This is a genomic window from Ureibacillus sp. FSL K6-2830, assembly GCF_038004145.1.
GTDB lineage: Bacteria > Bacillota > Bacilli > Bacillales_A > Planococcaceae > Ureibacillus > Ureibacillus thermosphaericus.
Genome location: NZ_JBBOQR010000001.1, coordinates 1,600,001 through 1,715,343, shown reverse-complemented (window position 1 = coordinate 1,715,343; position 115,343 = coordinate 1,600,001). Strand labels below are relative to the sequence as shown.

Here is a 115,343-nt window from a genome sequence, read left to right as displayed (position 1 = left end):
AAGTTGGTAGCCCCTTTGGTAGTACTATAAAAATGTACGATTTTTCGAACAAAAAAGTTTCATTCCTGATTTTTTTTATGATACTTTGTGAAGTTTGCAATAATTTGCTGTATGATTTTTTGAGAATTAGTGATCTCATCATAGTGAATAATCGAATTCTTTCTTATTTTTACTCGTCCAATTGGAATTTCGTAAATCGGGGTTTTTCGATTGATTGCTTCCACCAGCATATTAATATCATAATCATAAGAATCCCCAGGTACATTCAATAACCATGATAATTCTTTTGTTGGTATGGAACGCAATCCTGTTTGAGTATCTAATATTCGTCGATGGAATAATAATTTAAATAATAGTGAGGCTGCTCGGTGACCAATCGCGTTGAATAAAGGCAAGTCTTTTGAACGAAAGTTACGAACCCCTAATATAATGCCATTAGAAAATACTCTTAAATTTTGTAATATGAGCTTTACATCATCTAATGTATGTTGGCCATGAGCACCTACCGTTAATACGAAATTTGTATTAGGGAAATATTTTAACACGTAACCAAATCCGGTTTTTAATGCTCTCCCTTTCCCTTTATTATCCTCATGCTTTAATACAATACAATGCTCAATCATCGATAGTTCTTGAAAAATATATTGATATTTTGGATCACTGCCATCATTCACAATGATCACTTTGTAAATATTTAATTCTAATAAAGCCTTTGTATAGTTAATAAGTGTTGGTAATGGGTTTAGTGCTGGTATAATAACAATTGGTCGTTCCACAGCTTATTCTCCTTAAAAAGTTTATTAGAACCTATTATACTACTTTTATTTTATATCTAAGAGAATGATAGTAAAATGTGCTGTAACATTTCTTAAAATGATAAATATGGGGGCTGTCCAGAAAGTCGAACACTTTCTGAACAGCCTTACTTCTTACTAGTAATATTCTCTTAAAAACTGTGCTCCTGCGGTGGTCACATCAAACGCGCCTCCTCGTCGCAATTTATCTGCGGCTAAGCACTGGCGACTGCAGCAATTTATCTGCGGCTAAGCACTGGCGACTGCAGCAAAGGGGGCGTCTCAAAATGACTTTTCAGACGCCCCCTTTTTCTATGAATCCTTTTGCATTGTATTGCATCAGTATATGAAAACTAATTTCGTACTGCTTGTTCTATTTCTTCTTTGAACGCTTTAATTGCTTTTTCAATATTGGCCGTATAACCGAGCTCTTGAAGCACTTCACCGATTGCTTGGATTGCCTTTTCTAACATTTCAGGAGTTGTATTCCCCATATGACCGATGCGGAATGCCTTCCCTGCTAAATGAGCTAATGCACCAGCAACGATAACTCCACGAGAAGCTAAACCACTACGAAACGCGACATCATCTACTCCCTCAGGATATAAAATGCAACTCAATGTCGGAGCAGCAACTTCTTCATTTGCTAACGGTCTCATGCCGTAGGAACGCATCGCCGCTCGAACCCCTCGTCCATAGGCAATATGGCGTTTTTCTCTCTTTTTCATCCCCTCATTTAAAACGATTTTTAACGACTCATTATAGGCATAAATCAAGTTAACAGGAGGAGTCGCAAAATATTTTGAAGGGTCTCTCATTATTGGTAACCAATTTTTTATGTCACAATAGTAAGCTTGAACTTGTCCTAAATGCTCCCGAGCCGCTAGAGCGGTTTTATTAAACGCAACAATAGCAAGCCCTGGTGGCATACCAATAGCTTTTTGTGAACCAGTAAGGACAACATCCAGTTTATAGTCTGGATGGCCATAAGTTTTACTCATATTTTCATCGATTGCAGCACTTGCCACAACACCATCAACAATGACTAGGGCACCTGTTTTTTTGATAATTGGCACCAATGTCTCTAAATCTGAAACAACACCTGTAGATGTATCTGCATGTGTAATCGTCACGGCTTTATATTGTTTACGTTTCAACGTTTCTTCCACTATTGATGGATCAATTTGTTTTCCCCATTCTGATTGTAAAACATCTACATGTATATCGTATGCCTGCGCTAATGGAATAAAACGGTCGCCAAAATATCCGTGACTTAAAACAAGTAGATTTTCCCCTTTTCCAACCGTGTTGACTATAGCCATTTCCATTGCTAACGTTCCTGTGCCAGCAATGACAAATACTTCTCCATCCGTTTGAAACAGCTCTTTTGTTTGCTGTAACGCATTTTTATAAACTTCTACAAAGCGTGGGTCTGTATGCCCCCTTGTTTCTAACGCTAAAGCATCGTAAATTTCATCCACTACCGGAGTTGGTCCAGGAATCAATAGTAGATCTCTATTTCTCATTTTCTTTCCCCCTTTAAAAACTTATTAAACAAACGAATTTTTTGAACAATAACTTTTTCTTATCGTTTATCAATATTAAAAAAGACCTTACTCGCTCTGTTCTCGAGACAAGTAAGGCATATCCATCCCCAATTTAACTTAATATTTAATCCCTTAACATAAACCCCTTCAGCAATAAAACGATCAATATAGGAGGCAACCTATATTAATTTAACGATCCCCTTTGTAAGTAAGCGATTTAATAGGTTCAAATAACTCGTTCATTATGTTAAAAATTTAACAAGTAAGCTGCATCAAAACGACCGAAAGTGTACAATTCTTCAACAACTTTGTTCAAAGTTTATAAGGCTCAGACTAAAAACTTTCAACTTCATTCGTCATTTCGCCAATAACCTTTACTGTTTGTACTGTTGCCTGTTCTATAAAAATATCCCCCGTCTTAGACTAAGAAAGAAATTCTATTATACGAATTGTTCAGCTTCTGTTGAACCTGCCATTGCAGTTGTAGAAGAAGTACCTCCAGAAATAACCATTGATACTTCATCGAAGTAACCTGTACCAACTTCACGTTGGTGTCTTGTAGCTGTATAACCCTTTTTCTCTAGATCGAACTCAGCTTGTTGTAGTTTAGAATAAGCTGCCATACCGTTGTCTTTGTAATCAACAGCCAATTCAAACATTGATTTGTTAAGTGAGTGGAATCCTGCTAATGTTACGAATTGGAATTTATAACCCATTTTTGCAATTTCACGTTGGAATTCCGCAATCTCTTTTTCTGTGAGATTTGCTTTCCAGTTGAAAGATGGTGAACAGTTGTATGCTAACATTTTGCCAGGGAATTTTTCATGAATTGCTTCCGCAAATTCTCTAGCTTCTTCTAATGAAGGTTTTGATGTTTCGCACCAAATTAAATCAGCATATGGCGCATAAGCTAAACCGCGAGCAATTGCTTGTTTAATTCCTGCTCTTGTTTTAAAGAAACCTTCTGGAGTACGTTCACCTGTAATAAATTCTTTATCTCGTGGGTCAATATCGCTCGTTACCATATCTGCTGCATCAGCGTCAGTTCTAGCAATTAAGATTGTGTCTACACCCATAACATCCGCAGCTAAACGAGCAGCAATTAAGTTACGAATCGCATTTTGTGTTGGAAGTAATACTTTACCACCTAAGTGACCGCATTTTTTCTCAGAAGCAAGTTGGTCTTCTAAGTGAACTCCAGCAGCACCCGCTTCGATCATGGCTTTTACTAATTCAAACACGTTAAGTGGTCCACCGAATCCTGCTTCAGCATCTGCTACGATTGGTGCAAACCAATCAAAACCATCATCGCGACCTTCAGCATGTTCTATTTGATCAGCACGTTGTAAGGCTTGATTAATACGTTTTACGACAGCTGGAACTGAGTTAGCTGGATATAATGATTGGTCTGGATACATATGTCCTGCTAAGTTAGCATCAGCCGCTACTTGCCATCCTGATAGATAAATAGCTTTTAAACCTGCTTTTACTTGTTGTACTGCCTGATTACCTGTTAATGCACCTAACGCATTAATAAAATCTTCTTCATGTAAAGATTTCCAAAGTCGAGCAGCACCACGTTTTGCCAATGTATGCTCTACGACTACAGACCCCTGTAATTTCACTACTTCTTCAGCAGTATATGGTCGTTCAATTCCTTTCCAACGTGGATTTTCAGCCCAATCTTTTTTTAATGCCTCAACTCTTTCATTTCTTTCCTGTTGCGTCAACATTTCATTCACACCTTCCCCTTTATTTCAATACACTCTGTTAGAAAAGTAATTTACATTCTGTTTCATAACAGGTATATTAATGTTAAACCTAATATATAACAGATAATAAAAAAATGTATTATTTTGTGACGAAATACTAAAAATTCGGGATAAAACAATTATTTCCAAAGATAATTTAGCATGATTCTGAATTTTTAATAAGGGGGAAGTAGTGTAGAGATGTTATGTGTGGATATTTCAAATGAGGGATTAGAACAATTAAAAATTATATTAGAAGATTGGATTCCTAAAAATGCATCCATTGCTGTAGCTTCCGAAGATTCTTATATTTATTATTCACCAAGTATCGAACATTTACATCTTACTATCGAGGACAAAATCCACCCAGAAAGCGTTGCATCTCATGTATTACAAACTCGAATGAAAACTGGAATTGTATTGGATTCAACAATATTTGGAAAACCCTATTTCGTAATAGGCTACCCTATTTACTTAAGTCAAAAAAATGCCGCACTCATTATTATTTTCCCATCTTCCTATACTCCAGAAAAAAAGGAAGCCTATAAATTTTTAACTGGTAAGCAGGAAGATTTGTGGACACCCGTACCTGTAGAGGAAATTTCTCATATCGAAAGCTTGCAAAAACGAACTTGGTTTTATGCAAATGATGAACATTTTAAAACAAATTATACGTTAAAAGAGCTTCAAACAAAGTTACCGGAGTTTTTTGTTCGAGTACATCGTTCATATATATTAAACATTTATTTTATTAAAAATATCACGAAGGATATTACGACAAACTTTATCATTCAATTAAAAAATGGCACCGAATTACCTGTTAGTCAATCGTATATTAATGACTTAAGAAGATTACTTGAATTTTAATGATTTAAATGTTTGTTAATTATGTTCCAAAGTAATCCCGAAATATGTGAGATAAATAAAAAAATGCGCACCCTTCTGGTACACACGACGAATAGCCCTTCAATCCCAAGTTTTTTCGGATTGAGGGCTATTTTGCCATTGCACATGATTCACAAATTGTTTTCGACCATGGCAAATAGCGATCTAATATTTCTGGCTGTTGATGGATTGGTAAACTTGGGAGTTCCGACAATACTTTCACTAAGTATTGATAAAAATCAATTCCATTAGCTTTTGCCGTTTCAGCCAAGCTTAAACAGATGGCATTTGCATCGGCTCCCGATTCACTCACGGAAAACAGCCAGTTTTTTCGTTGATATGCGTCGTTTGAATTCGGGCTTACTTTTTGTGTAGGCTATGTTAAAACTCATTGTTGATATTCGATTTATACGAACGTGGCATTAGTAAGCAACAAGTCTGTGTATTAGTTGCAAGAGATAGAACAAAAGCAACTGTGTCTTCGGTTTTAGGTCGCGCTCGTATTGAAACAACACAATTAGATAAAGCGGCAGGAGATAAATAATCCTCTACTAATACGCTATGCACAGATTTTTGGAGAGCTTACAAACCATTTGCAAAAACAAAAGGTATTATGGAACATTACACATTTACTGCACCAAAGAAAGAACACGCAAAAGGCATTTTTCATATCCAAAATGTGAATAATTTTGATAGTCGTTTAAAGGGATGGGTGCGTAAATTTAATGGAGTAGCAACAAAATATCTCCAAAATTACCTTGCTTGGTTTACGTATCTCGATAGCATCCAATTTAAAACAGATGATGTATTTATTAAGGAGTTTCTTGTTCAAAGTTGTATTCATAGAATGACGGAAACTAACACATCACTTCGCTTAAAGAAATTTGCTGTGTGAGAGAAGCATGAAGGTAATTGGGAATAATTGTCGAATATTCTATATAATATGATTGGATTGTCTTGAAAGATTGTAAATAGGAGGTATTTTATGAAAAAGCTGTTATTAGCAATCGGATTGATGATTGTATTTGTTGGGGCTTTTGTATTCTACAACAAACTCTACTATCCTTCACTTCCGATAGAAAATATGAGCAAAAAAGAGGTCATAGAAAAATTAAATAATTCTGATGAAAAAATCGTTAAATTATTAAACGAAAACGGTCAGCAATGGTATATAATAAGCGAACGAAATATATCCATAGCTGATGAAATTATCAAGGAAATGGTTAGTCAATATGGTTGGGTTTTCAAACAAAAAGATGGAAATGGACTCTTCTTTGAAAAGCAAGGGGAAAATTTGATTATATCGACACAAATGTGGACTGGTGACTATGTGTTAGTTAACATTCCACCCACTCTAAAAGAGTAAAAATAGGCTTGTTCTCTAAAATGAGACAAGCCTATTTTATATAATCATAAATTCAACAATAAAGTTTAACAGAGCCTTTGTGTAAAAAATGGTGCTGGTTGTATCCACCAACACCAAATATTATAGAGCCCTTTTTTGCGAAGCGACGTCCTACTCTCACAAGGGGACCCCTTATCTACCATCGGCGCTAACTCCGAAGAACGTTGACCGGCGAATTTCTGCGTCTGCTTCGGCGGTCCGGTGCTCACGTACATAGTACGCTCCGCTCCGGGCCGCCTCGCTTCCTTGAACTTCTTGGTCCCCGTGCTTCTCGTCTCCTCCAAATAATTGTTTTGCTTACGTTTTAAATGCCACTTCTCTATCGCGCCGATCGGACTTTCAGTCCTTGGTAGTAAGGGGCTTCAATTTTTGCAATAAAAAAAGCACCACTGTTGTGGTGCCTTTTTGCGAAGCGACGTCCTACTCTCACAAGGGGAAGCCCCTTACTACCATCGGCGCTGAAGAGCTTAACTTCCGTGTTCGGTATGGGAACGGGTGTGACCTCTTCGCCATCGTCACTTCACTATATGAGAGGTTGTTCTCTCAAAACTGGATAACGACATTGAAAATGATTGGTTAAGTCCTCGATCGATTAGTATCCGTCAGCTCCACACGTCACCGTGCTTCCACCTCGGACCTATCTACCTCATCGTCTTTGAGGGATCTTACTTGCTTATGCAATGGGAAATCTCATCTTGAGGGGGGCTTCATGCTTAGATGCTTTCAGCACTTATCCCGTCCACACATAGCTACCCAGCGGTGCCTTTGGCAAGACAACTGGTACACCAGCGGTGTGTCCATCCCGGTCCTCTCGTACTAAGGACAGCTCCTCTCAAATTTCCTACGCCCACGACGGATAGGGACCGAACTGTCTCACGACGTTCTGAACCCAGCTCGCGTACCGCTTTAATGGGCGAACAGCCCAACCCTTGGGACCGACTACAGCCCCAGGATGCGATGAGCCGACATCGAGGTGCCAAACCTCCCCGTCGATGTGGACTCTTGGGGGAGATAAGCCTGTTATCCCCGGGGTAGCTTTTATCCGTTGAGCGATGGCCCTTCCATGCGGAACCACCGGATCACTAAGCCCGTCTTTCGACCCTGCTCGACTTGTAGGTCTCGCAGTCAAGCTCCCTTATGCCTTTACACTCTGCGAATGATTTCCAACCATTCTGAGGGAACCTTTGGGCGCCTCCGTTACCTTTTAGGAGGCGACCGCCCCAGTCAAACTGTCCACCTGACACTGTCTCCCAAGCCGATCAGGCTTGCGGGTTAGAATTTCAGTACAACCAGGGTAGTATCCCAAGGGCGCCTCCAGGGAAGCTGGCGCTCCCCCTTCTACGGCTCCTACCTATCCTGTACAAGTTGCACCGAAATTCAATATCAGGTTACAGTAAAGCTCCACGGGGTCTTTCCGTCCTGTCGCGGGTAACCTGCATCTTCACAGGTACTATAATTTCACCGAGTCTCTCGTTGAGACAGTGCCCAGATCGTTACGCCTTTCGTGCGGGTCGGAACTTACCCGACAAGGAATTTCGCTACCTTAGGACCGTTATAGTTACGGCCGCCGTTTACTGGGGCTTCAATTCGGAGCTTCGCTTGCGCTAACTCCTCCTCTTAACCTTCCAGCACCGGGCAGGCGTCAGCCCCTATACTTCACCTTACGGTTTTGCAGAGACCTGTGTTTTTGCTAAACAGTCGCCTGGGCCTATTCACTGCGGCTCATCAGGGCTTGCACCCCAATGAGCACCCCTTCTCCCGAAGTTACGGGGTCATTTTGCCGAGTTCCTTAACGAGAGTTCTCTCGCTCACCTTAGGATTCTCTCCTCGACTACCTGTGTCGGTTTGCGGTACGGGCACCTCCCGCCTCGCTAGAGGCTTTTCTTGGCAGTGTGAAATCAGGAACTTCGCGCATAACGCGCTCCCCATCACAGCTCGGCGTATTAGGAAGCGGATTTGCCTACTTCCACGCCTTGCTGCTTGGACACGCTCGACCAACGGCGTGCATTCCCTATCCTCCTGCGTCCCCCCATCACTCAAACGGCGGGGAGGTGGTACAGGAATATCAACCTGTTGTCCATCGTCTACGCCTTTCGGCCTCGACTTAGGTCCCGACTAACCCTGAGCGGACGAGCCTTCCTCAGGAAACCTTAGTCATTCGGTGGATGGGATTCTCACCCATCTTTCGCTACTCATACCGGCATTCTCACTTCTAAGCGCTCCACCAGTCCTTCCGGTCTGACTTCGACGCACTTAGAACGCTCTCCTACCACTCGTGCAACGCACGAATCCACAGCTTCGGTGAATCGTTTAGCCCCGATACATTTTCGGCGCAGCGTCACTCGACCAGTGAGCTATTACGCACTCTTTAAATGATGGCTGCTTCTAAGCCAACATCCTGGTTGTCTAAGCAACGCCACATCCTTTTCCACTTAACGATTACTTTGGGACCTTAGCTGGTGGTCTGGGCTGTTTCCCTTTTGACCACGGATCTTATCACTCGTAGTCTGACTCCCGTGTATAAATAGCTGGCATTCGGAGTTTGTCTGAATTCGGTAACCCGAGGTGGGCCCCTAGTCCAAACAGTGCTCTACCTCCAGTATTCTTCACACGAGGCTAGCCCTAAAGCTATTTCGGAGAGAACCAGCTATCTCCAAGTTCGATTGGAATTTCTCCGCTACCCACACCTCATCCCCGCACTTTTCAACGTGCGTGGGTTCGGGCCTCCAGTGAGTGTTACCTCACCTTCACCCTGGACATGGGTAGATCACCTGGTTTCGGGTCTACGACCACGTACTCAAAACGCCCTATTCAGACTCGCTTTCGCTGCGGCTCCGCATTTTCTGCTTAACCTTGCACGTAATCGTAACTCGCCGGTTCATTCTACAAAAGGCACGCCATCACCCGTTAACGGGCTCTGACTACTTGTAGGCACACGGTTTCAGGTTCTCTTTCACTCCCCTCCCGGGGTGCTTTTCACCTTTCCCTCACGGTACTGGTTCACTATCGGTCACTAGGGAGTATTTAGCCTTGGGAGATGGTCCTCCCGGATTCCGACGGAATTTCACGTGTTCCGCCGTACTCAGGATCCACTCAGGAGAGGATGGATTTTCGACTACAGGGCTTTTACCTTCTCTGGCCGTCCTTTCCAGAACGGTTCATCTAATCCATCCTTTTGTAACTCCGTATAGAGTGTCCTACAACCCCAAGAGGCAAGCCTCTTGGTTTGGGCTGTTCCCGTTTCGCTCGCCGCTACTCAGGGAATCGATTTTTCTTTCTTCTCCTCCAGGTACTTAGATGTTTCAGTTCCCTGGGTGTGCCTTCTTAACGCTATGGATTCACGTTAAGATACTGTTCCATTACGAACAGTGGGTTCCCCCATTCGGAAATCTCCGGATCAAAGCTTACTTACAGCTCCCCGAAGCATATCGGTGTTAGTCCCGTCCTTCATCGGCTCCTAGTGCCAAGGCATCCACCGTGCGCCCTTAACAACTTAACCTTTACGGTTTTCGATACGCTGCGCAATACTTCGTCAATTTCGCTCGTTCGAATCCTCATGTACGCATATAGTACACTCCGGTTCTCACTCGCTCATTCCCTTGTCTTGCTTGCGTCTCGCAACCCTTACGGCTTTAATCCACGTCGCATTTACGTCGTGTTAGCCTAGTTGTTTGCGCTTTACAGTAAATTGCTTGCTTTCAATGTCGTTTATCCAGTTTTCAAAGAACAACACTATAACTTTGAAGGTCATAAACCTTCAAAACTGAACACAAAACGCTAATGCTTCCGTAAATATCCTTAGAAAGGAGGTGATCCAGCCGCACCTTCCGATACGGCTACCTTGTTACGACTTCACCCCAATCATCTGTCCCACCTTCGGCGGCTGGCTCCCGAAAGGGTTACCTCACCGACTTCGGGTGTTACAGACTCTCGTGGTGTGACGGGCGGTGTGTACAAGGCCCGGGAACGTATTCACCGCGGCATGCTGATCCGCGATTACTAGCGATTCCGGCTTCATGCAGGCGAGTTGCAGCCTGCAATCCGAACTGAGAACGGTTTTTTCGGATTGGCTCCGTCTCGCGACTTCGCGACCGTTTGTACCGTCCATTGTAGCACGTGTGTAGCCCAGGTCATAAGGGGCATGATGATTTGACGTCATCCCCACCTTCCTCCGTATTTGTACGGCAGTCTCCTTAGAGTGCCCAACTGAATGATGGCAACTAAGGACAAGGGTTGCGCTCGTTGCGGGACTTAACCCAACATCTCACGACACGAGCTGACGACAACCATGCACCACCTGTCACCGCTGTCCCCGAAGGGAAGGCTATGTCTCCATAGCGGTCAGCGGGATGTCAAGACCTGGTAAGGTTCTTCGCGTTGCTTCGAATTAAACCACATGCTCCACCGCTTGTGCGGGCCCCCGTCAATTCCTTTGAGTTTCAGTCTTGCGACCGTACTCCCCAGGCGGAGTGCTTAATGCGTTAGCTGCAGCACTAAGGGGTGGAAACCCCCTAACACTTAGCACTCATCGTTTACGGCGTGGACTACCAGGGTATCTAATCCTGTTTGCTCCCCACGCTTTCGCGCCTCAGCGTCAGTTACAGGCCAGGAAGCCGCCTTCGCCACTGGTGTTCCTCCATATCTCTACGCATTTCACCGCTACACATGGAATTCCGCTTCCCTCTCCTGCACTCAAGTCTCCCAGTTTCCAATGACCCTCCCCGGTTAAGCCGGGGGCTTTCACATCAGACTTAAGAAACCGCCTGCGCGCGCTTTACGCCCAATAATTCCGGACAACGCTTGCCACCTACGTATTACCGCGGCTGCTGGCACGTAGTTAGCCGTGGCTTTCTAGTAAGGTACCGTCAAGGTGCAGCCAGTTACTACTGCACTTGTTCTTCCCTTACAACAGAGCTTTACGATCCGAAGACCTTCTTCGCTCACGCGGCGTTGCTCCATCAGGCTTTCGCCCATTGTGGAAGATTCCCTACTGCTGCCTCCCGTAGGAGTCTGGGCCGTGTCTCAGTCCCAGTGTGGCCGATCACCCTCTCAGGTCGGCTACGCATCGTCGCCTTGGTAGGCCGTTACCCCACCAACAAGCTAATGCGCCGCGGGCCCATCCTATAGTGATAGCAGAACCATCTTTCAACATCAAAGCATGCACTTTGATGTGTTATCCGGTATTAGCACGCGTTTCCGCGAGTTATCCCAGTCTATAGGGCAGGTTACCCACGTGTTACTCACCCGTCCGCCGCTAACCTCATGAAAGCTAGGCTTTCAATTGGTTCGCTCGACTTGCATGTATTAGGCACGCCGCCAGCGTTCGTCCTGAGCCAGGATCAAACTCTCCATAAAAGAAAATTTGATTTGCTCAAAAATTGAATGTCCGAATCTAGTTTGTCAACGAGGGTTAACAACTAGATAATTTATTACATTAACGTTTTGTTGTTCAGTTTTCAAGGTTCATGGTGGAGCATAGCGGGATCGAACCGCTGACCTCCTGCGTGCAAGGCAGGCGCTCTCCCAGCTGAGCTAATGCCCCAATATAATGTATGGTCGGGAAGACAGGATTCGAACCTGCGACCCCTTGGTCCCAAACCAAGTGCTCTACCAAGCTGAGCTACTTCCCGATTTTATGGCGCGCCAGGCAGGAGTCGAACCCACAACCTTCTGATCCGTAGTCAGACGCTCTATCCAATTGAGCTACTGGCGCTAACTTCTATTTTACATGGTGCCGAGGACCGGAGTCGAACCGGTACGGTAGTCACCTACCGCAGGATTTTAAGTCCTGTGCGTCTGCCAATTCCGCCACCCCGGCATTATTGGAGCGGAAGACGGGGTTCGAACCCGCGACCCCCACCTTGGCAAGGTGGTGTTCTACCACTGAACTACTTCCGCAATAATTATATTTTAAATGGTGCGGGTGGAGGGAGTCGAACCCCCACGCCGTGAGGCGCTAGATCCTAAGTCTAGTGCGTCTGCCAATTCCGCCACACCCGCAAAATGGTGAGCCATGAAGGACTTGAACCTTCGACCCTCTGATTAAAAGTCAGATGCTCTACCACTGAGCTAATGGCTCATGATGGTGCCGGCGAAAGGAATCGAACCCTCAACCTACTGATTACAAGTCAGTTGCTCTGCCAATTGAGCTACACCGGCATGATATGGTGGAGGATGACGGGATCGAACCGCCGACCCCCTGCTTGTAAGGCAGGTGCTCTCCCAGCTGAGCTAATCCTCCATATATTAGCCTAGCAACGTCCTACTCTCACAAGGGGAAGCCCCTTACTACCATCGGCGCTAAAGAGCTTAACTTCCGTGTTCGGTATGGGAACGGGTGTATCCTCTTTGCCATCGTCACTAGACTATTTGTTTTGAGACAAGAACTATTATATCACTTAATCAAAGAATTGCAAGTGTTTTTTTAAAATAATTTTTGTTCTCTCAAAACTGGATAACGACATTGAAATGATTGGTTAAGTCCTCGATCGATTAGTATCCGTCAGCTCCACACGTCACCGTGCTTCCACCTCGGACCTATCTACCTCATCGTCTTTGAGGGATCTTACTTGCTTATGCAATGGGAAATCTCATCTTGAGGGGGGCTTCATGCTTAGATGCTTTCAGCACTTATCCCGTCCACACATAGCTACCCAGCGGTGCCTTTGGCAAGACAACTGGTACACCAGCGGTGTGTCCATCCCGGTCCTCTCGTACTAAGGACAGCTCCTCTCAAATTTCCTACGCCCACGACGGATAGGGACCGAACTGTCTCACGACGTTCTGAACCCAGCTCGCGTACCGCTTTAATGGGCGAACAGCCCAACCCTTGGGACCGACTACAGCCCCAGGATGCGATGAGCCGACATCGAGGTGCCAAACCTCCCCGTCGATGTGGACTCTTGGGGGAGATAAGCCTGTTATCCCCGGGGTAGCTTTTATCCGTTGAGCGATGGCCCTTCCATGCGGAACCACCGGATCACTAAGCCCGTCTTTCGACCCTGCTCGACTTGTAGGTCTCGCAGTCAAGCTCCCTTATGCCTTTACACTCTGCGAATGATTTCCAACCATTCTGAGGGAACCTTTGGGCGCCTCCGTTACCTTTTAGGAGGCGACCGCCCCAGTCAAACTGTCCACCTGACACTGTCTCCCAAGCCGATCAGGCTTGCGGGTTAGAATTTCAGTACAACCAGGGTAGTATCCCAAGGGCGCCTCCAGGGAAGCTGGCGCTCCCCCTTCTACGGCTCCTACCTATCCTGTACAAGTTGCACCGAAATTCAATATCAGGTTACAGTAAAGCTCCACGGGGTCTTTCCGTCCTGTCGCGGGTAACCTGCATCTTCACAGGTACTATAATTTCACCGAGTCTCTCGTTGAGACAGTGCCCAGATCGTTACGCCTTTCGTGCGGGTCGGAACTTACCCGACAAGGAATTTCGCTACCTTAGGACCGTTATAGTTACGGCCGCCGTTTACTGGGGCTTCAATTCGGAGCTTCGCTTGCGCTAACTCCTCCTCTTAACCTTCCAGCACCGGGCAGGCGTCAGCCCCTATACTTCACCTTACGGTTTTGCAGAGACCTGTGTTTTTGCTAAACAGTCGCCTGGGCCTATTCACTGCGGCTCATCAGGGCTTGCACCCCAATGAGCACCCCTTCTCCCGAAGTTACGGGGTCATTTTGCCGAGTTCCTTAACGAGAGTTCTCTCGCTCACCTTAGGATTCTCTCCTCGACTACCTGTGTCGGTTTGCGGTACGGGCACCTCCCGCCTCGCTAGAGGCTTTTCTTGGCAGTGTGAAATCAGGAACTTCGCGCATAACGCGCTCCCCATCACAGCTCGGCGTATTAGGAAGCGGATTTGCCTACTTCCACGCCTTGCTGCTTGGACACGCTCGACCAACGGCGTGCATTCCCTATCCTCCTGCGTCCCCCCATCACTCAAACGGCGGGGAGGTGGTACAGGAATATCAACCTGTTGTCCATCGTCTACGCCTTTCGGCCTCGACTTAGGTCCCGACTAACCCTGAGCGGACGAGCCTTCCTCAGGAAACCTTAGTCATTCGGTGGATGGGATTCTCACCCATCTTTCGCTACTCATACCGGCATTCTCACTTCTAAGCGCTCCACCAGTCCTTCCGGTCTGACTTCGACGCACTTAGAACGCTCTCCTACCACTCGTGCAACGCACGAATCCACAGCTTCGGTGAATCGTTTAGCCCCGATACATTTTCGGCGCAGCGTCACTCGACCAGTGAGCTATTACGCACTCTTTAAATGATGGCTGCTTCTAAGCCAACATCCTGGTTGTCTAAGCAACGCCACATCCTTTTCCACTTAACGATTACTTTGGGACCTTAGCTGGTGGTCTGGGCTGTTTCCCTTTTGACCACGGATCTTATCACTCGTAGTCTGACTCCCGTGTATAAATAGCTGGCATTCGGAGTTTGTCTGAATTCGGTAACCCGAGGTGGGCCCCTAGTCCAAACAGTGCTCTACCTCCAGTATTCTTCACACGAGGCTAGCCCTAAAGCTATTTCGGAGAGAACCAGCTATCTCCAAGTTCGATTGGAATTTCTCCGCTACCCACACCTCATCCCCGCACTTTTCAACGTGCGTGGGTTCGGGCCTCCAGTGAGTGTTACCTCACCTTCACCCTGGACATGGGTAGATCACCTGGTTTCGGGTCTACGACCACGTACTCAAAACGCCCTATTCAGACTCGCTTTCGCTGCGGCTCCGCATTTTCTGCTTAACCTTGCACGTAATCGTAACTCGCCGGTTCATTCTACAAAAGGCACGCCATCACCCGTTAACGGGCTCTGACTACTTGTAGGCACACGGTTTCAGGTTCTCTTTCACTCCCCTCCCGGGGTGCTTTTCACCTTTCCCTCACGGTACTGGTTCACTATCGGTCACTAGGGAGTATTTAGCCTTGGGAGATGGTCCTCCCGGATTCCGACGGAATTTCACGTGTTCCGCCGTACTCAGGATCCACTCAGGAGAGGATGGATTTTCGACTACAGGGCTTTTACCTTCTCTGGCCGTCCTTTCCAGAACGGTTCGTCTAACCCATCCTTTTGTAACTCCGTATAGAGTGTCCTACAACCCCAAGAGGCAAGCCTCTTGGTTTGGGCTGTTCCCGTTTCGCTCGCCGCTACTCAGGGAATCGATTTTTCTTTCTTCTCCTCCAGGTACTTAGATGTTTCAGTTCCCTGGGTGTGCCTTCTTAACGCTATGGATTCACGTTAAGATACTGTTCCATTACGAACAGTGGGTTCCCCCATTCGGAAATCTCCGGATCAAAGCTTACTTACAGCTCCCCGAAGCATATCGGTGTTAGTCCCGTCCTTCATCGGCTCCTAGTGCCAAGGCATCCACCGTGCGCCCTTAACAACTTAACCTTTACGGTTTTCGATACGCTGCGCAATACTTCGTCAATTTCGCTCGTTCGAATCCTCATGTACGCATATAGTACACTCCGGTTCTCACTCGCTCATTCCCTTGTCTTGCTTGCGTCTCGCAACCCTTACGGCTTTAATCCACGTCGCATTTACGTCGTGTTAGCCTAGTTGTTTGCGCTTTACAGTAAATTGCTTGCTTTCAATGTCGTTTATCCAGTTTTCAAAGAACAACACTATAACTTTGAAGGTCATAAACCTTCAAAACTGAACACAAAACGCTAATGCTTCCGTAAATATCCTTAGAAAGGAGGTGATCCAGCCGCACCTTCCGATACGGCTACCTTGTTACGACTTCACCCCAATCATCTGTCCCACCTTCGGCGGCTGGCTCCCGAAAGGGTTACCTCACCGACTTCGGGTGTTACAGACTCTCGTGGTGTGACGGGCGGTGTGTACAAGGCCCGGGAACGTATTCACCGCGGCATGCTGATCCGCGATTACTAGCGATTCCGGCTTCATGCAGGCGAGTTGCAGCCTGCAATCCGAACTGAGAACGGTTTTTTCGGATTGGCTCCGTCTCGCGACTTCGCGACCGTTTGTACCGTCCATTGTAGCACGTGTGTAGCCCAGGTCATAAGGGGCATGATGATTTGACGTCATCCCCACCTTCCTCCGTATTTGTACGGCAGTCTCCTTAGAGTGCCCAACTGAATGATGGCAACTAAGGACAAGGGTTGCGCTCGTTGCGGGACTTAACCCAACATCTCACGACACGAGCTGACGACAACCATGCACCACCTGTCACCGCTGTCCCCGAAGGGAAGGCTATGTCTCCATAGCGGTCAGCGGGATGTCAAGACCTGGTAAGGTTCTTCGCGTTGCTTCGAATTAAACCACATGCTCCACCGCTTGTGCGGGCCCCCGTCAATTCCTTTGAGTTTCAGTCTTGCGACCGTACTCCCCAGGCGGAGTGCTTAATGCGTTAGCTGCAGCACTAAGGGGTGGAAACCCCCTAACACTTAGCACTCATCGTTTACGGCGTGGACTACCAGGGTATCTAATCCTGTTTGCTCCCCACGCTTTCGCGCCTCAGCGTCAGTTACAGGCCAGGAAGCCGCCTTCGCCACTGGTGTTCCTCCATATCTCTACGCATTTCACCGCTACACATGGAATTCCGCTTCCCTCTCCTGCACTCAAGTCTCCCAGTTTCCAATGACCCTCCCCGGTTAAGCCGGGGGCTTTCACATCAGACTTAAGAAACCGCCTGCGCGCGCTTTACGCCCAATAATTCCGGACAACGCTTGCCACCTACGTATTACCGCGGCTGCTGGCACGTAGTTAGCCGTGGCTTTCTAGTAAGGTACCGTCAAGGTGCAGCCAGTTACTACTGCACTTGTTCTTCCCTTACAACAGAGCTTTACGATCCGAAGACCTTCTTCGCTCACGCGGCGTTGCTCCATCAGGCTTTCGCCCATTGTGGAAGATTCCCTACTGCTGCCTCCCGTAGGAGTCTGGGCCGTGTCTCAGTCCCAGTGTGGCCGATCACCCTCTCAGGTCGGCTACGCATCGTCGCCTTGGTAGGCCGTTACCCCACCAACAAGCTAATGCGCCGCGGGCCCATCCTATAGTGATAGCAGAACCATCTTTCAACATCAAAGCATGCACTTTGATGTGTTATCCGGTATTAGCACGCGTTTCCGCGAGTTATCCCAGTCTATAGGGCAGGTTACCCACGTGTTACTCACCCGTCCGCCGCTAACCTCATGAAAGCTAGGCTTTCAATTGGTTCGCTCGACTTGCATGTATTAGGCACGCCGCCAGCGTTCGTCCTGAGCCAGGATCAAACTCTCCATAAAAGAAAATTTGATTTGCTCAAAAATTGAATGTCCGAATCTAGTTTGTTAACGAGGGTTAACAACTAGATAATTTATTGCATTAACGTTTTGTTGTTCAGTTTTCAAGGTTCATTTTTCTTTTTTTTGAAACAACTCTTTTATTATATCGTTTGTTATTTTTTTCGTCAACAACTTTTTTGGAGTTTTTTCATTTTTTATCACTTTCGTTAAGAGCTCTATTAGAATTACTTTCTCTTAGCGACAGCTTTTATATATTATCACCTTACCTAATCAAATGTCAACATATTTTTCAACATTTTTTTGTCTAGCGTTATAAATTATTTTACATTTAATTTTTTTATTGTTTGAAAACAATATCCCCTTATATCATTCAACTAAAAATGATATAAGTTCTCTAAATAAAATCAAATAATGTAAAACTCCCTCACTATTCTGATGTAAGAAAAGAATTAGAACAATAACCACAGATTTAGGAATACAAAAAATTACGTTGAATGAAAGCGATTAAAGATTTCATCTTTCATGTCTATAAAAAGTTGGCTGTCTAGAGATTTTCTAGACAGCCATAGATTGAACTAATGATTTTCTATAACCAGCTAATTAATCTCTTGGACGCATTGTTGGGAATAATAATACGTCACGAATGGATTGAGAATTGGTTAATAACATAACTAATCGGTCAATACCGATACCTAATCCACCTGTAGGAGGCATTCCATATTCTAAAGCTTCGATGAAATCTTCATCCATATCATGTGCTTCGTCATTTCCTGCTTCTTTTTCAGCTAGTTGCGCTTCAAAACGTTCGCGTTGATCGATTGGATCGTTCAATTCTGTAAACGCATTTGCATGTTCACGACGAACGATAAATAATTCAAAACGGTCTGTGAAGCGTTCATCTTCTGGATTTTTCTTTGCTAATGGCGAAATTTCAACAGGATGTCCGTAAACGAATGTTGGTTGTACTAATGTTTCCTCTACTTTTTGCTCGAAAAACTCGTTAATGATGTGTCCCACTTCATGCATTTCTTGAATTTCCACACCATGTTCTTTCGCTAAACTTCTCGCTTCTTCTAATGTCATAGGTTGCCAGAAGTCTACCCCGGTTACTTCCTTAATTGCATCAACCATATGCACTCGTTTCCATCCTGGTGAAAGGTCTATTTCTTCTTCACCGTATTGGATTTTCGTTGTACCAAGCACCTCTTGTGCTACATGAGAAATTAAATTTTCTGTCAATTCCATAATATCTCGGTAATCTAAATATGCACCGTATAGCTCTAATAATGTAAATTCTGGATTGTGACGTGTTGAAATACCTTCATTTCGGAACACTCGTCCTATTTCATATACTTTTTCGAGTCCGCCAACAATTAAACGTTTTAAATGCAATTCTAATGCAATACGTAAATATAGATCCATATCTAATGCGTTATGATGCGTAATGAATGGTCGAGCAGCTGCCCCTCCAGCAACAGTGTGTAAAATTGGCGTCTCTACTTCCAAATAACCTTGTCCATCTAAATAGTTTCGAATAGAACGAATAATTTTTGAACGAGTAATAAACGTCTCTTTGCTATCAGCATTCGTCATCAAGTCTAAGTAACGTTGACGATAACGTTGTTCAACATCTTGCAATCCATGGAATTTTTCAGGCATTGGGCGCAGTGATTTCGTTAAGAAAGTAAATTCGTTTGCTTTTACGGAAAGCTCTCCTGCATTTGTTCTGAAAACAACCCCGCGGATGCCCACGATATCTCCTAAATCTGCATGTTTAAATAAATCGTATGCTTCATCGCCTACTCGGTCTTGACGAACATAAATTTGAATCTGGCCAGCCAAATCTTGAATGTGAGCAAAACCAGCTTTTCCTTTTCCACGTTTTGTCATAATACGACCTGCGATGACTACTTCATCATTTTTTTCTTCCAGCTCTTCTTTCGTAAATACATCAAATTGTTCGAAAACATCTGAAGACAAGTGTGTGCGCTCGAAACGTTGGCCAAATGGATCGATACCTTTTTCACGAATATCACTTAACTTTTGGCGTCTCACCAAAAGTTGATCATTTAATTCTTCAATATTTGACACGTCTTTCACTCCTCATAATTTTAAAACGTTCTGTTCATAGTCCACAATGTATCTATTGTACACAATTTCTATCTTCTCTTCATCATTTTTGAAAGATTTTTTTAGTTTCCTTATATTTTTGATTAGGGTAATTTTTCTACTTTTGTATATAATGTTCTTATATTCAGATAAAAGATTCAACTTTTTGAGAGAGGTGTTTCCATGTATCGTAAAATAGACGATTTTATAAAAGATTGGCAACACAATAGTGCGGGTACTATAGCAATTATGGAATCCATTACGGAAGATAAAAAGCATGTTGCTATTGTTGAAGGTCATAATTCTCTTGAATTTTTAAGCTGGCACTTAACAAATGCCCCTTTATTCTTTTGCGGATTAATAGGGCAATCACTAAATGTCCAAATCAATCCATCTACACCGCCATCTACAATGAAAGAAATCATTGACGAATATAAAAAAGTAAACGAAAAAGTTGTAAATGCGGTTAAGAAACTAGATGATAGTTCATTAGAAAAAGAAGTGGATATGATTGGACAACCTACTGCGATTGGAGCAGTACTACGCATGCTTATTGATCATCAAACTCATCACAGAGCACAGATGCAAGTATTATTAAGACAAGCTGGCCTACCTGTACCGGGTGTCATGGGACCAACAAAGGAACAATCAAACGCATAATCTTACCAATTCAGGACAAGCCGCCTCAGTTGTTGAGACGGCTTTTTATATTGCTTAATTAAGCGCTTCACAATAATCGTAACCATTTGTTTTCACACAACATGCATCTCTCGTTCTTGTTTCTCACTACTTTGTTCAACCACGTTATTTAAAATTGCACGCAGTTCTTCGGCTGTTTCAACTTGATTAATCGCATTACGGATAATGCCATTGCCACGAATCCCTTTTAAATACCAAGCTGCATGTTTACGCATTTCACGTACGGCAACAAATTCACCTTTTAATTTTATCAAACGATCAAAGTGTAATAAACAAACGTCTATTTTTTCCTGAACAGATGGCTCTGGTTTTAACTCACCTGTTTCGAGGTACTGTACAGTTTGATAGATCATCCATGGATTTCCTAACGCAGCTCGACCAATCATCACCGCGTCTACACCCGTCTCATCCAACATTCGTTTTGCATCTTGTGGAGTTTCTACATCGCCATTACCGATTACAGGAATGTTTACATTTTCCTTCACTTGGCGAATGATTTCCCAATTCGCTTTTCCTTCGTACATTTGAACCCTTGTACGACCATGAACGGCTACAGCACTGCCGCCAGCTCTTTCAATCGCTTGGGCATTTTCAACAGCAAAAATGTGTTCATCATCCCAACCAATCCGCATTTTTACCGTCACCGGTTTCTCCACCGCATCAACAACTGCCGCTACCATTTCATACACTTTATCCGGATTCAGTAACCACTTCGCTCCTGCTTCACATTTAATAATTTTATTTACAGGGCATCCCATATTGATGTCAATAATATTCGCGTTCGTATGTTGATCTACAAACTTGGCCGCTTCAACGAGGGTTTCTTTTTCACCCCCAAAGATTTGCAAGGCGATTGGTTTTTCCCTTTCATCTATATAAAGCATATCTAACGTTTTTTTATTGCGTAAAATAAGTCCTTTATCACTGATCATTTCAGCATAAACAAGACCCGCACCGAATTCTTTAACCGTTAGCCGGAAAGCAACGTTACTTACTCCTGCCATTGGGGCTAGTACTACACGGTTTGCCATCACGATATCTCCTATTTGGAACGGCTTTTTCTCTTCCATGGCCTATACCTCCTTTCCCATAAAAGTGTTTTTATATCCGTCACTACTTCATAGTGTTGAGTGGCGTAATACGTATTGTTACAAAGAAAAATAATCCTTCCACTTTTGAATGCCCTCTTTTTCAAGATTGATATTCTTTAATGCTGCTTCCGCTTGAATCAACTTTTCCGAGTATGGCTTAGATGCAATATCTAATAGCGGAACCAATACGAAAGCTCTTTCAAACATTCGAGGATGTGGAATGATTAAATTCTCTGACTCAATATTGTCGTTATTAAATAATAAAATGTCAAGGTCAATAATTCTTGGCCCCCAGCGGATATTGCGAACCCGACCAAGATCATTTTCAATTAATTGACAGGTCTGTAACAATTCAATAGGTGAGAGTATTGTTTGTGCATAAATCGCAATGTTTAAAAAAGAGGGCTGATCAACATACCCCACTGGAGCCGTTTCGTAAATTGGGGATATTTTTTTTATCCTTATCCCCTCCTTCCTTTGAAGCAAATCAATGGCAGATTTTAAATTGTTTTCCCGATCTCCCAAGTTTGTACCTAAAGATAAATAAACATCATTCACCATAATGACCCCTTACTATTTCAACAGCTACTTCTTTATAATGGCCTGGAATAGGTGGATCTGGTTTTATTAGTTCCACTTTGCATCCAAACACTTGTCCTTCATATTTTTGTAAGATTGATGAAGCAATGGTTTCTGCAGCTGCTTCAATTAATTGGAAGGGCTCTCCTTCCATGATTGATTTGCATAATTCATACACTTCTACATAATTCACTGTATATTGCAGGTCGTCTGTTTCCCCTGCCTTTTTCGTATTGACCGCAAGAGATACTGTAACTCGAAAACGCTGCCCTAACATTGTTTCTTCAGGTAATACACCGTGATATCCATAAAATTGCATATCTCGCAAATGTATATAGTCCATAATAGACCTCCTATCGAAATTAGTGTCTCTCAGGAAGTTCATTCTTCACTTCAAATTTCCCCATTAATGCATCAATCATTTTCACGGTTCTTGCTATTTCTTTTACATCATGCACTCGAACAATATGACAACCTTTCATAACACCATATGCACATGTCGCCGCAGTACCTTCTACTCTTTCATGTAATGGAACATCTAAAATAGTGCCAATCAATCGTTTTCTCGAAGTCCCCAACAAAACGGGGTATCCCAATTCTGCAAGTTCATCTAATCGTTGCATCGTTTCAATACTTTGCTGCAAGTTTTTCACAAACCCTATTCCCGGATCAAGTATGATATGCTCGTCTGGAACACCAGCCGTTTTCACAATATCAATACTTTCTTTTAAATCATTTAAAAAATCTTCGAAGTAATTTTTGTAATTCGTGTTCTCTCGATTATGCATTAGAATGATAGGTGCATTATATTCAAAAGCCACTTTGGCCATTTCCGGATCTGCCTTCGCGCCCCAAATATCATTAATGATATGGGCACCAGCTTCCAATGCCGCACGAGCAACCGCTGATTTGTAAGTATCAATTGATATAATGGCAGGTACTTCTTCTCTCAAAGCTTTAATCACTGGCACGACACGAGCAATCTCTTCTTCATCAGGAATACGAGTATAACCAGGTCGTGTCGATTCTCCACCCACATCAATAATCTTCGCACCTTCCTGAACCATCTGTTTCGCATGTGCAATTGCGGCATCAATTGAATTATACTTTCCCCCGTCAGAAAAAGAATCGGGTGTCACATTTAAAATCCCCATCACAAAAGTTTCTTTTGTATAATCGAGCTCTATATTATTAATTGTTAACGGTTTACTGTATTTCGATAACATCTTCGTACACTCCTTTATCAATAAGAGGACTACTCATTCGCCTTCATTACATTCTAAACAAGTATATCATTTTCAAAGTCAAAGCACTCAATACTTTTAAATCTAAAATTCGGTGTAATCATATAACATGTTTTTCGTCAAACAAAATCGGCATCATCCAAAAGGATAATGCCGTTTCTTATTAGTCTTCGAAATTGTATAAAGCTGTTGATAAATAGCGTTCACCATTAGATGGAACAATCGCTAATACGTTAGAACCTTTGCCTAAACGTTTTGCAGTTTGAATTGCAGCGTGAATAGCAGCACCTGATGAAATACCGCATAAAATACCTTCTTCACGACCTACTTTACGAGCTGTTTCGAATGCTGTTTCGTTATCAACTTGGAATACAGAATCGTAAATTTCTGTATTTAACACTTTTGGTACGAAACCTGCTCCAATACCCTGAATTTTATGGGAACCTGGATTTCCGCCAGATAAAACCGGAGAGTCTTTCGGTTCAACTGCAATAATTTCAATGTTTGGATATTTTTCTTTTAATACAGCACCTGCACCTGTGATTGTACCACCTGTACCTACCCCAGCAACAAATGCGTCTAATTGCACACCTTCAAATGCTTCCACTATTTCCGGACCTGTTGTTAAGCGGTGGATTTCTGCATTTGCAGGGTTTTCAAATTGTTGCGGCATGAAATAACCATTTTCTTCTGCAAGTGCTGTTGCTTTAGCAATTGCGCCTTTCATTCCTTCTGGACCAGGTGTTAATACTAATTCAGCACCATATGCACGAAGTAATTTACGACGTTCAATACTCATAGTTTCAGGCATTACTAAAATAGCGCGATAACCTTTTGCTGCTGCAATCATCGCAAGTCCAATTCCAGTGTTTCCTGAAGTTGGTTCAATAATTGTTCCACCTGGTTTTAGTCGTCCATCTCTTTCTGCCGCTTCAATCATCGCTAAAGCAATACGATCTTTAACAGAGCTTCCTGGGTTAAAATATTCTAATTTTACCCAAACAGTTCCTTCATCTTCAGTTGTAGCATGGTTTAACTTCACGATTGGTGTGCGACCAACTAATTCTGTAATAGAATTATATAATTTACTCATCACGGTTCCCCTTTCATAATACCGACTATTTTTATAGGTTTTTCTTGTTTTAATATTAACCCTACTAATCGTTTGTTGTCAATGAAAATGAGAGTGAAAATTTGTAAAATTTTTAATCATTATTCACCATAGAACCATGTCACATCAAATTCTTTCCAAAACATTTCCGGGGTAATGGATGATGACAGTTGCTCCATCGCTAACCCCCTTTTAATATGATCTTTTACCTCTCCATAAGGGAAAGATCTTCCTTCCATTTTTTCATGTAATTGAACAATTCCATATCGGCCGTCTCTTAATAAAACAGGCTTGCTAATTTCATTTTTATTTAGTTTTTGAAGCGCTTTCAGTATAGCTGGATCTACATTGGATTGATTCGTAATATAGCCAATATCTCCCCCGAGACTTGCCGAAACTTGTTCAACAGAACGTTCCCGAGCTAATACCGAAAAATCAGAACCTTCATTCAGTTCTTTTAAAACACTTTCTGCTTCATCTTTCGTATTCACAACAATTAATTTTGCTCGGTACGTCGTTGGAATATTATATAACGATTCATTTTCTTCATAATAAGATTCAAGCTCTTTTTCATCAATAATAATATCTTTTGTTAATACTTTCTCTAAAATCAACTGGGACTTAATCTGCTCTTTAAGTTCCTTCTCCCCTAATTGTTGCAACGTTGAATCCATTTCACTGGAAGAAACCATAAGGGATAGCTCTAAATCAATTTCATCCTCAGTCACGTCAATGCTATATTCTTTTGCAGCCTTTTCCATTACTTTTTGATTCACCATGCGCTGCAATGTATCTTTTCCATAATAACGTTCCATTTCAGCCATCCATTGTAGGCGAGTAATATTTTCACCATCAACGCTAGCGACGATAGTTTCATCGTCGCCAGCTTCTTCATCTCCACCTAATGCAAATAACCAAAGAACAAACCAAAAAATATTCCCAACAAATAAAATCGCAAGTAATGTGAGTACAGGTTTTGTTTTTAATCGGCGTTTTGATAGTGGCGTATGTTGAGTCGTAGGTTGGTTAATTTTTTGCCTCGATCTCACGGATAAAACCTTCTAGCTCCTCTTGGCTATAATGATATTTTTCTAAACAGAAGTGGCACTCCGCTTCTGCTCCTCCATCTTCATCAATCATTTCTTGAATTTCTTGTACACCTAGTGATTTAATAGCCGCTCCAAAACGCTCTTTTGAACATCCACAGTTAAATTGAACAGGCATAGTTTCTAACACTTTTACATTTCCTTCTCCTAATACTGCATCTAATATTTGTTCAGGGGTATAGCCTTTTTCAATCATTTTCGAAATCGGTTCAACGGATTTTAAGTGGTTTTCAATTGTTTCAATTGTTTCATCATCGCATCCTGGTAATAATTGAATAATAAAACCTCCAGCTGCAAGTACGGAATTATCCGTGTTCACCAGTACACCTAATCCTACTGATGAAGGAACTTGTTCTGATACTGCATAATAATAAGTGAAGTCTTCAGCAATTTCTCCTGAAACGATTGGAGTTTGACCTGTAAACATTTCTCTCAAACCTAAGTCTTTTACAATCGTAATGTTTCCATTCGTTCCAACTGCACGACGTACATCTAGTTTTCCAACTTCATTTAACGGGAAATGAGTTTGTGGATTCGTGACATATCCCCTTACTTCTCCTTTTCCGTTTGCATCTATCAATATAATACCGATTGGACCTCCACCTTCGATTTTGATTGTAATCTTATCATCGGCATTCATCATTGATCCCATCATAGCTCCAGCAGTCAATGCGCGACCTAGGGCAGCAGTAGCGGTAGGCCATGTATTATGTCTTTTTTGTGCTTCCCCAACAGTATTCGTTGAACGCACCGCATATGCACGAACTTTTCCATCAAATCCTAAAGCTTTTACTAAATAATCTTCCATAACAAATTTCCTCTCTTTAATGATTTCTTTTGTAAATGATATATAAACCTTTTAAAGTTAAAAACTTGTCTACTACATCAATGAGTTTTGTCTCATTTGAAAAAAATTCTGCAAGACCTCCTGTTGCAATAACTAAAGGTTCAATCTTACTTTGCTCTTTCATGCGGCTTACAATTCCCTCAACCATGCCTATAAAGCCATAAAAAACTCCCGATTGAATGGAGGTGATTGTATTTTTTCCGATAATGTCAAACGGCTTTGTAATTTCTACTCGTGGCAATTTGGATGCCTTTGTAAATAGTGCATCCAAAGAAATCCTTACGCCAGGAGTTATGGCCCCTCCCATATAATGCCCTTTCTCATTTATGTAACTAAAAGTAATAGCCGTCCCAAAGTCTACTACAATAAGCGGCCTTGTGCCATATTCATGTACGGCAGCAACTGCATTGACAATTCGGTCTGTACCCACTTCCCGCGGATTATCACAAGCTATGTTTAATCCTGTTTTGATGCCAGGCCCTACGACAAGGGGGGTAATGTGAAAATAATTTCGGCACATTTCTTCTAATACATACATAATAGGAGGGACAACGGAAGAAATAATAATGCCACGAATATCGCTAAAGGCGATTCCAGCATAGTTAAAAAAGGCATATAAATGCATTGCATATTCATCGGAAGTTTTATTTTTCTCCGTCTCCATTTTCCAATGATGAATCAATTGCTCATCTTGATAAACTCCTGCAGAAATTTTTGAGTTTCCTACGTCAATGACTAATATCACTAAAACCACTTCCATTTTCGTTTGATGAAATCATACCATATTGCATGTAGTTACCTCAAAAAGATTAACCTGTAACGAAAAAAGTAGCATCAGAAAATTTCTGACACTACTTTTATCAAGTATTCATTATTCCTTTTTGCCTTCATTCAAACTATCCGTAGAATTTTCTTTAGGTAAATCATCTGTTGTCGGAGCTTTTTCTTCACCAGCTGCCTCTTGATGAATTTGAGCAGAGCCAGATTTTTCTACAGTAACTTCTTTAGGCTCTTCACTCTCTTTGTTCTCGTCGTCAGCTTGCTTCGGCTCTACTGTTGTGATTTTGATTGTCTCAGCTTCTTCTTCTTCTGTTTTTTCTGGAAGGCATCCGTAATCACGTAAGTGTTCGATTTGCTCAGCATTTAATGTTTCATGCTCCAATAAAGCTTGAGCGATTAAATCTAGCAAATCACGCTTCTCTGTCAATATGCGTTTCGCTCGTTCATATTGCTCATTCACAATTTTTTGCATTTCTTTATCGATTTCAAAAGCGATGGCTTCAGAGTAATTTTGGTCTGTATTAAAATCTCGACCTAAAAATACATTTCCACCTTGTGATGATCCAAATTGAAGTTGGCCAAGCTTTTCGCTCATACCAAACTCTGTAACCATTCGGCGAGCAATATTCGTTACTTTTTGGAAGTCGTTATGAGCACCAGTGGATACTTCTCCTAATACAATTTCCTCTGCCGCGCGACCACCAAGCAATCCAGTAATGCGATCCAGCAATTCTTCTTTCGTTTGGAAGAAACGTTCTTCTTTCGGAAGCATAATAGCATAACCGCCCGCTTGGCCCCGCGGAACAATGGTTACTTTATGAACTTTTTCAGCTGAATCAAGCGTTAAACCGATGACAACGTGACCTGCTTCGTGATATGCAACGAGTTTTTTCTCTTTCGGTGTATAAGTACGGCTCGTTTTCGCTGGACCGGCAATCACTCGGTCACTTGCTTCGTCGATATCATCCATATAAATTTTTCGTTTCCCCTTACGTGTAGCAACTAAGGCTGCTTCGTTTAATAAGTTTTCTAAATCCGCACCAGAAAAACCTGGCGTGCGTTGTGCAACAGCTTTTAAATCCACTTCTTCTGCCAGCGGTTTATTCCGGGCATGGACTCTTAGAATTGCTTCTCGACCCTTCACATCTGGGTATCCCACAGTAATTTGTCGGTCAAAGCGACCAGGACGTAATAAAGCTTTATCTAAAATATCTGGTCGGTTTGTAGCAGCGATAATGATAATTCCTTCATTTACACCAAAACCGTCCATTTCGACTAGCAATTGGTTCAATGTTTGTTCACGCTCATCGTGACCTCCACCAAGACCCGCACCACGTTGTCGTCCAACCGCATCAATCTCATCAATAAAGATAATACATGGCGCGTTTTTCTTCGCATTTTCAAATAAGTCACGAACGCGGGACGCACCGACACCGACAAACATTTCTACGAAGTCGGAACCGGAAATAGAGAAGAAAGGAACACCAGCTTCTCCAGCAACAGCTCTAGCAAGCAATGTTTTACCAGTACCTGGAGGACCTACTAATAAAATACCTTTCGGAATACGTGCCCCCATTTCTGTAAACTTGCGATGGTCTTTTAAGAATTCCACTACTTCTACCAATTCGGCCTTCTCTTCATCTGCCCCTGCAACGTCATCAAAGCGAACTTTTTTCTTTTCAGAATCATAAAGTTTCGCTTTACTTTTACCGAAGTTCATCACTTTATTGCCTCCGCCTTGAGTTTGACTCAAGAGGAAGAAGAATAAAATGATAATGATAATGAATGGAATGATTCCCGTGAAGAATTGAACCCATGCGCTCGATTCAGGGGCTGGTATAAAACTTATTTTCGAATTTTTAATTGCATTGTCTATCTTCTCCATCAGCGCCGGGTTGTTTTGAGGAAGGTTTACAGTGAAAGTTTGTTCTTCATTTCCTGTTAACTCACCTTCACCAACTAAAACACCCGCATCTGGCTGAATATTTAACGATTTTATTTTCCCTGTCTCTAAAGCATTAATAAACTCATCATACGTTAATTCCTTTGAAGGCGTTGCACCTCCATTAAAGGTACCGAAAATACCTATCACCACAAGAAAAATTAACAAATAAAGTATGGTGTATCGAAATATTCGATTCATCCCCAGCCTCCTCACAACTTAACACAAAAACTATAAGTAAAATCTTAACATACCATTATTTCATCATACAATGAAAAGCACTGATAATGTAGCCTTTTTACATTTTTGTCGTTATTTATACAAAAATACTTACATTAAAAGGAATAAACTTCACTTTTTAATATACCAATATATGGTAGGTTTCGGTATTTTTCTGCATAGTCTAAACCATAACCTACGACAAATCCATCTGGAACTTCAAAACCAACAATATCAGCTTTTAAGTCCACTTTTCGGCCAGACGGTTTATCTAATAATGTAACAATTTTAATGGAATTTGCTTTTCGATATTTAAATAAGTCTACTAAATAACTTAGTGTTAAGCCGCTATCTATGATATCTTCGATGATAATGACATCCCGACCTTCTACACTCGTATTTAAATCTTTTAATATTTTTACCTCTCCTGAAGAAACGGTTGCATTTCCATAGCTTGAAACATCCATAAAGTCTATTTCAATATATGATTCAAAACGTTTTATTAAATCTGCCATAAAAGGTACTGCACCTTTTAATACGCCGATTGCTAATGGAAACTTATCTTTATATTCTTCCGTTAACTGGGCGCCAATTTCTGCGATTCTTTCTTGAATTTGTTCTTCAGTAATTAGTATTTTTTCGATATCCTTTTCGATCATAATGTAATGTTCCTCCTAAACAGCGTTGAAAAATTATTTGTTAAAAAATTATTTAATTGATGGCAAAATCCTCTTTACATGAATTATAGCCATTTTTAAAAAATATTTTATAAAATTTACCTTATTTGTTGTAAGGAACTTTTTCAACTATCATTACCATATTATCATCAATTCTTTTTGTTCTTGAAAATTGATGATTAGCCCGAACACCTAATACCGATAAAATTTCTTCATTTGAATCTACAAGTATTGGCCAATCGTCTCTTTCAATTAAAGGGATTTTTTCATCAATAAAAAGGCGGGATAATCGTTTCGGCGCTTGCATTCCGTTTAACTGAATTCGATCACCTACTTTTCGCTTCCGAACCTTAAGAGGAAAAGCAATTGCGTTGGAATTGAAATAATATGCGGCTATATCATTTTGTTGGCAGCCCGTTTCATCAGAGAGTTTTCCTATGTATAAACGAAAACCATTTAAAACGTTCCATTCCCCAATTTTGATTTGTTGAATATAGTCTTCTTCATTATTGGATGTTTGATATTTAAAGAATGCAATGTCGCCATAACTTCTATTTGCAATAATTTGGTTTGGTAAATGAATTGTTGCGTTCCCTTCTTGGGACTTACATAATTCCAAAATATTACTATAAATAGCGTAACTTTGGTTGTCTGAAGGTTGATAAAGATAGTTTAATAGTATTAAAATGATTCTTCTTTGTAAAGCAAGTGGCTCTTTTTGAAATGGACGAATATGTAGTACAAAACGATCCTCCATTTTTTCTACAACTGAGGAAAAGCGTTTTTTTGCGAGTTCAAGTAAAAATTCGTCATCTTGTTGCAAATTTTCCGCTAATTGAACCGCATGAATTGCCACCTGTTTATTTTCGTTTTTTAACAATGGAATAATATGATGTCGGAATCGATTTCGAGTATAATCATCTTTCATATTGCTCGCGTCTTCTCGGAAGGAACCGCCTTTTTCCTCTAAATAATTTGTTATTTCTTCTTTTGTAACCACTAAAAAAGGACGGATTATAGCGCCAACCGAAAACGCTCGTTTTGCGGAAATGCCTTTGAACCCATTGACGTTTCCGGATCTTGCAAGAGACATCAGCATAGTCTCCAACTGATCATCCGCATGATGAGCTGTCACTAGCTTATTGATGTTGTATTGTTTCATGATGTTCGCAAAAAATGCATACCGCTCTCTGCGACAAATTGCTTGAGAATTCCCACCCTCTTTTTCCAACAAATCTGGAATGGGGATGCTTGTGCTAAAAATCGGAATCCCATGTTCTCTGCAAAACTGTTCCACAAATAGCCGATCTTCATAAGAAGCTTTCCCTCTCAGCATATGGTCCACATGAGCAACATATAAATCAACTTTACATTGTTCTTGTAATTGAATAAAAAAATGAAGCAATGCCATAGAATCAACGCCACCAGAACAAGCGATGAGAAGACGGTCTCCCGCTTCAACTAATTGTTGTTCTGCTATAAAATTTTGCACTTTTTTCTCAAAAGTTACCATCTTCTCACCTCATTTCCTCTAATTAACTAACCGGTCTAAAAACAGCCCATTTTGGCACCACATGTGAAACATTAAAAATAATTACCGTGCAGTCATCTTCCACTTCATACTGGCTTTGATAACTGTCCATCACATCATATAGAAGCGCTTCAATCGGCATTCCAACCCTGATTTTTGACTTTAATAATTTAACAAAATTACGTTCCTGTTCGTCCCAATCATATTTGCTAGAGAACAAACCATCGGAAACCATTACGACATAATCATCCGCTAGCAAATTGACTTTTTCCGTTTCAATGGAGAATACAGGCATGAACCCTACAGGTGCTGATGATCCTTCCACTTTCATTAGCTGCTCTCCGCGCAAAATATAAGTAGACATGCTACCTGCTTTCCAAGACCATAATTCACCCTTTTGTAAATCAACTAATGCAAAATCTATCGTCGCATACATATCAACTTCACGGTTTAGACTAAGGACATAATGCAATGTATGCATAGCAGTCTCTGGATTCATATTATAGCTTAAACATTCCCTCATTAATCTTACCAATCTTCTACTTTCCCTCTTTGCTTCTCGACTTTGACCCATGCCATCCGACAACATTATGGCTACTAATCCCGGATGAATGTGGAAAATGGCATGAGAATCCCCTGACACAACATTAGAGTTTTTCGCTCTACTATATATATCATACTGAATTTTATAGCGAACTGCAGAGCGAAATCTCACTTGAAAATGAGCAAATGGTGTCTTATGATTCGATATTCGATCCACTTGGAACGGTTCAGCAAAGACTTCATATAGAACTGGTAAAATGATTCGTTCACATAATAAATATAAATCATCTCGAGTATCGTTGTTAATAAAGGAACAAACAATCACACGTTCCCCCAACGTATTATTTAAAACATCAATTTGAAAACAATCAATGTTTGCGCGTTTAAATTCATGGCTTAATTCTTCCTCAATCGTCTTAAATGAAAGCGTCTCGTTTTTCATATCTTCCATCAATTTATTCAAATGATTACTCAAGTCCTTCAATTGCAAAGCAATCATCTTTTTCCCATGATAGAATTGCCCATTCATTTTATCGTTATACAGCTGATAATCAAGTTCTTCCAACAATTTTGACGATTTTACGCATTTTGTTCGAATTTGTTCTTCCGCAAGCATTTGTTCTTTTTCATTTAATCCCGATTTCGCTAGGAACCATTTTCGAATATTTTCATCCATTCCAATATTGTTTTCTCCCCAGCATCTATCATATCGAAAACAACTCATACAAGTGGCACAAGGCTCAATCTTTCGAATTTCACTCACATTCTCAGTTGACGTAAAGCGCTCAAAAACTAATTCTTTCATAAACAAAACAAAACGTTGAAACGTCTCTAACTTTTCCGTTGTATGTTCCGTTAGCCATTCCTGCCTTTTAAGCAATACTTCATCTCGTTTTGGACGAAAGATATTTTCCAAAAAGTTTAGCAATTTTTGCGGCAATAATAAAAAGACTACACCCGCTATCAAGACCGATACAAAATAAACGCTATCGAGCGGCAACGTTGAATCATAAAAAAAGAAAAAGATGCTGGGTATTAAACTACCTATTACAGCGCCTACTCTTCCAATCCCTTTACACAACCCGCTCGATACGCCCGTTAAAGCATAAACAGCAATCATTCCCGTGAAAGAAAGCTCTGATATTCCTACTAATGCTCCAATAATAGTTGAAACGCTTGAGGCAACCGTTATTCCCCCAGTAATGGCAGCAATGCAAATCGATAAATGCAGAACAAATGTAAAAAGTGAAAAATACGATATCGTTAATGAATGCATCCCAGTTAAAACGACCGCTAAAATTACTAACCCCGCTCCTACCCGCTCATAACTCCAGGAAGCAGACCAAAAACGATAAGGTTCAACGAAAAACAGCTTCACAAAGATTGTCATGAAAAAAGCTAATATCATTTCATAATAAACATACAACTGTACTATGAAAGGAGGGATGCCCATATGCAAAATGCTTTGCCATAACAATTGTCCAAAAAAGATGGCAAGGGCCACAGCAATAGCCATAGGGGGCTTCCAATATCGGAACCGAATCAATAATTCGTAAAAACCAAGTTGCAGTAACAAAATCAAACCTTGCCCTAAACTCAAACTCAATGCACCAATTAACCCGCCGATGAACACTGCCCATTTCTCATTTTCATATCTATTTCGCACGATCGCCCATAATGGTAATAAAAAAGGAACAGCCGCTTCAAACATTACCGCTCTTGATAGAAAAAATGCTAACAACATGAAGAATAAATGAAGAATTAGGCTTACCTTTTTAATAGTAAAACGACTGAAATGCTCTTGCCATGACGACTTTTCATTCAGCATTTGGATATTTGACATATTCCATCCCCCTCATCTATATCATTTGTTTCGGTCTATTATATAAAAGAAGGGATGTAAAATTTGTCTAGTACTGTTCTAGTTAAAAAAAATTGTTCGACGAATTACTTAATAACATAACAAATTGTTAATTTAAGCTAGTTTTTGTCGTTTTTTTATTAACATTTGATAACTATAAGGAATTTTTTTGGGAATTTTATGCTGATAAAATGAAGATATTTTGGGTTAATCGGAATTCTAAAGGTTCTTGGAAGGTATAAGCTCTTACTCAAATAAGATTGAAAGCTACAATTAAGTATTTTTATAAACTAATTCAATTCCATAAAATTTTCACAATCTAACTTTCTAGAATAATTTTGTCTCGCAACTACAAGTAAAATCATTACCAATTAAATAAAAAAAAGTCGACTATTGACGGAATATAGTCGACCCATTTTAACGAATAACCGATTTTGTTATCTGTATTTTGACATTTTCATTGTAAAAAAGATTATTTAAAAATTACTCAATTAAAACAGACAGCAAACTACCCTCTTCTTGCGCCACGTCCACCTCGTTTTGACTCAGTTGCACGTCTTAATGAAGCAAGACGCTCATCACTATCTCTTAAGAATTTCGCCATTTTCTGTTCAAAACTTTCTTTTGATTGGCGTTCGTTTCGTTCATTTGAACGGTTTTCACGACGTGGTCTTTGAGGACGTTCAGGTCTTTCTGATTGAGCTTTAGCCTTTCTTATCGATAGGCCAATTTTTCCATCCTCTTCAACATTTAACACTTTCACTTCAACGATATCTCCAACTTTTAGATGATCGTTAATGTCTTTCACGTAGTTATCAGCTACTTCACTAATATGGACAAGGCCCGTCTTACCATCTGGCAGCTCAATAAACGCTCCAAAATTTGTAATTCCTGTGACCTTCCCCTGTAATTTGCTGCCTACTTCAATTGACATAAAAAAAATGCTCCTCCTTAAAATTTAAACGGCTAATAAAATATCGCCAGTAATCATAATTATATAAAATGAGCAAAAAATTTGCTAATGCTCTCTTTTATTATAGCCAACAAAAAAAGAGTGTCAACAAGACAACTCTTTTTCAGCTTGTATTTTTTATTCTCTTCATTTCTTCAATAGTAATTTCTTATTTTTAAATAACAATTTTAATACAGCCTGGAAAAATGTCATTTTTTATTCTTTTTATCTTCTTCATTTTCTTTTTCTTCTTTAGGGATGGAGAAAATGATTTCTCCTTCCTCCGATAAGAAGTATTCTTTACGGGCTAATTTTGCAATATATTCATCATCTTCAAGTTTTTTTATTTGCAACTGTAATAATTCTTGTTCTTTTTTTATTTCTTGAAGTTCTGATAATACCTTTTCTTTTTCTGCTTCTTTTTGCGCTAATCTTTCATTTTGGTTAAAGATCATACTGATTAAACTAATTATGACGACGGATGCGATGACAAAGAATAGAGACAGCCTTCTTCTTAATCGAACTTTTTGCTTCGTCAACTTTTCCATTTGACGATTTGCAGAACGGACATAGTCATTATCTATTTTACGAATATTCATATTCCCATGTCTGTTATTATAATGCTTGGCCACATCCGTCACCTCCTAAATAGTCATTGTATTGTCATTATACTTAGTATTTAACGTTTTTTAAAGATTGCTCTTTTTAAGTTTATAAATTTTCTGTGAAAAGGTCTTTTCGCAACCACAAATAGTTTGTAAAAAGGGTTAAATAGTACAATTAAAATTCGAATTACTAGTCTAATTATCCCTTTTATTGTTTTCAGAGTAATTTTTACAATCGCTACTATTGGATTAATAAAAATAATGATAAATACCCTGCCGAGAAACCGGAAAAATGGCTGAAAAAATGATTCATATAGAAAAATACCTAAAATTTGTGATAATGGGTCTACTAAACGCCACTCTCCACCCTTTATTAAATAGATAATATAAAAACTTGCAACACCTAGCAGTGCCCAGACGAAAACCTCAACGATTAATGAAAACTTTCGTAATAATGACTTAGGTGACAAGGCGCTGATGTAAATTCTTGTTGCATCAATAACCGCGCCAATTATAACGCCACTTATCGTCATTATTACGATACTGAAAAACTGTTCGTTAACTGTCATCCAAATAATTTATGGAGGAAGCCTTTAGTTAACCCATTTTCATCATCATCATATTGAAGGGCTTTTACATTTCCTTCTAGTGTTAATAATCCTTTGTCCACATCTAAATGAACAATGCGCAATTCCTCTCCACGAATAAGCAAGTGTCCTTGTGATGTTCTTACGTAAAATTCCTCCTGGTCGAATCTTTCAATTTCCTTTACTGATGTCATGTCCATTCTTTTTCTATTTCTCACTGTCACGAGATGATCTCCAGAAGTAATAGTGTAATTGCTTTCTTGATGTATTTGTGTCATTTATCGTTCCTCCTTTAATGGTTTGTTCTGTTCACTTTATGCGGGAAATAAAAAAAGCATGACAACAAAAATAGATGTCATGCTATAAAAAATATTTTTTCTTCTCTTTTTTTATTCTTCATCATCGATAAATTCTGGTTCGATTTTTTCTAACTTTTCTTCCTTGATTATGGTAAACATTTTACTTGCATCTTCTTTTCGAACATTCTCTTTAATTTCTTCTATGCGAACAGTGACGATTTTTTGTCCAAAGCGAATCATTAGCTCGTCACCTGCACTTACGTTGGAAGAGGCTTTTGCAACTTTTCCGTTAATTGTAATTCGCCCTTGTTCGGCAACTTCTTTTGCCAAGGTGCGGCGTTTAATTAATCGAGATACTTTTAAAAATTTATCTAATCGCATAACTTACTCCTTTTCTAAATGTTTTGCTTCATTCCAAAATTCATCTAGTTGTTCTAACGTAAAATCTTGAAAAGTTTTTCCGCTCTTTCTCACTTGTTCTTCAACAAATCGAAATCTTCTAGCAAATTTTTCATTGGCGTGAACCATTGCTTCTTCAGGGGATATATTATAAAAACGAGCAATATTGACAAGGGTGAACAGAACATCTCCAAATTCGTCCATTATCGATTCATTGTTACCTTTCTCCAGTTCTTCACGGAATTCCTTCCATTCCTCATTGAATTTCGATAAAGCACCGCTTGCATCTGGCCAATCAAAGCCTACTGCAGCGGCTTTCTTCTGGTAATTATAAGAAGTTTGCAATGATGAATTTGGTCGATACTCCCCTTTCAATAAAGATTCTTTTTGTTCACCTTTCTCTTGCTTTTTAATTTCTTCCCAATTTAATACAACTTCATCTGCATCTTTCACTGAAAGATCGCCGAATACGTGCGGATGACGACGAATCATTTTTTCAGAGATGCTTTCCAACACTTCTTCTAAATTAAAATAGCCTTCATCTTCTCCAATTTGAGCATGCAAGAAAACTTGCAATAAAATATCCCCAAGTTCTTCTACCATGCCAAAATCATCTTTTTCATCAACCGCTGCTAGGAATTCATGAGTCTCCTCAATCAAATATTTTTTTAAACTTTCATGAGTTTGTTTTCGATCCCATGGACAGCCATTCGGTCCGCGCAATGTAGCAATAATGTTTCTAAAAGTAGTCCAGTCTTTTAAAGCGTCTAGATGACTTTTTACTGGCGGAACATAGATGGTCGTTAAATTATTCAATTCCATCGCTTGATCCAATTCATAAAGCGGAATCGTTTTAATCAGTTCATTACTAGATCCTGCACCAGTAACAACGGTAATTGGATAATCATCCCGATATTTTTCCATTAGTGTTAATTTCACTTCGGATGCACTAAATTGGTCATACACTTGAGCTATCAGTACATGGGAACGCATGTTAACGTCATGAATGGAGAAGTTTGTCCCATCTAGCAACTGGAACCCTTCAATAGGATCGATTTTTAGGGCAGCAAATATCGGATCTAAAAAACTTTGTCCTCCTTCAATTGCTAATTGAACTTTTCCTTCTCTTTCAGCTTCAATTAACAATTGTACTGTTTGCTCAGCCACTAAAGGATGGCCAGGTACTGCGTATACAATAGGTTCTGACTGCGCAGCTTCTAATAAATGTTCAACAATCTCTTGATAAACCGGTTGAAACGTATCATGTTTTTCATACACGTGATCAAAACTTTCAAATTGGATTCCTTCGTCTTGCAACACACGCAATACAGGGTGTTCCATTGTACGAACAAAAACTTTTTTTGCTTCTTTTAATTTTTTATAAATACCAATTGGTAATTGTTCATAATCCGATGCACCGAGCCCCATGATTGTTATATGCATTTTTCCACCTACTTTCTTCTATTTAACAAAAGCTGATAAACAGCCATTCTCCGGCCAAAAGGGATTAAAAACCACTCTTTTTCGGAAAGCATACGAGATTTTGCTACAAACGTCAAAAATACAAAAGCTCCTGTAGCAATTAAGATTGTTCCGAAACATACTGCTTCTACTCGACTGTTAGCAAATATACCTCTCTTCATTTGGAGGAACCCATCTAATAAGAAAACAGCAAAAGTCATTACAGTGCTTGCGCCGATTAATTTTATGTAATAGTTACGAGGAGCCAATTGAATGAACGTTAATTTTTTTAAATAAAGGATAAGTAAAATTGCAGCGATAAATAGCACTGCGCTGCTCGTAACTGCAGAACCCAATACGTTCATGAAAGGTACAAGAGCCATATTGCCGATTAATTTAAAACAAATAGCACCTGCTAAAATGAAAAATGGCACTTTTAATTTCCCCATGCCTTGTAAGATAGCTGTGAACGTCAAAATAATCGATAACGGTATAATTTGTAGTACATAAACGGTTAATACGTTTTGAAGCGAATTCGTTTCAAATAACATTTCGTTCACATAAGGCATCACAATCATTAATCCTAATGAAGAAGCTACTCCAAAAAGTAGGGCTGTTCGATATGTTAACTGAATAAAAGGTTTTGCTCCTCTTCCTGTATTTTTTTTGGACTGAACAGCTACTAGCGGAACAATTGCAATTGATAAAGAAGAGGCAATCAAGATGCCCAATTGCACAAGTGGTTGGCCACGATCATAAATCCCTTTCGTTTCTTTTGCAAGTTGCGAGTCAATTCCATTTTCAATCATTAACGAATAAACAGTAAACGAATCAATTAATTGAAAACTTAAGAGCAATAAACTGCTCATACTTATACTTAAACTTAATAAAGTCGCTTCTTTCACAATCGGCCATTTCTTTACTGCACTTTTCGTTTTTTGGAAAGGAAAGGAAGGAAATGTTTTCTTGGCATAATATAACAACAATAGAACCCCTGCTACTTCCCCTATGACGGTTCCTAACACTGCCATATTGCCCGCTAAGTAAAGAGACCCAGAAGTAAACATCACAAAAATGGCACCAGCTAAAATAGTCGTAACTCGAATGAGTTGCTCAAATACTTGGGCATTGGCTACTGGGGCCATCTCGCCTTGGGATTGAAAAGTTCCCTTCAGTATTGCAAGTAGCGGCATAAACAATGTAACAAAGGAACCTGTTCTTAGAAGTGGAGATAACTGTTCATCTCCCATCAATATTGCTAATAAATCGGCTCCTAAAAATAGTACCAAAAAAAAGAATAACGATAACGCAACTAAATAGAAAAATACCGTTTTGGAAATAATATTCTTTTTCCATTCAGCATTAGGAGATAGTTCCGCATCTGCTAACATTTTAGAAATCGCTACAGCGAATCCTCCTGAAGTCCATACAACGAAAAATGATATAAAAGGATATACTTGTTGATAAATATAAAAACCCGCATCTCCCACTAAATTTTGAAAGGGCACTCGATAAAAGGCACTCAATATTTTTACGATAATCGCTGATATGGTTAGTAATAAAGCGCCTTTCATATATCCTTTCATTCCAAATGAATTTGACATACCTTATCCTCTTTCCTTATCTACATAATAGAAAGTATACCAAAGAGTCGTTTAAATAAAAAAATCTACTTTCTTCCCACTTGTACATAACTACTGCCAGAATTTTATTTGCAATCGAATCTCCTAACCGGGCCAATCAATGGTGAATTCTTAAGACCATACATTGAAGCAGTAAACATATGCTTTTCAAGGTGCAATTTCTTATGTTGCATGTTGTGTTATTTTCCCAAACAACGAAAAAACGCCTCTTATAGAAAGAGACGTTTTCCTTCTGATTTAGTTTTCCATTTGCTTTGCTAAGAAGTGTGCCGCTGTTTCCGCTGCTTTTTGTTCCACTTCGCTTAGGAAATGAACTTTAGATAGCAAATATACTGCCCCAATTGTATCACCATTTGCAACGATTGGAGCTACACAATAAGATTTCACTTGCTCAAATTGTCCTGGTACTAATTCAATTGTTGTTTCATTCTTTTCCATCACAACAGAGCGCTGTTTCATAAAATCCTCTGCAAAAGTTGAAAGTCGACGATTTGTGTAATCCTTCTTAGATAATCCTGCAACAGCGATCATTTCATCTCGATCGCTTATTAATGCTGGAGTGCCAATTGTTTCATACAAAGATTCTACGTATTCTTTTGCAAACTCGCCTAAGTCATTAATAGGTGAATATTTTTTCAGAATAACTTCACCTTCTCTATCCGTATAAATTTCCAAAGGGTCTCCTTCACGAATGCGCATTGTTCTGCGAATTTCTTTTGGTATTACAACACGACCTAAATCATCGATACGACGTACTATTCCTGTTGCTTTCATCTATGCTGCCTCGCTTTCTGAATCGTATTATTTCACAGATAGTATGTTTACTCTTTAGGCAAAGTATGCAAAAAATACATTGGGAGGATTTTGTTTTTATTTCGTCGAAAATTTGTAAAATTAATATGCCCAAAAAATTTTTAAAATATAACAATAATTGAAAACATTAAACAACAATGAAGGAATAAAAAGACCCAAAATATAATATTTGGGTCATTTCTTACAGTCTTATTTTGCCTCTTGTTCCACTACATTATTCTTCCTTGCCTTATAAACAATTTCAACGACTTGTTCCAATACATCAAGCGGTTCATATTTTCCACATTTTTTTTCATCAATTGTTAGAGTCAATATCGGTCCATCCATACTAAATCCAACTGCTCGATCAAATTTCATTGTTTCTGTTACTACAACAGAACCATCCACATTTTTTGTGCCTTCTTCCGAAAACACAATTGAAATGACTTTTTGTTTTTCTTTAATTGACACAATGCCCGAATGTGTAGCCCACGCTTTAATTCGAGCTATGCGCAATAGCTTTTCTGTTTCAGGAGGCATATCGCCAAATCGGTCGTGTAATTCTTCCAGAATTTCATGGTAATCTTCCGGATTTTCCATCGCTTTAATCCGTTTATACATTTGAATTTTCTGATACCCATCAGGAATATACCGATCAGGTATATACGCGTCAACATGAAGAATCACTTCGACTTCTTCTTTCTCTTCACGTTTCACTCCTTTTTGTTCAGCAATCGCTTCTTCTAATAATTGAGTATATAAGTCAAATCCTACGGTATCGATAAAACCATGCTGCTGTGCGCCTAGTAAATTCCCTGCACCACGAATGGAAAGGTCGCGCATTGCAATTTTAAAACCGGATCCTAATTCCGTAAATTCTTTAATGGCTTGAAGTCGTTGTTCTGCAACTTCGTTTAGTACTTTATCACGTTGATACATGAAATATGCATATGCTACTCGGTTTGATCTTCCTACACGGCCACGCAATTGATAAAGTTGAGAAAGCCCCATCTTATCAGCATCTTGGACAATGAGCGTATTTACGTTTGGCATATCAACGCCCGTTTCAATAATCGTAGTAGTCACAAGCACATCAAATTCGCCATTTAAGAAGCTAAGAATCACTGACTCCAGTTGGGCCTCAGTCATTTTTCCATGCGCATAACCAATTCGAGCTTCCGGCACGAGCATTTGAATTTCTTCTACTTTTTTCGCCATATCCTCTACACGATTATATAAATAGAAAGTCTGACCTCCTCGTGCCATCTCCCTTTCAATGGCTTCTCGCACTAACGCGCCATTATATTCCATCACATACGTTTGAACTGGGAAACGATTTTGCGGAGGTGTTTCAATAACAGAGAGATCTCTTACACCAACCATTGACATATGGAGGGTTCTTGGAATCGGAGTCGCTGTTAATGTCAACACATCCACGTTCGTCTTTAACTGTTTAATTTTTTCCTTATGGGTAACGCCAAATCGTTGTTCCTCATCGACTATCAATAATCCTAAATCTTTAAACGTTACATCTTTAGAAAGAAGTCGATGAGTACCGATGACGATATCCACCGTTCCATCTTTTAGTCCTTTAATTGTTTCCAATTGTTCCTTTCGAGTGCGGAATCGGCTTAATAAGCCCACTTTAATTGCATAATCCTGAAATCTTGTGCTAAAGGTTTCATAATGTTGTTGTGCTAATATGGTCGTTGGCACAAGAAACGCCACTTGCTTACCGTCCATTATTGCTTTAAAAGCTGCCCGAATTGCCACTTCCGTTTTACCATATCCCACATCACCGCAAACGAGCCGGTCCATTGGTCGTTCCCGTTCCATATCCCGCTTTACTTCAAGAATTGTACGAAGCTGATCCTCAGTCTCTTCATAAGGGAAAGCACTTTCAAATTCACGTTGTTCATCTGTATCAGGCGAAAAAGCAAACCCCTTTTCTGATTCCCGTTTTGCGTATAGTTTAATTAATTCTTCTGCTATATCTTTAACAGCAGATGAAACTTTTGCTTTCGCTTTTTTCCATTCTGTACCGCCCAGTTTATGAAGCTTTGGTTCCTTCCCTTCTGAAGAAACATACTTTTGAATTAAATCAATTTGATCAACAGGTACATATAATTTATCATCACCGCGGTAACGAATATGAAGATAATCTTTATGCGTTCCGTTCACTTCAAGAGTTTGAATACCAATATATTTTCCGATTCCGTGATGAACATGAACAACATAGTCGCCCGGCTTTATCTCTGTATAGCTTTTAATCCGTTCAGCATTGGTCATCTTTTGAGAACGAGTTTTTTTCCGTTTAGCTTGCTGTTTAAATAATTCATCATCTGTCACTACTGCTAAACGTTGCAATGGCAATTCAAATCCTGAACTAAGCTGTCCATCAATTAAGAAGATTCCTTCTCCCTTTGGATGTCCAATGGTGACATCAATCTTGTAATCTTCTAAAATATTTTTGATTTTTTCTAATCGACGTTCTCCATCAGCGACAAATAGCACAGTAAATTTTTCTCGATTCCAGCGTTCAATTTCACTTTGTAAGAGCGGTATTTGTCCGTGAAATTGTTGCATTGGTTTGCAGGAAAAATTCGTCGTTTGGTCAAACCGAATACCGGTAAAGTTGCGAGTAAACAATGTAAGATATATTTTTTGCAAATCCAACATAGAGAAAATTTCTTTAAAGGTGTAAGAAGGTTGAACATCATGAACCATTTTTCCTTCTTCTATTAATGATATGAACCACTCTTCTTCTTCCCGCTCCCATGCTCCTGTCACTTCTTGAATTCGACCAAGCTCATCGAATAAGATAATGCCATCTTTTGAAAAATAATCTCCTAAAAATGCTGGGTGTTCATATAATAATGATCCATATTTCGTCACATGATTAGGTAAATTCCCTTGTTTCAACATTTCAATATCGTACTTGATATTTTCATATAATGCTTCTTGAACTTCCTGTTTTTTGACCTTTTTTATACTTCTTGAAAGCGCTTTTTCTAAACGCTCTGCCAATTGAATGCGCTGGTCTAACGTCAACAGCAACTCAATGGCCGGCAAAATACGACACGACTCTAGCTTTTTAACGGAACGTTGATCGTCTGCAGAAAATTCACGGATGGAATCTACTTCGGTATCAAAAAGTTCAATACGAAATGGTGACTCTGCATAGGGGGGATAGATATCTAGTATTCCTCCACGCAATGCAAACTCACCTGGTGTTGTTACCATTTGGCTTCGTGTATATCCCATTTCTACTAATTTCGAAAGCCATTGGTCTATATCTATTTCTTGACCGACATGTACTTCTAAAAGGTTATGTTTCCATTGTTTCACTGGCGTCATATATTTACGCATACCTGCAATAGGAATAACGTAAATCGCTACTTCTTCTCTTATTAAGTGATCCAATGTAGAAATCCGTCCTGCTCTTAATTCAGGAGATGCTATCGTCATGTCTGCTGCAATAAATTCATCTGCAGGATAATAATGAACATATCCTTCTCCTACAAGGGATGTTAAATCGTCTACTAACTTTTGCGCTTGCAATAAATTAGGAGATAAAATATAAATTGGTCGTTTTAATTCATTAAAAAGCGCATTAATAAAAACTGCACGTGCACTTCCAGTTAACCCTGTAATTAATTGAGATTTAAACGTTTGTTCTTTCAATTGGTTAATTAGCATGTTTATATGTTTATCTTGAGAGAATAATTGAGTTATAACTCCCATTGTATAAACCTCCTTCCAACTTAGGCACTCGTTATGTAGCCATTCTATAAATCAACCGAAACATTACGTTTATTTCGTTTACTGCAAGTTTACAATATATTGGAAAAAGCCTTGGACAATTTTCGTCCAAAGCGTTATTTTTATTGAATCCATTTTTTTAAAGCATAATAATCAGGAAATTGTCGTAACGATTCCTCACAATGTTCACAAATACAGTGTACTGTCGTTACTCCAAGTTCATCTTTTTCGATAAATTCTTCTATTTCGCCAACTTCGAATAAATGAAGCTTGCGTATTGTTTCTTCTTCATTAAAAGGTAATGTACCTAATTCGGTATCGCAATATCTACAACGGTAACGAACAGTCATACTGGATCCTCCTTAACGAGCTTCGGTATATATTCCAAGTATAGACTGTTCGATTATCAATTATGCACTGTAATTTATTTCAACACTTTTTGCTTAATTAAATTCATTCATTACATCAATGAATTTTTTAGACAATGATGCCTCACAGGCTTGGACCACTTTTTCAATTGCTTGTTCAATAACAGGCTCTTCTTCCTTAGAAAACTTTGAAAGGACATAATCAGGGACTTTCATGCCAACCGGCGGTCTGCTAATACCGACACGAATGCGTTTAAATTCCTGCGTTCCAATATGCTGAATAAGCGATTTAATGCCGTTATGCCCTCCAGCACTTCCTTTTTGCCGAAGCCGAAGTTTACCTGTCTCCAAGTCTAAATCGTCGTAAATAACAATTATATCTTCAACATCTATATCAAAGTAATCCATGATTGGTCGAACACATTCACCAGATAAGTTCATGTACGTTAGCGGTTTCAACAACATTACTTTTCCTTCAGGTCGATGGACAACTGTATACATACCTTTAAACTTTGATTCACTTAATGTCACATTCCATTTTTCTGCTAACGCATCTATACACATAAATCCAATATTATGTCGAGTACGATCATAATTTTTGCCTGGATTACCTAAGCCTATTATTAGTTTCATGAAACCATTCCTTTTTATCCTAATTCGCTGCGCTTATTTTATCACATAATATAAAAAAAAGTGTTAAATAAAGACACTAAGTATGTAAACTTTCTATCATTCCTCTTACATTGTTTACGCTAATTACCCATACTATCATCAAATTCAACCTATCTGATCACAATAAGAAAAGGGTTGTCCAAGTCAGATACTTAGACAACCCAATGGTTTATGCTTGAGATTCAGGAGCTTCTGTAGCCTTCATATCTTGATTATCATTATCTCCTTGTCCTGCATCGCGAGCAGTTGCTGGTGAAGTGACTGTAAATACTGTTACGTCATCACCTTCAATAATATTGAAATGGAGCCTTTCTCTAAGATCACTTACAAAAAGTGTATCTCCAATCCCTAATTCCGATACATCCACTTCGATTTTCTCTGGAAGTTCAGCGGGCTTCACTTTTATTTTTAATGTACTTAGAATTTGGGTTAGTACTCCGCCTTCTTTCACACCAATCGCTTCTCCAACTGCATGGATTGGTACATCAACTTCAACTTCCTCATCCATGTTTACTGACAAAAAATCAACATGGAGTACTTGTCCTTTTAACGGGCATCTTTGCACTTCATTAATGAGTGCTTTTAGTTTTTTCCCTTCTACCTCAATATCGAAAATACTTGTACTTCCTCTTTTTTGAACTTCTTTTGCTACCTCTTTATAATCGATTGCAATTGGCGTATTTTCGATATTATAGCCATAAATGACAGCAGGTAATTTTCCTCCTTTTCTAAGTTGGGTAAGCTCTGAACGTACACCAGTCTTACGTACGGACGCTTGTAATACTGTGCTCACGATTTCAACCCCTCCATTAGAAAATTATGGACTACCTAATTTCTATTATAGTCCATTTTCTGAAAGTTTCCATAAATCACACACCTCAATAAAGAATGTGTTCTTTTTCATTCTGTCCAAATTGCTAAAATTTTAAAAAAAAATGTAGACAAAATCTTATCTGATTTTATCTACATTTTAATTCAAGCATTAATCAAATAATGTACTTACAGATTTGTTTTCATAGATGCGGGAAATTGCTTCCGCCATTAATGGTGCAACAGATAATTGAGTAATTTTTGAAATCATTTTTTCCTCTGGTAATTTAATTGTATTTGTAACAACTAATTCTTTAATAACAGAGTTTTGAATTCGTTCGATTGCTGGACCTGATAACACGGGATGTGAACAGCAAGCATATACTTCTTTTGCTCCGTTTTCTAGCAATGCATTCGCACCAATTGTAATCGTTCCAGCAGTATCAATAATATCATCAATTAAAATACAAATTTTTCCTTCAACGTTACCAACGATGTTCATTACTTCTGCCACATTTGGTTTTGGTCTACGTTTATCGATAATGGCAATCGGCGCTTTTAAGCGTTCAGCCATTTTTCGAGCTCTTGTCACTCCACCGTGGTCTGGAGAAACGACTACAACTTCATCTTCAGCAAAGTTTTTAGATTTAAAGTAATCGGATAATAGCGGAACGGCCATTAAATGGTCAATTAAAATATCAAAGAACCCTTGGATTTGAGGAGCGTGTAGATCCAACACAATTACACGTGTTGCACCAGCAGTTTCCAATAAATTCGCTACTAGTTTTGCAGTGATTGGTTCACGAGCTTTTGCTTTACGATCTTGTCGAGCATAACCATAATAAGGAATCACTACATTGACTGTGCGTGCAGATGCTCGTTTTACTGCATCGATCATAATTAAAAGTTCCATTAAATGTTCATTTACTGGATGAGAAGTTGATTGAACGATAAACACGTCACAACCGCGAATACTTTCTTCAATATTAATTTGAACTTCTCCATCACTAAAGTGTTTTACAGAACATTTTCCTAACTCAACACCCATTAGTTCTGCAATTTCTTGTGCTAGCGGATAATTTGAATTAAGCGAAAATATTTTTAATTTAGAATCAGCGTATGAATACGGCATGATGGCCTCCTAATTTATTTTAATTTTTTTGCGTAATCTATTTTATTTTCTTGTCGAGCACGTGCAATTGCTAATGAATCTTTCGGAACTTCTTTTGTAATTGTAGATCCAGCAGCAATGAATGATCCTGTTCTCAATGTCACAGGTGCTACTAAATTAGCATTGCATCCTACAAAGACATTATCCTCGATAATTGTTTTATGTTTATTTTTCCCATCATAGTTAACGGTAATGGAACCGCAACCTATATTAACATTTTTCCCAACTTCAGCGTCACCTATATAACTTAGATGCGATACTTTAGATTCATCTCCAATTTTGCTTTTCTTCACTTCCACAAAGTTACCAATCTTCACATGATTGCCTAACTCTGCTTCAGGTCTTAAATGAGCAAATGGTCCAACAGAAGTATCTTCCCCTATTACACTTTGTTGCACTACTGAATGTTTAACAACAGTACGATTACCAATTGTGCTATCATTAATTTGGCTATTCGGTCCGATTACACAATCTTCTCCAATCACTGTTTTCCCTTCAATTACAACACCAGGATAGATGATTGTATCTCGACCAATTTCAGCATCAATACTAATATGTGTCATGGAAGGGTTAATAATTGTTACTCCATTCGCCATATGTTTTTTATTGATGCGTTCACGCATAATTTCTTCAGCTTGGGATAAGGCAATTCGATCATTTACACCTAGCGTTTCATTGAAATCTTCACAAACGTAAGCGGTAACAATTTCGCCTTTCTGTTTTAAAATTTCAATGACATCTGGCAAATAATATTCTCCTTGTACATTATTATTATTCACTAATTTTAATGCTTCAAATAACGCCTTGTTATCAAAACAGTAAGTTCCAGTGTTGATTTCTTTCTCCAAACGTTGTTCTGGTGTCGCATCTTTGTGTTCTACTATTTGAGCCACTTGACCTTGATCATCACGAATTACTCGACCATATCCTGTAGGATCATCTGCAATTGCAGTAAGAATTGTTGCTTTTGCATTTTGAGCAACGTGATGTTCAAATAACGCCTTCATTGTTTCCGGGCGAATCAAAGGTGTATCTCCACAAACAACTAAGGTTACGCCCTCTAAATCACCTAATATTGATTCAGCCTGCATTACGGCATGGGCTGTTCCAAGTTGCTCTGACTGAAGTACGTATTCAGATTTTTCGCCAAGTTGTTCTTTTACTTTATCTGCACCATGACCTACAATTGTTACAATACGATTAACATCTAAAGTTAATATATTGTCAACAACATGTTCGACCATTGGCTTACCACATACGGGATGTAATACTTTGTATAATTTGGACTTCATGCGAGTTCCTTGGCCTGCAGCCAGCACGATCGCAAAAATGTCATTCATCCTAAGTCCCCCAATTTCAGCTCATGTTCTCTTATGACTATATAGTAATTTTGTTCGATTTTCAAGGCATTGAAAGGTTGTCAAGACATCTTATCTCCCTCTCTATTATATTTTTTTCACATCTGTTTTCATATATTTTTTTAGAAAGTTTATGAAAGTGTTCATTCATGCTAATCTTGTAAACATTAATTCCTTTACAAGCACATAAAAAAACGTCCCAAAAGTAAATAACTTACTTTTGAGACGCTTTTTTTTTATGCGTTTGCTTTTTCTAATTGAGATTCTTCGTTTTGAATTTCTACTTTTTCTTCACCGGCAGCATGATAAGCAGCTAACACAACGTCTTGAATTTTATTGCGTGTGTTAGAATTAATTGGATGCGCTATATCACGGAATTCACCATCCGGTGTTCTTTTGCTTGGCATAGCCACAAAAAGACCGTTATTCCCATCAATCACTCGAATATCATGAACAACAAACTCATCATCTAGTGTGATGGAAGCAATTGCACGCATACGTCCATCTGTTTGTACACGTTTTAGTCTTACGTCAGTAACTTCCATTCTTTCACTCCTCTCTTTCCTCTAGGATGCCTTTAAGTTTTTACAATTCTACAAAACTGAAAAAATTCCTTCTAACTTTTCGGAAAATTTTCAAATAATTTTTAAGTGTTTTATATTTTTGTAAATAGACGTTTTTCATAATAAATAATTGAAAAAAATAAAGCGATGAATTCACCCTTGAATTCATCGCTTATTATTTATTCAAATACCGCAATTACTTCGATTTCTACTTTCACATCTTTTGGTAGTCTAGCAACTTCTACTGCTGAGCGAGCCGGTTTATGATCGCCAAAATTCGCTTCATAAACTTCATTCATCGCAGCAAAATCGTTCATATCACTTAAGAATACAGTTGTTTTTACTACATTTTTTAATGACAATCCTGCAGCTTCAAGTACAGCTTTTAAATTTTTAAACACTTGGTTTGTTTGAGCAACAATATCTCCTTCAACTAATTCGCCTTCAGGAGTTAATGGGATTTGACCAGAACTAAAGAAAAATCCATTTGCAATTATTCCTTGGGAGTAAGGTCCAATCGCTTGAGGTGCATTTGTAGTAGATACTGATTTCATTATAATCTCTCCTTTGAAAAATAATTTCCTTCGCTTAATTGAATCGTTCTCTCTTTTTCATTGACCGAATGAAGTTTTACTAATGAATAATAATCATCTACTAAAGTTTCACCTGCATGTTCAGCTTCGACTAGAACAGCAATGCCTCCTAGAGTACAATCAAATTCCTCTAGCAAGTTTTTCATGCCATTCATCGTTCCGCCAACCTTCATAAAATCATCAGTAATCAAAACTCGTTGACCACTTTTCATACTACGCTTTGATAATACCATTGTTTGGATTCTTCTGGAAGAACCTGATACGTAGTTGATACTTACTGTTGAACCCTCTGTTACTTTACTATCCCTACGCACGACAACAACCGGCACATTTAAATGTCTAGCAATCGAATGAGCTATAGAAATTCCTTTCGTTGCAACTGTCATAATTGCATCGATTTGTTGGTCTTTAAAAATACTTGCAAACACTTTTCCTACACGATTCATCAATTCTGGATTTCCCAATAAATCGGTCATAAATAAATAACCACCAGGAAGTAAGCGATCTGATTTGCTTAATTCAGATATTAATATTTGTATGGTTTCTCGAACTTCATCATCCGATACAGTAGGAATATATTTAACTCCCCCACTCGCCCCAGGAACAGTGACTAATTCTCCAATACCTCTTTCTTCAAAAGTTCCTTTCACAATTGCTAAGTCTTCACTTATTGATGATTTAGCAGAATTATATAACTCAGCAAAATAGGTTAGTGGAATGAGTTGATGTGGATGCTCTAATAAATAATGTGTCATATCAACCAAGCGTTCACTACGCTTCCATTTCATGCAACCCTCTCCTAATACAAATTAAAATACGAATATTTTATAGAAAAAGTATCATAAATGTACGTATTTAGGCAAGAGAATTCCTTTCTCCTAACATTCGTACCGCATAAACTTCATCACAAAAGCCTTTGAGGCCGTTGTACACTCTATTTAATCTTGATTCGCTATCAACAAACCCAAAAACTGTTGGACCGCTTCCACTCATTAGTGCGGCATCTACACCGAATCGGATCATTTGATTTTTAATGACAGCTACTTCTGGATATAGAGAACATGTGACGGATTCAAGAACATTTCCTAAAGTCTTACACATTAAAGAATAATCTTTATTTTCCAAAGCAGTCATCATTTGCTTTGTGTTAGGATGTTCTATATTTTCTAAATTCAGACCTTCATAAATTTTTGCAGTCGATACTCCAATTCTAGGTTTTGCAAGTATTACCCAACAAGAGGGAGGAGCAGGCAATGGTTGAATTTTTTCTCCCCTACCCGTAGCTAAAGCTGTACCTCCATATACACAAAAGGGAACATCGGAGCCAATATTAGCTCCTAATTCTGCCAAAGTATCAATCGATAAATTTAAATTCCACAGTTGATTCAATCCTCGAAGCGTAGCAGCTGCATCACTGCTTCCTCCAGCCAGTCCAGCTGCAATAGGGATTTCTTTATGAATCGTAATGGTTGCTCCTTCGTGAACGTTATATGTATTTTTTAAAAGTATTGCTGCTTGATATGCAAGATTTCGATCATCTTCCGGTACGATGCTACTTGATGAATGAATGACAATTTTTCCATCGTTCCTTAATTCAAGCCCAATACGATCGGCTAAATCAACTGTTGTCATGACCATTTCTACTTCGTGATATTGATCGGGACGTTTATAAAGTACATCAAGTGTTAAATTTATTTTTGCAGGTGCTTTAATATAAAGCATTCTGATCCTCCTAACAGCTCCTAATACAGGGAAATTTCTTCCGTATATTGTACCATAATGATGGTATCACCATAGATGTTAAATATTAAACATAGAAGTATTAAATAATTTTTGAAAAATGAAAAAATGCCAACAGCCCTTTTAAGAGCCATTGGCCATGTCAACACTACTTATTGATCGCTATTTTGGTTTGCTTGCTGTGCTAAACTTTGTTCAGCCATTTCAATTGCTCGCTTCACCATATTACCTGCATCTCTGGCTCTAATTCCGCCCCAACCTTCTCGTTGGACTACATCATAGAAACCGAGCTCTTTTGCAATTTCCTCTTTAAGACGACTCGACATGATCCCGTTTCTTCGTGCCATAGAGATTTGCCTCCTTCAAATAAGTAGGTTGACATCCGTAGTATGTGCAGGTTCATAAAAAAATTGTAGACAAAGTCGATGTAAATATCGGCTTTGTCTACAATTTACAACAAGGCAGAAAATTATTTCACTGCAAGTGCTTGATTATTGTCATCTAAAAAAGTAATTTCCACAGCTTCAGTTAAAATATCAGTGTAACTATAAGAAACACGCTTACAAGCACTATCCTTTTGATCGAGTTCAACAACAAAAACAGCATTGTACGTTTCGCTTAAAATCCCATTGCACTCCATCGTTTTTTTCCGGCCACCATTTGCTTTTAATCGCAAAGGTTTCCCGATGTGTTCATCCAATGTTTTTTTAATCTCAGCTAATGTTTTTGGCATTTCCGCATACACCTCACTAAGTACTAGTATAGACTAGAAATGCCATTCTGTCAATAAATTATAATATTTTATCAGCAGACAAATATTTTTGTCAACTTATTTTTTTATAAAAAATTAAGTTTTCGTCATATTTTTTGTAATGTTTCCCACTAATTACCCAAAATGTGGTAATAAAGCGTCTGAAAGTTTCCCGAATTCTTCAATTGTCAATGTTTCGCCTCTTCTGGTAGGCTCAATGCCACATTGATTCAATGCATCCACAATCTGCTGTTTCTTTTCTTTTCCTGATGGAAGTCCAGACTGTAAATTATTTAAAATCGTTTTTCTCCGTTGAGCAAAAGAGGCTCTAGCTACAATAAATAAAAAGTCTTCATCGATTACTTGGATTGGCGGCATGTTGCGCATCGTTAGTCGAATTACTGCTGAATCTACATTTGGTTGCGGCATAAATACAGTCTTTGGAACCGTCATTACAACCTCTGCTGTCGCATAATATTGCACAGCAATTGATAACGAGCCGTAATTTTTTGTTCCTGGTTTTGCCGTTATACGGTCTGCCACTTCTTTTTGCATCATGACTACCAACCCTCGTATCGGTAAGCGGTCATGCAACAATTTCATCAATATTGGGGTTGTTACATAATACGGAAGATTTGCAACCACCATAATATCTTTGATTCCCTGCATCTCTTCTTCTATAACCTTTGCGACATCCGCTTTTAAAATATCTGAATGAATTACCTTTACATTTGAATAAGGGCTTAATGTATCTTCCAATACAGGTAATAGACGGCCGTCAATTTCAAATGCAACGACTTTCTTACAATTCCTTGCTAAATGCTCTGTTAATGCTCCAATGCCCGGTCCAATTTCAATTGCCCCGCTCTCTTCACTCAAGTTTGCGTAACTCACAATATTCCGAAGAATATTTGGATCAATAATAAAATTTTGTCCCAAACTTTTTTTAAAGGAGAATCCGTATTGATTTAATATTTCTTTTGTTCGTACTGGCGTTGCTATGTCTTTATACATTTTGTTCCTCCTGATCAATTTGCGCTATCGCTTGTGAAAATTGCTCAAAAGTGATTTGAAACATGATTAATCGCTTATGCAATTGTTTTCCATTTGTCAACCCAATATTTAGTATTTCGCCTAACCGAATTCTGCGATTCTTTGCTAGCGGATGGCCAATGAGGCGGGCACTCATTAAATCCCCAATGGTTATCTCTTCTTTTAAAGGCTTTTCTGTAATGGGTGTATATACATTTTTTAATGCTTGACGTATATCATCATCACTTGCATGTTCAATTCCAAGACCTTTTCCGTTTTTAGCTATACATTTTTCTTTTGAAAGAAAGGCATGTTTTACTCCTGGAATACGCTCCTCGATAATTGCTCGAATTCTTCTACCTGGATAATCAGGATCTGTGAATACAATAACTCCACGTTTTTCGTGAGCATGTTGAATGCGGAGTATTGTTTCTTCAGAAATAGCAGAACCATTAGTTTCAATCGTATCTGCTTTTACTGCTCTTTGAATAGCAATAGTATCATCTTTACCTTCGACAACGATGATTTCTTTAATTTCCAACTTTGTTCCTCTCTTCTACTTTTATCTTGGACAATTGTACAAAACATCAACCTTTTTCACAAGAAATGTTCGTTTAAGATTACTGCTCTTCTGCAATTTTAAAAAAAATAAGGCTTTCCCGTTTTTTAAAAACAGGAAAGCTCAATAAAATTTAGTCTAATACTTTAATTCGTACTTTTTTACGACCCCATTGAATAGCTTCTTGCTTTGATTGTACAAGTACGTCAATTTTATTTCCTTTAATCGCACCGCCAGTATCACCCGCAATAGCATATCCATATCCTTCAACCCAAACTTTTGAACCTAAAGGAATTACATTTGGGTCTACTGCAATTACTTTTAAGTTCGGATTGCCGCGCAAATTAATTCCTGCAGCGGATGTACCGGAACAACCATCACAGTATGGAGTGTATGCAGTAGCAGTTACATAAAATTCTTTCCCACTCGCGCTTGTTCCACGAGATACTTTAGCTGTTACTACTTTAGTTCCCACCGCTACCACTTTTGCTTTTGGTTTTTCGATAATTTGTTCATTCTTTAAAACCTTTTTCACTACTTTTCCATTTTCTTTCGTAATTTCATATGTTCTTGATACTTTTCCTTTTTTTCCTTGTGAAATTACTTTTTCTCTGCCTTTTAACAACGAAGAATCTGATCTTGTTTCTACTGGATAATTAATTTCTTCCTCCACTACATCGGTAACTTTTTCTACGCGAACAATCGTGACTTCGTCGTTTGGTTTTAGCTTATCACTTAATTTTTTTTCGACACGATCTAGTTCATTTAGTGTTATCTTTTGTTGCTTTAAAAAGTTAGCGACCGTAGTGGAAGTGGACCATACTTGCTTCATTTCAGTTCCATCTACAAGTGTTACCTGAAACGCTTTATTAATTTTAATTTGATTTTCATCACCTAAATCTTGATCCAAAGGAATAGAAACTTCATCGTATTCGGCTACTTGAATGTTTGCTTCACTCAAAATATTTTTGACTTTCGTTTCAGTTGTCCAAATTTCTTGTTCTTTTCCATCGATAATGATTGTTACTTGCTTTGCTTGAATCCACTCAATCTCCATGCCCGATGTAATTTTTGTATCAAGTGAATAAGATAATTTATCATGCATCGATATTTCAATATTTTCATCTTTCAATAATTCTTCAACAGTTTTTGCATGAGTTAATATTTTCATTTCTTCACCATTTGCATGTATTGTCACAGGCTTTTTTGTTCCTTGATACAAAACAAAGGAGATAACTGCCACAAACAATACCATAAACAAAATGGTGACCACTGATTGTTTATACTTGATCCCAAACAAAATTTTCCTTATGGGATTACTTGACATTTAAAAACGCCTCCTTAACACTCGTTGGATTATACGGGCAACTTCTAATTATGTCAACTAAAAAATTTTTTAGTTTAGTATTTTAGTAACTTTAAACCCTATTAATCTGCAGTATTGGAGGCTTTTTTAAAATTTATACATTTAGCTTAAAAATTTTGATTGCATTTTCAGTCGTTGCCTTCGCAACTTCTTCAACCGACATCTCTTTTAACCGAGCAATTTCTTCTGCAACTAACGGCACAAAAGAAGGTTCATTTCTTTTTCCTCGATATGGATGTGGTGCTAAATAAGGTGCATCTGTTTCGATTAATAGATGCTCCAATGCAATTTCTTTCGCCACCATTTTCGGTAAGCGGGCATTTTTAAATGTAACAGGCCCACCTAAACTAATCATAAAATTCATTTTGATGCATTCCAGTGCCGTTTCGACGCTTCCACTAAAACAATGCATGATGCCACCGACCGTTTGAGCGTTTTCTTCCTTCAAAATTCTTACAACATCCCCCGTTGCATCACGATTGTGAATAATGATTGGAAGATTAACTTTTTGCGCCAAACGAATTTGTTGTCGAAATAGTTCTTGCTGTACTTCTTTCGGTGATTTATCCCAATAATAATCCAATCCCGTTTCGCCAATGCCAACGACTTTAGGGTGATGGGTCAACTCTTCAATCCATGCTAAATCTTTTTCTGTGCAATCGATTGCGTCTACTGGATGCCAACCAATTACTGCATATATAAATTCATATTCCTCTATGAGTTTTATTGCTCGCTCGATCGTTATTCGATCAAAGCCAACAACAATCATTTTTTCTACTTTTGCAGCTCGTGCTCTATCAATTACTTCTTGTAAATCTTCTTGAAATTGATCTGCATTTAAATGAACATGTGTGTCAATAAACATTTTGATTACACCTACCGTCTATTTTATTGCTATCGAACATTACTAACTTAACAAAAAGATTACAATTCGATTACAAGAACCCAATCTTATGACATTTACCTTATTCCTTCGTAATAAATATAGTCTATTCATACTAAAAGGTTTTCATTTAATTCCAATTAACCACCAAAATCGTTATGTTAATATAATTAATTAAATGAGTTTTGAACAAAAATGCCTGTTGAATCATTTCATCAACAGGCTAATCACATTATTTTACTTTCGCACCATTTTCCAAAGCAGAATCTACTGTCGCAATTTTTAACACACCATCATGAGAACCAGCTAAAATCATACCTTGAGACAACTCGCCACGAAGCTTAACTGGTTTTAAATTGGCCACAACAATTACTTTTTGACCAATTAATTCTTCAGGTTTATAATGCTCAGCAATTCCTGAAACTACTTGACGTTGTTCATAGCCTAAATCCACTTGAAGTTTAAGTAGTTTATCGGTTTTCGGAACTGGCTCACATGCTGTAACAGTACCTACTCTTAAATCGAGTTTTAGGAAATCTTCAATTGTGATTTCAGGCACTTCAGGAGCTTCTATTGGCTTTTTCGTTTCTTCCTCTTGAGGTGTTTTTACAGAAGCTCGCATCTGCTCACGAATATATTCTATTTCTACTTCAGCGTCCAATCTTGGGAAAATTGGTACTCCTTTTTCTACCACTTTTGTATTTTCTGGTATAACATTTCCGAACTCTTCAATCGTTTCCCAAGCCAATAATTTTTCATCTAAACCAAGTTGTTCCATTATGCGTTTTGGCGTTTGTGTCATAAACGGTTGTAACATTACTGCAATATGACGTAAACTTTCGGCCAAATTATACATTACTTGACCTAATTTGCCATGGTTTTCGTCATTTTTTGCCAACACCCAAGGCTCTGTTTCATCAATGTATTTATTTGTTCTTGAAACAAATGACCACAATTCTGCTAATACAACACTAAACTGCATTTTATCCATGTTGGCTACATATGCAGCTTTTGTTTCTTTTGCGTGAGTTTTTAATGATGCATCAAATTCTGTTTCTTCTAAACCTTTTGTTGGTATGATTCCATCAAAATATTTATTAATCATTGAAACCGTACGATTCAATAAATTACCTAAATCATTTGCTAAATCATAGTTTGTCCGCTCTACAAATGATTCTGGAGAAAATACACCGTCTGCCCCAAATGGTAATTCGCGAAGTAAGAAGTAACGCGTTGCATCCAATCCGTAACGATCAATTAACATTTCCGGATAAACAACATTCCCCTTCGATTTCGACATTTTTCCATCTTTCATCATGATGAAACCGTGAGCAAATACTTTTTTCGGAAGCGGTAATCCCAATGCCATTAGGAAGATCGGCCAATAAATAGTATGGAAACGAACAATATCTTTTCCTACGACATGAACATCAGCAGGCCAATACTTATTGAATAATTCTTCATTATCTGAACCATATCCAAGAGCAGTAATGTAGTTTGTTAGCGCATCTACCCATACATAAATGACATGTTTTGGATCTCCTGGTACTTTAATTCCCCAATCAAAGGAAGTTCTTGAAACAGAAAGATCCTCTAATCCCGGTTTAATGAAGTTATTAATCATCTCATTTTTACGTGATTCCGGTTCAATAAACTCTAGGTTTTCTTCATAATATTGAAGCAGGCGATCAGCATATTTTTGCATATTAAAGAAATAGGATTCTTCTTTCAACTTTTGAACAGGGCGTCCACAATCTGGACAATTGCCTTCAATTAGCTGAGTTTCTGTAAAGAAAGATTCGCAAGGAGTACAATACCAACCTTCATATTCTCCTTTATAAATATCTCCGTTGTCTAAAAACTTTTTAAAGATTTTCTCAACACTTTTTACATGACGTTCTTGTGTGGTTTGGATAAAATCATCATAAGAGATATCCATTTTCTTCCACAATTCTTTTGCTGCTTTAGCAATTTCATTCACATATTCTTGCGGATGTTTTCCAACTTCTTGGGCTTTTTGTTGAATTTTTTGTCCATGCTCATCCATTCCTGTTAAGAAACGAACATCATATCCGCGCAATCTTTTATATCGTGCCATAGCATCAGATGCCACAGTTGTATATGCTGTACCAATATGAAATTTTCCGCTTGGATAATATATTGGTGTTGTTATATAAAACGTTTTCTTCTCACTCACCTAAACTGCCTCCATTGTCAACTATATATAGTATTTATTGTAACGATTAACTATTTCTGTTTCAACGCTAACATATTATACTAAAGTTTTGACGAATTTTTCTAATTCAATCAATCAAAAAATTAATGGAACATTTTGTCTAAATACTACGTTTTATAATAATATTCTTTAACGAATAATACTTTTTTAATAAAAAAAAATGAATTTTTATAAATTCTTTTATTAAATCTCAAAACTTCAATGCTAATTTATTGACGTTTATTCCTTTTATTGGTATTATTCTAGACAGACAAAGAATAAATGTCGAATTTTGGCGAATACGAGATTTATTCTAAAATTATGACTCATTTATAGGAGGAAAACATTGTCATGAAATCTACAGGTATTGTTCGTAAGGTTGATGAGTTAGGTCGTGTAGTGATTCCAATTGAGCTTCGACGCACACTTGGCATCAATGAAAAAGATGCACTAGAAATATACGTAGACGATGATAAAATCATCCTCAAAAAATACATGCCTAACATGACTTGCGCTATTACTGGAGAAGTTTCAGATCAAAATTTCCGCTTAGCTGGAGGAAAATTAATTTTAAGTCCAGAAGGTGCCGAAATTTTACTGAAAGAAATTCAACAACAGTTAAACAAATAAGTTGAATATGAGGACGTGTCTGATAAGGCAAATCGCTCCTCATACGACACTAGTGCATTTTTATCTATCAGAGGAACATAACTTCGATTTTCGAAGAGGGTTGGGGCTGTCCAGAAAGTCGAACACTTTCTGAACAGCCTTACTTCTTATAGTAATATTCTCTTAAAAACTTTGCTCCTGCGGTGATCACACCAAACGCGCCTCCTCGTCGCAATTTATCTGTGGCTAAGCATGTGCGACAGCCGCAATTTATCTGCGGCGAAAGCACTAGCGACAGCCGCAATTTATCTGCGGCGAAAGCACTAGCGACAGCCGCAATTTATCTACGGCGAAAGCACTAGCGACAGCCGCAATTTATCTGCGGCTAAGCATGTGCGACAGCCGCAAAGGGGGCGTCTTGAAATGACTTTTCAGACGCCCTCCTTCTTTTTCATAAATGATATTGCTGATAAACCTCCCTTTTTGGAAGACCTCTTAATTTAGCCACTTCTTTAATTGCCTCTTTTGAAGAAAGTTGTTTTTCTCTCATTAGTAAATCTACGTGTTCTTGGATCGTCATGTTTGTCCAATAAGCATCTTCATTGTTTTCTTCCACTTCATTTTGCGATCCTTCAATTACGATACAAAATTCCCCTCTCACTTCATTCTCTTCTGTCCATTGAATTGCTTCTTCTACAGTACCTCGTAAAAACTCTTCAAATTTTTTTGTTAACTCTCGTGCTAAAACAATTTTCCGATTGCCTAACTCCGCTGCTAAATCTTTTAATGTATCTTTTAGACGATGGGGTGCTTCATAAAAGATTAATGTTTCTTTTCGATTTTTGAGATTAGATAACTGTTTTTTTCGTTCTTTTTTGTTGCGATTTAAAAAACCGAAAAAGTAAAATGGTTGAGGCGTTAAGCCAGATGCAATTAAAGCTGACATGGCTGCATTGGCACCTGGTATAGGAACTACTGCAAAATCTTCCTCAATCGCTTTTTGAGCAATATCAGCACCGGGGTCAGATATGCAAGGCATCCCCGCATCACTTACTAATGCTACTGATTTCCCATCTCTTAACCACTGCAATATTTTTTCTCCTGCTTGTTCTTGATTATGTTCATGATAGCTAACTAACGGTGTCGTAATGTCGTAATAATGACAAAGTTTTTTCGTATTTCTTGTGTCTTCTGCCGCAATGATGTCCACTTCTTTTAAAATGCGCAATGCCCTGATTGTAATGTCTTCTAAATTTCCAATGGGCGTTGCAACTAAATATAAACAACTGCTTTGTTCATACATGCTACTTTTTTGAGATTTCATTTTTTACATCTCCCAATATATTTCAATTTTTCGCTACGTTTTAATTGTTTAAAGGCGTATTCAGCTCTCATTGCTTGCTCTTTTGTTTCATAAATTTCATAATATATGCATTTTACCGGCCGCTTTCCTCTCGTATATTTTGCTCCTTTGCCCGCATTATGCTGATTCACTCTTCGTTCTAAATCATTCGTATATCCCGCATAAAAAGATGAATCGGCACATTCCAAGACGTAAAAATAATGTTTATCCTTTTCCACCATATAAGATTTCACTCATTTCAGCTGTATACTGATTGTTGTCATCATAAACATACAGAGGAGGCAAAATTTTCAAATCCGGCTTGCCATCTTTGATTCCCTCAATCAACAACATATTTGCTTCTTTCCCCATTTTCGGATAGATAAAGCGAATTCGTTTCGGTTCTAAACGATGTTTCCGCATAGAAGTAATCATATCAAGTAATCTCCCCGGTCTATGTACAAAGGCTGCTTTTCCACCTTGTTTCAACAACCTGCTTGCCGCATGAATTGCCTCATCCAATGTAAGCAATACTTCATGGCGGGCAATCGTATAGTGCTCGTTTAAGTTTTTATCGCTTGATTCAATATCTAAAAAATACGGTGGATTACATGTCACAGCATCATATTTTTCAATGCCGAGTAGCGGAGGAATGTCCTTTACATCACCATGAACCATTTGAAGTTGATTTTCTAATCTATTGTATTGAATACTTCTTACTGCCATATCATACAGCCGCTCTTGAATTTCCACTCCAATAATCTTTGCTTTTGTGCGAGTGCTTAAAAATAAAGGAATAACACCATTTCCTGAGCACAAATCGACAATTTGCCCCTTTGAAATAGGAATGTTAACAAACTTCGCTAATAAAACGGCATCTAAAGAAAAAGAGAAAACGGAAGGACTTTGAATAATTCGTAAATCCTCTGCTAATAAATAATCTAACCGTTCATCATCCTTTAACCAATCTTCCACACATACACACTCCTCATGAAAATAAAAGACTGTACCCAATTCGGGTATCAGCCTTTACATTAAACATTTTTATTAAAAAACGATAGACAAAACAAGCAGTCTTCACCCTTGCGGGAACTTCCGAAATGTACATTGCATACGTGAAACCCTTCTTGATATAGTCGAGCTAAATTATCATATCCTTCCCCAATATCTAAATAGCTTTTCTTTTCACCTTGTTCAGAAGTTCCTTCTGCTGCTTTCGAAAGTTCTTCTAGTCGTCTTCTTAAATGAAAGTTTTCTGTTTGAAGTGACTGATGTTCTTCTACCATATGTGCAACAAATTTTTTTAACTCGTTAAACTGCTGTTGTAACGTTTCTAGTTGCTGTTCAAATTCCATTATAGAATCCAAAAAATTACGGTCCCTCAACCAAGCCACCCCATTAGTTTTAATCTATATCAGATTCTTTTCACACTCGAGTATTTCCTCCAGCGTATATTCAACGGTGCGTTCAAGCTCTTCTAAATACACTTGAATGACTCTTTCTAGCACATTAATCCCAACGACTGTTCCAATCCCATCAGGAGTAATAGTTGTCTCGCCAATATCAGGCATTCCATCTTTCGCTGTTTCGTAATCGTCATTTTCATATTTTAAACAGCACATAAGACGACCACATAATCCTGAAATTTTTGTCGGATTTAATGATAAATTTTGATCTTTCGCCATTTTAATTGAGACCGGATCAAAATCTCCTAGAAATGTTGAACAGCAGAGCATTCGACCACAAGGACCAATACCTCCAAGAAGCTTAGCTTCATCCCTTACACCGATTTGGCGAAGTTCGATACGAGTTCGGAAAATCGCCGCTAAATCTTTCACTAATTCACGGAAATCGACTCTTCCCTCTGCTGTAAAATAAAAAATCACTTTATTTCGATCGAATGTATATTCAACATCAACAAGTTTCATCTCCAGTTGATGTTCAGCAATTTTTACATTCGCTATATCAAAAGCTCGTCTTGCTTCAGCTTTGTTTTCTTCCACTTGGATTTTATCTCGCTCTGTAGCAGGACGTAAAACTTGCTTTAAAGGCAAAACAACATCATTTTCACCAACTTGTCTCATTGGAACAACAATTTTTCCATATTCGACACCTCGTGCTGTCTCAACAATGACATATTGGTCTTTTTCAAGTTGATATTCTCCAGGGTCGAAATAATATATTTTACCCGCCCGTTTAAAGCGGACACCTACCACATTATACAAAGGAATACCCCTCCTGCAATTTCAGCATAAGCTGTTCCATTAAAAGCGTGCGATTCATATTACGACCTACATTTTGTCTTGCTTGTAATATTGCTTGCATTTGATTCGACAATTGTTCAAAAGTAGAAGATAATGCAATTTCCTTCCATGTATCTACCATATCTGGATAGGTACAAGAACTTTCAGGGTTTGCCTTTATAGCTACAATATCACGATAAGCTAACAGAAGTAAATCAAGACTGAGTTCAAAATCACTTTTATCTTTTACATTTGGAAGCCATTCATCATATACAATTAGCATGGCTTCATTGACATTTTTTCTAACAGTCTCAACTAATTTTAACACTGTTTTTCTCGCTAGTGCAAACTGCTCATCTTGGGCTAAAGCAAGGCCTTTTTCTACGCTATTGGTCACTTGGCTGACTGTGGAAGCCATGGAAAAGGTTAATCCATGCTCCTGCAATTGTTGAATTAAAAATTCTTTTGGAATATTTGAAAACTTAATGTGCTGACAGCGGGATTGAATGGTCGGAAGTATCGATTGATATTGCTCTGTTAAAAGGATTGCAGTTACTTGTCCATCCGGTTCTTCTAAAAATTTTAATAATGTATTACTTGCAGCATTATTCATTTTATCTGCATGATGAACTACATAAATTTTTCTGCCTTCTTCCATACCTGTTTTTGTCATATTTGATATTAAATCACGAATTTGTTCAACTTTAATAAATTGACCATCAGGTTCTATTTGCAAAACATTGGGATGATTGCCTGATTCTATGCGTTTACAATTTCTGCATGTTTCACATGGAACATTTTTCGACGGACTTTGACATAACATTAATTTAACAAAAAACTTCATTACTTCTTTTTTGCCTGTTCCTCTTTCGCCTTCAAAAATATAAGCATGTGCAATACGTCCCTTTTCAAAAATCATTTGTAATTGTTTTATGACGATTGGTTGCAGCTTCATTAGCTCATCCACTGTATCAAGCATTTCTTTTCACCTTTTCTTTAATCAGGATGTCTTCCTTCATTTTCTTTAGAAAAAATCCCGTGTCTATCACCATGGTAAAAGACACGGGTTTTACATATATAAATTAATTAACAAACCTTTTATTTCGCCAATTTTATCAAGCAAATCAATCGTTTCTTTTTCTTCATCTAATAAATCTTGAGCTAGTTCAACTAAACGTTCATCAATTTTCTTAATAATTTTAAGTCTTCTACCTTCACCAAATCGATTCCAAGTGTGAGACTGTTTTAGTTCAAGGCCATATTCAACAGCTTCTTGTAAAAATCGCCTCACAAGCATCTTAAATCTCGCTAAATCTCGCAAGTTTCTTGACCTTGCTACTCGATCACCTGCAGCGGAAATATCTCCTAGCAATCGAGTTAATTGCTCACTTTGCAGTTTCTGTCCTTGCTTCACAACCAATTCTCCAAAGCGTTGATTTGCCTCATTTGGTTGCTTCATTTCATGTATATTTGTTTTGATTCCAACTCGTAAATCTTGATTAATTTTCACTTCATTCAGCCCTCGCTCACTTTTTCATGGGATTTGGCAAAGTATAAGCTGTTAAAAGTGGTGATATTCTTCGATTGGTAAAACAAATACCGTTGCACCACCAACTTCCACCTCAACCGGATACGGAATATAGGTATCTGCATTTCCTCCAAGAGGTGAAACAGGAGTGACCATTTGTTCCCTTGCCCGACAATTATCTCGAATAATGTCTAATACCTTGGAAACATCTTGATCGTCTACACCAATTAGAAAAGTAGTGTTCCCTGAGCGCAAGAATCCTCCTGTACTCGCTAACTTAGTCGCACGAAAATTTTGCTTCATTAAGGCATTAGACAGTCGGTTACTATCTTGGTCTTGAATGACCGCAATTACTAATTTCATACGCATTCACTCCTAACTTGCGTGTTTTTATTATACCATACATTACATGTTCCCTTCATTTCCTTGTTCTTATGACAAGAATAAATAAATAACTTTTTAGCAGTTAAGAATATTTATGATTAAAATATGGAAATTTATATTATTTTATTGAAGATTCCTTTTTATCATTACAAAATACCTTTATTAACAAAGTAAATCCAATTCTCTATTACTCTTACCCAAAAAAGTTTATTCTACACAAAGGGCTATATCCCCATCATCCTTATGCAGTTATTTTACGCAAAATAAAAGGAATGCGTTCTTTTCATTAGAATGCATTCCTTTTGGCTGTATGAAATTGGTTTTGAAAAACATTAGAGAACTCGAAATCATTAACTTTTGTCTTTTAAGAATGGTAATACAATATTTATTACCTCTTCTAGTACTACTTCAATTTCATTTTCTGCATTAATGGCCTTTATTCTTTCTGGAAACTGTTTAAGTAGTTTCAAATAACCTTCTCTTACTTTTGAATGAAATTCCAATGATTCTAAATCTAATCGGTTGACTTCTCGTTCACCATCTTTTTGTATTCTTGAAAGTCCAATTGTTGGTGATACATCTAAATATAACGTTAAATCAGGGAAAAAATTACCGATAGCAAATTGATTGATTGTATATACTTCTTCTATCCCCAATCCTCTTGCATATCCCTGATAAGTAAGGCTACTATCAATGTAGCGGTCGCATAATACAATCGTTCCTTTTTCCAACTCAGGTATGATTTTCTCAACTAAGTGCTGCCTTCTTGCGGCAGCATATAAAAGCGCCTCTGTCTTTGCATCCATATTTACATTCTTTTTGTCTAAAATTACATTTCGAATTTGTTCTGCTATATCAATTCCGCCAGGCTCTCTCGTACAAACTACGGAATATCCCTGTTGAATTAAATATTCTGCCAATCGTTTAAGGATTGTACTCTTACCTGAGCCTTCTCCACCTTCAAAACTGATTAAATAACCCACAAGTCTGTTCCTCCATCCAGTTTACTCTCTGTTTATTTATAGACGCATATCAGTTTTTCTTCAAGTTGATGATTCCCTTGGAAAGATGATCCGACCGCTAATAGTTCTTCCAATTGACTGAGCTTCGATACAGTAATTTTTTCTCCAGGAATGAGTAAAGGGATACCTGGTGGATATGGTATCACCATACTTGCTGAAATTCTACCTATTGCTCGCATATAGGGAATCCACTCCGTATCTTTTTCCTCTAATTCACAAAATGAATATTCAGGAATGGATATTTTATTCACTTCTTTAAATGCTGTTGCAAATTCGATAGGTACTTCTTCAACGCTTTGTAAAGACTCAACTGCTTCCTTAATACGCATTCTCGTTTCTGCAAAAGGATAACTTTGTCCTTGTTTTAATAAAGGCAATATGAATAATACCTGATGTAAATCTGCTAATTCTGAATATACTCCTTGCTTTTCTAACGCATCCTTCAGTTGAAAACCGCTATAGCCTCGCACCCTTAATAACACTTTTAAAGGATCGTCCATTTCAATGACTTGTAACGATTGAATTGAACGCAATGCTTCAATCCAATGCTTTTTCTTGTCCAATAAATAATTTGCATCGCTTTCTAAATATGTTTGAACATAATGTCTTGCATCATCTAATGAAGCCAATAATATATAGGATGGACTGCTTGATTGCAACATTCGTAAGTAACGGTTAACCTGCTCTGCTTCAACAATATTAGACTTGATATGTAAAAAAGATGCCATTGTCATGGCTGGTAACGTTTTATGAGCCGATTGAACAACAATATCTGCTCCTAAATCTAATGCAGACTCCGGAAATTGTTTACTTGCTGTTAAATGAGCTCCATGGGCTTCGTCGACTAATACCGGAATCTTCATCTGATGACATAGATCAATTTGTTGTTTTAATTCATTTGATACCGCTCCATAGTAGGTTGGAGAAGTTAAAATTACAGCCTTTACATCTCGATGTATTCGTAGTGCCTCTTTTAAAGTAGTTAACGAAACGTGAGTTGCTGTTCTAGTTTCATCGTCCCATTCAGGCGAGACATAAATCGGTTTAGCACCAATTAATTGCAGAGCATGAAAAATAGATTTATGTGCATTTCTTTGTACTATGATTTTTTCGTTTCTTTTACAAGTTGCATAAATCATCGCCAAATTGCCCACTGTTGAACCATTCACTAGAAAAAAACTGCGATCTGCACCGTATGTTTGGGCTAATAATCTTTCGGCTTCATATATAACTTCTTTTGGATGATGGAAGTCATCAAGTCCTGTTAGTTCTGTTACATCGAAGGGTAACATGCCTTGTATTGGTTGCGGCAATCCTGATATCAATCCATTTTTATGGCCCGGAACGTGAAAGGATGTTGGTTGTTTTTCCACAAAATTCTTCAATGTTTCAATTAACGGCCGTCCTATTCTCATCATCTCACCCCGCTAAATACTCTTCCTTTATTATAGTCTTAATAGGGAGAAAACTCATCTTGTTATTACCTATAAAATAGTTAGAAAGATTTTATTACCACTTTACAGTGGTATTATTGAAAAGCCACATCCATTCTCACAAGGGGACCCCTTAACTACCATCGGCGCTAACTCCGAAGCACGTTGACCGGCGAATTTCTGCGTCAGCTTCGGTTCTTTGTCAAATGGTGTTGGTGAATAAATGTTAGTGACATTATTTGGTAATATGTAATCGGATGGCTTAGGGGAAATTCGAGGTTCCCCTAAGCTGTTTTTATTTTCACTAAGTTTTGGGTAATGAATATTCGGTTTCTAAAGTGATAGAAGGATCGATAACCGAAAGAAATGCGTTTAATCACTTTGATTTTGTTATGAATCCCCTCTAAAATGCCGTTGCTATAATCATATTTCAACGTATTCTCCACGTAATTGATGTATTTGTTGATTGTCTTGATGGCGGTTTTCATATAGCTGGAAACGATATTTTGTTTATTCTCTAATGTTTTCTTTAGGAGCTCAAAGTCTTTAGTTTTGATGCAATGGCGAACGTATTGGTATAACTCATAGGACGCTTTTAATTCAGAATCTAAATCAATGAGATAGTGGAGAATCTCCACCTCACACATATGCTTTTTAAAGCAACGATGATATTTATAGTTCTTATAATCAAGTTTTGTTTGATCTTTCAGAAGGAGCTTCCAGTATTTTTTCAATTTATTGTAATTCTTTTTATCCCGATTCATGACGTTGATGCGCGTTTTGTTTAAAGCTCTGCTAAATAGTTGGAGGATATGGAATTTGTCGAGTACGATTTCCGCTTTAGGGAAAACTTCTTGGATTAAGGAAATATAAGGGCTGTACATATCGATGACAATCGTTTTTACCGCATCTCTCGCCTTCTTGGAATACCGTAAGAAATACTCTTTGAGGACATGTAATCTCCGGTCCTCCACGATATCCACCATCTCCCCCGTTTCAGAGTCGCAGAAAATAAAGGACATCGTTCCAGCTGCGGATTTCACTGATTTAAACTCGTCAAAACACAGGTGCTTAGGAAGATAGTGAACATTTGGTTGATAGTAGCTATAAAAGCTGTCAATGACACGACTGACAGTGGCAAGAGAAACATTATGTTTCATCGCAATATCTTTTTCGGATATTTGATCTTTGGCGTTTAAAGCAATCGATACTTTGGTATTGTTGGAAATACAACAGTTTTTAGCCACGACGCTCGTTTTTAAAGTAAACGTGGAATGACAATGTTTACAGAAATAACGCTGTTTACGCAATTTTAAGTAGGTATGAAAACCTGAAATGCTAGGCATTTTAATGAGAGACGTTTTAAAACCGTGTTTAATGATTTGATCATCAAAGACATGTCCACAAGTATAACAAGCTTTTGGTTGATACGTTAACGTCCCATGAAAGACTTTCGCTTTTACTTTTTTGATCGTTTCGGTAGAACAAAAATTTTCATCAAATGTGATATTTTTGTCTTTAATATTTAATAAATTACGTATAGAATAATGATGAGACATGTGACATCACTCCTTGTAAATGTGGTTTTGGTCGATTACATTTTACCAGAGTTTTGTCACTGTCTCATTTTTTTGTTCAAATCGAGTAGGAGGGAGCGATTAACTCCCGTCCTCTCACACCACCGTACGTACGGTTCCGTATACGGCGGTTCAATTAAGATGATTGACGCAAGTCTTTATAACTTCCGTGAATAGCTGTTCTCTTTATGCCAGTGGTCACTCCACCCTCCAAGAGGTCTCCCACGGGATTCACCGCTTCCTTCCTCAAGTGAGGTACTACGTTTTCTGTGTTCATCATGACTCACTGAATGCCAAGGGCTATTCTCTCTTAATTGTTCGGTCCTTCTTAGTTGTTCTAGACCAACTAATACTATGACCTCTGCTGACTTCTGACGGTTCAGCTACTTATCACTAAGTAGGTTATGAAGCGTACTTCACCTATCCGCCAGACCTCCCCGGGTAAGTACATGCACTTTCACACCATCTATCCGCCTCATTTACTCGATATGACCTTCGACAGAAAGAGCTTTGTTTTGTTTCGCAAACTCACTCAATCATACCTAGCCTTATATGAGGTTCGTGTTCCTCGGACCGGTGTTTTGCCTCCAGCTTCCTTCAGATTCCGCGTCACCACGGACACCCTTGCTCTTGGCTAACCTCTACTTCTGTCTTCGGGGTTCGGGACTTACACCCTATAGTTCATGTACATGCCGGGCGCACAAAAATTGGTGCTGGTTTTTACTCACCAACACCAAATATTATAGAGCCTGAACTTCTTGGTCCCCGTGCTTCTCGTCTCCTCCAAATAATTGTTTTGCTTACGTTTTAAATGCCACTTCTCTATCGCGCCGATCGGACTTTCAGTCCTTGGTAGTAAGGGGCTTCAATTTTTGCAATAAAAAAAGCACCACTGTTGTGGTGCCTTTTTGCGAAGCGACGTCCTACTCTCACAAGGGGAAGCCCCTTACTACCATCGGCGCTGAAGAGCTTAACTTCCGTGTTCGGTATGGGAACGGGTGTGACCTCTTCGCCATCGTCACTTCACTATATGAGAGGTTGTTCTCTCAAAACTGGATAACGACATTGAAATGATTGGTTAAGTCCTCGATCGATTAGTATCCGTCAGCTCCACACGTCACCGTGCTTCCACCTCGGACCTATCTACCTCATCGTCTTTGAGGGATCTTACTTGCTTATGCAATGGGAAATCTCATCTTGAGGGGGGCTTCATGCTTAGATGCTTTCAGCACTTATCCCGTCCACACATAGCTACCCAGCGGTGCCTTTGGCAAGACAACTGGTACACCAGCGGTGTGTCCATCCCGGTCCTCTCGTACTAAGGACAGCTCCTCTCAAATTTCCTACGCCCACGACGGATAGGGACCGAACTGTCTCACGACGTTCTGAACCCAGCTCGCGTACCGCTTTAATGGGCGAACAGCCCAACCCTTGGGACCGACTACAGCCCCAGGATGCGATGAGCCGACATCGAGGTGCCAAACCTCCCCGTCGATGTGGACTCTTGGGGGAGATAAGCCTGTTATCCCCGGGGTAGCTTTTATCCGTTGAGCGATGGCCCTTCCATGCGGAACCACCGGATCACTAAGCCCGTCTTTCGACCCTGCTCGACTTGTAGGTCTCGCAGTCAAGCTCCCTTATGCCTTTACACTCTGCGAATGATTTCCAACCATTCTGAGGGAACCTTTGGGCGCCTCCGTTACCTTTTAGGAGGCGACCGCCCCAGTCAAACTGTCCACCTGACACTGTCTCCCAAGCCGATCAGGCTTGCGGGTTAGAATTTCAGTACAACCAGGGTAGTATCCCAAGGGCGCCTCCAGGGAAGCTGGCGCTCCCCCTTCTACGGCTCCTACCTATCCTGTACAAGTTGCACCGAAATTCAATATCAGGTTACAGTAAAGCTCCACGGGGTCTTTCCGTCCTGTCGCGGGTAACCTGCATCTTCACAGGTACTATAATTTCACCGAGTCTCTCGTTGAGACAGTGCCCAGATCGTTACGCCTTTCGTGCGGGTCGGAACTTACCCGACAAGGAATTTCGCTACCTTAGGACCGTTATAGTTACGGCCGCCGTTTACTGGGGCTTCAATTCGGAGCTTCGCTTGCGCTAACTCCTCCTCTTAACCTTCCAGCACCGGGCAGGCGTCAGCCCCTATACTTCACCTTACGGTTTTGCAGAGACCTGTGTTTTTGCTAAACAGTCGCCTGGGCCTATTCACTGCGGCTCATCAGGGCTTGCACCCCAATGAGCACCCCTTCTCCCGAAGTTACGGGGTCATTTTGCCGAGTTCCTTAACGAGAGTTCTCTCGCTCACCTTAGGATTCTCTCCTCGACTACCTGTGTCGGTTTGCGGTACGGGCACCTCCCGCCTCGCTAGAGGCTTTTCTTGGCAGTGTGAAATCAGGAACTTCGCGCATAACGCGCTCCCCATCACAGCTCGGCGTATTAGGAAGCGGATTTGCCTACTTCCACGCCTTGCTGCTTGGACACGCTCGACCAACGGCGTGCATTCCCTATCCTCCTGCGTCCCCCCATCACTCAAACGGCGGGGAGGTGGTACAGGAATATCAACCTGTTGTCCATCGTCTACGCCTTTCGGCCTCGACTTAGGTCCCGACTAACCCTGAGCGGACGAGCCTTCCTCAGGAAACCTTAGTCATTCGGTGGATGGGATTCTCACCCATCTTTCGCTACTCATACCGGCATTCTCACTTCTAAGCGCTCCACCAGTCCTTCCGGTCTGACTTCGACGCACTTAGAACGCTCTCCTACCACTCGTGCAACGCACGAATCCACAGCTTCGGTGAATCGTTTAGCCCCGATACATTTTCGGCGCAGCGTCACTCGACCAGTGAGCTATTACGCACTCTTTAAATGATGGCTGCTTCTAAGCCAACATCCTGGTTGTCTAAGCAACGCCACATCCTTTTCCACTTAACGATTACTTTGGGACCTTAGCTGGTGGTCTGGGCTGTTTCCCTTTTGACCACGGATCTTATCACTCGTAGTCTGACTCCCGTGTATAAATAGCTGGCATTCGGAGTTTGTCTGAATTCGGTAACCCGAGGTGGGCCCCTAGTCCAAACAGTGCTCTACCTCCAGTATTCTTCACACGAGGCTAGCCCTAAAGCTATTTCGGAGAGAACCAGCTATCTCCAAGTTCGATTGGAATTTCTCCGCTACCCACACCTCATCCCCGCACTTTTCAACGTGCGTGGGTTCGGGCCTCCAGTGAGTGTTACCTCACCTTCACCCTGGACATGGGTAGATCACCTGGTTTCGGGTCTACGACCACGTACTCAAAACGCCCTATTCAGACTCGCTTTCGCTGCGGCTCCGCATTTTCTGCTTAACCTTGCACGTAATCGTAACTCGCCGGTTCATTCTACAAAAGGCACGCCATCACCCGTTAACGGGCTCTGACTACTTGTAGGCACACGGTTTCAGGTTCTCTTTCACTCCCCTCCCGGGGTGCTTTTCACCTTTCCCTCACGGTACTGGTTCACTATCGGTCACTAGGGAGTATTTAGCCTTGGGAGATGGTCCTCCCGGATTCCGACGGAATTTCACGTGTTCCGCCGTACTCAGGATCCACTCAGGAGAGGATGGATTTTCGACTACAGGGCTTTTACCTTCTCTGGCCGTCCTTTCCAGAACGGTTCATCTAATCCATCCTTTTGTAACTCCGTATAGAGTGTCCTACAACCCCAAGAGGCAAGCCTCTTGGTTTGGGCTGTTCCCGTTTCGCTCGCCGCTACTCAGGGAATCGATTTTTCTTTCTTCTCCTCCAGGTACTTAGATGTTTCAGTTCCCTGGGTGTGCCTTCTTAACGCTATGGATTCACGTTAAGATACTGTTCCATTACGAACAGTGGGTTCCCCCATTCGGAAATCTCCGGATCAAAGCTTACTTACAGCTCCCCGAAGCATATCGGTGTTAGTCCCGTCCTTCATCGGCTCCTAGTGCCAAGGCATCCACCGTGCGCCCTTAACAACTTAACCTTTACGGTTTTCGATACGCTGCGCAATACTTCGTCAATTTCGCTCGTTCGAATCCTCATGTACGCATATAGTACACTCCGGTTCTCACTCGCTCATTCCCTTGTCTTGCTTGCGTCTCGCAACCCTTACGGCTTTAATCCACGTCGCATTTACGTCGTGTTAGCCTAGTTGTTTGCGCTTTACAGTAAATTGCTTGCTTTCAATGTCGTTTATCCAGTTTTCAAAGAACAACACTATAACTTTGAAGGTCATAAACCTTCAAAACTGAACACAAAACGCTAATGCTTCCGTAAATATCCTTAGAAAGGAGGTGATCCAGCCGCACCTTCCGATACGGCTACCTTGTTACGACTTCACCCCAATCATCTGTCCCACCTTCGGCGGCTGGCTCCCGAAAGGGTTACCTCACCGACTTCGGGTGTTACAGACTCTCGTGGTGTGACGGGCGGTGTGTACAAGGCCCGGGAACGTATTCACCGCGGCATGCTGATCCGCGATTACTAGCGATTCCGGCTTCATGCAGGCGAGTTGCAGCCTGCAATCCGAACTGAGAACGGTTTTTTCGGATTGGCTCCGTCTCGCGACTTCGCGACCGTTTGTACCGTCCATTGTAGCACGTGTGTAGCCCAGGTCATAAGGGGCATGATGATTTGACGTCATCCCCACCTTCCTCCGTATTTGTACGGCAGTCTCCTTAGAGTGCCCAACTGAATGATGGCAACTAAGGACAAGGGTTGCGCTCGTTGCGGGACTTAACCCAACATCTCACGACACGAGCTGACGACAACCATGCACCACCTGTCACCGCTGTCCCCGAAGGGAAGGCTATGTCTCCATAGCGGTCAGCGGGATGTCAAGACCTGGTAAGGTTCTTCGCGTTGCTTCGAATTAAACCACATGCTCCACCGCTTGTGCGGGCCCCCGTCAATTCCTTTGAGTTTCAGTCTTGCGACCGTACTCCCCAGGCGGAGTGCTTAATGCGTTAGCTGCAGCACTAAGGGGTGGAAACCCCCTAACACTTAGCACTCATCGTTTACGGCGTGGACTACCAGGGTATCTAATCCTGTTTGCTCCCCACGCTTTCGCGCCTCAGCGTCAGTTACAGGCCAGGAAGCCGCCTTCGCCACTGGTGTTCCTCCATATCTCTACGCATTTCACCGCTACACATGGAATTCCGCTTCCCTCTCCTGCACTCAAGTCTCCCAGTTTCCAATGACCCTCCCCGGTTAAGCCGGGGGCTTTCACATCAGACTTAAGAAACCGCCTGCGCGCGCTTTACGCCCAATAATTCCGGACAACGCTTGCCACCTACGTATTACCGCGGCTGCTGGCACGTAGTTAGCCGTGGCTTTCTAGTAAGGTACCGTCAAGGTGCAGCCAGTTACTACTGCACTTGTTCTTCCCTTACAACAGAGCTTTACGATCCGAAGACCTTCTTCGCTCACGCGGCGTTGCTCCATCAGGCTTTCGCCCATTGTGGAAGATTCCCTACTGCTGCCTCCCGTAGGAGTCTGGGCCGTGTCTCAGTCCCAGTGTGGCCGATCACCCTCTCAGGTCGGCTACGCATCGTCGCCTTGGTAGGCCGTTACCCCACCAACAAGCTAATGCGCCGCGGGCCCATCCTATAGTGATAGCAGAACCATCTTTCAACATCAAAGCATGCACTTTGATGTGTTATCCGGTATTAGCACGCGTTTCCGCGAGTTATCCCAGTCTATAGGGCAGGTTACCCACGTGTTACTCACCCGTCCGCCGCTAACCTCATGAAAGCTAGGCTTTCAATTGGTTCGCTCGACTTGCATGTATTAGGCACGCCGCCAGCGTTCGTCCTGAGCCAGGATCAAACTCTCCATAAAAGAAAATTTGATTTGCTCAAAAATTGAATGTCCGAATCTAGTTTGTTAACGAGGGTTAACAACTAGATAATTTATTGCATTAACGTTTTGTTGTTCAGTTTTCAAGGTTCATCAAGTGTTAATTTAGTGACGCTAAAATATTATATCATGTTTATTTAATATTTCAAGCGTTTTTTTACACATTTTCAGCTCTCAAAAGAGAACTCTTATATTATATCTAATTCATCTTTTGTTTGTCAATATTTTTTAATTCCCTTGTTTATTTTGTAACTCAAAGGGAAATTCATTATATCAACATAATTAAAACAATGCAAGAGATTTTAATTAATTTATTGTAAAAGAGTTAAAACCGCTATGCATAGAACTCCTGGAACTCCTAATATAGTGATTGTTAAAGCAGAAAAGAAGTTAACAGGAACGATAATATCAAAACCATCAACCGTTATATGTGCTATATACAAAAAGGCGAAAGAACAAGCTAGGCGGAACCAAAAAATTGCGAGCTTTTCAATGATTATTCCATAGCCAATTCTTTTACCAATAGTAAGAAGTATCATGAGTAGCACGCATATAGCACCTAAAATTAAATATGTACCCATCTAATCTCCTCCTGAGTTTAAGTACATTGGAAACATATGCTATAACGGCTACTCTTAGTATTTAATTTTTTATGAATCAGGAAATTGTTTTATACGATATGGTCCTACTTTTATTTACGCAACATGATTTTTCGGATTCGTGCTTCCTTAAAAAGATAAAAGTGAATGCTTTCAGCAATTTTACTTTGAGCAATGACATCTAAATTATAATCTTCGGTTAACTCTTCAAGAAGTTTTGCATTATTCCAATCTTCTTTCGTTTCTTGCATTAATCGCGCTAACTGCTCATCAAATTCTTTTTTTAATTTTCCTTTTCTACTAAATAAACCCACTTTATATTTCACGCCGTCCTTCCAAAGCTTTAGATAACGTTACCTCATCAGCATACTCCAGATCGCCACCTACTGGTAATCCATGGGCTATACGGGTTGTTCGAATTCCAGATGGTTTTACTAGACGTGAAATATACATTGCCGTTGCTTCTCCTTCAATCGTTGGATTGGTTGCTAAAATAAGTTCTTTTACTCTTTCATCTTTTAATCGGTTGATTAAAGAAGCTACATTTATGTCTTCTGGTCCAACCCCATCCATCGGTGAGATAGCGCCATGCAAAACATGATACAAGCCATGGTAGTCCTTCATTTTCTCCATAGCTATCACATCTTTCGGGTCTTGTACGACACAAATTGTCGAGGCATCCCTTGATTGATCAGTACAAATTTGGCACGGATCCACATCTGTAATATGCCCACATACAGAACAGTATGTTAAGTCTCTCTTCGCATCAACTAATGCCTTTGCAAAGGACAAGACTGCATCTTCCTTCATTGTTAAAACGAAAAATGCCAGTCGAGCCGCAGTTTTCGGACCGATGCCTGGCAATTTCATAAAGCTATCAATGAGCTTTGATATTGGTTCAGGATAATACATTTAATTTTTCCTCCTAGAACGGAAGGTTTAAGCCTTGTGTAAATTTGCCCATTGTTGCCGCAGTTGCTTCATCCACTTTGTTCAATGCATCATTTGTTGCAACGGTAATTAAATCTTGCAGCATTTCTACATCTTCAGGGTCCACTACAGAAGGATCTATGTTGACTTCAAGCACTTTACGTTCACCGCTAACTATTACTTTTACCATGCCACCGCCAGCTGTTCCTTCAAATTGTCTTGCATTTAATTCTTCTTGTGCTTGAAGCATTTCCTTTTGCATTTTTTGCATTTTTTTCATCATACTTTGCATATTACCCATTCCACGCATAAATACGTCCTCCTTCATTGACATTCATTATAATTATGCTGAAAATTATCAATCTTCTACTACTTCAATAAAATCTTTCCCAAACATTTTTTCCGCTTCTTTCACAATTGGGTCTTCCGATTCGATCTCTTTTGCATCGTCAATATATGGCGCCTCAGGAGCGCTTTCCTGAACCTTACCTGCATTTTGATCTTTTTTTAGATTTAAACCGTTCTCCCGAATAAAGTTTTCACGCAAAACGGTCCATTGACTTTCTGGTATACATAAAATTTCGTACATGATACCCATTTGTTGGAAAAGTATTTGAGAAAATGTAGAAGTGAGGTCTTTGTTTTCAGCAACCATTTGACAATGTATATCATACTTGAATTTTATCACAAATGCACTAGAAGAAGCTGCAACTGGTTCTGCTTCCGCAAATAGAGCTGATTGTGATTTTTGCAGTTGGTTGAGTGCAGGTAACCAAGCATTTTTAATTTGAATAATGTCTTTTTTAGTAGCTTCTTTTAATACTTCTTTTATTCTACCCGTCGGCGCTTTGTATGCATTCGTTATTTTTGTTCTTTGGCGATTCTCATCTTTAACTGGTGCATCCGTTGCAGACATCGCCGCTCCATTTTCAATTTGCTCTTTCAATTGAAAAATTATTTTCTCTAATTGTATGACTTTATTATTCAATACAGAATCCGCTTGTGGCATTTCTCCCGCTTTCAACACACCTACATTCGAAAATTGAGTCATTTTCAATAAAGCCGTTTCCAAATAAACTTTCGTGTGATGAGAAAATCTCATATCTTGCTGTGTTTTAGATAGGATATCGATATATCCGTAAAGCGCATCGGCTGAAAACTCGCGGGACAACTCGATAAATTTTTCCTCTGGCGTCACTAGCTCTAACAGTTCCTCTAAATCCTCGCTTGTTTGAAGCAATAATAAATCTCGGAAGAAGGTAATTAAGTCTTCCGATAAACGAAGAGGATCTTTTCCTTCTGCAATTAACTCTTCCAATAAAGATAGGACATGTGCAATGTCTTTTTCTTTTAAAGCAACAACCATATCATAGAATACATCTTGACTTATGGATCCGCTTACCAACAAAGCATTTTCTAAAGTCAACTTTTCCCCGCTAAAGGATACGACTTGATCTAATAAACTTAGTGCATCCCTCATCCCACCACTAGCTGCTTGGGCAATGACTTTTAACGCCTGTTCCTCAAAAGGTAAATTGATATCCTCTAACACTAATTTCATTCGTTCCACAATATCGTTGGAAGAGAGGCGCTTAAAATCAAACCGTTGACAGCGAGAAATAATTGTAGCTGGTAATTTATGAGGCTCGGTTGTTGCTAAAATAAATACCGCATGAGATGGAGGCTCTTCTAACGTTTTGAGTAAAGCATTAAAAGCACTTGTAGATAGCATATGCACTTCGTCGATTATATACACTTTATAGCGAGCACTTACTGGAGCAAACCTTACTTTCTCAATAATATCGCGAATTTCTTCAACACGGGAATTGGAAGCAGCGTCGAATTCAATGACATCCGGATGCGAGCCTTCTGTTATACTTCGGCAAGTTGGACATTCATTGCAAGGTTCATTTGTTGGTGCTTTTTCGCAATTTAATGCTTTAGCAAAAATTTTAGCAGTACTTGTCTTACCTGTACCTCGTGGACCAGAAAACAAATACGCATGCGTTGTTTTATTTGCTAGGAGAGCATTTTGAAGTGTTCTTTTTACGTGGGTTTGACCAGACATTTCGCGGAAACTTTGTGGTCTGTAAACACGATAAAATGCTTGGTACGTCAACGATTTCCTCTCCTTCTACCTTCGTCATTCTTGTAGCTACATTATAGCACAACTCATTACATTACTTCTTCTTTTCTGTAGAGCATAATAAATGATTGAAAAAAGATGGCGCCACCTACTACGACACCATCCTATCCTTTTATTATTATTTTTTCCTTAACTCTTTTAATATTTGAGCTACATTCGTTTCTTCCTCTGTTACCTTTTGTGCTGTCACAATATTTTTCGATTTGCCCATTTGCTTGAAAAAGGCCCAACCAAATCTCCTTATCGTTATGTCGACAAAGAAAAGCAATAAACTAACGAGCAATATAATGGTAGCAATGCTTTGTCGTGTTGCTCCTTGTTCGTTGAATTTTCGAAATACTTCTTGAGGATTCTCTACGATTTTACCACCAGTTTTATCTGCTACTTCTTCTAATAATTTCTCATTTGGTGGTTGCAATCTATATTCCGAGCTATACGGCACCGTTAATCCCGCTTGATATACATTGTCATCTTTTGAAATTCTGAAAAATACAAGCCCCGGTTTTGCATCCGCAACCGCTCGGACTTTACTTGCAGAAATCGGCTCTAAATGAACCTCCAATTCATTTCCATATTCATCTACAACTGCTACATCTAAAAATGCAGCTTGATTCGTTGGGTCGGTAATTAAGAATGAGCCTTCTCCATCCATTCGAATATCATAAGCAATTTCGTTATAAGTAGGCAGCAAGCGAGAAATTGCTGTATTCCAAAAGTCAACCCATCGATCCCAACGTCCCCAATCACCTGCCCAAGCACCTGTTGAATCGGAAGTAAATGCAATCGTCCTTCCTAATCCATATTGCCATTCTGCAAGCACCGGATCTTCTTTTTCACTTTCTGCTATCACATTAGCTGTAGTTTTCGCTGTCGTACCTATATAAGCATTCATTTGAGGAACGCCCTCTTCAAACAACTGATTCCAACCTTCTGAGTGATAAATGACCGGATAAAACGGATCATCTACAATATATGTCCGAGAAATCATCGCTGTCTCACGAGATAAAATCGAAGGAATCGTCGTTTCATCCTCCACGTCATAAAATCTTCCTCCAGCTAATTCACTTAAGCTTTCTAAAAGTTGACGATCCGCATCATGCCCAATGGCAACAGTTGATAACGTAATATGTTTTTTCTTCCCACTTTCAATTAGTTCTTCGTAGTTACCTGATGTAGCTGACTGTCCATCTGTTAATAAAATAATATGTTTTCTTTGTAATGGTAAATCAAACAGATTATTATAGGCTAAAGAAAGAGAAGGATAAATTTCCGTACCTCCTTCAGCCGGAATCGATAAGATGGTATTAGTCACTTCATCTTTATTTCCTAATGGTTTAGTTTCAATGATTTCCCATGGATGCGAGTCGAAAGCAATTAATCCAAAAGTGTCTCCCTCTCGAAGCAACTCCACGGAACGCACCGCTGCTTCCTTTGCTAATTCCATTTTTAGCCCAATCATACTGCCAGAACGGTCAAGTACAATGACAAGTCCTAAAGATGGAAGTTGTTGTTTACCCTTTACTTCCATTTCTACTGGTAGCAACTTTTCAATTGGTGTTTTAAAATATCCGCCAAGGCCAAAGCTGTTTTCACCACCAACCATCATAAAGCCAATGCCAAAGTTTTTTACCGCCTGCTCGATGACACCCATTTTCGCTTCTCCTACAAGATGGCCAGGAACATTGTCAAAAATAATGGCATCATACTTCAACATATATGATAGCGAGCTCGGCAATTCTTCAGATAACACTTCTTCAAATTGAATTGAAGAAGGATTTAACATATCAGCAATTGGAGAGCCTTCTTCTCTATCACTAACAATGAGTAATCGTGGGGTACTTTGAACCATTGTTATACTTGTCAACTTATTATTTTCTAAGATTGCATCTTCATCGGTTTGAATGTATGCTTCGTATTTGACTAAACCTTCTTTATTGCCTTTATGTCGATAAGTAAAAACATTTTTCCCTTCTTCTAGCTGAATTGTTTCCCGGAAAATAAGTTGATCATTTTCATATAACAGCAATTCGCCCATTGTATCAGTTGTTGATTCAATTTCAGTCACTAATGTTTGTTCTTCTCCCTGATAAGCCACTTGCGGTGTTGTAAAGCTCTGAATTGAAACATCGTTGCTTATTTTTCTACCTAATGGAACAACATCTACTGAAATTTTTGAACCAGCTATTTTTGTTATGCTCTCTAAAACTTCACCTTTCGTTTGTAAACCATCCGTCATAAGAATAATGCGTGTTGCTTTGTCCTTATCAACGATTCCTGTTGCTAGTTGTAGTGCTTGTTCAATATTTGTCTCACCCACTTCACGTATTTCACTTAAGTTTGGAACATGCTCTAATGTCTTAGATAAGATTGCTTCAGTTTGAAAGTTCGATGCAAAAGAATAAATCCCTACCGAATGGGTTTCTTTCTTTTCTCGTAAACTTTCTTCGATAAACTTTAACGCTTCATCCTCAGTGCCTGCCATTGAAGCAGAGCGGTCGATAAGGAATAATACTTGCTCTTCCTTCACCGGCAATAACAAATAAGGAGATGCAATGGCAAAGACAAGCATAATAATAGTGATAATACGTATGATGAAGACAATTCCATGTTTCCTTTTTAATAATGAACGATGATGTAACCACGTCCAAATCAAATACCCTAAGAGTGGTATGAGCAAAAGCAGGAAAATTGGATGATCAATTCGCAAATCCACGTCTTCTTTGCACCTCCCACTCAACCACAATCAAAAATAAAATAAGTAGCACAATCCATTTCGCAATTGATTGATTCGTTATTTCCTCTTGTCCACTTACGACATTTCCTAATTCAAAACTCGTCCCTTCTTCAATTGTCCGCTCTTTCTGTGGTAATTGAACAATAAAAGGTCTCTCCCCATGTTCTGATTGAACAACATATAACCCTGGTTTTGATGGCGCTTGAAAATCCCTTGATTGTTCAAAAGAAGAAATATACACGCCATCTGCAGTGTAAATGGACCAATCACCTGGCAATAACGAAACAGCTCGTTGTTCATTTGGCGTAAATATTCCTAATGAAGTTTTACCTTCCATTAGTTCATTTTGAACACTCCATAAAAACAAAGGAAATGAAGGATAAAGCGGCCAGTCTGTTGACTGAATATCCGCTAAAACGACAATATCTCCTTTAGGAGACCGTTGAATAAATGGTTTGTCTCCAACCTTTGCAATCGTATCAAAGTCATCAAATGGTGGGTAAACCGCACTTACATATACATCTTCTAGCGAACTGAACGCAAACAATTCATCTTGTATTACTTCTATTTTTCCGCTTACTTCACTTTCAATCTCATCATCTCGGCCAATTAATACAATCGGTTCATTACGCTTAAGAAGTTCGGTTTGATTCGTTACTACAATCGCACCCCTTAAGGATTCCAATTGATGTTCAGGAACAGATTTCACATCAAGACCTACCGATTGAAACCCGATTTGCACTAACTTATGCATATCTTGTCCTACCGCAATTTCATAAGGATTACTTCCAACGATGGTCATCATCGAATTATCTGCTTCGTAATCATCCTTTACTTGAATCGTTGCAACAAGCACATCAATATTCGGCAAAGCTTCAAATGTGTTGGCCAATTCTGCTTTTGGTTGTAACGTAATGGTTTTTTCCAATAACTCATCGCCATCTTTATTTGTAATAGAAAGCTGTACCGTTTGATTTTCTTCTGTTTCATTTTTTAATTGTAACAATGCAATCGTTTCACCATTTATGCTTGTTGCTGCCAATCGAGTGATTGCCACATTTTTTAAGTCTCTATCTGCTCCCTTAACAATCCATTTCACATGTTCACTCTCTATAGGCAAATCCGAACGGGATACAGCATCTGTAAATAAATAGATTGTTGTTGGCAAATCACCGATAAAAGCATTTGCCATCTCAATTGCTTTCGTTAAATGCTGCTCTTCGTAAGTTACGGCTAATCCGTCGATTGCTTTTTCGATTTGCTGCACATTCGTTTCTTGACGAATAATTGTTTTTGGATCACTACCTGTTGTAATGATTGTTAATGGTCTTCCCCCAATCTCTTTCACGAGTAAACGCATTTCCTCTAGATGTTTTTCAAAGGTCGATTGTTCTTTTCCTGCAAGCATTGTCGCAGACGTATCCACAATCCATATTACTTGTTCTCCGCCAATTTCCTTTGTTTTTAAATAGGGATTCATTAATGCAAGAACAAACAACAGTAGTGCTAACATCTGTAAATAAAATAGCGCATTCCTTTGTAAATGTTTTAAGTAAGGCGATACGCGGGTTTCTTGCATCACTTGTTCCCAAAAAAGTGTGGAAGATACTTCTTGTTCTTTATATTTCTTTCGAAAGAAGTAATATAAAAGGACAATGATTGGAAAAGCAATGGTCCATAAAAAGATTAATTGACTAACCCCCAAAGCGTATCACCTCACTGTACCCACCGATTCATTAATAATTGATGAAAAATCGCGTGCTGAATTCCATTTTCAACGACTAATTGAATTGTTTGAATGCCGAAGCGACTGCATATCTTATGGAAAGCTGCTTCGTGTTGAGCGCGTTCTTTTTTATACTGTTCTAGCACTTTATTCGACATAGAAACGTTTAATTCTTCATTACTTTCTGCATCAATTAACCGAACATCCCCTGTATAGGTTGGATTTAATTCTTCTTCCGTCACAATTTGAATACAACGAACGTCCCCTGCAAAACGAGGAAGTTTACGGAAAAAATGTTCCCATTCCGTTATCGGTTCTAGACTATCCGTTATAACAAATAATACCGTACTATCTTTTGGTAAAGCCTTTAATCCATTCTTTGCAAAACTCTCTTTAAAAGTAGCTTCCTTCATTTGCGACACTATTTGCAAATAGACTTTTCGATAAGTTGCTCCTTTTCTTCTAAAAAAAGTGTCTGCCTCTAAAGTAGAAAAGGAGAGTCGATCATCTCTGTTTAATACCATGATTCCTAAAGCAGCAACAAGCTGTCTTGCAAATAGCCACTTTTTCTCGTCACCCATTGAACGAGAGGAATCCAGCAATATATGCACTCTCATTTCCTGCTCATCTAAAAAACGCTTAATAAAATATTTTTCCGTCCTTGCGAATACATTCCAGTCTACTTGACGCACATCATCTCCTAACGCATATTCTCTATAATCTGAGAAATCTAAGGAAGAACCAAAGCGTTGAGAGCGATGCGAACCTTTATGATGCCCTCTTAATTTGGAAGATGTGGCAACCGATAAGCGTCCTATTTTGGTAATCAATTCATCTGATAAAATGAAATGATTCATGCGGAGACACCTTGTTGAATGTGATGTAGTATTTCTTCTATTAAATCGTCCGTTGTTTTTCCAGTTGCCTCTCCTTCATAATTTAAAAGAAGTCGATGACGCAAAGCCGGTTTAGCCACAGCTTTTATATCTGCAAGAGCTACATGAAATCTCCCGTTAAATACCGCTCTCGCTTTTGCTAGCTTAATGATACTTTGTAATCCCCTCGGTCCACTTCCATACATGATGTATTGTTTTACAAAAGGTAAAGCATCCTCCCCTTTTGGATGGGTTGCCATGACTAAATCAGCTGCATATTCTAACATTTCATCAGCTACTAATACTTCCTTTACCATTTGTTGGGCAATAATTAACCGTTCTGTATTCATCACTTTTTGTAATTGAATATCTTGTGAACCTGTCGTCCGTTTCATTATTTCCATTAACTCGTCTTTACGAGGATATGGTACTAATATCTTGCATAAAAAGCGGTCCATTTGTGCCTCTGGTAAAGGATATGTTCCTTCCATTTCAATTGGATTTTGTGTCGCTAATACAAAAAACGGTTTTGCCATAGGCTTCGTATCTCCTAAAATTGTCACCGTCTTTTCACCCATTGCTTCTAATAATGCACTTTGCGTTTTGGGTGTTGCTCGGTTAATTTCATCAGCCAACACCATTTGGTTAAAAATCGGTCCTGGTTGAAAAACAAATTGTTGTGAGCCTCTTTCAGTTCGTTGAATGATATTTGTCCCTGTAATATCAGCAGGCATTAAATCTGGCGTAAATTGGATACGGGAGAAGGATAAATCTAAAACACTTGAAATCGTGCGAATAAGCATCGTTTTCCCCATCCCAGGCAACCCTTCTAATAATGCATGACCATCTGCCAATATAGAATAAAGAGTGTATTCGATCGCCTCATCCTGACCAACAATAAATTTACCAATTTCCTTTCTTACTCGCTGCAGCTGTTCTGCAATTTCCGAATATTGCTCTTCACTAAACACACTGATTCCCCCTACTCTTCAGACTGAATCGATGAAAAGTATGATTCCACTACATTTTGTAGATCTTTCGGTAGTTGCAAACGTTCGGTACTTTGTAAATACTTTTCTTCATATTCTCCGATGACGTCTTCATATGGTCGAACACTTCCCTTTGTCACGGGAACTGGTCCTTTTTTTTCTATTGCTGGATCTCCTTCACCAATCGGACCACTGTCTACAGTTTGTTCATTGCTTTCTCCAAGCCGCCCACTAGGCACTGATAGAAGATTGCGACCTCCCTTTTCTTTTCCTGCACCGCTACCTGCCGTAGATCCATTTCCTTGACCTTGGCCAAGACCTGTTGTTCCATTGCTGCCCTGACCTTGATTACTCCCGGACCCAGATCCAGTATGTCCTTGGCCTTGACTACTGCCAGAACCATTACTTCCTTGACCAGTCTGATTATTATTTTGTTGCTGATTGGCTTTACTGTTATTATTCCCCATTGAGGAATTGCCATTTTGGTTATTCATGTTTTGAGAGTTGTTTCCAATGTTAGACTCGTTCGTTTGAGAATCCATCGCTTTAGCTATCGTGTTTTGCAAATCAAAGCTAATAGGCTTTCCAATTTTACTTAAGGCATTTTGAGTGTTCGAAGCATTTTTTGCAAGTAAACTTTGCATTTCCGCTAAATCTTTCAGTTTTTGCAATTCTTCTTCCGATAATTCCGAAGTTTCACCGTTTTCTCCTAACTTCTTATCCTGCAATTTTTGTTGTTGCAGTTTTAGTTCTTTTTGTTTCTTTACTACCTCTCGAAGCGCTTGTTCAGAAGTCTCTACCTCTTTCAATTTTTCAAGGAGCTCTTTCATTTCCTTTTTTACTTCTTCAGATTGAGCTTTTTTCTCTAATTTCGCTATTTCCTTTTCCATTTCCTGAATGACTTCTCGTTCTTTTTCAACAACCTGCGCTTCCTGTTGCGTTTTGGAAGGAAAAATGACTAAAGTAGCCATAATAATGATAGCACCCAAAATTCCAAGCAATACTTTTGGTCGCCAATAGTTTTTTGGTCGCTTTTTAAAACGGTCATAAGCTCCTTCCAATTCGTTAATAGCTTTGTTCATAATTGAATCTGCTAATGGATGTTCCTCATTGTTAAATGAAAGAGCTGTTACTAATTCGTTATAAGGATAAAAAGAATCTAATTCCCGTATCGCTTCCTTCAAACGAATGCGCTTAAAGTATATATAAACAACCGTCACGATAAGTGTTGCACACGCCACAAACAAAGCAACTTCGTCATAATAGGCGAAAACAAAGAAGCGAGAAACGAAGAGGATCGCCAGGCTAAGTACTAATGAAAAGAAAATTCCGTATTGTAACATAGGCAGCATTTTTTCAATGTTTAAGCTTCTTTTTGCTTTCTTCGCGTATTTTAATAATCCGCTTTGACGATCCATCTTTCTCACTCCTATCGATTTGTTTTCATATTTGCTCGCAATTTTCGAATGGCAATGGTTAAACAAACAATGGTGATAAATACATAAAAGATTAAATAAACAATCCAATTTGGAAAACTAATTCCAACTGTATCTATTAAAGCTGTTTTCGTATCAGGGATAAGCAAAGTAAGAATAAGTACGCCTGGGTTAATACTCGCCCAAAAATACGATATTGGTAAGAATGTCGTTAAACCTTGAGTATTTTGTTGTTGCGACATCATCATTTGTTCTAAAGAAAAACCTACAAAGAAGAAGAAAGCAGTAATACCTCCTAAAAATATCATCGCTCCGTAAGTTGCAATCATCGAAATAATCGTTCTTTTTGTAATCGTTGAGAACATGATGCCAATACTACCAATCGCAATTAATGTAACTAAATAAAAGAAAAACATTGTAAAAAATTGTCCTGGTGACACTCCTCCAAATAAAAACACAATGCTATAAAGCGGCAGCCCAGCTATTAACATTAAAATAAGAAATGCTACAGAGGATAATAGCTTTCCAATAATTATTTGCGAAGAGGATTGGGTTGTCGTCAGTAAAATATTTAAAGTTTGTTTCTCCCGCTCTGTGCTAATTGCCCCAGCAGTAAGCCCTGGTGTAATAAACATAACAAGGGCCATTTGCAATACAGAAAGTACAGAAAACATCGTAAAACTATTGCTAGGTACGAAAAATCCAGAGGTAGAAAATTGCGTAAATATTAGTAAGAAGCCTGAAACAAATATGATTAATACCGCTAAATAAAACATTAAGCCTGAAAAGCTTTTAAAGGTGCGGAAACGCAATTTTAATTCTTTCATCAATACAGGATTGGATAATAGTCCTTTCATTTTGAATCCGCTCCCTTCGTAATCGCCATATAAACATCTTCCAAATCTTTTTCATCTTCCATGAAAGAATAAACCGGAAGTCCCGCAACAATTGCTCTTTGCAATAATTTCATTTGTTCTTCCTTCGTCCCTTTATAAATAAACGTTATTGCTTCATTTCCTTCTAGCACTTCAATTGATGAAACAAATGGATCTTCCTCTAAAAACTTCACCGTTTTTTCAATTTCATGTAAAACTTTTATCGTAATATTCTTATCTCCCTGTAATTTGGACTGTATGGAATCAACATTTCCATGGGCAATTAATTTCCCTCGATCAATAACACCAATTTCATCACACATTTCCGCAAGTTCAGGAAGTATATGGGATGAAATTAAAATCGTTTTCCCCATCTGTTTTAATTGCTTAATGATTTCTCGCATTTCTACCCTTGCTCGCGGATCTAAACCAGATGCTGGTTCATCTAAAATTAACACTTTCGGATCATGGATGAGCGAACGAGCTAAACATAGGCGCTGCTTCATTCCCCGGGATAACAAATCTACATATTCATAACGTTTATCCGTTAAATTGACGAGCTCTAACAATTGTGGAATCAGCACTTTCCTTTGTTTTTCTGAAAGTCCATAACACGCACCATAAAAATCTAAATATTCATCTGTTTTTAATTGGTCATAAACTCCAAAAAAGTCTGGCATATAGCCAATTAATTTCCGCACTTCTTTTGGCTCTTTTACAACGCTTTTCCCATTAATAAAAGCATCGCCTGATGATGGGGAGAGGAGGGTGGCGAGAATAGAAAAAGTTGTAGATTTACCAGCCCCGTTTGCACCAACAAAACCAAAAACTACACCTTCTCCAACAGTCATAGTCAACTGGTCAAGGGCTGTAAAAGTACCAAATTTTTTTGTGAGATTTTGAATTTCAATCATTTATTAGCCACCCCCTGAATCTCTACAGTCGGTAATTTAATTGGCGACATTTCAATATTGTTTTTAACCTGTAATAACATCTTTATTTCATGATACTCTGAAATATATTGTTCGAGATTTTCCTGTAATAACATTTCTTTCTCTTGAATTTCTTCAAAACGATTTGTCTTATAATTCCAAAGGGAAATTGTTAGGTTTTTATTTTCGTGATTCGATATGTTTATTTTTGTCAATTGCAATTTTTCATCAAATAATTCTTCTGGAATGACAGCTATATATTCATACTCACCAGGGTCTAATTGCCATTCATTATTTTGTTCATTATACATTTCCATATATCCAGCATTGACAGGATATATATTTGTTTCCATCATGCTATCATTCACTGTAAATTCCCCTTCAAGATCCATATTTGGTTCAAATGTTTGAAGAATAACAGCGATAGGGTTTACTTCTGCCCTACCATCTAATTGAATACCGACGATCGCTTCTTCTGCCCAACCAATAACTACCGGCTGATTTTCATCCATTAAATTTAAAGCCTGATATTTCAGTTGCATGATCCTTTTTGGAATCAATTCTTCTGCCGTTTTTGGCGTTCCTAAATAATTACCATAAACAATTGGTTTTAAAAGAATTGAGCTGTTTAAGGATTCAGAAACCTTTACTGTCTCATTCGGTTTAATATCTCCTAATAGAATCTCTCGTGCACCAGACCAAATAGCAACATCCTTCACAGCAAATGGGAAATTATTTTTTACCGTTCCCTCAATTTTTGAATCTTTCACAGTTAAATCGATATCAAAGTTCCCTGCATTTGGTATGTTAGTTTCACCAATAATTGATTGCACAGACCAATAATTCAAATTTCGTAAGTGAATGGTCGTTCCATTCCCATGATGTTTAACATAGGATTTTTCATGTAAGATACCGAAAGTATTCATTCCATAATTTCTTTTCGCAAAGGCAGACGTATTTTCATCTACAGTAAATACAAAATCTCCCCCTCGATTCGTTAAAATTGACTCTACATAATAGCCTGATAAGTTTTTGCCATTCACTTTATAAAAAGCTGACTGATTGATTTGAGCTTGCATAATGCGATCTTTTGCTCCAACAATGAACATTGACAATGTTAATACAATTGATAGAACAGGGATAAGCCACCATGCATGTTCCCTTTTGTCGAGCTTTTTTAATACGAGATATAAAATAGGTCCCACAATGAACATGTAAAGTATGATCGTAATAATGACGAGTGGTGTGTTTACTTGGAATGAAGGGAATAACTCATTAGAATTTCCAACCTCATATGGCAACTGATCTAAAAAATTCCCTCTATTCCATTGATTGCTTTTCGATTGAAGCTGCAACATTTCGTTTATTAACTTTCCATAACCATCCATCGTTGAGAGCGGCTGATCTCCTAACGAAAAAGTCGTTTGAATAATTTTTCCTTTCCCTAAGTCAATGGATGAGGCAAGTATTGTATTTCCATCAGCGAGGATTCTTTTGCTACCTTCTTTTTCAGTTGCACGGAATACTTCAATATCTTCCGTAAAAATGCCGCCTTTAGATAATGTTTCTAATACTTCTTTCGTGACGATAACTTTCTCAGATGACAAATTTAATGGAAGATATTCACCAAATATCCCCATGGAACGCTCCACTTGTTCAGATGCTCCAACTAGCAGAATTCCACCGTTTTCTACCCACTCATAAATTGCCTGTTGCTTCTCTTCTGATAAATCGGCAATATTCATTTCATCCACAACGAATATATCTGCCATGGCAAATCCTTTGAAATCTATAGGAAAATCATAATTAGGGATTTGATTTAAATGGAAAATTTCAATATTATTTGGAACATATTGACTCAAACGTAATAATGCCGCTAAACGATCACTATTTTCCGTATAAGTAAAAATAAATGAATAATCTCCGTCGTAATAAGATCGAAAACGAATATTTTTATCGCCTGAATAATCAATTAATTTTCCTTTTTCAATACCACCATCATAAAAGGAAAAAAGGCTTTCGTTTTGTGAGCGATAATAATAATCGTCTGATAAACCGTCCAAATAAAGAGTAATTGTTTTTGTTTCACCTTCTGCCAGATCTAGTGCATAAACTTGAGCAGAACCGGCTGAAAAAGTAACTGCGGCATCGATGACTAAATCCCCCGAAAAGGGACTCCCATTATTTGTGATTGTTAATTTTACTGGTAAAGGTGTATACAATTTAATTTTGTTGTCTACACCTACTTCTGCTTTCACTTCCAATTGTGGTGCAGCACGTGTTGTATCAATTTGAACAAAGAAAGTAATAAAGACTATCATCATTAGAATGAATATATTTCTTTGCACCCAGCGACATCTCCTTTTCACATCTTTTGTTGATTAGTACGTTTTTTTTAACATATAGTTCCGAGTAATTGAAAAAAATAACAAATTCTTAAGTTTTTATTAAGAAACTGTTCGCATCTGGTGGAATACAGGTTCAATTCATTTGAATTAAAAAAGGCTGTAGATATCTCATTGTTTAAGATATCTACAGCCTTTCCAAAATTGTTCGATATAATATTTAACTATATAAAATAGCCGACACGGCAAATTTTTCAATTATAAAGCCGTGCACCTTTCCTCGACTGCAGCACATAGGTGCTACTCTTGTCGCCAGCTCGGGTCAGGCTACCCCACGGCACATGGGTGAAACCACTTAATGCTGCTTCCTTCCGGACCTGACATGGTTCATGGCTACCCATTGCGCGGGACCCAACCTTCAACGCTACGTGCAAGAGGCAAACCCTACATGCATACAGCCTCAAAAAGGACTTCAGTCTCGCTAGAGCGGATTGCGAGTTACAGGGCACCGCTACCTCCCCACCTAGCACGGCATAAATTAGTATACCTCATATACAATGATAATTGCAATGTTTTGTTCTGGGTATTCTTCTACTTGTAGCACACTATTCCATAAACATCCTAATTTTGTGATTTTTATATCATTGTTTTTATTGACTTATTGAAAATTCCATGTTATATTATTGCTTGTCCAAATGGAGGAATACCCAAGTCTGGCTGAAGGGATCGGTCTTGAAAACCGACAGGCGGGTCAAACCGCGCGGGGGTTCGAATCCCTCTTCCTCCGCCATACATACATTTGAAATTTCAACCACTACTGAGTTTCAGTAGTGGTTTTTTATTTTATCGAAATACTTCTTTTTTATTTTCCTTCTATTTTAGATTAGAATAAATGGAAGAACTATTTTTTTAAGGAGTTATTATGGAACAAGCAAAATCAATGAACTATCGGTATGATTATTTGTTGATATTCATTGTTGCAATTTTGACAGCTATTGCAAGTGAAGTGAAAGTCATTCCTTTTGAAGGTGCACCTTTCCGAATCGGTTTAGGAACCGTAATATTTTTATTAGTAGTCTTGATTCGACCATTACCGCTGATTCATACTGGATGCATAACTGGAATCGTTGTAGTCCTTTTTCGTGCATTATTAGATGAACTATTATTAACAAGTTCATTTTCGGTTTCATTAATTTCTCATATTCCAGCAGGTCTTTTTTATATTTTATTTGCTATAGGTCTAAGCATTATCAAACTTGAAAAAAACAAATCGAAACCTTTCTTATTAGCAAGTTTGGTAACCATCGTTGAATTTGTAAGTAATTTTGTTGAACAGCTAACAACCACATTATTTATTACAGACATTTCTGTAACAATCAAAGAAGTTGCATTACTACTTTTAGTTGCCATCATCCGTAGCTTCTTCGTCATCGGTATTTATAGTTCTATCACTGTAAAAGAACAAAAAAGACAAATGCAACAATTATTAAACTTCATCTCAACACTTTACGTAGAAGCATTATATTTAAAAAAATCCATGAACGAAATCGAACATATTACCGCTAATAGTTATAGTTTATATGAACAATTAAAAAAGATAGATCCATCGCTAAGTATTAAAGCGCTTTCAATTGCTCAAGAAATTCACGAAGTCAAAAAAGATGAACAAAGAATTTATGCAGGCTTATCAAAAATATTAAAAATGGAACAATTAGATGCTTATTTCATCTCTGATTTACTTCAATTTGTAAAGGAAACGAATGAAAAATACAGTGAAATGCTAAATAAAAAAATTCAATTCAAAGTTTCCTATAATCAAGATTTTTATACAAAAGAACATCTTCCTTTACTTGCACTAATGAATAATTTAGTTGCAAATGCTGTAGAAGCAATTGAAGAGGAAGGAACAATCCATATTGCGATAAACACATCTAAGGACTTCACAACTATTACAGTAGAAGATACAGGTATTGGCATTCCAAAAAATTTAATCCCTGTCATATTCGACCCAGGTTATACTACAAAATTCAACAGTGAAGGCGTACCTTCGACTGGAATCGGCTTATCTCATGTACAAGCTATCGTTCACAAACTAAATGGATCGATTGATGTAATAAGCAATGAAACGACAACTTTTTCAATCAAACTTCCATTAAATATACTGCAAAAAGGAGAATCGTAATGAGGTATTTTATAGTTGATGACGATCGTGCAAGCCGTGCCATGATCACCCAAATTATTGAAGATAGCCAACTTGGAACAGTAATTGGAGAAGCCTCCAATGGACAAGAAGCGATTACCCAAATATTAGTGATGCAGCCAGATTTCGTTATCATTGATTTATTAATGCCTATATTAGACGGGTTAGCAACGATAGAACAACTTCGGGAAAATCTTTACGATGGAAAGTTTATTATGATTTCTCAAGTCATTAATAAAGAGATGGTCGCTCAAGCTTACGAAAAAGGAATTGAATTTTTTATCCATAAGCCAATTAATAAGGTAGAAGTAGAAATGGTATTAAGAAAAACTGAGGAACAATATCGATTAAAAAGCTCCATTTCCGCAATACGACAATCTCTTTCAAATTTCGAGACACCTAGCATCCATCATTCCAAAAAATCAACACGTGATCATGTTTTAAGCATCTTAAATGATATGGGGATTATTGGAGAGGTAGGGAGTGAAGATATTACAAAAATCATAGAATTATTGATGGCAGATAAACAAAAAAATACACCTCTTCCACCATTAAAAGAGTTGTATGAGCGAGTTGCTGGTCTGACAAAAACCACTCCTGATGAAATCATAAAAGAAAGTAAATCAATTGAACAGCGTATTCGTCGAACGATATTAGCTGCTATGATTAACCTTGCAAACTTAGGTTTAGTAGATTATACAAACTCAGAGTTTGAATATTACGCCCCCCGCTATTTTGAATTTACAGAAATTAGAAAATTAATGAATCAAATTAGAAATAACGAAGAAAGAAAAGTAAAAATTAATATAAAAAAATTCATCCAAGTGTTATTTGCAGATATTGTAAATAAAGCAAATTAAAAAATTTTTATCGGATTTTGTCGGATTTTGTATGAAACTTTTTAATATTATTTTGGTTATTTTTTTATTTAAACAGGGGGGAATATTTTGAAAAAGAAATTCAAACTCAGTTTAGCAGCACAGATTTTAATTGCGTTAGTATTGGGGATAGTTGTAGGGGCTGTATTTTATGAAAATCCAGCTGTCGAAACATATTTGAAACCACTTGGCACCATCTTTTTAAACTTAATTAAAATGATTGTTGTACCAATTATCATTTCAACGCTGATTGTTGGGGTAGCTGGTACAGGCGATTTAAAACAACTTGGTCGCCTTGGTGGTAAGACGATAATATATTTTGAGATTATTACAACGATTGCCATCATTATTGGTTTACTCATTACAAACGTGTTTAAACCTGGTGAAGGTATTGATATGAATCAGTTGGAACAAACGGATATTTCATCCTATGTTGAAACAACTGAACAAGTAGAACATGATGGTGGTTTCATTGATACGATTGTTGGCATTGTACCAACAAACGTCGTGAAAGCAATGGCAGAAGCCGACATGTTATCCGTTATCTTCTTCTCCGTATTGTTCGGTTTAGGAGTTGCAGCGATAGGTGATCGTGGAAAACCAGTCCTTGACATTGCGCAAGGTGTAGCAGATGCCATGTTCTGGGTAACAAACTTAGTAATGAAATTTGCTCCATTTGGGGTATTCGGTTTAATGGCTGTAACCGTTTCAAAATTTGGATTAGAATCATTGATTCCGCTTGGTAAATTAGTCATTACAGTTTACGGTGCGATGATTTTCTTCGTAATCGTTGTATTAGGAATTACAGCGAAAATTGTCAATGTGAACATTTTCCAAGTGATTAAAATTTTAAAGGACGAGCTTATTTTAGCGTACTCCACATCAAGTTCTGAAACGGTATTACCGCGCATCATGCAAAAAATGGAGAAGTTTGGATGTCCAAGAGATATTACATCCTTTGTTATCCCTACAGGTTATTCATTCAACTTAGATGGTTCAACTTTATACCAAGCAATTGCCGCTATTTTCATCGCTCAGTTATACGGCATTGACTTAACAATTGCTCAACAGGTTACATTAGTGCTTGTACTAATGGTTACTTCTAAAGGTATTGCAGGGGTACCTGGTGTATCATTCGTTGTATTACTCGCAACTTTAGGTTCTATAGGTATTCCATTAGAAGGTTTAGCATTTATCGCTGGTATCGACCGTATTCTTGACATGGCTCGTACTGCTGTAAACGTAGTTGGTAACTCTTTAGCAGCGATCGTTATGTCGAAATGGGAAGGTCGATTTGATGAAAATAAAAAGGAAGAGTATCTTACAGAGTTAGCAAAATAAATTTTCGATTTGATTAATCGAGTAGGAGGGAGCGATTAACTCCCGTCCTCTCACACCACCGTACGTACGGTTCCGTATACGGCGGTTCAATTAAGATCATTGACGCAAGTTTTCATAACGAGCTTCAAGACTTTTCAGCCCTTGGTTTCTCCAATAGGAGTTACCAAGGGTTCTGTGTAATATTGGACTTTTTGAAATACGCCAATAACTCTTCTCCATGGCTTCCTTTATTCTGTTCTACACGTTTTAGTGCTTGAAGCATATTCTCCCGTGACAGGATTTGATTCAAAAGCATCGTTATTCTCCTTCCGTGAATAGCTGTTCTCTTTATGCCAGTGATCACTCCACCCTCCAAGAGGTCCCCCACGGGATTCACCGCTTCCTTCCTCAAGTGAGGTACTACGTTTTCTGTGTTCATCATGACTCACTGAATGCCAAGGGCTATTCTCTCTTAATTGTTCGGTCCTTCTTAGTTGTTCTAGACCAACTAATACTATGACCTCTGCTGACTTCTGACGGTTCAGCTACTTATCACTAAGTAGGTTATGAAGCGTACTTCACCTATCCGCCAGACCTCCCCGGGTAAGTACATGCACTTTCACACCATCTATCCGCCTCATTTACTCGATATGACCTTCGACAGAAAGAGCTTTGTTTTGTTTCGCAAACTCACTCAATCATACCTAGCCTTATATGAGGTTCGTGTTCCTCAGACCGGTGTTTTGCCTCCAGCTTCCTTCAGATTCCGCGTCACCACGGACACCCTTGCGTTGAGCTAACCTCTACTTCTGTCTTCGGGGTTCGGGACTTACACCCTATAGTTCATGTACATGCCGGGCGCACATCAAAAAACAAAATTACCGTCAACGGAAATTTTGTGTTAAGACCTTTTTATTTGGAAATATTTATTTTTTTTGGAAAAAGTTAAAGAATAAACTTTACGGAATGTGGTAAAATTGAATACAGATACCGCTTTACTTCCTATTCTCGTTACACCTTGCAAATTCCACAAAAAAACACTTCCGATATTCATAATGAATCCCTTTTATATGGGGTCATTATGAATATATCGAAAGTGCTTTTTAGCAAAAGTTCAATTATTCTAAATTATTAAGGTCAAACTGTGCGATTGTTTCATCCTCGACCATAACCATTAAAGTGGCATCCATTGCATTTTCTTTTAACTTCTCTAACTGTTCGGAAGATGGTGCAGCTTTTAATTGTTCATTGTCCTTTAAGGCACCTAATACAAAATCAAGCGAGAATTCGCCTTCTTGATTAGGTTTAAGAACTGGTAAACCTGTATGCCCCGTACCATAATTTTTTTCCTTATCATAGATATTTATCCCAATTAGTTCTTCCGAAATGGCTTTCAGTTTTTCACTGGGTTCAATATAAATTTTTATACCGTCATCATAATCATATGTTGCGTCATTTAAACGCTTATCTCCTCCAAGATCCTTTCTTCCAACATTTTTTAAAACGAAATTATAATGCAAGTTAACAAATTCTAATTCATCACTATCTTCTACTAAATTATTCTTTTCTATCTCAACTGTCCCACTAATTATTTCTACAGAAGGAGTATTAGAACAACCGGCTAAGAGTAATACAACGAAAAGAATGCTGAAAATCGATTTTGACATATTTTTAACGCTCATTATATATCCTTTCTAAAAAAATAATTAAATACGCTTATGGAGTTTAGATATTATTTTGTAATTGTAGAGTCCATACAGAACCACCTCTACTTTTTAAAGTAGCAGTAGAAGTCGCTCCCACATAATGAGTATATTGCAGACTTACATATTTCCAGTCTTTAAAATCAGAAGAATAAGACCATTCATTTGAAGTTGGTGAATAATCCTTAGCCTGAGTTAGACTTGGGAATCCACTAGTACCAACGGATACTTTTCTGCTCGTAATAGAAACCGTTGAATCACTAATTTTCCATCCTCCAGTAGCTTTTGTAATCTTTGCGTATTCGATATTATTTTCTTTCTTTCTTGAATAATAAATAGTTGAGTAAGCCTTTACACTATAAGAAGAATCCCATTTTTCTTCGCTTTTATTTCCGGATTCTGCGGATGCTATATTGAAACCATTAATATTGTCCGTTTCTTCTACTAATCCAAAAGTAGTAATGGCGAATTCTTCAATTTCAACATCTCCAATTTTTTCTACTTTTAACAATTGAGATGTAGAAACATTCGTAACGTTAAAATCTTCGCTTAATTCACTATTTGTTAATGTAGACGATTTTATTTTGTTTGAATTTGTTAATTGATATTTAGGTAATTCAATATTATTCAATTCAACTTCATGAACTCCATTTAAAGCCCTTTCAAGCAATTCATCTATATCTGTAATTTCTTGAGCTTGATAAATGATTTTTTTGTTATCCTCAACTTGTGCATTTGCTGCTGGTACATTTACAAATACAAGTAAGAATGTAAATAAAAGAAATAAAGAATAAAAATACTTTTTCATACTAATTTCAGGAAATTTTTTATGAATGGAAAATAATATAATTTTATTTTGATAAAACTTTTTCAATATATTGGCGTATTGATTCTTCCCCGTTTGCTAATGCATCCTTTTCTCTCGCTTCATCTTTTGCTAGTTTTTCTTCGGCTTTTTTCAAAATTTCTTCTTCTTCTCCTTGTGGAACAACAACAACACCGTCTACATCTCCAATAATGAAGTCTCCTGGTTGGACGCTCACACCACCAATGGCAATCGGAACATTTACTCGACCGCCGCCATGTTTATTTCCACTAGCAACGGTTGTTCCTAGGGCAAACACCGGAAAATCTAATTCTCGAATTGCTGCAATATCACGTATTACACCATTGACAACAAACCCTTGAATCCCCAATCCTTTCGCAAGAGAAGCTACAAAATCCCCTGCTACTGCTCGATTTGTATTCCCTTTTGCATCAATAACAAGAATATCCCCTTTTTGTGCGATATTAATTGCTTCTAATACAGCTTTATTTTCCCCATCCGGCAATCTAACCGTTACAGCTCGTCCAGCAATTTTATAATGATCGCTTAACGGTTTGATTTTTGCATCTAAATTGGTATGTCCACCTGTTGCATCAGATATTGCAGTAGTCGGTATTGTTAAAAATCTTTCAATTAAATTGGACATTGCGACATAACCCCTTTGAATTTACACAATATTTTAATAATTCTATATTATAGGATAAACTTAACTTTTTCTATATAATTTACAACTAATTTCACTAAATTTTAATAAAGATAAGAAGTTAGCATTCCTACAAATACATATACTATGAATAACCATCATTGCTTTGTGATCACGAGTTGTGCGTAAAAATTTATAAGATGGTTACACTGTATAAAAATTACATAATTCTACAAGGAGTGACACGGCAATGATAATGAACCGCTTAATAAAAGAATGCATCAATGAACAAGGGAAAAAAGTCTACCGGATGGCAACCTATGATATCGAAGTCATTGCAAAGTCAAATGGTGGCCTCTCACCAACTATTATCTATCTTCATCATAATCAAGATGTTACAGATGATATTCGTGACATCCGCTTCGGCGCACGTTCACCCTATTCATATATTGAAGATTACGATGAATTTCAAACAATGCTTTACAATAAAGAACAAAAAGCCATTAATGATTTATATGATTCCATTAGCTTAAGACCGAAGAATATGACTGCTACTGAACAAACGTTGTGGAGTATCGGGGTATTAGTCTTAATGTCCATACCTTTACTCGTAGCAATGCTTATCTTCCATTAAAGGGGGCGTCTGAAAAGTCATTTCAAGACGCCCCCTTTGCGGCTGTCGCTATCGCTTTCGCCGCAGATAAATTGCGGCTGTCGCACATGCTTAGCCGCAGATGAATTGCGACGAGGAGGCGCGTTTGATGTGACCACCGCAGGAGCAAAGTTTTTAAGAGAATATTACTATAAGAAGTAAGGCTGTTCACTTTCTGGACATCCCTTTTTTTCATGATAAAAAACAAAAGAATCCTTGATTAGTGTATTTATTTACACTAGCCTAGGATTCAAATATTGTTAAACATCTTTATTCACGAGATTACTATTGCTCATTTCCAACATTTCAAATAGTTCTTCTAATGAAGTTGCTACTAAAAACAATTCATGTTGTGATTCTCGTAAAAATCCCTCTTCCATCATCTTTTCAAAATGCTGTACTAGACCATCATAAAAGCCATTTACGTTATATAAAATAACAGGTTTCGCATGTAATCCAATTTGCGCCCAAGTAAAAGCTTCAAAATATTCATCAAGTGTTCCGCAACCACCCGGTATCGCTACAAAAGCATCGGAAAGATCGGACATTTTCTTTTTTCGAGCATGCATTGACTCAACGATATATAATTCAGTTAATCCTTTATGCAATTTTTCTTTATTCACTAAATGTTCCGGCATGACTCCGATTACTTCTCCGCCTTCTGCAAGAGCTGCATCCGCTACTTTCCCCATTAAACCTTGAGTTGACCCACCATAAACAAGCCCGTATCCACTACGTGCAATCATTTTCCCTAATTCAATTGCTTTTTCTACATAAACCGACGATTTTCCTGATGATGAACCACAATAAACCGCTATACGCAATTAAGTCACCTTCTCTTTTACTTCCATTATATCGAAAAATTATTAAATCAATGTTAAAGGTTCAAAATTCTATTTTATTTTTTCTTGCATTTTGTTACGGCAAGCATGAAGATGATTCAATCATGAAATCATGATACACTTACACAGAAGGAGAGAGGAATGTGGAATTATATGATAAAGATCAATATTTTATGAGCGAAGCAATTAAAGAGGCAAAAAAAGCGGAAACTCTTGGTGAAGTTCCCATCGGTGCTGTTATTGTCTATCAAGATCAAATCATTGCTCGTTCCCACAACTTGCGGGAAACAACTCAGAACGCTATTACGCATGCGGAACTAATGGCAATTCAAGAAGCTTGCAAAGCACTTGGAAGCTGGCGGTTAGAAGAAACGACATTATACGTGACCCTTGAACCTTGTCCAATGTGTGCTGGAGCGATACTGCAATCAAGAATCCCTCGGGTCGTATATGGTGCACGGGACCCTAAAGCTGGTAGTGTCGATTCGTTATATCGTCTATTAAACGATTCTCGACTAAACCACGAATGTGATGTAACAGAAGGTGTTTTAGCTGATGAGTGCGGCTCTCTATTAACAAATTTTTTTAAAGCGATTCGAGAAAGAAAAAAAGAAGAAAAACGAAAAATGAAATTGAATGAGAAGGAAAATTGTGATTGAGAAATCAGTCACAATTATATTTTTAAAACTATCCACCTAGCATATTATGTTATTTTTTAAAATATATATCATATTTTCTCCTGATTTTTCGTATCTATAAAATATCTAACTTTTTAGAATCAGGAGGAACATGAAAATATGAAGTTTTTAACGAGAATATCAAATGCTATTATGGAAAAGTATTTACCTGATCCATATATTTTTGTTGCAATATTATCAGTACTCGTTGTAATTCTTGGTGTTGTATTAACCCCCTCCTCACCACTTGATATGGTTATTTATTGGGGAGATGGATTCTGGGGATTACTAGCATTTACGATGCAAATGGTCATTGTACTAACTGCTGGACACGTACTAGCAAATAGCCCTTTATTTAAAAAATTTCTAACTGCTATTGCAAGCAGCATCAAATCCCCTGGTATGGCCATTATTATTGTTACATTTGTTTCTTTAATTGCTTGCTGGATTAATTGGGGATTTGGTTTAGTAATCGGAGCTATTTTTGCTAAAGAAATCGCTCGTCATGTAAAAAAAGTGGACTATCGCTTATTAATTGCTAGTGCTTATTCTGGTTTTATTATTTGGCACGGTGGGTTGGCAGGATCCATTCCTCTATCAGTAGCAACTGAAGGACATCCTTTTGAAGAGATGATGGGCGTAGTTCCTACTTCGGGAACAATTTTTACTCCTTATAATTTATTTATTGTACTGGTTATCCTTTTTACTCTTCCATTCTTTAACCGCTGGATGATGCCAAAAGATGATGATGTAGTAGAAGTGGATCCAGCTTTATTAGTAGAAGAAGAGAAGAAATTCCCACCGCCTGAAAATACTTTTGCTTCTCGTTCAGAAAGAAGCTATATTTTAACTATTTTAATTGGAATTATTGGTGTAACGTATCTTGTTTATCATTTTGCAACGAAAGGTTTTGCTCTTGATTTAAATATTGTGAACACAATCTTCGTGATTCTCGGAATTATTTTACACGGAACACCACAACGCTTCTTAGCAGCTACTCAAAATGCCATTAAAACAGCAAGTGGCATCGTATTTCAGTTCCCTTTCTATGCAGGGATTATGGGGATGATGACAAATTCAGGTTTAGCTGCTGTCTTCTCTGAGTGGTTTATTGCTATTTCGAACGATACAACTTTCTATTTATTTACATTTTATTCTGCTGGTTTAGTCAATTTCTTCATTCCTTCTGGTGGAGGTCAATGGGCGGTGCAAGCACCAATCATGTTAGAAGCAGCTCAAGTGATAGGGGCTGATTATGCGAAAACGGCTATGGCTATTGCTTGGGGTGATGCTTGGACGAACATGATTCAACCTTTCTGGGCTCTACCTGCACTTGCCATTGCGGGCTTAAAAGCAAAAGATATTATGGGATTCTGTGTATTCGTTCTCATTTTTACAGGAATTATTATCAGTATTGGATTTTTATTCTTCTAAAAATTAAAAAGCCTGATCATAAAAGTTTTGAACTTTTGATCAAGCTTAAATCTTACAATAATTATTTTTTAACTCTTTCTCTGCGGTGGTTACATCAAACGCGCCTCCTCATTGCATTTTCTGTGACGAAAGCGGGAGCGACAGACGCAAAGGAAGCATTTAAATAACTTTTTAGGAACCCTCGTCCCCTTGTTTATCTCAATTTAAATTGTCGAACTAGTCGATTTAATTCCTCAGCAAGGACTGCCAGTTGTTCAGAACTAGCAGAAATCTCTTCCATTGCACTATTTGTCTGTTCTGATGCAGCCGTTGTTTCTTCAATACCGGCAGCAGCCTCTTCAGAGATTGCAGCAATTTCTTGAATGGAACTGTTCATCTCACTACTGTTTGTTGCGATGGTTGATAAATTTTCAGCTACAACCGTGATACTATCGACCATTTCTTGCAAAGAATTTTGAATCGTAGTAAATGTTTCGTGTGTTGTTTTTATTTGAGTAGACCCCTGCTCAACTTCTTTATAACCATTTGTTAACGCTTCTGTCACAACACTAAATTCTTCCTGAATTTTATTTACAATCTTTGTTATATCCGTTACAGAATATGCTACTTGTTCAGCCAGTTTTCGAACTTCTTCTGCAACAACAGCAAATCCTTTTCCATGTTCTCCTGCTCTTGCCGCTTCAATTGCAGCATTTAAAGATAAAAGATTTGTCTGCTCAGCAATCTCTTTAATGACTATAACCAATTGAGAGATTTCTTGTACTTGGGTATGAAGTTCATTCACTTTACCGACTGAATCACGAACAATATAATCGATTGTTTGCATTTGTTTAGCGGAAGATTCCATCAAACGGCTTCCGTCATTTGTTAATGCCAATATTTCTTTTGCTCTTTGCTGAACACGTTCTCCGTGCTCGTTTGCCTCTTGAGAAGTCGCTACAAAGTTCGCTGCTATGGATGATAAGTTGCTTGCATGATCTGCTTGTTTTTCGGAACCTTGAGCAAGTTCCTCCATTGTCACGACAATTTGATTTGCACCCAGTTTTACCTCATTTGCAGCCTGCGTTAATTCTTCGCTACTACTTGAGACAATTTCGGAGTTTTTCGCAATTTCTTGCAGGATATTCTTCAACTTATCTTGCATATCATTCATTGCCAAAGCTAATTGGCCAGTTTCATCCTTCGATTTAATCCTTATCGGTTCAGGGCTTAAATCTGCTTGAGAAAGTAAATTCATTCTTTCCATAACCATTTGAATAGGCTTTGATATGCTATTTGTAAATACCCATATAACAATTAAACCTATGATTACTGCTATCAACAACGTAAACAAATTCACTTTTAAAATATTATTTGCAGGCTTATTAAAATCCATCATGTATGTACTTGCAACAATTATCCATCCCCAGTTTGAATCCTCTTTTGAATAAACTACTTTTTCTTCAATCTGATTTTCATTTCCGATTAATGGATAATCATAATAAACAAAGCCACCACCTGATTGTCCCACTTTAATAATTTCTTGTATGAATTTTAATCCTTTTGTATCTTCATCATCCCAACTATTTTCGCCTTCTTTTGTTGGATGCGCAAGCATAGTTCACTTTTCATCGACGATAAATAAGTAACCATGTTCTCCTATATCGATATTTTTATTGATTGGTCGTAATCCTTCCTCATTCTTGCTTCCTAAAATTGCTTCTTTTACTTTTTCCTGCGCATCCTCTAATGAAATTTCCCCTCTATCAACATATATTGATTTTTACCAATATTTATACTTATTTAAGAAATTATATTATTCCGAATTCATTTATTCAATATAAATTTTCCGTTTAATTAAATTATTAGGAATATTAAGAAAACGGAAATGCATTCTAGCAAAAAGAAAAAAGCATACCTTTTACTCGGTATGCTTCTTTTTATTACTTTTATTTTTTAGGTGGTGTCATCATTTCTTTTCCACCCATATATGGTCTTAATACTTCAGGAATAATGACACTTCCATCTTCTTTTTGATAATTTTCTAAAATGGCAGCAACTGTACGACCAATAGCAAGTCCTGAACCATTTAATGTGTGAACGTATTCTGGTTTTGCTCCTTGTTCACGACGGAAGCGGATATTTGCACGTCTCGCTTGGAAATCTTCAAAGTTTGAGCAAGATGAAATTTCACGATATTTATTTTGTGATGGCATCCATACTTCTAAATCGTATTTTTTAGCAGCCGTGAAGCCTAAATCAGCAGTACACATTTTCACACGCTGATAAGGCAAGTTTAATAATTGAAGTACTTTTTCTGCATGGCTTGTTAATAACTCTAATTGTTCATAAGATTCTTCCGGTTTAACAAAGCGGACAAGCTCTACTTTATTGAATTGATGTTGGCGGATTAATCCGCGTGTATCTCGACCCGCAGATCCTGCTTCTGAACGGAAACATGCACTATAGGCAGCAAACGCTTTAGGCAACATATCAACGCTTAATATTTCATCCCGATAGAAATTCGTTACTGGCACTTCAGCAGTCGGAATCATGAAATAGTCAGTATCGACAAGTTTAAATACATCCTCTTCAAATTTTGGTAATTGTCCAGTTCCTAATAAACTGTCTCGATTGACAATGACTGGAGGGAGCATTTCCTCATATCCATGTTCTTCCACATGTAAATCCATCATGAAATTCATAAGTGCTCGCTCTAATCTTGCACCTAAGCCGCGGTAAAATACAAAACGGCTTCCCGTTACTTTTGCAGCTCTTTCAAAATCGATGATGCCTAAATCTGTAGCTAAATCCCAGTGTGGTTTAACTTCAAACTGGAACTCCGGCACTTCTCCCCAAGTATATTCCACAACATTATCATCTTCGCTCTCACCAATTGGAACAGATTCATGAGGAATATTTGGCAAACGCATCATCATATCTTTGAATTTTTCCTCAATTTCCTGAAGCTCTGCATCCAACTGTTTAATTTCTTCTCCCACTTGACGCATGCGAACGATCAATTCATCAGCATTTTCTTTATTGCGTTTCATCACAGCAATCTGCTCTGATACTTTATTGCGCTCTGCTTTTAATTCTTCCGCTTTTGCAATTAATTCACGGCGTTTTGAATCAAGAGTTTCAAATTCATCAATATTTCCTAAATCTTCGTTGCGTGTTAACAGGATTTTTTTTACTTCTTCAAAGTTGTCACGGACACGTTTAATATCTAGCATGTTTATTCCTCCAAACTTATTATGAAATTTTCCATATAAAAAGCTCTCAATCCCAAAAGGGACGAGAGCTACCCGCGTTGCCACCCTAGTTGATTAAACAAAATGTTTAATCCTCTTATTTCATAACGGCTTTTCAACCGACCCAATCCTACTAAACATTTCAGCTGGGCAACTCATGGACGGATTCACAAGGGTTTTTATCAGCTTCCACCAACCGCTGACTCTCTAAAAAAAACTGACTTGTTACTACTTCCAATCATCGCATTATCGCTAATCGATTTTAACCATAGCGTACTATATCCCATTCAATTTTGCAAGAAAAGACTTTATGATCTTTCTTTTAACAAATTTTATCTAACTTGCAAAAGTTCTTCTTTCGAAAGGGTCGCAATATCAATGCCTTTCATAGGGGAACCTAATTCCTTTGAAAGTTCTGCAATGAACTTGTAGTCTTTATAATTTTTTGTTGCTTCAACAATGGCGCGTGCAAACTTTTCCGGATTTTCCGATTTGAATATACCGGAACCGACAAACACGCCGTCTGCACCTAATTCCATCATTAAAGCGGCATCTGCCGGTGTTGCCACTCCACCTGCTGCATAATTTAATACCGGTAATCGGCCTAATTCTTTAATTTTTAGCAACAACTCATAAGGGGCACCTAATTTTTTTGCTTCAACCATTAATTCATCATTACTCATGTTGACAACTTGACGAATTTGGGCATTTACTTTGCGAATATGGCGTACAGCCTCCACAATATTTCCTGTGCCAGCTTCACCCTTCGTACGCAACATGGCTGCCCCTTCGCCAATTCTTCTAGCTGCTTCTCCTAAATCACGGCATCCACATACAAAAGGTGCTTTAAATTCACTTTTTAATATATGAAATTCATCATCTGCCGGTGTTAATACTTCACTTTCATCTATCATATCTATACCAATTGCTTCTAAAATGCGGGCTTCAACAATATGGCCAATTCTCGCTTTTGCCATTACCGGAATAGATACCGCATTCTTTACTTCCTCTATAATTCGTGGATCAGCCATTCTGGCTACGCCGCCTTCTTTACGAATATCAGCTGGCACTTTTTCTAATGCCATTACCGCAACAGCACCTGCTGCTTCTGCCACTCTTGCCTGCTCTGCATTCACGACATCCATAATTACTCCGCCTCGTGGAATATTAATTTGCACTAAATTTTCCATAATATGACCTCCTAATATTTTATAACTTTTAGTATAATGAATTTTGACTATATAAAAAGTTCCAATAATTAAAAATTCTATATGGTCAGTTGGAGGTACATATGATGGACATGCTGATCTTCCAATTGGAAAAACAGAATAGTAAGCCTTTATATGAACAACTTTATAACGGAATAAAAAATGCGATTATTCAGAAACAAATTGAAGTGGGAACAAAACTGCCTTCTAAGAGGAAATTGGCGGAGTTTTTAAATATTAGCCAAACAACTATTGAAATCGCCTATTCTCAATTATTAGCTGAAGGATATATTACTTCCGTTCCGCGTGTAGGATACTTTGTGGAGGAAATTGATGAACTGCCATATGTGGAAAAAATTCAAGAAACAAATATAGAGATTCCTCAAAAAGAACAAAAACAATATCAATATGATTTTCATCCTGGTAAAGTCGATGAAGATTCTTTTCCTTTTGCTTTATGGAGAACGTATGTAAAGGATATTTTTGATATCAGCTCAAAAGAATTGCTGCAAATGGGCGAACCTCAAGGAGAAATAGAATTACGGAATGAAATTGCCAATTATTTATTTCAATCCAGGGGCATTTATTGCGAACCTGAACAAATCGTCATAGGATCCGGAACTGAGCATCTTCTTCCGATGATTTTGCGCCTATTTGAAGACAATTCCATACTTGCCCTTGAAAACCCGGGCTATTCAGCTATTCCTAGAATACATTTAAATAATAATGCCATTCCCATTTCTGTTGATGAAGAAGGCTTAATAGTGGATGAACTTGAAAAAACAAATGCAAATATTGTCTATATTACTCCTTCTCATCAATTCCCAACAGGGGCTGTCCTTTCAGCAACAAGAAGAGCCCAACTGCTTAAATGGGCCAGCAAAGATACCAATCGATATATTATTGAAGATGATTACGACAGTGAATTCCGTTATATCGGTAAACCAATTCCAGCACTTCATGGCTTAGATCAGAATAATAAAGTTATTTATATGAGCACATTTACAAAATCGCTGATGCCATCTTTGCGCGTTGCTTATATGGTATTACCCCATCATTTATTAATGAAATATAAAGAAATGTTTAGCTATTACTCAGCAACAGTTCCAAGATTTGTTCAGCACATACTGGCAAATTTTATGAAAGATGGCCATTTTTCTAAACATTTAAATCGTATGAGGAAAATTTATCGTAAAAAACATGATAAATTGAAACATACACTATCTACTTATTATCCAGAAGTAACAATTACGGGAGATCAAGCGGGAATGCATGTACTCTTATCTGTACCAATCGACAAAAGTATAGAACAATTAAAACAACTTGCAAATGATTGCGGAATCTCCATAACTCCTGTAACAAATTATTTATTAAAACCGATCGAATACGAACATCCTACTTTCCTCCTTGGATTTGGGGGTATTCCTTTAAATGAAATTGAAAATGCAATCCATCAATTAATGCGTTGTTGGGGAATTCAAAAAAATCCATAAACAACAAAAGCTCGCTAAAGGATAAACGATTAGCGAGCTTTTATCATAACAGTCTAATATATTTCCCACAGTTATTTCCCAAGCAATATTTTTTAGTAGTACTGATCCATCCACCAATAGTCATTAATAGAAATTTGAAAGTATGTTAAGCATGTCTTCGGGATTATATTCGTACCTAATGAATAAATTGGAACCCAACATTATGATCGAAATAAGTCACATAAAGAAAACATACTAACATTAGTAGTACAGACCTAGGCCAAGGTTTGTGCTACTATTTTTTTATAGTAGAAGTGAAGGAAGGTCGAACAGCCCCTGGGACCAAATAGAGTCCGTATTAAAAACAGACCAACTTCACACCCTTATTTGAATCAGTTTAGTATGTTGGGTCCATAGAGACCGTGTATAAGAAAATGGAATCGATAAGGCAATGTGAAGAACTTCTATGTTTGGCTAAAAAGGAGAGGCAGAAAATATGAAACACGTAGTGGCATTTGATGTCAGTATGGGGAAAAGTACAATGGTCATTTACGACCGTTATCGTCAATGCGAATATGAGGGTGAAATAACCCATAACCGTTACTCTTTCGAGAAATTAAACAAAACCCTTATAACTTTAACACAAAAAGATGGACAGGCACCTGATATTGTCTTTGAAGCAACAGGCGTATATTCAAAACCACTAGAACGATTCTTAGGTGATCAAGGTTATATGTATTATCGAGTTAACCCACTCGAAGCGAATATTCAAATGGCTTCAATGAGGAGACAAAAAACAGATAAAAGCGACGCTCATGAACTTGCGAAAACTCACTTTAGAGTTGAACGTGAACAAACTTATCAAGAAGAGGATTATTATAAACAAATGCGTGCAATGACGAGATATTATGATGAATTAAGTAGTGAAATGACGCATTTATATAGTCGTTTACATGCGATTCTACAATTGAGTTTTCCCGAGTTAGAAAAGCTATTCAGTAAACGTTCTGCTTTATTTTTGAATGTCGTTCAATTATACCCTCATCCGGATCATGTGTTAGTTTGTTCAAAAACAGTGATTCGTAATCGTTTAAAAGCCAACACAAGAAAAAACTTATCATTGGCACGTGCTGAAGAAAAAGGGATCGCTTTAATCGAAGCAGCAAAAGAAGCGTATCCAGCAATTTCAAAAGATGATATTCGCTGTGAACAAGTGCGGGATTATGCCAAACGGATTGCAGACTTGAAGGAGAAAAGAGATCAACTTGTCCAAAAGATGGTTAAATTATCGAAAGATAAACAAGAGTATCAGATTTTAATTTCATTTCCAGGAATCGGAGAAACGACTGCAGTTCGTTTAATTGGAGAATTAGGAGATATTCGACGATTCAAAAACCATAAACAACTGAATGCTTACGTCGGTATTGATATCATGAGATATCAATCTGGGAATACCTTTTATAAAGACAAGATTAATAAAAGAGGAAATAACAAACTTAGAAAGATTCTATTTTACATGATCCAGACCATGATCCAACTACGGAAAAATACACAAAATCATATTGTAGATTATTATGATAAATTAAAAACGCAACCCCAGAGGAAACCTCATAAAGTTGCGTCCATAGCATGCGTGAATAAGTTCTTGAAATCGGCTTATCACCTTATCACACATAATCTGAAATACGATTACGAAAAGGCAACAATGCATCAGTAATCGTAAGTAAGATTATATCACAAAGACCTGGCGAAAAAAATGGAAATCGTGAGGTCTATTTGTCATGCGAAAATTTATTTTGGAAGGAAGGGGTACCCCTTCCTTCCAAAATAAAATCTATGTTAACCAAATTATTTAATAAAAAACACTTGACTAGAGGTAAGAAGGGGATGTCCGGAAAATCGATCACTTTCTGAACAACCTCCATTCTTATATTCATATTTTCTTAAAAGCTTTGCTCATGCGGGTTACAGAAAATGATGCCACTATCCTTGCCGAAAAAGGGGCTTCTCAAAATGATATTTGAGAAGCCCCCCTTAACTAAAAATTCATCTATATTTAATAGATAAAACACGTCAACTATTTTGCAATGGGCAGATTATTATGAAAATAACCCGCCTACAAAACTAGTAATTCCTCCCCAAAGATTACTGAAGAAATTACCGATTCCTTGGAAGAATAATGAGATAAATCCTGCTCGTTCAACATCGTCTGCTGTTACTACATCAACAGCCATTTCTTTACCATCGATAAAACCGTAATCAGAACCTTCTTTTCTTTCAATTACGACTTTCCCAACTACCGTCCCTTTTTCAACTTTCGCTTCAAGGGACTCTTTATCTAACACTAACTTTGGTTGATATAAATCTTTTTCTGATGTTTTTACAAGCATGGATAAAGGTTCTTTTACAGCAATTTTTACTTTATCTTCTTTTCCTTTAATGACTTTAATAGATTCTTTTCCTTTTTCAGAAAAGTCGGCTGGAATAATTTCTTGTTTTGCAAATTGGCTAAAACCATAATCGAACAATTTTGCTGTTGCATCAAAACGCGCTTTATATGAACCAACACCGTTTGAATCAACAGCATTCATTACAACTGAAATTAAACGTGTACCATTTCGTTCAGCAGTTCCTGTAAAACAGTATCCCGCTAAATTAGTTGTACCTGTTTTCAATCCATCGACACCTTGATATTGATATACCAACCCTGGCAACATGAAGTTCCAGTTTTCCATCTTAATGGCATCATCTGTACCTTCTCTGAACGTTTTTCTCGGAATGCTAGCAGTCTCTAAAACTTCAGGATAATCTTTCAGTAAATGATAGGCAAGTTTTGCAACTGAGCGAGCTGGCATTACGTTTTCATCTTCCGGACCTGTCCCAGCAGGATGCATGCCCATTAAATCAGCATTATTTAATCCTGTTGAATTGACAAATTTATACCCTTCTAGTCCTAATTCTTCCGCTTTTTTATTCATTAGCTTTATAAACTCTGTTTCCGTTCCAGCTACTGTTTCAGCGATTGCCACTGTAGCAGCATTTGCAGAGTAAATTACCATTGCCTCATACAATTCTTGAATCGTATAAGTTCCATCTGCTCTTAACGGCACATTACTTAATGCACGATTTTGTGACAACTTATATGTATATTCCGTCACGCGATATTCTTGATCCCAACTAACTGTACCAGCTTTAATCGCATCTAATAAAATATACTCTGTCATCATTTTTGACATACTCGCAATACCAAGCGGTGTGTCAGCATTTTGCTCGTATAATATTTTCCCTGAATCTGCATCAATTAAAATGGCAGCCCCAACATTTAATCCTAAATCTGTTTCAGCATTGGCTTGGGGTGTCGTAACAATCATGCTAATTAACAGAATTGGAATCATGAGTAAGCTGATCATTGATGTCTTCCTTGCTGTTTTCACTTAAATGTACCTCCACTCATTATTATCATCTTCGCTCATTTTACCATAGATAGTATTCGATGTGTGTAACGAACAAGAAAAAACACTCTTCTAACATCTACAGTGACGTTAGAAGAGTGTTTAGGTTTCAAATTATTGAAGAGAATAGTTTGGAGCTTCTTTCGTAATTTGTACATTGTGTGGATGAGATTCACGAAGACCTGCATTTGTCATGCGGACGAATTGAGATTTTTCGCGTAAATGTTCTAAGTTAGGAGCTCCGCAATATCCCATTCCTGAACGGATACCACCCACTAATTGTTCGATTGTATCAGCAAGAGGCCCTTTGTATGGTACACGTCCTTCAATGCCTTCAGGAACTAATTTTTTCGCATCTTCTTGGAAATAACGGTCTTTTGACCCTTGTTCCATCGCAGCAAGAGAACCCATTCCACGATATACTTTAAAACGACGTCCTTGGAAAATTTCTGTTTCACCAGGTGATTCTGTTGTTCCTGCAAGAAGTGAACCAAGCATAACAGCATGTCCACCTGCTGCAAGAGCCTTCACGATATCACCAGAATATTTAATGCCACCATCTGCAATAATTGTTTTACCATATTCACGAGCAACTGTTGCGCAATCGTAAATCGCTGTAATTTGTGGTACACCTACTCCTGCTACAACACGAGTCGTACAAATGGATCCAGGGCCAATACCTACTTTTACTACATCTGCTCCAGCTTCAAACAATGCACGCGCTGCTTCAGCTGTCGCAACATTTCCTGCAATAATCTCTAAATCTGGATATTCATTTCGAATTTCTTTAACTGTATCAATTACGCCTTGAGAATGGCCATGAGCTGTATCAATAACAATAACATCTACTTGCGCTTCAACTAATTTTTTTACACGGGCACTTGTATCTTTTGAAACCCCAACAGCAGCACCTACTACAAGTCGACCAATGCTGTCTTTTGCTGCATTTGGGAATTCTATTACTTTTTCGATGTCTTTAATTGTAATTAAACCTGTTAATTTTCCTTCATTATCTACGATTGGAAGTTTCTCAATTTTATACTTTTGTAATATTTTCCCAGCTTCTTCTAATGTCGTTCCTACAGGAGCTGTTATTAAATCTTCTTTTGTCATTACTTCTTCAATTTTCAATGAATAATCGGAAATGAAACGTAAATCTCGATTCGTAATAATTCCCACTAATTTTTGTTCTTCTTCATTATTTACAATTGGAACACCCGAAATGCGATATTTACCCATTAAATGTTCAGCATCAAACACTTGATGACTTGGTGTTAAAAAGAAAGGATTCGTAATGACACCATTTTCAGATCGTTTTACTTTTTCTACTTCTTCTACTTGTTCTTCAATGGACATGTTTTTATGAATAATCCCGATTCCACCTTGACGTGCCATTGCAATCGCCATTCTAGATTCAGTTACTGTATCCATTCCAGCACTAATAATAGGAATATTTAATTTGATTTTTGGTGTAAGTTGTACTGATAAATCTACTTCTTTTGGTAATACTGCTGAATGCGCTGGTATTAATAATACATCGTCGAATGTTAATCCTTCTTTTGTAAATTTCGTCTCCCACATTTCGATTATTCCTCCTAAGTACAAAACGAATATTAATAGTAAGATTAACAACATGTTTTCCTAGTGTCAAGAATCTAACAAATAGAAAAAGTATTCGGACTATTGAAAATTGTCATTTTGTGTTACACTATTTTAATTTAGATATGTAATGCTAAACTAGATTTATTTTGCTCTTTTTACATGCAATTATGAAATTTGATATCTTCCAACATTAAAAATGGCTATTAACTAATTAAAAGATGCAACCCAACTATATATATCATGAAGGGGATTACGACTAACTTCATCATTCAATTAATAAATGGCATCGAATTGCTTGATAATCAGTCATATTTGACTTCATTTTTTATACCGTTGGGTTTTACGAATTGAATATTTTGCAGTGGCATATTGAAAAACAACATCCTGTTCGCGCCGATCGGACTTTCAGTCCTTGGTAGTAAGGGGCTTCAATTTTTGATCGAGTAGGAGGGAGCGATTAACTCCCGTCCTCTCACACCACCGTACGTACGGTTCCGTATACGGCGGTTCAATTAAGATGATTGACGCAAGTCTTTATAACTTCCGTGAATAGCTGTTCTCTTTATGCCAGTGGTCACTCCACCCTCCAAGAGGTCTCCCACGGGATTCACCGCTTCCTTCCTCAAGTGAGGTACTACGTTTTCTGTGTTCATCATGACTCACTGAATGCCAAGGGCTATTCTCTCTTAATTGTTCGGTCCTTCTTAGTTGTTCTAGACCAACTAATACTATGACCTCTGCTGACTTCTGACGGTTCAGCTACTTATCACTAAGTAGGTTATGAAGCGTACTTCACCTATCCGCCAGACCTCCCCGGGTAAGTACATGCACTTTCACACCATCTATCCGCCTCATCTACTCGATATGACCTTCGACAGAAAGAGCTTTGTTTTGTTTGGCAAACTCACTCAATCATACCTAGCCTTATATGAGGTTCGTGTTCCTCGGACCGGTGTTTTGCCTCCAGCTTCCTTCAGATTCCGCGTCACCACGGACACCCTTGCTCTTGGCTAACCTCTACTTCTGTCTTCGGGGTTCGGGACTTACACCCTATAGTTCATGTACATGCCGGGCGCACCAATAAAAAAGACACCACTGTTGTGGTGCCTTTTTGCGAAGCGCTCGTCTATCTCTCACAAGGGGACCCCTTAACTACCATCGGCGCTAACTCCGAAGCACGTTGACCGGCGAATTTCTGCGTCAGCTTCGGCAGTCCGGTGCTCACGTACATAGTACGCTCCGCTCCGGGCCGCCTCGCTTCCTTGAACTTCTTGGTCCCCGTGCTTCTCGTCTCCTCCAAATAATTGTTTTGCTTACGTTTTAAATGCCACTTCTCTATCGCGCCGATCGGACTTTCAGTCCTTGGTAGTAAGGGGCTTCAATTTTTGCAATAAAAAAAGCACCACTGTTGTGGTGCCTTTTTGCGAAGCGACGTCCTACTCTCACAAGGGGAAGCCCCTTACTACCATCGGCGCTGAAGAGCTTAACTTCCGTGTTCGGTATGGGAACGGGTGTGACCTCTTCGCCATCGTCACTTCACTATATGAGAGGTTGTTCTCTCAAAACTGGATAACGACATTGAAAATGATTGGTTAAGTCCTCGATCGATTAGTATCCGTCAGCTCCACACGTCACCGTGCTTCCACCTCGGACCTATCTACCTCATCGTCTTTGAGGGATCTTACTTGCTTATGCAATGGGAAATCTCATCTTGAGGGGGGCTTCATGCTTAGATGCTTTCAGCACTTATCCCGTCCACACATAGCTACCCAGCGGTGCCTTTGGCAAGACAACTGGTACACCAGCGGTGTGTCCATCCCGGTCCTCTCGTACTAAGGACAGCTCCTCTCAAATTTCCTACGCCCACGACGGATAGGGACCGAACTGTCTCACGACGTTCTGAACCCAGCTCGCGTACCGCTTTAATGGGCGAACAGCCCAACCCTTGGGACCGACTACAGCCCCAGGATGCGATGAGCCGACATCGAGGTGCCAAACCTCCCCGTCGATGTGGACTCTTGGGGGAGATAAGCCTGTTATCCCCGGGGTAGCTTTTATCCGTTGAGCGATGGCCCTTCCATGCGGAACCACCGGATCACTAAGCCCGTCTTTCGACCCTGCTCGACTTGTAGGTCTCGCAGTCAAGCTCCCTTATGCCTTTACACTCTGCGAATGATTTCCAACCATTCTGAGGGAACCTTTGGGCGCCTCCGTTACCTTTTAGGAGGCGACCGCCCCAGTCAAACTGTCCACCTGACACTGTCTCCCAAGCCGATCAGGCTTGCGGGTTAGAATTTCAGTACAACCAGGGTAGTATCCCAAGGGCGCCTCCAGGGAAGCTGGCGCTCCCCCTTCTACGGCTCCTACCTATCCTGTACAAGTTGCACCGAAATTCAATATCAGGTTACAGTAAAGCTCCACGGGGTCTTTCCGTCCTGTCGCGGGTAACCTGCATCTTCACAGGTACTATAATTTCACCGAGTCTCTCGTTGAGACAGTGCCCAGATCGTTACGCCTTTCGTGCGGGTCGGAACTTACCCGACAAGGAATTTCGCTACCTTAGGACCGTTATAGTTACGGCCGCCGTTTACTGGGGCTTCAATTCGGAGCTTCGCTTGCGCTAACTCCTCCTCTTAACCTTCCAGCACCGGGCAGGCGTCAGCCCCTATACTTCACCTTACGGTTTTGCAGAGACCTGTGTTTTTGCTAAACAGTCGCCTGGGCCTATTCACTGCGGCTCATCAGGGCTTGCACCCCAATGAGCACCCCTTCTCCCGAAGTTACGGGGTCATTTTGCCGAGTTCCTTAACGAGAGTTCTCTCGCTCACCTTAGGATTCTCTCCTCGACTACCTGTGTCGGTTTGCGGTACGGGCACCTCCCGCCTCGCTAGAGGCTTTTCTTGGCAGTGTGAAATCAGGAACTTCGCGCATAACGCGCTCCCCATCACAGCTCGGCGTATTAGGAAGCGGATTTGCCTACTTCCACGCCTTGCTGCTTGGACACGCTCGACCAACGGCGTGCATTCCCTATCCTCCTGCGTCCC

87 protein-coding genes, 10 tRNA genes, 11 rRNA genes, 1 other RNA gene, 5 pseudogenes and 1 other annotated feature (1 of these 115 cut by a window edge) are annotated in these 115,343 nt (G+C 38.8%); of the genes and pseudogenes, 15 read left to right on the top strand and 99 right to left on the bottom strand.

Annotated features, from left to right (window positions below):
* Positions 1-59 precede the first annotated feature (59 nt).
* The 3 genes from NSU17_RS08455 to aceA form a co-directional block, all read right to left on the bottom strand.
* The gene (locus NSU17_RS08455; protein ID WP_340704771.1) at positions 60-776 is read right to left on the bottom strand and encodes a glycosyltransferase; all 717 of its coding nucleotides are present in this window, start codon (positions 774-776) and stop codon (positions 60-62) included.
* Between the two features lie 371 nt (positions 777-1,147).
* Positions 1,148-2,320: a pyridoxal-phosphate-dependent aminotransferase family protein gene (locus NSU17_RS08450; protein WP_340704770.1), complete on the bottom strand. Its 1,173-nt coding sequence runs from the start codon at positions 2,318-2,320 to the stop codon at positions 1,148-1,150.
* A 461-nt stretch (positions 2,321-2,781) separates the two neighbouring features.
* Positions 2,782-4,074, bottom strand: coding sequence for an isocitrate lyase (aceA, locus tag NSU17_RS08445; protein ID WP_340704769.1), 1,293 nt, complete (start codon positions 4,072-4,074; stop codon positions 2,782-2,784).
* Between the two features lie 219 nt (positions 4,075-4,293).
* Here aceA and NSU17_RS08440 point away from each other — a divergent pair, with 219 nt between their 5' ends.
* Positions 4,294-4,959: a LytR/AlgR family response regulator transcription factor gene (locus tag NSU17_RS08440; protein ID WP_340432342.1), complete on the top strand. Its 666-nt coding sequence runs from the start codon at positions 4,294-4,296 to the stop codon at positions 4,957-4,959.
* A 127-nt stretch (positions 4,960-5,086) separates the two neighbouring features.
* Here NSU17_RS08440 and NSU17_RS08435 read toward each other — a convergent pair.
* Positions 5,087-5,311, bottom strand: a pseudogene (locus NSU17_RS08435) (transposase domain-containing protein); the annotation flags it as partial.
* 78 nt (positions 5,312-5,389) lie between these two features.
* Between NSU17_RS08435 and NSU17_RS15940 the strand changes: the two are divergent.
* The 3 genes and pseudogenes from NSU17_RS15940 to NSU17_RS08425 form a co-directional block, all read left to right on the top strand.
* Positions 5,390-5,518, top strand: a pseudogene (locus NSU17_RS15940) (IS1595 family transposase); the annotation flags it as partial.
* 69 nt (positions 5,519-5,587) lie between these two features.
* Positions 5,588-5,765, top strand: a pseudogene (locus tag NSU17_RS15935) (IS1595 family transposase); the annotation flags it as partial.
* A gap of 197 nt (positions 5,766-5,962) precedes the next feature.
* Entirely contained in the window at positions 5,963-6,343 is a 381-nt protein-coding gene (locus NSU17_RS08425) for a hypothetical protein (protein WP_340436687.1), read from the top strand.
* Positions 6,344-6,789: 446 nt separating this feature from the next.
* Here the strand turns inward: NSU17_RS08425 and rrf (NSU17_RS08420) are convergent.
* The 16 genes from rrf (NSU17_RS08420) to lysS form a co-directional block, all read right to left on the bottom strand.
* Positions 6,790-6,905: ribosomal RNA gene (rrf, locus tag NSU17_RS08420) — 5S ribosomal RNA — on the bottom strand.
* Positions 6,906-6,954: 49 nt separating this feature from the next.
* Positions 6,955-9,881 (bottom strand): 23S ribosomal RNA (locus NSU17_RS08415).
* Positions 9,882-10,184: 303 nt separating this feature from the next.
* Positions 10,185-11,737 (bottom strand): 16S ribosomal RNA (locus tag NSU17_RS08410).
* Between the two features lie 111 nt (positions 11,738-11,848).
* Positions 11,849-11,924, bottom strand: a tRNA-Ala gene (locus NSU17_RS08405).
* 11 nt (positions 11,925-11,935) lie between these two features.
* Positions 11,936-12,012 (bottom strand) — tRNA-Pro (locus NSU17_RS08400).
* 6 nt (positions 12,013-12,018) lie between these two features.
* Positions 12,019-12,095, bottom strand: a tRNA-Arg gene (locus NSU17_RS08395).
* Positions 12,096-12,111: 16 nt separating this feature from the next.
* Positions 12,112-12,200 (bottom strand) — tRNA-Leu (locus NSU17_RS08390).
* A gap of 5 nt (positions 12,201-12,205) precedes the next feature.
* Positions 12,206-12,280: transfer RNA gene (locus NSU17_RS08385), tRNA-Gly, on the bottom strand.
* A gap of 17 nt (positions 12,281-12,297) precedes the next feature.
* A tRNA-Leu gene (locus NSU17_RS08380) sits at positions 12,298-12,382 on the bottom strand.
* A 4-nt stretch (positions 12,383-12,386) separates the two neighbouring features.
* Positions 12,387-12,461: transfer RNA gene (locus NSU17_RS08375), tRNA-Lys, on the bottom strand.
* A gap of 4 nt (positions 12,462-12,465) precedes the next feature.
* Positions 12,466-12,541: transfer RNA gene (locus tag NSU17_RS08370), tRNA-Thr, on the bottom strand.
* Positions 12,542-12,547: 6 nt separating this feature from the next.
* Positions 12,548-12,623: transfer RNA gene (locus NSU17_RS08365), tRNA-Val, on the bottom strand.
* A gap of 8 nt (positions 12,624-12,631) precedes the next feature.
* Positions 12,632-12,747: ribosomal RNA gene (gene rrf / locus NSU17_RS08360) — 5S ribosomal RNA — on the bottom strand.
* Positions 12,748-12,854: 107 nt separating this feature from the next.
* Positions 12,855-15,781: ribosomal RNA gene (locus NSU17_RS08355) — 23S ribosomal RNA — on the bottom strand.
* A 303-nt stretch (positions 15,782-16,084) separates the two neighbouring features.
* A 16S ribosomal RNA gene (locus NSU17_RS08350) occupies positions 16,085-17,637 on the bottom strand.
* Together the 16S, 23S and 5S rRNA genes with 9 tRNA genes alongside form the textbook arrangement of a ribosomal RNA operon.
* Before the next feature lie 600 nt (positions 17,638-18,237).
* Positions 18,238-19,737, bottom strand: coding sequence for a lysine--tRNA ligase (gene lysS / locus NSU17_RS08345; RefSeq protein ID WP_340704768.1), 1,500 nt, complete (start codon positions 19,735-19,737; stop codon positions 18,238-18,240).
* Between the two features lie 192 nt (positions 19,738-19,929).
* On the opposite strand from lysS, the gene NSU17_RS08340 reads away from it, so the two are divergent.
* Positions 19,930-20,406, top strand: a complete 477-nt coding sequence (locus NSU17_RS08340) for a DinB family protein (protein ID WP_340704767.1) — start codon at positions 19,930-19,932, stop codon at positions 20,404-20,406.
* Positions 20,407-20,498: 92 nt separating this feature from the next.
* On the opposite strand, the gene dusB is transcribed toward NSU17_RS08340, so the two are convergent.
* From dusB to metG, 37 genes are all read right to left on the bottom strand, one after another.
* Positions 20,499-21,515 (bottom strand): tRNA dihydrouridine synthase DusB, encoded by a 1,017-nt coding sequence (gene dusB, locus NSU17_RS08335; protein ID WP_340704766.1) that lies wholly within the window; start codon positions 21,513-21,515, stop codon positions 20,499-20,501.
* A gap of 78 nt (positions 21,516-21,593) precedes the next feature.
* Positions 21,594-22,097: a 2-amino-4-hydroxy-6-hydroxymethyldihydropteridine diphosphokinase gene (folK, locus tag NSU17_RS08330; protein WP_340704765.1), complete on the bottom strand. Its 504-nt coding sequence runs from the start codon at positions 22,095-22,097 to the stop codon at positions 21,594-21,596.
* Positions 22,087-22,458, bottom strand: a complete 372-nt coding sequence (gene folB / locus NSU17_RS08325; RefSeq protein ID WP_016838826.1) for a dihydroneopterin aldolase — start codon at positions 22,456-22,458, stop codon at positions 22,087-22,089. Before folB ends, folK begins: the two co-directional genes overlap by 11 nt.
* A gap of 19 nt (positions 22,459-22,477) precedes the next feature.
* A complete protein-coding gene (folP, locus tag NSU17_RS08320; RefSeq protein ID WP_340704764.1) occupies positions 22,478-23,341 on the bottom strand; it encodes a dihydropteroate synthase in 864 nt (287 codons plus the stop codon).
* 181 nt (positions 23,342-23,522) lie between these two features.
* Positions 23,523-24,452 carry a cysteine synthase A gene (gene cysK, locus NSU17_RS08315; RefSeq protein WP_016838828.1) on the bottom strand — a complete coding sequence of 310 codons (930 nt, stop codon included), beginning with the start codon at positions 24,450-24,452 and terminating at the stop codon, positions 23,523-23,525.
* Between the two features lie 119 nt (positions 24,453-24,571).
* Complete coding sequence (locus tag NSU17_RS08310; RefSeq protein ID WP_340432707.1) at positions 24,572-25,519, bottom strand: peptidyl-prolyl cis-trans isomerase; 948 nt, start codon at positions 25,517-25,519, stop codon at positions 24,572-24,574.
* The gene (gene hslO, locus NSU17_RS08305; protein WP_096549918.1) at positions 25,497-26,384 is read right to left on the bottom strand and encodes an Hsp33 family molecular chaperone HslO; all 888 of its coding nucleotides are present in this window, start codon (positions 26,382-26,384) and stop codon (positions 25,497-25,499) included. The genes NSU17_RS08310 and hslO overlap by 23 nt, the downstream gene beginning before the upstream one ends.
* 16 nt (positions 26,385-26,400) lie before the next feature.
* Complete coding sequence (locus NSU17_RS08300) at positions 26,401-27,168, bottom strand: type III pantothenate kinase (protein WP_340432704.1); 768 nt, start codon at positions 27,166-27,168, stop codon at positions 26,401-26,403.
* Positions 27,169-27,294: 126 nt separating this feature from the next.
* Complete coding sequence (gene ftsH / locus NSU17_RS08295) at positions 27,295-29,346, bottom strand: ATP-dependent zinc metalloprotease FtsH (RefSeq protein WP_340704763.1); 2,052 nt, start codon at positions 29,344-29,346, stop codon at positions 27,295-27,297.
* A 134-nt stretch (positions 29,347-29,480) separates the two neighbouring features.
* A complete protein-coding gene (gene hpt / locus NSU17_RS08290; protein ID WP_016838833.1) occupies positions 29,481-30,023 on the bottom strand; it encodes a hypoxanthine phosphoribosyltransferase in 543 nt (180 codons plus the stop codon).
* Between the two features lie 121 nt (positions 30,024-30,144).
* On the bottom strand, positions 30,145-31,554 hold the full coding sequence (gene tilS, locus NSU17_RS08285) for a tRNA lysidine(34) synthetase TilS (protein WP_340432700.1): 1,410 nt from the start codon (positions 31,552-31,554) through the stop codon (positions 30,145-30,147).
* Positions 31,555-31,576: 22 nt separating this feature from the next.
* Positions 31,577-33,958, bottom strand: a complete 2,382-nt coding sequence (locus NSU17_RS08280) for a SpoIIE family protein phosphatase (RefSeq protein ID WP_340432697.1) — start codon at positions 33,956-33,958, stop codon at positions 31,577-31,579.
* 526 nt (positions 33,959-34,484) lie between these two features.
* Complete coding sequence (locus tag NSU17_RS08275) at positions 34,485-34,910, bottom strand: S1 domain-containing RNA-binding protein (protein ID WP_340432695.1); 426 nt, start codon at positions 34,908-34,910, stop codon at positions 34,485-34,487.
* A gap of 227 nt (positions 34,911-35,137) precedes the next feature.
* Positions 35,138-35,560 carry an FtsB family cell division protein gene (locus tag NSU17_RS08270; protein WP_340704762.1) on the bottom strand — a complete coding sequence of 141 codons (423 nt, stop codon included), beginning with the start codon at positions 35,558-35,560 and terminating at the stop codon, positions 35,138-35,140.
* A gap of 47 nt (positions 35,561-35,607) precedes the next feature.
* Entirely contained in the window at positions 35,608-36,102 is a 495-nt protein-coding gene (gene yabQ, locus NSU17_RS08265) for a spore cortex biosynthesis protein YabQ (RefSeq protein WP_340432691.1), read from the bottom strand.
* Positions 36,099-36,398, bottom strand: a complete 300-nt coding sequence (gene yabP, locus NSU17_RS08260; RefSeq protein ID WP_016838839.1) for a sporulation protein YabP — start codon at positions 36,396-36,398, stop codon at positions 36,099-36,101. The genes yabQ and yabP overlap by 4 nt, the downstream gene beginning before the upstream one ends.
* Positions 36,399-36,509: 111 nt before the next feature.
* Entirely contained in the window at positions 36,510-36,800 is a 291-nt protein-coding gene (locus tag NSU17_RS08255; protein WP_016838840.1) for an RNA-binding S4 domain-containing protein, read from the bottom strand.
* Positions 36,801-36,803: 3 nt separating this feature from the next.
* The gene (gene mazG / locus NSU17_RS08250; protein WP_340432688.1) at positions 36,804-38,261 is read right to left on the bottom strand and encodes a nucleoside triphosphate pyrophosphohydrolase; all 1,458 of its coding nucleotides are present in this window, start codon (positions 38,259-38,261) and stop codon (positions 36,804-36,806) included.
* A gap of 8 nt (positions 38,262-38,269) precedes the next feature.
* Positions 38,270-39,883, bottom strand: a complete 1,614-nt coding sequence (locus NSU17_RS08245) for a putative polysaccharide biosynthesis protein (protein ID WP_340432685.1) — start codon at positions 39,881-39,883, stop codon at positions 38,270-38,272.
* Between the two features lie 276 nt (positions 39,884-40,159).
* Complete coding sequence (gene spoVT, locus NSU17_RS08240; RefSeq protein ID WP_016838843.1) at positions 40,160-40,696, bottom strand: stage V sporulation protein T; 537 nt, start codon at positions 40,694-40,696, stop codon at positions 40,160-40,162.
* A 228-nt stretch (positions 40,697-40,924) separates the two neighbouring features.
* The gene (mfd, locus tag NSU17_RS08235; RefSeq protein WP_340704761.1) at positions 40,925-44,458 is read right to left on the bottom strand and encodes a transcription-repair coupling factor; all 3,534 of its coding nucleotides are present in this window, start codon (positions 44,456-44,458) and stop codon (positions 40,925-40,927) included.
* Between the two features lie 140 nt (positions 44,459-44,598).
* Positions 44,599-44,826 carry an anti-sigma-F factor Fin gene (locus tag NSU17_RS08230; protein ID WP_016838845.1) on the bottom strand — a complete coding sequence of 76 codons (228 nt, stop codon included), beginning with the start codon at positions 44,824-44,826 and terminating at the stop codon, positions 44,599-44,601.
* A gap of 93 nt (positions 44,827-44,919) precedes the next feature.
* Complete coding sequence (gene pth, locus NSU17_RS08225; RefSeq protein WP_340704760.1) at positions 44,920-45,477, bottom strand: aminoacyl-tRNA hydrolase; 558 nt, start codon at positions 45,475-45,477, stop codon at positions 44,920-44,922.
* A gap of 208 nt (positions 45,478-45,685) precedes the next feature.
* Positions 45,686-46,309, bottom strand: coding sequence for a 50S ribosomal protein L25/general stress protein Ctc (locus NSU17_RS08220; RefSeq protein ID WP_340704759.1), 624 nt, complete (start codon positions 46,307-46,309; stop codon positions 45,686-45,688).
* Positions 46,310-46,498: 189 nt separating this feature from the next.
* Positions 46,499-47,458 (bottom strand): ribose-phosphate diphosphokinase, encoded by a 960-nt coding sequence (locus NSU17_RS08215; protein ID WP_016838848.1) that lies wholly within the window; start codon positions 47,456-47,458, stop codon positions 46,499-46,501.
* A gap of 14 nt (positions 47,459-47,472) precedes the next feature.
* The gene (glmU, locus tag NSU17_RS08210) at positions 47,473-48,837 is read right to left on the bottom strand and encodes a bifunctional UDP-N-acetylglucosamine diphosphorylase/glucosamine-1-phosphate N-acetyltransferase GlmU (RefSeq protein ID WP_340704758.1); all 1,365 of its coding nucleotides are present in this window, start codon (positions 48,835-48,837) and stop codon (positions 47,473-47,475) included.
* A 254-nt stretch (positions 48,838-49,091) separates the two neighbouring features.
* Complete coding sequence (gene spoVG / locus NSU17_RS08205; RefSeq protein WP_016838850.1) at positions 49,092-49,400, bottom strand: septation regulator SpoVG; 309 nt, start codon at positions 49,398-49,400, stop codon at positions 49,092-49,094.
* 197 nt (positions 49,401-49,597) lie between these two features.
* Positions 49,598-49,972 carry a RidA family protein gene (locus NSU17_RS08200; protein WP_016838851.1) on the bottom strand — a complete coding sequence of 125 codons (375 nt, stop codon included), beginning with the start codon at positions 49,970-49,972 and terminating at the stop codon, positions 49,598-49,600.
* Positions 49,972-50,799: a pur operon repressor gene (gene purR, locus NSU17_RS08195; RefSeq protein ID WP_016838852.1), complete on the bottom strand. Its 828-nt coding sequence runs from the start codon at positions 50,797-50,799 to the stop codon at positions 49,972-49,974. The genes NSU17_RS08200 and purR overlap by 1 nt, the downstream gene beginning before the upstream one ends.
* 67 nt (positions 50,800-50,866) lie before the next feature.
* Entirely contained in the window at positions 50,867-51,733 is an 867-nt protein-coding gene (gene ispE / locus NSU17_RS08190) for a 4-(cytidine 5'-diphospho)-2-C-methyl-D-erythritol kinase (protein WP_096549928.1), read from the bottom strand.
* 170 nt (positions 51,734-51,903) lie between these two features.
* Complete coding sequence (locus NSU17_RS08185; protein ID WP_096549929.1) at positions 51,904-52,098, bottom strand: small, acid-soluble spore protein, alpha/beta type; 195 nt, start codon at positions 52,096-52,098, stop codon at positions 51,904-51,906.
* A 122-nt stretch (positions 52,099-52,220) separates the two neighbouring features.
* Positions 52,221-52,484 (bottom strand): biofilm formation stimulator Veg, encoded by a 264-nt coding sequence (gene veg / locus NSU17_RS08180; protein WP_016838855.1) that lies wholly within the window; start codon positions 52,482-52,484, stop codon positions 52,221-52,223.
* Positions 52,485-52,637: 153 nt separating this feature from the next.
* Entirely contained in the window at positions 52,638-53,516 is an 879-nt protein-coding gene (gene rsmA / locus NSU17_RS08175; RefSeq protein WP_339289495.1) for a 16S rRNA (adenine(1518)-N(6)/adenine(1519)-N(6))-dimethyltransferase RsmA, read from the bottom strand.
* A complete protein-coding gene (gene rnmV / locus NSU17_RS08170) occupies positions 53,509-54,075 on the bottom strand; it encodes a ribonuclease M5 (protein ID WP_340432590.1) in 567 nt (188 codons plus the stop codon). Before rnmV ends, rsmA begins: the two co-directional genes overlap by 8 nt.
* A gap of 151 nt (positions 54,076-54,226) precedes the next feature.
* Positions 54,227-55,420 (bottom strand): ubiquitin-like domain-containing protein, encoded by a 1,194-nt coding sequence (locus tag NSU17_RS08165; RefSeq protein WP_340432593.1) that lies wholly within the window; start codon positions 55,418-55,420, stop codon positions 54,227-54,229.
* A gap of 133 nt (positions 55,421-55,553) precedes the next feature.
* Positions 55,554-56,324 carry a TatD family hydrolase gene (locus NSU17_RS08160; protein ID WP_016838862.1) on the bottom strand — a complete coding sequence of 257 codons (771 nt, stop codon included), beginning with the start codon at positions 56,322-56,324 and terminating at the stop codon, positions 55,554-55,556.
* Positions 56,325-56,574: 250 nt separating this feature from the next.
* Entirely contained in the window at positions 56,575-58,539 is a 1,965-nt protein-coding gene (metG, locus tag NSU17_RS08155; RefSeq protein ID WP_340704757.1) for a methionine--tRNA ligase, read from the bottom strand.
* Between the two features lie 369 nt (positions 58,540-58,908).
* On the opposite strand from metG, the gene NSU17_RS08150 reads away from it, so the two are divergent.
* Positions 58,909-59,187, top strand: a complete 279-nt coding sequence (locus tag NSU17_RS08150) for an AbrB/MazE/SpoVT family DNA-binding domain-containing protein (RefSeq protein ID WP_016838867.1) — start codon at positions 58,909-58,911, stop codon at positions 59,185-59,187.
* A gap of 430 nt (positions 59,188-59,617) precedes the next feature.
* Here NSU17_RS08150 and rsmI read toward each other — a convergent pair whose 3' ends face one another.
* The 28 genes from rsmI to ffs form a co-directional block, all read right to left on the bottom strand.
* Positions 59,618-60,490, bottom strand: a complete 873-nt coding sequence (gene rsmI / locus NSU17_RS08145; protein ID WP_016838870.1) for a 16S rRNA (cytidine(1402)-2'-O)-methyltransferase — start codon at positions 60,488-60,490, stop codon at positions 59,618-59,620.
* Positions 60,487-60,750 (bottom strand): GIY-YIG nuclease family protein, encoded by a 264-nt coding sequence (locus NSU17_RS08140; protein ID WP_016838871.1) that lies wholly within the window; start codon positions 60,748-60,750, stop codon positions 60,487-60,489. The genes rsmI and NSU17_RS08140 overlap by 4 nt, the downstream gene beginning before the upstream one ends.
* On the bottom strand, positions 60,734-61,483 hold the full coding sequence (locus tag NSU17_RS08135) for a tRNA1(Val) (adenine(37)-N6)-methyltransferase (RefSeq protein WP_096549933.1): 750 nt from the start codon (positions 61,481-61,483) through the stop codon (positions 60,734-60,736). Before NSU17_RS08135 ends, NSU17_RS08140 begins: the two co-directional genes overlap by 17 nt.
* A gap of 59 nt (positions 61,484-61,542) precedes the next feature.
* Positions 61,543-61,893: a DNA replication initiation control protein YabA gene (yabA, locus tag NSU17_RS08130; RefSeq protein WP_096549934.1), complete on the bottom strand. Its 351-nt coding sequence runs from the start codon at positions 61,891-61,893 to the stop codon at positions 61,543-61,545.
* 24 nt (positions 61,894-61,917) lie between these two features.
* Positions 61,918-62,733, bottom strand: a complete 816-nt coding sequence (locus NSU17_RS08125; RefSeq protein ID WP_016838874.1) for a PSP1 domain-containing protein — start codon at positions 62,731-62,733, stop codon at positions 61,918-61,920.
* Positions 62,726-63,730: a DNA polymerase III subunit delta' gene (gene holB / locus NSU17_RS08120; RefSeq protein WP_340432599.1), complete on the bottom strand. Its 1,005-nt coding sequence runs from the start codon at positions 63,728-63,730 to the stop codon at positions 62,726-62,728. The genes NSU17_RS08125 and holB overlap by 8 nt, the downstream gene beginning before the upstream one ends.
* Before the next feature lie 90 nt (positions 63,731-63,820).
* The gene (locus NSU17_RS08115) at positions 63,821-64,261 is read right to left on the bottom strand and encodes a YaaR family protein (RefSeq protein WP_168412545.1); all 441 of its coding nucleotides are present in this window, start codon (positions 64,259-64,261) and stop codon (positions 63,821-63,823) included.
* A gap of 51 nt (positions 64,262-64,312) precedes the next feature.
* Positions 64,313-64,642 carry a cyclic-di-AMP receptor gene (locus NSU17_RS08110; RefSeq protein WP_168412555.1) on the bottom strand — a complete coding sequence of 110 codons (330 nt, stop codon included), beginning with the start codon at positions 64,640-64,642 and terminating at the stop codon, positions 64,313-64,315.
* 371 nt (positions 64,643-65,013) lie between these two features.
* The gene (tmk, locus tag NSU17_RS08105; protein WP_340704756.1) at positions 65,014-65,646 is read right to left on the bottom strand and encodes a dTMP kinase; all 633 of its coding nucleotides are present in this window, start codon (positions 65,644-65,646) and stop codon (positions 65,014-65,016) included.
* Between the two features lie 32 nt (positions 65,647-65,678).
* Positions 65,679-67,100: an aminotransferase class I/II-fold pyridoxal phosphate-dependent enzyme gene (locus NSU17_RS08100; RefSeq protein ID WP_340704755.1), complete on the bottom strand. Its 1,422-nt coding sequence runs from the start codon at positions 67,098-67,100 to the stop codon at positions 65,679-65,681.
* 302 nt (positions 67,101-67,402) lie between these two features.
* The gene (locus tag NSU17_RS08095; RefSeq protein WP_340704754.1) at positions 67,403-68,677 is read right to left on the bottom strand and encodes an ISL3 family transposase; all 1,275 of its coding nucleotides are present in this window, start codon (positions 68,675-68,677) and stop codon (positions 67,403-67,405) included.
* A gap of 928 nt (positions 68,678-69,605) precedes the next feature.
* Positions 69,606-69,721 (bottom strand): 5S ribosomal RNA (gene rrf / locus NSU17_RS08090).
* 48 nt (positions 69,722-69,769) lie between these two features.
* Positions 69,770-72,696, bottom strand: a 23S ribosomal RNA gene (locus NSU17_RS08085).
* 303 nt (positions 72,697-72,999) lie between these two features.
* Positions 73,000-74,552, bottom strand: a 16S ribosomal RNA gene (locus NSU17_RS08080).
* A 329-nt stretch (positions 74,553-74,881) separates the two neighbouring features.
* Positions 74,882-75,151 (bottom strand): pro-sigmaK processing inhibitor BofA family protein, encoded by a 270-nt coding sequence (locus tag NSU17_RS08075; protein WP_096549940.1) that lies wholly within the window; start codon positions 75,149-75,151, stop codon positions 74,882-74,884.
* 110 nt (positions 75,152-75,261) lie between these two features.
* Positions 75,262-75,495, bottom strand: a complete 234-nt coding sequence (locus NSU17_RS08070) for a YaaL family protein (protein ID WP_096549941.1) — start codon at positions 75,493-75,495, stop codon at positions 75,262-75,264.
* Positions 75,485-76,081, bottom strand: coding sequence for a recombination mediator RecR (recR, locus tag NSU17_RS08065; protein ID WP_096549942.1), 597 nt, complete (start codon positions 76,079-76,081; stop codon positions 75,485-75,487). The genes NSU17_RS08070 and recR overlap by 11 nt, the downstream gene beginning before the upstream one ends.
* Positions 76,082-76,094: 13 nt before the next feature.
* A complete protein-coding gene (locus NSU17_RS08060; RefSeq protein WP_016839564.1) occupies positions 76,095-76,409 on the bottom strand; it encodes a YbaB/EbfC family nucleoid-associated protein in 315 nt (104 codons plus the stop codon).
* Between the two features lie 48 nt (positions 76,410-76,457).
* On the bottom strand, positions 76,458-78,218 hold the full coding sequence (gene dnaX / locus NSU17_RS08055; RefSeq protein WP_339289502.1) for a DNA polymerase III subunit gamma/tau: 1,761 nt from the start codon (positions 78,216-78,218) through the stop codon (positions 76,458-76,460).
* 145 nt (positions 78,219-78,363) lie between these two features.
* Positions 78,364-80,958, bottom strand: a complete 2,595-nt coding sequence (locus NSU17_RS08050; protein WP_340704753.1) for a VWA domain-containing protein — start codon at positions 80,956-80,958, stop codon at positions 78,364-78,366.
* The gene (locus NSU17_RS08045) at positions 80,942-82,684 is read right to left on the bottom strand and encodes a vWA domain-containing protein (protein ID WP_340704752.1); all 1,743 of its coding nucleotides are present in this window, start codon (positions 82,682-82,684) and stop codon (positions 80,942-80,944) included. The genes NSU17_RS08050 and NSU17_RS08045 overlap by 17 nt, the downstream gene beginning before the upstream one ends.
* An 11-nt stretch (positions 82,685-82,695) precedes the next feature.
* A complete protein-coding gene (locus NSU17_RS08040) occupies positions 82,696-83,562 on the bottom strand; it encodes a DUF58 domain-containing protein (RefSeq protein ID WP_016839568.1) in 867 nt (288 codons plus the stop codon).
* Complete coding sequence (locus NSU17_RS08035; protein WP_340704751.1) at positions 83,559-84,551, bottom strand: AAA family ATPase; 993 nt, start codon at positions 84,549-84,551, stop codon at positions 83,559-83,561. Before NSU17_RS08035 ends, NSU17_RS08040 begins: the two co-directional genes overlap by 4 nt.
* An 11-nt stretch (positions 84,552-84,562) precedes the next feature.
* Positions 84,563-85,987: a hypothetical protein gene (locus tag NSU17_RS08030; RefSeq protein ID WP_340704750.1), complete on the bottom strand. Its 1,425-nt coding sequence runs from the start codon at positions 85,985-85,987 to the stop codon at positions 84,563-84,565.
* An 11-nt stretch (positions 85,988-85,998) separates the two neighbouring features.
* A complete protein-coding gene (locus tag NSU17_RS08025) occupies positions 85,999-86,862 on the bottom strand; it encodes an ABC transporter permease (protein ID WP_340704749.1) in 864 nt (287 codons plus the stop codon).
* Entirely contained in the window at positions 86,859-87,794 is a 936-nt protein-coding gene (locus NSU17_RS08020) for an ABC transporter ATP-binding protein (RefSeq protein ID WP_168412778.1), read from the bottom strand. Before NSU17_RS08020 ends, NSU17_RS08025 begins: the two co-directional genes overlap by 4 nt.
* Positions 87,791-90,160 carry a hypothetical protein gene (locus NSU17_RS08015; protein ID WP_340704748.1) on the bottom strand — a complete coding sequence of 790 codons (2,370 nt, stop codon included), beginning with the start codon at positions 90,158-90,160 and terminating at the stop codon, positions 87,791-87,793. Before NSU17_RS08015 ends, NSU17_RS08020 begins: the two co-directional genes overlap by 4 nt.
* A 263-nt stretch (positions 90,161-90,423) precedes the next feature.
* Positions 90,424-90,689, bottom strand: an RNA gene (gene ffs, locus NSU17_RS08010) — signal recognition particle sRNA large type.
* A gap of 165 nt (positions 90,690-90,854) precedes the next feature.
* On the opposite strand from ffs, the gene NSU17_RS08005 reads away from it, so the two are divergent.
* The 4 genes from NSU17_RS08005 (at position 90,855) to gltP (ending at position 94,576) form a co-directional block, all read left to right on the top strand.
* Positions 90,855-90,947, top strand: a tRNA-Ser gene (locus NSU17_RS08005).
* A gap of 132 nt (positions 90,948-91,079) precedes the next feature.
* Complete coding sequence (locus tag NSU17_RS08000; RefSeq protein WP_340704747.1) at positions 91,080-92,339, top strand: ATP-binding protein; 1,260 nt, start codon at positions 91,080-91,082, stop codon at positions 92,337-92,339.
* Positions 92,339-93,217: a response regulator gene (locus tag NSU17_RS07995; RefSeq protein WP_016836750.1), complete on the top strand. Its 879-nt coding sequence runs from the start codon at positions 92,339-92,341 to the stop codon at positions 93,215-93,217. The genes NSU17_RS08000 and NSU17_RS07995 overlap by 1 nt, the downstream gene beginning before the upstream one ends.
* 87 nt (positions 93,218-93,304) lie before the next feature.
* Positions 93,305-94,576: a glutamate/aspartate:proton symporter GltP gene (gene gltP / locus NSU17_RS07990; protein WP_340704746.1), complete on the top strand. Its 1,272-nt coding sequence runs from the start codon at positions 93,305-93,307 to the stop codon at positions 94,574-94,576.
* 96 nt (positions 94,577-94,672) lie between these two features.
* Here gltP and NSU17_RS07985 read toward each other — a convergent pair.
* The 5 genes and pseudogenes from NSU17_RS07985 to NSU17_RS07965 all read right to left on the bottom strand — a co-directional run.
* A pseudogene (locus NSU17_RS07985) lies at positions 94,673-94,789 on the bottom strand (group II intron maturase-specific domain-containing protein); the annotation flags it as partial.
* Positions 94,737-94,871: a hypothetical protein gene (locus tag NSU17_RS07980; RefSeq protein ID WP_340705529.1), complete on the bottom strand. Its 135-nt coding sequence runs from the start codon at positions 94,869-94,871 to the stop codon at positions 94,737-94,739. The pseudogene NSU17_RS07985 and the gene NSU17_RS07980, both read right to left, overlap by 53 nt.
* A gap of 802 nt (positions 94,872-95,673) precedes the next feature.
* Entirely contained in the window at positions 95,674-96,222 is a 549-nt protein-coding gene (locus NSU17_RS07975) for a hypothetical protein (protein ID WP_340704745.1), read from the bottom strand.
* Positions 96,223-96,280: 58 nt separating this feature from the next.
* The gene (locus NSU17_RS07970) at positions 96,281-97,132 is read right to left on the bottom strand and encodes a hypothetical protein (protein ID WP_340704744.1); all 852 of its coding nucleotides are present in this window, start codon (positions 97,130-97,132) and stop codon (positions 96,281-96,283) included.
* Positions 97,110-97,730: an RraA family protein gene (locus NSU17_RS07965; RefSeq protein WP_340435439.1), complete on the bottom strand. Its 621-nt coding sequence runs from the start codon at positions 97,728-97,730 to the stop codon at positions 97,110-97,112. The genes NSU17_RS07970 and NSU17_RS07965 overlap by 23 nt, the downstream gene beginning before the upstream one ends.
* Before the next feature lie 247 nt (positions 97,731-97,977).
* Here NSU17_RS07965 and NSU17_RS07960 point away from each other — a divergent pair, with 247 nt between their 5' ends.
* On the top strand, positions 97,978-98,361 hold the full coding sequence (locus NSU17_RS07960; RefSeq protein ID WP_340704743.1) for a sodium:proton antiporter: 384 nt from the start codon (positions 97,978-97,980) through the stop codon (positions 98,359-98,361).
* Positions 98,362-98,639: 278 nt separating this feature from the next.
* Here the strand turns inward: NSU17_RS07960 and NSU17_RS07955 are convergent, their stop codons facing one another.
* Complete coding sequence (locus NSU17_RS07955; RefSeq protein WP_340704742.1) at positions 98,640-99,203, bottom strand: LOG family protein; 564 nt, start codon at positions 99,201-99,203, stop codon at positions 98,640-98,642.
* Between the two features lie 161 nt (positions 99,204-99,364).
* On the opposite strand from NSU17_RS07955, the gene tadA reads away from it, so the two are divergent.
* On the top strand, positions 99,365-99,880 hold the full coding sequence (tadA, locus tag NSU17_RS07950; RefSeq protein WP_340704741.1) for a tRNA adenosine(34) deaminase TadA: 516 nt from the start codon (positions 99,365-99,367) through the stop codon (positions 99,878-99,880).
* Positions 99,881-100,018: 138 nt separating this feature from the next.
* The gene (locus NSU17_RS07945) at positions 100,019-101,332 is read left to right on the top strand and encodes a short-chain fatty acid transporter (RefSeq protein WP_340704740.1); all 1,314 of its coding nucleotides are present in this window, start codon (positions 100,019-100,021) and stop codon (positions 101,330-101,332) included.
* 193 nt (positions 101,333-101,525) lie between these two features.
* On the opposite strand, the gene NSU17_RS07940 is transcribed toward NSU17_RS07945, so the two are convergent.
* The 4 genes and pseudogenes from NSU17_RS07940 to pdxS form a co-directional block, all read right to left on the bottom strand.
* Complete coding sequence (locus NSU17_RS07940) at positions 101,526-102,347, bottom strand: methyl-accepting chemotaxis protein (RefSeq protein ID WP_340705493.1); 822 nt, start codon at positions 102,345-102,347, stop codon at positions 101,526-101,528.
* Between the two features lie 123 nt (positions 102,348-102,470).
* Positions 102,471-103,088 (bottom strand): annotated as a pseudogene (locus tag NSU17_RS07935) (cache domain-containing protein); the annotation flags it as partial.
* 172 nt (positions 103,089-103,260) lie between these two features.
* A complete protein-coding gene (gene serS / locus NSU17_RS07930) occupies positions 103,261-104,547 on the bottom strand; it encodes a serine--tRNA ligase (protein WP_096549956.1) in 1,287 nt (428 codons plus the stop codon).
* 54 nt (positions 104,548-104,601) lie between these two features.
* Positions 104,602-104,816, bottom strand: a binding site (T-box leader).
* Between the two features lie 81 nt (positions 104,817-104,897).
* On the bottom strand, positions 104,898-105,755 hold the full coding sequence (gene pdxS, locus NSU17_RS07925; RefSeq protein WP_340704739.1) for a pyridoxal 5'-phosphate synthase lyase subunit PdxS: 858 nt from the start codon (positions 105,753-105,755) through the stop codon (positions 104,898-104,900).
* A gap of 104 nt (positions 105,756-105,859) precedes the next feature.
* On the opposite strand from pdxS, the gene pdxR reads away from it, so the two are divergent.
* Together pdxR and NSU17_RS07915 are read left to right on the top strand one after the other, a co-directional pair.
* Positions 105,860-107,266: a MocR-like pyridoxine biosynthesis transcription factor PdxR gene (gene pdxR, locus NSU17_RS07920; protein WP_340704738.1), complete on the top strand. Its 1,407-nt coding sequence runs from the start codon at positions 105,860-105,862 to the stop codon at positions 107,264-107,266.
* Between the two features lie 475 nt (positions 107,267-107,741).
* Positions 107,742-108,962 carry an IS110 family transposase gene (locus NSU17_RS07915; RefSeq protein WP_340704705.1) on the top strand — a complete coding sequence of 407 codons (1,221 nt, stop codon included), beginning with the start codon at positions 107,742-107,744 and terminating at the stop codon, positions 108,960-108,962.
* Positions 108,963-109,344: 382 nt separating this feature from the next.
* Here the strand turns inward: NSU17_RS07915 and NSU17_RS07910 are convergent, their stop codons facing one another.
* The 4 genes from NSU17_RS07910 to NSU17_RS07895 all read right to left on the bottom strand — a co-directional run.
* Positions 109,345-110,679: a serine hydrolase gene (locus tag NSU17_RS07910; protein ID WP_340704737.1), complete on the bottom strand. Its 1,335-nt coding sequence runs from the start codon at positions 110,677-110,679 to the stop codon at positions 109,345-109,347.
* Between the two features lie 132 nt (positions 110,680-110,811).
* Entirely contained in the window at positions 110,812-112,278 is a 1,467-nt protein-coding gene (gene guaB, locus NSU17_RS07905; RefSeq protein WP_340704736.1) for an IMP dehydrogenase, read from the bottom strand.
* A gap of 1,444 nt (positions 112,279-113,722) precedes the next feature.
* A 5S ribosomal RNA gene (gene rrf, locus NSU17_RS07900) occupies positions 113,723-113,838 on the bottom strand.
* A 49-nt stretch (positions 113,839-113,887) separates the two neighbouring features.
* A 23S ribosomal RNA gene (locus NSU17_RS07895) occupies positions 113,888-115,343 on the bottom strand (it continues 1,471 nt past the right edge of the window).

Excerpts from the sequence above, each read along its gene's own strand:
- NSU17_RS08450 (WP_340704770.1), bottom strand. The coding sequence starts at position 2,320 with ATGAGAAATAGAGATCTACTATTGATTCCTGGACCAACTCCGGTAGTG.
- aceA (WP_340704769.1), bottom strand. The coding sequence starts at position 4,074 with ATGTTGACGCAACAGGAAAGAAATGAAAGAGTTGAGGCATTAAAAAAA.
- NSU17_RS08440 (WP_340432342.1), top strand. The coding sequence starts at position 4,294 with ATGTTATGTGTGGATATTTCAAATGAGGGATTAGAACAATTAAAAATT.
- NSU17_RS08425 (WP_340436687.1), top strand. The coding sequence starts at position 5,963 with ATGAAAAAGCTGTTATTAGCAATCGGATTGATGATTGTATTTGTTGGG.
- NSU17_RS08340 (WP_340704767.1), top strand. The coding sequence starts at position 19,930 with ATGTATCGTAAAATAGACGATTTTATAAAAGATTGGCAACACAATAGT.
- dusB (WP_340704766.1), bottom strand. The coding sequence starts at position 21,515 with ATGGAAGAGAAAAAGCCGTTCCAAATAGGAGATATCGTGATGGCAAAC.
- folK (WP_340704765.1), bottom strand. The coding sequence starts at position 22,097 with ATGGTGAATGATGTTTATTTATCTTTAGGTACAAACTTGGGAGATCGG.
- folB (WP_016838826.1), bottom strand. The coding sequence starts at position 22,458 with ATGGACTATATACATTTGCGAGATATGCAATTTTATGGATATCACGGT.
- folP (WP_340704764.1), bottom strand. The coding sequence starts at position 23,341 with ATGTTATCGAAATACAGTAAACCGTTAACAATTAATAATATAGAGCTC.
- cysK (WP_016838828.1), bottom strand. The coding sequence starts at position 24,452 with ATGAGTAAATTATATAATTCTATTACAGAATTAGTTGGTCGCACACCA.
- hslO (WP_096549918.1), bottom strand. The coding sequence starts at position 26,384 with ATGGAAGATTATTTAGTAAAAGCTTTAGGATTTGATGGAAAAGTTCGT.
- ftsH (WP_340704763.1), bottom strand. The coding sequence starts at position 29,346 with ATGAATCGAATATTTCGATACACCATACTTTATTTGTTAATTTTTCTT.
- hpt (WP_016838833.1), bottom strand. The coding sequence starts at position 30,023 with ATGATCGAAAAGGATATCGAAAAAATACTAATTACTGAAGAACAAATT.
- tilS (WP_340432700.1), bottom strand. The coding sequence starts at position 31,554 with ATGGTAACTTTTGAGAAAAAAGTGCAAAATTTTATAGCAGAACAACAA.
- NSU17_RS08280 (WP_340432697.1), bottom strand. The coding sequence starts at position 33,958 with ATGTCAAATATCCAAATGCTGAATGAAAAGTCGTCATGGCAAGAGCAT.
- NSU17_RS08275 (WP_340432695.1), bottom strand. The coding sequence starts at position 34,910 with ATGTCAATTGAAGTAGGCAGCAAATTACAGGGGAAGGTCACAGGAATT.
- yabQ (WP_340432691.1), bottom strand. The coding sequence starts at position 36,102 with ATGACAGTTAACGAACAGTTTTTCAGTATCGTAATAATGACGATAAGT.
- yabP (WP_016838839.1), bottom strand. The coding sequence starts at position 36,398 with ATGACACAAATACATCAAGAAAGCAATTACACTATTACTTCTGGAGAT.
- NSU17_RS08255 (WP_016838840.1), bottom strand. The coding sequence starts at position 36,800 with ATGCGATTAGATAAATTTTTAAAAGTATCTCGATTAATTAAACGCCGC.
- mazG (WP_340432688.1), bottom strand. The coding sequence starts at position 38,261 with ATGCATATAACAATCATGGGGCTCGGTGCATCGGATTATGAACAATTA.
- NSU17_RS08245 (WP_340432685.1), bottom strand. The coding sequence starts at position 39,883 with ATGTCAAATTCATTTGGAATGAAAGGATATATGAAAGGCGCTTTATTA.
- spoVT (WP_016838843.1), bottom strand. The coding sequence starts at position 40,696 with ATGAAAGCAACAGGAATAGTACGTCGTATCGATGATTTAGGTCGTGTT.
- mfd (WP_340704761.1), bottom strand. The coding sequence starts at position 44,458 with ATGGGAGTTATAACTCAATTATTCTCTCAAGATAAACATATAAACATG.
- NSU17_RS08230 (WP_016838845.1), bottom strand. The coding sequence starts at position 44,826 with ATGACTGTTCGTTACCGTTGTAGATATTGCGATACCGAATTAGGTACA.
- pth (WP_340704760.1), bottom strand. The coding sequence starts at position 45,477 with ATGAAACTAATAATAGGCTTAGGTAATCCAGGCAAAAATTATGATCGT.
- NSU17_RS08215 (WP_016838848.1), bottom strand. The coding sequence starts at position 47,458 with ATGCCGTATTCATACGCTGATTCTAAATTAAAAATATTTTCGCTTAAT.
- glmU (WP_340704758.1), bottom strand. The coding sequence starts at position 48,837 with ATGAATGACATTTTTGCGATCGTGCTGGCTGCAGGCCAAGGAACTCGC.
- spoVG (WP_016838850.1), bottom strand. The coding sequence starts at position 49,400 with ATGGAAGTTACTGACGTAAGACTAAAACGTGTACAAACAGATGGACGT.
- NSU17_RS08200 (WP_016838851.1), bottom strand. The coding sequence starts at position 49,972 with ATGAAATCAGTATCTACTACAAATGCACCTCAAGCGATTGGACCTTAC.
- purR (WP_016838852.1), bottom strand. The coding sequence starts at position 50,799 with ATGAAATGGAAGCGTAGTGAACGCTTGGTTGATATGACACATTATTTA.
- ispE (WP_096549928.1), bottom strand. The coding sequence starts at position 51,733 with ATGCTTTATATTAAAGCACCTGCAAAAATAAATTTAACACTTGATGTA.
- NSU17_RS08185 (WP_096549929.1), bottom strand. The coding sequence starts at position 52,098 with ATGGCACGAAGAAACGGGATCATGTCGAGTCGTCTTAAAGAGGAAATT.
- veg (WP_016838855.1), bottom strand. The coding sequence starts at position 52,484 with ATGCCAAAAACATTAGCTGAGATTAAAAAAACATTGGATGAACACATC.
- rsmA (WP_339289495.1), bottom strand. The coding sequence starts at position 53,516 with ATGTATAAAGACATAGCAACGCCAGTACGAACAAAAGAAATATTAAAT.
- NSU17_RS08165 (WP_340432593.1), bottom strand. The coding sequence starts at position 55,420 with ATGTCAAGTAATCCCATAAGGAAAATTTTGTTTGGGATCAAGTATAAA.
- NSU17_RS08160 (WP_016838862.1), bottom strand. The coding sequence starts at position 56,324 with ATGTTTATTGACACACATGTTCATTTAAATGCAGATCAATTTCAAGAA.
- NSU17_RS08150 (WP_016838867.1), top strand. The coding sequence starts at position 58,909 with ATGAAATCTACAGGTATTGTTCGTAAGGTTGATGAGTTAGGTCGTGTA.
- rsmI (WP_016838870.1), bottom strand. The coding sequence starts at position 60,490 with ATGAAATCTCAAAAAAGTAGCATGTATGAACAAAGCAGTTGTTTATAT.
- NSU17_RS08140 (WP_016838871.1), bottom strand. The coding sequence starts at position 60,750 with ATGGTGGAAAAGGATAAACATTATTTTTACGTCTTGGAATGTGCCGAT.
- holB (WP_340432599.1), bottom strand. The coding sequence starts at position 63,730 with ATGCTTGATACAGTGGATGAGCTAATGAAGCTGCAACCAATCGTCATA.
- NSU17_RS08110 (WP_168412555.1), bottom strand. The coding sequence starts at position 64,642 with ATGAAATTAGTAATTGCGGTCATTCAAGACCAAGATAGTAACCGACTG.
- NSU17_RS08100 (WP_340704755.1), bottom strand. The coding sequence starts at position 67,100 with ATGAGAATAGGACGGCCGTTAATTGAAACATTGAAGAATTTTGTGGAA.
- NSU17_RS08095 (WP_340704754.1), bottom strand. The coding sequence starts at position 68,677 with ATGTCTCATCATTATTCTATACGTAATTTATTAAATATTAAAGACAAA.
- NSU17_RS08075 (WP_096549940.1), bottom strand. The coding sequence starts at position 75,151 with ATGGGTACATATTTAATTTTAGGTGCTATATGCGTGCTACTCATGATA.
- recR (WP_096549942.1), bottom strand. The coding sequence starts at position 76,081 with ATGTATTATCCTGAACCAATATCAAAGCTCATTGATAGCTTTATGAAA.
- NSU17_RS08060 (WP_016839564.1), bottom strand. The coding sequence starts at position 76,409 with ATGCGTGGAATGGGTAATATGCAAAGTATGATGAAAAAAATGCAAAAA.
- NSU17_RS08040 (WP_016839568.1), bottom strand. The coding sequence starts at position 83,562 with ATGAATCATTTCATTTTATCAGATGAATTGATTACCAAAATAGGACGC.
- NSU17_RS08030 (WP_340704750.1), bottom strand. The coding sequence starts at position 85,987 with ATGGATCGTCAAAGCGGATTATTAAAATACGCGAAGAAAGCAAAAAGA.
- NSU17_RS08025 (WP_340704749.1), bottom strand. The coding sequence starts at position 86,862 with ATGAAAGGACTATTATCCAATCCTGTATTGATGAAAGAATTAAAATTG.
- NSU17_RS08020 (WP_168412778.1), bottom strand. The coding sequence starts at position 87,794 with ATGATTGAAATTCAAAATCTCACAAAAAAATTTGGTACTTTTACAGCC.
- NSU17_RS08000 (WP_340704747.1), top strand. The coding sequence starts at position 91,080 with ATGGAACAAGCAAAATCAATGAACTATCGGTATGATTATTTGTTGATA.
- NSU17_RS07995 (WP_016836750.1), top strand. The coding sequence starts at position 92,339 with ATGAGGTATTTTATAGTTGATGACGATCGTGCAAGCCGTGCCATGATC.
- NSU17_RS07980 (WP_340705529.1), bottom strand. The coding sequence starts at position 94,871 with ATGCTTTTGAATCAAATCCTGTCACGGGAGAATATGCTTCAAGCACTA.
- NSU17_RS07975 (WP_340704745.1), bottom strand. The coding sequence starts at position 96,222 with ATGTCAAAATCGATTTTCAGCATTCTTTTCGTTGTATTACTCTTAGCC.
- NSU17_RS07965 (WP_340435439.1), bottom strand. The coding sequence starts at position 97,730 with ATGTCCAATTTAATTGAAAGATTTTTAACAATACCGACTACTGCAATA.
- NSU17_RS07960 (WP_340704743.1), top strand. The coding sequence starts at position 97,978 with ATGATAATGAACCGCTTAATAAAAGAATGCATCAATGAACAAGGGAAA.
- NSU17_RS07945 (WP_340704740.1), top strand. The coding sequence starts at position 100,019 with ATGAAGTTTTTAACGAGAATATCAAATGCTATTATGGAAAAGTATTTA.
- NSU17_RS07940 (WP_340705493.1), bottom strand. The coding sequence starts at position 102,347 with ATGGAGGAACTTGCTCAAGGTTCCGAAAAACAAGCAGATCATGCAAGC.
- serS (WP_096549956.1), bottom strand. The coding sequence starts at position 104,547 with ATGCTAGATATTAAACGTGTCCGTGACAACTTTGAAGAAGTAAAAAAA.
- pdxS (WP_340704739.1), bottom strand. The coding sequence starts at position 105,755 with ATGGAAAATTTAGTGCAAATTAATATTCCACGAGGCGGAGTAATTATG.
- pdxR (WP_340704738.1), top strand. The coding sequence starts at position 105,860 with ATGGACATGCTGATCTTCCAATTGGAAAAACAGAATAGTAAGCCTTTA.
- NSU17_RS07915 (WP_340704705.1), top strand. The coding sequence starts at position 107,742 with ATGAAACACGTAGTGGCATTTGATGTCAGTATGGGGAAAAGTACAATG.
- guaB (WP_340704736.1), bottom strand. The coding sequence starts at position 112,278 with ATGTGGGAGACGAAATTTACAAAAGAAGGATTAACATTCGACGATGTA.